Origin of the sequence: Kushneria avicenniae (assembly GCF_900112585.1) — a bacterium.
In the GTDB taxonomy this organism is placed as follows: Bacteria; Pseudomonadota; Gammaproteobacteria; order Pseudomonadales; family Halomonadaceae; genus Kushneria; species Kushneria avicenniae.
This window is the reverse complement of record NZ_FOLY01000003.1, coordinates 228,266-342,470: the sequence shown is the minus strand read 5'-3', so window position 1 is coordinate 342,470 and position 114,205 is coordinate 228,266. Positions and strand designations below refer to the sequence as shown.

Here is a 114,205-nt window from a genome sequence, read left to right as displayed (position 1 = left end):
CATCTCCTGCTCCAGCAGGCTGGCCAGTCGGCGGGCATTGGCATCGGTGCCGCCGCCGGTGCCCCAGGGCACGATCATCGTGACGGCCCGCTCGGGTTTCCATGTGCAGGCGGCATCATCGGCCCGAGCCACGCCGGTGGTTGTCAGGATGCCCAGTGTGACGGCAGTCATCAGCGCGATGCCGGAGAACGTATGAGCCATGTCGGTGCTCCTGTGGTCGAACAGGAAAGAGGCGCGGCTGATCCGCCGCTGCGTCGAAATCTGATAGGATTAAACGCAATTCAATCGATTGAACCAATCCGACCATGGTCTTTCATGACAAGGTCGAATATGGCTCGATCTGCTGCGTTTCGTCAGGGCGGATCCCTGCGCGCCAAAACGATATTCGTGCTGTTTCAAGGAGACCGGGTATGACTCGCCGTCCTACTCTCAAGCATATTGCGGAGCGTGTTGGCGTTACCGTTTCAACGGTGTCGCTGGCCCTTCGAAACGATGTGCGAATATCAACGGCGATGCGCGAGCAGATTCATCAGGTCGCTCTTGATGTGGGCTATATCTACAACCGTCATGCGGCAGGGTTGAGGCGCGGTGACAGCGGCACGGTCGCCCTGTGCCTCAATGATCTGGGTAACCCGTTTTTCACCGAATTCATTACGGCCATGGAGCAGCGCTTTCGTGTCGAGGAGCGGATGATGCTGTTTTGCCACGCTCAGGAATCGCTGGCGGTACAGGCCGATTTCATGCGTCGCATGGCTGAACACGGTGCTTCGGGACTGATCCTGATTCCGGCTGCCGGTACGACCCGGGATGATCTCCATGGTGTGGACGTGGCGCATCTGCGTCATCTGCCACTGGTACTGCTCTCGCGGGATGTGCCCGGTGCCGAAGTGGATCGGGTCATCAACGATGATGCCCGCGGCATGACGCTGGTGGTCGAGCATCTGCTGTCGCTCGGGCATCGGCGTATTGCCTGGCTGGGCGGCGGCAGCACGACCTCCACCGCGAAAGATCGCGAGCAGGCCTTCAGGGAGGCCCTTCAGCAGGCCGGTTATCCACATGATCCGCGAAGTGTGCAATACGGCCCGACCACACTGGCATTCGGTCATCGCGGCCTCGAGGCGCTCATGGATCAGGACTGTCCCCCGACTGCCGTGGTCTGCTTCTCGGATCTGATTGCCTTCGGGGCGCTATCAGCCTGTCATAAGCTGGGATTGCGCCCTGGCGTTGACGTTTCCGTGACCGGGTTTGATGACATGAGTGCGGCGGCCTACACCACGCCACCTCTGACCAGCGTGCGGGTCAGAACCGATCTGATGGGGGCACGTGCCAGTGAGCTGTTGCTGGCGCGCATTAGCGGTGAACAGGGGGCACCGCAGCAGGTCACAATGGCGCCCGAGCTGGTGGTGCGCGAGACCACCGGGCCTGCGCCTTTCCGCTCGCCGGAGGAAGGTTAAAGGGGGTTAAAACCGGACAGGTTCAGTGCCGCCAGAAGGCCTGAGCTTCATGAGGCGGTCTATCGAAACCACGGTATCTGACATAAGAAATAATTAAGTTTTTTGTCGCCTGCGTTACAATGCCGCACATCTGCGGTGGGCAGGAGTGTCCTGACAGCACGCGTCCATATGCCTGCCGATTTTGTAGCACGACAAAACGATGAGCCTTTCCGTGAACAATGCTTTCTCTGCCCGCGGCGTCAGCCGTCGCCGGGTCCTGCGTAATACGCTTGCCCTGGCGGGCAGCTTTTGTCTGGCGTCCCCACACCTTGCCTGGGCCGCGCCCGAGATCGACGGGGCCCTGAATGAGCGCTTCATGCGTCTCTCTGGGCTGCTGGTCAACCATCAGCTTGACGAAGAAGTGGGCAGGAAAATGGCCATTCATGCCGCACGCCACTTCAAACAGCTCGAGACGCTGATCGATGAGCTGCTGGCCACGGCCGAGGGCCGGAAGGCGCGCAGGGTCGAAGCGTTCTTTGACGATGTGCCCGAAGGGCCGGCGCGCGAGCTGGCCTACTGGATCATCGCGGCCTGGTACAGCGGCAGTTCGGACTCGAGTCCGGAGGCGACGCTGTTCACCTATGAGCGCGCCCTGACCTACCAGACCACGCTCGACATGACGCCCATTCCCTCCTTCGGACTTTCCGCGCCCAATGGCTGGCAGATCGCCTCGGCACCGCTGGATGCCCTTCCGGATTTTTAAGTCCTTTTTATTCTTTTTTCATCAGGCAGTCCCTTGACATGAGTCATCCATCCTCTGCCGAGGTCGTGATCGTGGGTACCGGTGTGGTCGGTGCCGTCATGGCCGAGCAGCTGCTCGACGCCGGCATTTCCGTTTTGATGCTGGAAGCCGGACCGCGGGTCAGCCGCGGCGAAGTGGTCGAAACCTTTCGCAATCTGCCGCTGGGCATCAAGGGCAATGCCTCCTCCAGCTATCCACCGCGCCCCTGGGCACCGCATCCGATGCCGCGTACCGGCAATCCCGATGAGGACTATCTCCAGCTGAGCGGGCCGGACGAATATGCCCAGACCTACATCCGCTATGCCGGTGGCTCGACCTGGCACTGGGCAGGAACATGCTGGCGCCTGACGCCGGAGGACATGCGGCTCAACTCCCTGTATGGCGTGGGGCGGGACTGGGTGTTCGACTACGACACGCTGGACCCCTACTACAACATGGCCGAATACGCCCTGGGGATCTGCGGGCCATCCGACCCGGACCTTCAGTGGCCGAGACGCGCGCGCTCAAGACCCTATCCGATGCCGCATCTGCCGTTTTCACCGGGCGAGGAAAAATTTACCCGCGTGGTCAGTGAGGCACTGGGCTACACCAACCTGCCGGTGGCGCAGGCACGCAACAGTGGCACGCCCTACGATGGTCGACCGGCCTGCTGTGCCAACAATAACTGCGTGCCGGTCTGCCCGATCGGGGCGAAGTACGATGCGGCCACTGCCCTTGCGCGTCTCGAGAGCAAGGGCGCCGTGATTCTCTCCAACGCGGTGGTTCATCGCATTGAAACCGGTGAGAACAATCGGATACAGGCGGTGCACTATCTCGATCCGCAAAAGACGAGCCATCGGGTCACCGGCAAACACTTCGTGATCGCCTGCAACGGGATCGAAACGCCCAAACTTCTTTTGATGTCGGCCGATGAGCGCAATCCGACAGGCATTGCCAATCGTTCCGACCAGGTCGGTCGCAACATGATGGACCACCCGCAGATCGGGCTGACACTCACGCTTGAGGAGCCCTACTGGCTGGGTCGCGGGCCGGTGGTGAACAGCGGGATCATGGAAACCTCCCAGGGCGATTTTCGAAGCGAGCATGCCGGTGCCTACTTCCGCATGAACAACTTCGCCCGCAACCGCTATGTCACCTTCGATGCGCTCAGGACCGGCAAGGTCGGGCAGGCGCTGGATGAGGAAATTCGCCGCCGCACGGCCTGCACGGTCAACCTGGTGGCGGCCCACGAGATTCTGCCCGACGCCAATAATCGCCTGACGCTGTCCGATCGCAAGGACTGGCTGGGGCTGCCCAAACCGCACATCCATTATGACGTGGGTGACTATACCCGCCGTTCGGCGCGTGATTACTCAATGCCGATCGCTCGTCGCATTGCCAGCGCCATGGGGGCTGTCGAGGTGAAGGAGCCCAAAGGGTTTGCTCAGAGCAAGCACCTCATGGGCGGCACCATCATGGGCAATGATCCGAGCGACTCGGTGGTGGACAGCTGGTGCCGATCACACGATCACGACAATCTCTTTTTGCCCGGCGGGGGTGCGATGCCCAGCACCGCCTGTGGCAACAGTACCCTCACCATGGTGGCGCTGGCCTTTCGGGCCGCCGAGGCGCTGGTGAATCAGGCGAGGGGGGCATCGGCATGAGAAGGGTCATCATGATGACAGGCGCCGGCGCTCTATTGCTGAGTCTACAGGCCATGGCAGCGACCTCGACGCCTGCCGGCGATGACGCGGCCGTCATGGCGCGCGGAGCGTATCTGGCCACCGCTTCCGACTGTACGGCGTGTCATACGGCACCGGGTGGCAAGCCCATGGCTGGAGGCCTTGCGATCGCCTCACCGGTCGGCGATATCATCGCCTCCAACATCACGCCCTCAACGAGTGATGGCATCGGCGACTACAGCGAGCAGGACTTTGCCCGTGCGTTGCGCAAGGGCGTGCGTGCCGACGGTGCCAATCTCTACCCGGCCATGCCCTATACGGCCTATGCCCATCTCAGCGATGACGACATTCACGCTTTGTATGTGTATTTCATGAAGGGCGTGACGCCGGTCAACGAGCCCACCGGGACAACAAACCTGCCGTTTCCGATGAATCTGCGCTTTTCCATGAAGTTCTGGAATCTGCTCTTTCTGAAGGATGGCGTTATCACGCCGGACCCGCAGCACAGTGAGACCTGGAATCGCGGCCGCTACCTGGTCGAAGGGCCGGCGCACTGCAGCACCTGCCATACCCCCCGTGGCATTCTGATGCAGGAGAAAGGCGATCAATGGCTGGCCGGCGCCCAGGTGGGACCCTGGTATGCGCCCAACATCACGCCTGACGTGACCAGCGGCATCGGTAGCTGGTCCAGGCAGGATCTGGTCACCTACCTGAAAACCGGCAGGATCGATCGTGCGCAGGCCGCAGGCAGCATGGCCGAGGCCATCGAGCACAGCTTCCAGCATCTAACGGATGATGATCTAAAGGCGATGGCGACCTATCTGGGCACGCTGCCGGCCATTCGCACCGGGGATGACGGCAGCAGTGCCGAGGAAGACAACCGCTTTGAGCGTGGCAGTCCCGGCAGTGATCTGAGCTTTCGCGGCACAAGCTATGCCAAAGGATTGAAAGGCGACAGCGAAGGCGCCCAGCTGTACGCCGCACACTGCGCTTCGTGCCATAATTACGATGGCCAGGGTACGGCGGATGGCTACTATCCGAGCCTTTATCACAATGCCGCACTGGGCGGTGACACTGCCAGCAACCTGCTGGCGGCGATCCTCTACGGCGTGGATCGCGAAACGCAGAACGGCCATTTCTTCATGCCGCCCTTTGGTGATCAGCCCAACGCAGTCACCTCGCTGGACAACGAGCAGATCGCGGCACTGGCCAACTATCTGCTTGAGCGTTACGGCAACCCTGATGTCAGCGTCTCGTCGCAGGACGTGCAGAGCATTCGTGATGGAGGCCCGGCCTCGAACATCCTGATGCTGGCCCGGGTGGGCATGGCCGCCGGTGGGATCGTGCTGGTGGTGGTGCTCATTGCGGTCATCCTGCATCGGCGTCGGCGCCGATAACCTCAACTCATGATGCCCCGATCACCTGCTGGTGTCGGGGCATCTGTCGTTCTCATATAGCCTCTGGCGGGTTCAAGCCCTCTTGCGTCGGTCAGACACCCAGCAGCGTCAGCGCCGCAAAAAAGCCTGCCAGCAACAGCGCCACAGCCGTGGCTACGGGGTTATAAACGCGCGCAAACAGGAAGTGAAAGTAGATCGAGACCGGCAGCGAGACAATAAACCAGCCGATGTAGTTGCTCAGTGGTACCTGCGTGGCGTTCCAGGCCCACATCTCGTGATGGATGGCGACCGGTTCGATCAGTACATCAAGTGCGACCATCAGGGCCGCGCCAACCACCCCCTTGAGCAGTCGCGAAAGCCCCGGCAGCACGCGCTGCACCACCACATTGAGACAGTACAGCAGCAGCGCCCAGTTCACCCCGATGATCAGCGGCGTGTGCCAGAGTGTCGGTCCCAGTACGTGGCCGTAGGCATAGTCGCCGAACAGCAGCCCGGTCGAGGTGCCGATCGCCTCGGCCGCAAAGCCCACGACATAACACAGCGCCACATAGCCCCGTAGCGGCCCGCTCGGGCCCGGGTGAAAGGCCATCACCAGCCCCAGCGAGGCCAGCAGGGTCAGTGGGGTCAGGCGAATGAACTGATCATGGAGTGGCAGGGCGATGCCGATGACGCCGGCCAGATAGATCAGCGTCAACAGCACGATCACCGGCGTCGGGCGCAGGCGTGTGGCAGGAAGGCGTGAGGTCATCAGGCAGTGTCCTTCGCGTCAAAAGTGTGCGGCAAGGGCTCACGGCGGGCCATGACCTCGGTCATGATTCTGGCCGACAGCAGACACAGCGGCAGGCCGCCGCCGGGATGCACGCTGCCGCCGCAGAAATAGAGCCCATCAACGTGACGGCTGTAGTTCGGGTGGCGCATGAAGGCCGCCATGCGGTCGTTGGAGCTGGTGCCGTAGAGCGCCCCGCGATGGGACAGCGTGCGTGCCTCGATCGTGGTCGGGTCAAAAACCGCTTCTTCAACGATGGCGTCGCGCAGCCCGCGGCCCAGCATGCGCTCGAGTTTCTGGATCACCCGCTCGCGGGTGCACTCGATCAGCGCCGGCCAGTCCTGCTCCGGCGCAGCAAACGGGGCGTTGATCATCACGAACCAGTTTTCGCCGCCCGCGGGGGCCGCGCGCCGGTCGTAGCGCGCAGAGATGCTGACATAGACGGTCGGATCATCACAGAGCGTGCCGGCCTCCAGCGCTTCAAATTCACCCGGGTAATCCTCGCTGAAAAAGATGTTATGCACATCCAGTTCCGGGAAGGATCTATCCACACCCCAGTAAAAGATCAGCGCCGAGGTCGACTTCTCCCGCGCCAGCACCCGTTTGGGCGCCGGCGCATGGGGCAGTAGCCGCTCATGGGTGAAAAACACATCCATGTTGCTGACTATTCGGTCAAAGAGCACTTCTCGATCATTTGCCAGACGCAGACCTGTCGCGCGGGGGCGTCGGCCTGCCTTGCGAGTGAGGATTTCGGCCACTGGCGTTTCGAAGTGAAAGATCACCCCCAGGCGGCTGGCCAGACCATAGAGGGTTTGAGCGATCGCCGGCATACCGCCCTCGGGCACGAAGGCGCCGGCATCGGCACCGTGTTCAAAGTGGGCGATCATCGACAGCAGCCCCGGCGCGCGATACGGGTTGGAGCCGTTGTAGGTCGCGAAGCGATCAAAGAGCTGTACCAGATGCGGCTCACCCAGATCGCGCTGGTGTACCTCATGCAGGGTGCGGGTGAGATCGAGCCGGTGCAGCCGGGTCAGGGCGTGGCCCACTTCCGACGTGAGCCAGGTGCCCGGGGTGTGCAGCGACTTTTCCAGAAAGGTCCGCCCGGTCAGATCGTACTTCTCCCGACCATGGTCAAGCGTTGCCAGCACGCGCTGTGCCGGCACGCCCAGCACGCGCTCAACCTCCTCGGCAAACGCCTGTGGGTCGGCGCGGGCGTCCAGCCGGGTGCCATCTTCCCAGGCGTAGCGGCACACGGTGTCCAGCCGCTGATAGCGAAAGTGTTCCCCGGGCACTTCACCGGCCAGTTCGAACAGCTCGTCGATGTATTCCGGCATGGTCAGAAGCGACGGTCCGATGCCGAAGCGATACTCGCCCAGTACCAGCTCGCCCAGCTTGCCGCCGGCTGTCTCACCGGCCTCGAACACCTCGACATGAGCGCCTTCAAGGCGCAGGCGGATGGCGGCGGCCAGCCCCGCGATACCGGCGCCGATGATGCCGATGCGCGGCGGTGTTGCGTCAGGCGCCGGTGGCATCGACTCAGGCCTCCAGCCAGCGCACGGCGATCAGCCCGCGCTGGCGCAGCAGCGCTTCATCCACCTGATCGAGCGCGTCCAGCCAGGCCATGGCAAAGCTGCCCGGCCCCTGGGCGTGCTCCTCGGCCAGCTCGGCGGCCACGGCCACGTGAACGTGCGCGGCCACGGCAGCACACAGCGGGTCGCGCACCACGGCGCAGTAGGCCGCCACGATCGCCCCCAGCGCGCAGCCGGTGCCGCTGACGCGCGGCTGCCACTCGCTGCCGCCGCCGATTTCGGCCACAGCATGACCATTGTGATGGCGGTTGAGCAGCGGGCCGACCAGCATGTCGACCGGCCCGGAAGCCGACACCGCGCAGGCCTGATCGAGCAGCTCCCTGGCTGCACCGATGGCGGCCTGCGGGCTCATGGCGCTGTCCACGCCGCGCCCGTGGCCCTCCTGACCGGCCAGCCCGATGATTTCGGAAGCGTTGCCGCGTACCACCGTGGGCCGATGTTCCAGCAGTTCCAGTGCCAGGCCGTGACGCCACGTCATGCTGCCTGCGCCGATAGGGTCGAGCACCCAGGGTGTGCCGCTCTGATGGGCGCCGCTGGCGGCCTTGTGCATGGCCTTGACCTGGTCGCTCTGCGGTGTGCCCAGATTGACCAGCACCGCATCGGCCCGGGCGGCAAAGCGTCCGGCCTCTTCCGGGTTATCAATCATCGCCGGCGTCGCGCCGGCGGCCAGCAGTGCATTGGCGACCAGATTGACCGTGACGTTGTTGGTCAGGCACTGCACCAGTGGTTTTCTGGCCTTCAGCGCCTGGTGCGCCTGAATGACCATGTCGATAGTGGGCTCACCGCCCGGTTGTTCGCTCATGCCCATCGAGGGATTCCCTCTGCTTGTCCAAAAAAGGTGGTCTGACGCGTCAGGATAGACGTTACCTGTCCCTGGCCGGGGCGACCAGATAATCGACTGCCGCCTCCACTTCCTCATCAGAGAGCGCTTCGTTGCCGCCGCGCGCCGGCATGCCGCCGATGCCCTCGATGGCGTGATCGTAGAGGGTCTCATCGCCTGCCTTCAGGCGCACCTTCCAGCCGTTGGCGCCGCGCTGCGGGCCGCGACCGCCGTCGTGGCAGCCGGCGCAGTTGCCGTCGTAGATTCGCTGGCCGTTGATATCGTCGGCGTGGGCGGTCGTGGTGACAAGACCGGCCATCAGCGTGGTGGCGGCCATCAAAGATGTGAAATGCAGGCGCATGATCTCTACCTCGAAGGTGGTCAGGTCAGATCTTTTTTTATGGTTCGAGCCTTAGTATAAAAGCCCTGCCGGCGCTTGCCTGTCTGATGACGTACACAGGACGGCGCGCCGTGGGAGAGTGGACAGTGGCGGGTGCGAGCGTTAGGATAGCGCGTTGTCTTCCCTGCGAAGACACCCCGCGCGCTTGTAGCTCAGCTGGATAGAGTACCGCCCTCCGAAGGCGGGGGTCTTGGGTTCGAATCCCAACAAGCGCGCCACTACCCCTTCCCAGCAAGTCCTCTCCATTCCTTTAAATCCCTGAAATTGCTGCAAAAATACCGTTTTAGCGTCTTTCCCGTTCCTGCCTGTTCCTACCCAATCCAGCACCCGAAAGGTATAGTAAGTGGTATATACCCCTGTTAGATTTTTGTTTCTATACCACCATGCCGTTGACCATCAAGAAGATCCAAACCGCCAAACCATCTGACAAGACCATCACGCTCAGTGACGGCGACGGTTTGCAGCTCATCGTGGCGCCCAATGGTCGCAAGGGCTGGCGCTTTCGCTATACCCGCCCGGACGGCTCCAAGAAGCGCAACATGATGAGCTTTGGCAGTTACCCCACGGTGACGCTGGCAGAGGCCCGTGAGAAGGCCAGTGAGGCCCGCCGGCTGGTCTCTCAGGGCATCGACCCGGCCGAACATCGCCGAACCGAACAGGAAGCGCTGGAGAACCTCGACGCTGACCATTTCCGCACGCTGGCCAATGAATGGCACAGCGGCAAGGCGCAGCAATGGAAGGCCACCTCCAACCGGGCAAAGCTGAGCTGGTCAGTGCTGGAAAATCACGTATTCCCCTATGTCGGGGATCGCCCGATCCAGAGCATTACCCCCATGGACTGGTTGGGGATTCTTCGCCGGCTGGAACAGCAGGGCAAGCATGAGCAAAAGCGCCGCGTGCATTTCTTCTGCCGGGATATTTACCGGCTGGCTGTGGTAACGGGCCGGGTAGACAGTAACCCACTGGCCGATCTGGGCGTCGCGCTCCAGCGGTTCAAGAAAGGCAGCATGAGCCACATTGGCCCCGAAGAACTGCCGGAGCTGGTGCAGGCCATCGAGAACTACAGGGGCAACGTACTGGTGAAGTACGGCCTCAAGCTCCTGCTGCTGACCGCTGTCAGGCCGGGAGAGTTGAGAAAGGCCGAGTGGAAAGAGTTCGACTTCGACAAGGCCCTATGGCGCATTCCCGCCGAGCGGATGAAGATGGGCAAGGAGCATAAGGTGCCACTGCCTACCCAGGCACTGGACGTGCTCAGGGATCTGCACCGCATCACTGGCCACTACAACCTGCTATTCCCCGGTCGTAATGACAGCACTCGGCCCATGTCCGATATGACGTGGAGCATGGCGCTCAAGCGCATGGGCTTTGATGGCCGGCATGTGCCTCACGGCACACGCCATACCATCGCCACAGCGCTCAAGGAGATGGGCTACCCGGGCGAATGGATAGAGATGCAGCTCTCGCATAAGCTGCCGGGTATTCAAGGGATCTATACCCATGCAGAGCATATGGCGCCGGAGCAGAGACCGGCAATGATGCAGGCATGGGCAAGCTATATATTTCCAAGCGCAAAAGGATAGTGTAATGGGGAGTACAAATAATTCATTGAACTTAAATAGCGAACGTTTGCTAAGAAAATACATAGTAAGTGAAGATAAAACGGATTACGCTTTTTTAATAGATGGAGCATGGGGGGCAGGAAAAACTTTTTTTGTGGAAAATGTCCTTGAAAGTTTGCCACCTGAAATAAAGGGTAAGTGCGTAAAGGTCAGTTTGCATGGAATAAGCGACATCAATTTTTTATACGAAGAATTGGTTTTTGATAATTTCTATAAAAAAAGAATGCGCAGTAAATGGAAAAAGCTCACAAACGGTTTCGCAAGAGCTACGTTTAAAAGGTTTAGAATAGATTCTTCAGTTTTTTCTGAAGCTGTTCTAAACGTTTTCGAAAAGCCAAAAATATATATTTTTGATGATATCGAGCGCTGTGGTTTAAAAGATTACGAGTTGCTGGGGTTGGCTGATAAATTGATCAGCACGTTTGGCTCAAAAGTGGTTCTAATAGCTCATCAAGAAGAGTTGTTGGTTAAAATGCCCGAGTTTAAAAAAATTCGGGAAAAAGTGATCGGAAAAACAGTAAAAGTTAACCCTTCTCCCGAGATTGTGCTAAATGACTTTTTAGATAAGTCAAAATGTTCTAGAAAAAATGAAGTCTTGTGCAAGGAAATTTTAGGGAGTGCTCAGGATTCGATATTTAGAGCCTACGAAGAATCATCCTTAAATAACTTGCGCTTGCTAAAAAGAGCTTTGTTAGAATTAGAGCATATTTTCAAGTTGACTCAAGGAGCCAAGCTGAATCAGGCAGGCAATGAAGCGCTAGCTTATGCTTATACGGCCTTTTATCTTGAATACCATGGAGGGGATATAAAAAATATAGATGTGGATAAGCTCGGGGAATATTGGTTTGGCGGGTTAGGAGAAGAAGATAAGAAGTTAGCTGCTCTTATCAATGAGAAATACAAAAACTTTAATTTTAGTAAAGAAGTTCTTCCAGCTAAATTTATGCTAGAGCTTGTTTCGAAAGCTTCTTTAAGTGATCAGGATGTATTGGATCAATTAGAGTTAAGTCCTTATTATAACCAAATAAAGTTTGAAAAATCTTGGCGTTCTGTATGGCGCTGGTCACAAAAAAATGCAGAAGAAGTTGAGGTGGATATTGCTAGATTTGAATCTGACTGGACTAAGCAAAACTTTATAGAATTTGGGGATATAATGCATGCCGCCGGGATAAAAATTTGGCTTGCTAGAATCGGCGTTATAAATATGAGTGTAGAAGAATCGGTGCGCGAAAGTAAGGTTTATATAGATAATATATATAGTCACGACCAATTTTCTGCAGAGTTTCCGTATGAAAGCTTGAGTGTTGAAAATGGGTTCTTAGCTACATCTTACGAAAATCTAGGTTATTTTGAATCAGATAGTAGCGAGTTTGCCGAAATAACTAGATATTTGGTGCAAAAAGTCAATTGCAAGTTAAAGGGTAATATCCGAAAAGATGTTCTGATAGCTTATAAAAGGTGGACGGAAAATCCGCAAAGCTTCTTTGAAAAGCTTTCTAAACTTGATAGACACGATGGAGGGTTCGCTGATACTTCCTTTTTTGAATATTTAAATGCCTATCAATTTTATAAAGATTTTTTGAGATTACATGCTAGCGTTCAACTAAGTCTAATGATCAATATTAGTGTTCGACATAGGAGTGCATCTAAAATACCGCGCTCAGAAAAGATATGGTTAAGAAAGTTTGCTAGATATGTTTACACTGAAAATACGAGTTTGCACAAGTTGGATCAGGAAAGAATGAGATATATGTATAGGAATTTCCTAAAAAATGATCAAATGGAAATGCTGGCTCAGACTTTAAACAGAAGAGGGTTTAGGAGTAAGGATCAGCTATTGCTTTCTTATGTTTGAAGTTTTTAGTTTTTTTGATGTGGATGACAAACACCTACCTAAATCGATATTTGAAATTACTGGATTTTCAACCGCGACCGTTAACGCCGTCGCGGTTTTTTTGTGGCCATATATAAGCCTTGTTCTGCCGATTCTGCTGTAAAGCCCGGTTTTACAACGCCAGCCGCTCGAAGTCCCCACCATCCCTTGGCAAGCTGATCCTGTCCCCGGCGGCACCTGCGCCGCTCGAATCAACCACGACAGGAAACGCCCATGACGGCATCAACACACTCCCAAACCAGTGCCTGCCGGCACGTCGAGCGCATCCAGCTGGGCAACCGCCTGCTGCGCCGCCGTGACGTCGAACTCAAGACCGGCAAGAGCCGTTCATCGATCTACAAGGGCGTCAGCGACGGCACCTTCCCGGCGCCGGTCCCGATTGGCGACAACAGCGTCGCCTGGCTGGAAGAAGAGATCGACGGCTGGATCGCCGAACGCCTCGCCCAGCGCAACACCACCCTGAAAAACACAGCCCGACCGGAGGCCCGCGCATGAAACGCTTCACCATGAAGATCGGCAATCAGAGCATCGACTTTACCGAAGCGGACATGGAGTCGATGGATTCGGCCCTGACCGGGGCCATCAACCTGCCGGGCCGCGAGGTTGTGCGCGGCGGCAGTGAGCGCTTTGTGTCTGTCACACAGCACAAGTCGAACGCCTCACCCGGCCATCACGCCGAACATCCCGCAAACCGTCACCTGCTGACCGATCTGCACCGGGGCCCCAGCATCGAGACCGATTGCTGAGCCGCGCCACCGCCTGACCCTCTGAACTGATCCATATCACCGCTGCCCGGTAGTCACCGGGTGGGGTTGGGGAGATTTTGTTCCCATGACACGCGAAAAAACCAGGACACGACGGGCTGCCGGGCACTTTTTTCGAGATCCGGCACTGGCCACCGGGACAAAATCGTCCCGGCATGGCTTGCCACGTCCTCGCCGGTCTGATTATGATGAAAGGGTCGCAGCAAAATCTGCGACCGGGCGTGAGAACCCGAGTTCACAAAGGCGCAGTAGCGCCCCCAATAGCATTGCAGGCGCTTTTTTTGCGTCCGCACCCTGCTGTTATGGCGGCTGTGCATGGGCAGACTTCGGTCTGGCCGGTTTCCTTTGTGGCCGGTTTCTCACCCCGTGCACAGTCGTCTCCAAGCGCGTGAGAACGTTTGGCGACGACTCCGAATCACACAAAGGAGTCCGCCCCATGGCTATTCACGCCTGTAGTGCGTCCGCACGCCCGCAAAATTCCCATACTCAAGACATACCCGCTTCCCAGAAAGCCATCGCTCTGATCGGCTCGCGCCTGATCGAGCTGCGCGTCAATCGCCGCTCGGAGCAGTTTGCCGAACTGGTGGGCATGGCCCGCATGGCTCACACGCTGGGCGCCATTTCTGCTGCTGACTATTCCGACCTGCTCTCTGACCTGAATGACCTGATCGGTGAGGGGGTGGCCCGTGGCTGATCAATACGTCCCGCTGACCGCTCACCCGACCAACAATCGCCCGGCGCTGTTGATCGATGGCCATGCCAGCTTTGACGAGCTGCACGACTGCGCCGGCCTGCGACTCTCGGCGGCCCGCGACATGCTGTTCACCGTCACCACCCTGGGCGGTGAGAGCAAGGGCGGCGCCATCGATGGCCGCGACCTGTCCAGCATCGCCCACGCCGCCTATCTGCTGCTCAACGATGCCGACGATCTGATGAACATTGCAGGTCGGGCGCACAGCCGGGAGGTGGCCCATGGCTGAGCACGAGACCATCGCCAAAATCCGCCGCGTCAGTCTTGCGGCGCTCGAGTACGCCGAACTGCTGCTCTCCGAGTGGCTGCCGGAAGGCAGGCGACAGGGCAGCGAGTGGCAGGCCCGCAATACCGTCCGGGGCGACCGCCACGCCGGCTCCTTTGGGGTATCACTGACCAGCGGCAAGTGGAACGACTTTGCCGACAGTGACGCCCGGGGCAGTGATCTGGTGTCACTGCTGTGCTACCTGCGCAGCTATCGCCGGCAGGTCGATGCCGCCATGGAGATCGATGCCCGGCTGGGGCTCGGTGTGTTCCGGCCTGCCCGCTGCGGTATGCCGGTCCAGTCCTCGCCGGTGCTTGATCCCGCACTGACGGCAGCCCATGAAGAACGCCGGCGCACGATGGAACAGGAGCAGGCCCGCAACCGCGAGGCCGCCGCCGAACGCGCCCGGCGCTACTGGGACAGCGCCCGCCCGGCCAACAAGCATCACCCCTACCTGATCGCCAAAAAGCTGCCGGTCTATAACCTGCGCCAGTCCGGGCGCGGCTGGCTGATGGTGCCCCTGTATGCCGATGGCGAGCTGGTCAATCTGCAATGGATCATGCCCAACGGGCGCAAGCGCTTTCTGAAAGGCGGCCGTGTGACCGGCGCCTACTCGCTGATCGGGGATCTGATCCCCGGCGGGCGTCTGTTCGTCTGCGAGGGCTGGGCCACCGGCGCCACCCTTCACCGGCTGACCGGCGACCCCGTGGCGTGCGCCATGAATGCCGGCAATCTGGAAGCCGTGGCCCTCTACATGAAAAGGGCGCTCAACGGCTCTCTGGAACTGGTGATCGCCGGCGACGATGACCGGCACACCGAAGGCAACCCCGGCAAAAAGATGGCCAATGACGCCGCGGTCGCCGCCGGCGCGCTGGTGCTGTATCCCAAGTGGCCGGAAGGCGCCCCGGAGGACGCCACCGACTTCAACGACCTGTATTGCTGGCACCGGCAGCGCATCGACGGTGAACGCCGCCGCGACCGGCAGCAGGCCGGTCAGTCACCGGAAGAACACCGCAACCCCCACGCTCGCCAGAAGAAAGGCGCCGGCCAGTCAAAAGGCACCGGCCAGACAGGAGGTGCGCAATGAGCAACCACGAACCGCACCTGTCACTGGTGGGCAATCCCAACGTACCCGAGCGCGAGGGCATCACCCGGCCCGGCTTTGCCACCTATGACGGCCCGGTGAACATCGACGGGCGGCTCTACCGGGCCGGCACCTGGTATCACGGCATCAAGCAGACCTCGCCGGATGAACCCGGCCAGCCGTTCGACCTATGGATCTGCTCGCCGCTGTATATCGAGGCCGAGACCATCGACAGCGACGACGGCAGCATCGGGCGGCTGGTGCGCTTTTATCACCGGGGCCGGGAGCTGGAATACGTCATTCCCATGGAGGCGCTGGCCGGCAAGGGTGACGACGTGCTGAAGCCGTTGATGCGTCAGGGCCTGATCGTCGATTACCACCACCGCAAATACATTCCGGCGTTCGTGGCCAGTCATCACGCCCCTGATGTGGTGCTGGAAACCACCACAAGGCCCGGCTGGCATGAACGCAGCGGCGCCTTTGTGCTGCCCGAGCGGATCATCGGCAGCACCCGGGTACGGTTCCAGAGTTCCGGGCGTGAAGCGAAGATCTTCGACACCCGGGGCAGTCTGGAGGCATGGCAGCAAGAGGTGGCCACCCCATGCCTGGGCAACCCGGTACTGATCCTGTCGGTGTGCTGCGCGCTGGCCGGGCCGCTGCTCAAAAAGGTCGGCGTCAACGGCGGCGGCATCCATCTGGTGGGGGATTCCTCCAGCGGCAAATCGCTGGCACAGGACGTGGCCGCCACGATCTGGGGGCCACCGGATCGCTTCAAGGTGTCGTGGGACATGTCCGGCGGCGGGGTCGAGATCGAGGCGTCGTCTCGCAATGACACCGTGATGATCAACGACGAGATGAGCCGGGCCAGCCCGAAGCAGATACAGGGCCACGCCTACGCGATTGCCAACGGCACCGGCAAGGGCACCATGACCCGCGAGCGGGAAGGCCGGCCCAAGAACTACTGGCGCCTGCTGGCGCTCTCGAGCGGCGAGCGCTCGCTCTCCGATCACGCCGCCATGGGCGGCAGCACGGCACATGCCGGGGCCGAACTGCGCATGGTGGACATCAACGCCGGCACCCGCAAATACCGCGCCTTTGATGACGTTCACGGCATGGACGGCGAAACCTTCCACCGTACCCTGACCGGGGCAGTATCAAAGCACTACGGCCACGCCGGTCCGGCACTGGTGGAACACCTGATCGATGAGGACGTGGCCAACGGCCTGCCGTGGCGCTTTGGCGAGATCAGAAGGCGCTTCAACGTCACCAGCTCGCAGGCCGGACGTGTGGCGGATCGCTTCGCCGCCATGGCGCTGGCCGGGGAGCTGGCCAGCGAATGGGAGATCCTGCCGTGGCCACCGGAAACCGCCATTCAGGCCTGCCGGCTCTTGTTCATGGAGTGGCTGGCCACCATCGGCGACGGCAACGCCGAAGACCGGCAAATCCTCACCGCGCTGGCCGACTTCATCGCACTGCACGGCGATAGCCGTTTCTCCGACGTTAACGCCCAGCTTGCCGCCCACGTCTCACACCGTGCCGGCTTCTATGAGGTGGACGACAACCGCCGACTGTACCTGTTCAACCGCGCCGCGCTGCTGGAAGCCGTCGAAGGCTACAGCCGGGATCGCATCCTTCGAACGCTCAATACACACCAGGCACTGGCCAAGGTGGAGGTGGGCCGGATACAGAAAAAGTACCGCCTGCCCGGCGGCGGTACGGCGCGGTTTTTCGTGATCGATCCCGAACGGCTGGACATGGAGAACACGACGTCGTGACAACGACCGCTGCTATGGCGCCGCTTGCCGCGCTCATCTTTACCCCCGCAATCCGGGGCGGCCTGATGGCCGCCCCCTCATCCACTGCATGGAGCCACCCCATGACCGCTGCCAACGCCAACGCCCAGACCACGACCACCGCCGATACACAGACAGGAGCTGCCCCCATGGCCAACCACATGACCCGACACGAACAGGCCCGCAATGAGTACCTGAGCCAGCGTGAAACGCTGACCGACCTTCACCAGCGCGTCGAGCGCTTCAGCAAGGGTGCGGCAGCGTCCCGGGAAGAAGCCGAGAGCAACGACCGCCGCTGGCGCGACCTGCTGCGCGAGAGCAACGGCGACCTGACCAAAGAGATTCGGCAGGTCAAACGCTCGGTCAGTGAAAGCCGAGAGACCGCCGAAGAACTTGAGTCCATGGCCGGCGAATTGCAGGCGCCACTAACCGAGCAACACATCGCCGTGATCGACGCCCGCCGTAAATACGAGGTCGCGCGGCAGGAGGCATGGGGGCTGGAAGTCGAACAGGCTTTTGAGAATGCCACCGCAGCGCTGCTGGATCTGCCCGAGGGTCGCCACCTGCTGTCCCTGCTGCCGGAGGTCAAGCGCAAGACCGACCACGATGTGAAAAGTGAGCCGAACAATCAGGAGCATGGTCCGGCCGATCACCGCGCCCGGGTCGAGCAGGAACAGGCCAAACGCTTCCAGCAGAAGCTGGTTAAACGTCTGATGGGGCTGAATCGACAAATCGACCCGGCACAGGAGACACCGCCGGCACCGGAAAGCCTGACCGTACTGCGTGCCATGTCACTGCTGGCCTGCGAACAGCAATACAGCGGCCCGAAAAACAGCCTTCAGCAGCGGGCGCAGAATCAGGCACAGGAGTTACAGCGTCAGAAAACCCACTGACAAACGAACCATACCAACAGGGGCTGCCTTCGGGCGGCCCTTTTTACGTGGTGGCCACCGCTACAAACCCCATCGCTTGCCAGAGGAAAGGATCGGTAAAAAATGCAGTGATGATGGCCAAACGACCCTCATCGAGCGCCGGAACGGTGAGGACGATGTTTACAGGAACCTGAAAACGACCGGGTACAGCGGGTACAACGGGTACAGACCTCGCCAGCCCGCGCCATGACTGGGCTGGCGTGTACCCGGTAGATCACATATGAGTGGGTACAAACGGGTACACCTCCCAATATGGGTACATTTCTGCCTCATTCTGTACCCGGTCATTTTTTGACCGGGTACAGTGTACCCACGCTGGAACCCGCATGGTTGGGCCTTGTACCCGGTGTACCCGGTGTACCCGGTCGAAAATCACAGGTGTGAAAACGCATCAGGGAAATGGGAATCAGACTCAACAAAAGAGAGGCCAGAAAGGGTCGGATCGGAGCGTGATCATTTCATTCTGGCGAGCGGGATTACTGACTTTGACCGGCGCGGTAATCTTCATGCTGCAATGGGTGGTCGAATCACCATTTTTGTTCAAGGGGACTCGGGCAAATGCTCTATAGGGTACGGCTGATGTTTGAATGGGGTGGTGGATGTATCTGGTGCGGAAATGATGCTGCTCGGGAAAGGTTTAGTGTGGGCTCCATTGAAGAGAATCTGCCGCTATCGGAAGCCACTCTCCAGAAGCTTCATGCGCTGACTGCCTGGCATGACAAGGCATTGAACTGGGATTATCCACCTGACCCCAGCCCCTGGAGCCAGGAAGAGTTTCGAGCTTTTGAAACTGCCGCTCATGATATGAGATCCAGACTTCAAACGGAGCTTGGTCCCGAGTTTGAAGTCGTTTATGAATCATCCCCCTGATCTGGAATAGTGAGGACAGACTGCCACAGGAACCTGAATCGAGTGGCAACACTGGCAACAAGGCAACACGTCGCTGAAAGCCGCGCCACAGGCGGGCTGATGCGGTGCCAGTCAATCACTAAAGAGTGGCAACAACTGGCAACACCACACTATATAAGGGTTTTTCACCCTGATTCTGTTGCCACTGCTTTTCTGACTGGCAACAGTGTTGCCGCTCTGGAACCCGCATGGTTGAGCCTCGTTGCCACTGTTGCCAGTGTTGCCACCCAAAAATCACAGGTGTGAAAACGTATCAGGGGAATCAGTCTCGATTTCCATTTTGAAGCTCGTGCCGTAACCTGAAAGCTCTTATTCGGTTCCATATCGATGAAGGGGGGCGGTAGAGACAACACCATAATTAACAACAGTTCGTGCGATGTTCGATAGTCGCCAGTAAGAGCATCGTCGAGAACAGGCAGGGAACGATCATGTGGATATTCGGCAAGCTGAAGGCAGGTAAGGCATTAACTAGAATTGTCAGTCTGATTGAAGAGGTGGAATATAATAGAAAGCCTCCTAGTGAGGGGCACGGCACCTACCTTTCCGAAGAGCGAGGTGCCCAGATAGAGCGTGATATATATCAGCACTCAGACGTGCTTCGAAAATTCCCCCGCCATGTGGTCACGGAAAAACTCCTTAAAAATGTCCGAATTGCCCAGCGATTTGGTGATAACCAAAGAATTGAGGCATCTGCAAAAGCTCTCGATTTTTTGGTTGAGGAAGGAATCGCACTCGATCTCGATACCTTCGAGAAGTCATTTTCACGCTAGCGAGGTCAGATCGTTAAGCGTCTCCCCATACACATCACTGGCAACTATGGTGGCCACGATCACAAACCCATCGCTCTCCAAGAGAAAGAATCGGTAAAACCGACGGTGATGGTGGCCAGACAACTCTCATCGAGCGTTGGAACGGTGAGGAAGGTTTTCACAGGAACCTGAAAACGACCGGGAACAGCGGGAACAGTGGGAACACCTCGCCGGAAGCCGCGCCACAGGCGGGCTCGCTTGTTCCCGGTAAAACACTAAAGAGTGGGAACAAACGGGAACACCTACCTGTATAGGGGTGTTTTTGCCCTTTTCTGTTCCCACTCGATTTTTCAGTGGGAACAATGTTCCCACGCTGGAACCCGCATGGTTGAGCCTTGTTCCCACTGTTCCCGGTGTTCCCACTCAAAAATCACAGGTGTGAAAACGTATCAGGGGAATGAGAATCAGTCTCAACAAAAGATGGGCCAGAAATGGCTGGATCAGGGCGTGATCATTTCATTCTGGCGAGCGAAGGGGTTCGGGATAGATGCTGCTTTTGTCTCACTTCACCGTTACACAACTTTACTTAATCAGCGCACTCAAATATTGTGCTGAAAAGACCAGTAGAGCTTGACGAGGATCGCACGAGACACCCGTTTTCAGGTCAGCGCAACAATGCGTATCACAGAGCCGGCTTTTGACCCCACACCACTCGGTGTGGCCGGTGTGAAATGCAAGGAAACGCAAGGTTTCTGGACGCCATAAAACCGCCGCGCGGCCCAGTACAGGCGCGGCCCGGCGGCCCTTGCAAGGGTGCAATAAAACCGACCCATTTAGCGCGCAGGCGGGGCGGGGAGTCGACAGCGCGCTTGGGGGCTTAGGCAAAGGTTTATTTTCAATATTTGAATTGATCAAACATTAGCCGGTTTTCAAAGCATGATTTTACTGGATCGATTTCCAAGGAATTCCTGCGAAGAAATCACGTAGCTCTCTTACGAAAACTAGATGCTCTTTAAGTATTTCAACATTAGTGTTAAAGGCAATATGACTCAGGCTTTTAAGTTTCTTTTTGAAGTCTTTTTCCGTTTCACTTGCAGCATGTTCAAAAGCTTTCTTTGTGTCATCCCAAAAGCCGTTTAACTGCTTTGTAATAACTCCCATTGCATTTTCTTTATCTAATCCCTTGGCAATTCGCTTGGCTAAGCTGCGTTCCCATGAATCGCCGGCTATGAAAGCTATAACGGCACCTACCGCTATTCCGATACCAACGGCGATAGTGATTGGGCCACCCAATAAACTTATTAAAGACATGACAGTGCCAGTGCCGCCTAAACTGATTCCGATCGAAGACAGCATGGAAACTATTTTTGCTGCTAGAATATAGCCGCCAAGATTACTGCCGGCAGCCACCACGCTTGCCCAAGTCGCTAGAGCCCCAAAAGTACCAAAGCCCGCTAATGCACCTATGAAAGCGCCCTTAGCATTGAAATTCCAACTGTCATTTAAGTTAGAGTCTTTTCCTATAGCCGTTTGATATTGATCAAGAAAAGAGTCAACTTCGATTCTGAGGCGCTCAGCTTTTTTTTTCAGGTTGTTATCCAAGGCGCGTTGAATTTGTTCAACTATATATGTTGGGGCTAGCTCTTTTGCTTGCTTTTTATTTTCATATCTATGTTTGATTATATTCTCTATGTAATCTACGTCTGTATGTTTCCTATAGATATTCGATGCTTCTAATAATGACTCTCGCTTAAGCGATTCGATTAAACGAAGCACTTTGGACTCATGTTCGTTTTTTCTTTCTATTCGCTCATCTTCGTTATCTAAAACGCTTTTAATTTCTTGTTGTGCTCGTTCTCGATTATCCAGCCTTCCAGTGATCGATTCGATAATCCCGTCACAACTTCTCGCATTGCTTGCTTTAGCATCACGGACTATGCGATCAAGATTTTCTAAGATCCTCTGTGGGGCAATATCTGCCAATAGTTCCACAAGGTCATTCTCAAAGTCTTTTCGAAAGCTAGGAGAGTCAGCGGAATATGTGAAAAATCTATTTAAGAAGTCGTCGCGAGAGAGGGATACGCCAAGTTGCTCTCCACGATCTTGTAAAGTCTCCCCAATCCCATCAAAAGTGTTACGACAGGCCATTTCAAGGAGTTTGTTGGGTTCGTTGCCGGCTATGTCGGCCCTTGTTGCCACTACCATCAGATTGCGAAGTGGAGGAAGGCCATTCATTGGCGTTTCGAAGGCAGGAAGATGGCGAGTCAACTGTGCCAGATAACCGCGATCCTGCTCATTCATAAATCCTGCTGCGAGAGAAACATAGATAATGACATCTGCGATACGCTGAGCCATTTCAGCGCGCTGGTCATCGTCTTCATGGTTCTGATAGCCGGGTAGGTCTATCAAATCACAACCTTTTAAAAAGTCTGAGCGAACATAAACAATAGCGGCCGCGGCATCTTTCCGTGTGTGCTTTACACCATTCTTGGAGTGAGTTCCGTGATCGCTTAGTGCTTCATAACCGCCACCAACTAAACGGTGGGCATTGCAATGCTTTTCATCATCCGGCCGGTCAAGATCGAACCCTGAGTCCATGATCCAAACGTTTTCTGGTTGCCACTCGGGCTTGTCATCCATGTGGCGAATTAAGCAAGCGATACTGGTCGTCGGTTGATACTGAGCTGGTAGGCTATCGCCGCCCATCAGCATATTGGCTAGCCGAGATTTCCCCATATCAAAACGACCAAACAAGCCAACCCTAGGTTTACGTCCAACGCGACTAATGGTTTCACGCAAATGGTCGATAGAGGCTACATCACTGTCTCTCTCTAGATGGTCCATAGAGAAGTCAGAAGGCGGAATCGGGTGTGCATCCAAATAATCGTTTATAAGTTCGATACGATTATCGATCTCGGCCATAGGATCATGCTCACCTAGATCGAGGGAGCGGTTGCTTGAAATGTGCCCACAGAATGCTTGCCACTTGCGAAAGATTTTCAAAGGAACTTCATCAGGATCCTTTTCATAACGTGAAACTTGGCTTTGTGATATTTCGAGGTAAGAGGCCATCTCTGCTTGAGATATTCCCGCAGCCTTACGTAGTCCTTCAAGATTCGTGTCCATTTGCTAATCCTTATGTGTTGTTAGCATTAGGATGTTAGCATGTCTCGCACCAAATTAAACAATTTTTATGCACCATGCGCATATTTATCAATTTTTACCCAGATTGTTTATTTTTTGTTCAGGAGATGGATTCTTTTAAGACACCTAGGGGCAAAGGTTTCTTGAGGTTCTTGCGCTAACAATAGAATGGTATACAAGAAGGTATATTTTTTAGGATTCCTGTTGAAATTTTCAATAAAAACAAATAGTTATTTTGTTTTTATAATCTCAACAAGTGCTCTGCTGCACCCTTCCCCGTTTTTCCTCCGTGCCAATACTTTTAAATGGCTTCAATCACTGCCGGTTTATGCCTTTAAAATCGTTGCGAAGATTCAGAGTCGCGGCTTTTGATTTTTCATCATGAGTCGTTAATATAGATTTTCACTTCTACTTCAAGGGTATTCGTCCAATGCGCCATTGATGCCGCCGTCGCCCTGACGGCCAGTCTCCGCCCACCCCATCCGCTGGGGGAGTGTCTGGTATCAATGGAGTCCTTCATGACGAGCCCTTATATGACGCTGGAAGGCGTCTCTTGTCTCCTGCCGGATGGCAGAACCCTCTTTTCCGAGCTCAATGAACACTTCGATGCCCGACATACGGGGCTGGTGGGCCGTAATGGCATCGGCAAGAGCGTGCTGGCGCGCATTCTGGCCGGCGAGATCGCGCCATCGAGCGGCACCTGCCTTCGCTCGGGCGTTGTGTATTACCTTGCTCAGCAGGTGTCTGTTCCTGACGATGCCACAGTGGCGGATCTGGCCGGTGTAGGGTCGGCATTGAATGCCCTGACGCGCATTGAAGCCGGAAGCGCTGCCGTCGCGGATTTCGAGGCCCTGGGGGAGCGCTGGGATATCCGCCAGCGCTTGCAGCAGGCGCTGGAGCATGACGGTCTGGCGTATGTTGATGCGATGACACCCGCGAGCCAACTCAGCGGCGGTGAAGCCATGCGTGTGGCGTTGATCGGCGCAGCGCTCGCCCATGCCGATTTTCTGATTCTGGACGAACCCACCAATCACCTTGACCAGCCGAGTCGACAGGCGCTGATTGAAAGGCTTCAGCGATGGCCGGGCGGTGTGCTGGTCATCAGCCATGATCGACAGCTTCTGGAGACCATGGAGGCTATCGTGGCGCTGACATCGCATGGCCTGCGCCGCTACGGTGGGAGTTATACGTTTTATGCCCAGCGTCAGGCGCAGGAACGCGACGCGGCGCATCAGCAGCTTGAGCAGTGTCGAGTGATGCGCAAGCGCGAAGAGCGGGTCCTTCAGCAGCAGCGCGAGCGTCAGGAGCGGCGCCAGGGCCGGGGTCGCCGAGAGGGCAAAAGTGCTAATCAGGCCAGGGTCCTGCTCGATCGTCAGAAAGCGCGCAGTGAAGGGGCCAGTGGCCGTTTACAGCAGCAGCACAGGCAGGCCCGTGAACAGCTTGCCCGGCGTGAGCGGGAAGCCGCACAGCAAGTGGAGCACGAGGCCGCCATCCATCTGCATGCGCTGCCGCAAAGCTCGGCAACGCATCGTGAGGTGGCGAGGCTGGAGCAACTGGTGCTGCCTTTTGTGTCTCACAGCACGTGCCTCATGACGCTGTCGATGACCGGCCAGCAGCGCATCGGCGTCACTGGCCCCAACGGCTGTGGCAAGTCTACGCTGCTCAGGGTCATGGCCGGTCATCTTCAGCCCTTGGGCGGGCGTTGCTGTGTGACGGCCAACCGTGCCTGGCTGGACCAGCGGTTGGCCAGTCTCGCGCCGGAGTGCTCGGTACTGGCCCACATGCAGGCGGTCAGTCGCATGACTGAGGGGGAGATCCGCATGCGTCTGGCGCAGCTGGATCTTGAGGCGTCAAAAATCATGATGCCCAGCGGGGCGCTTAGTGGGGGCGAGCGTTTGAAGGCCGCGCTGGCCGGTGTGTTATATGCTGACCCTCCGCCGCCACTGCTGTTGCTGGATGAGCCCGGCAATCATCTGGACATCGAATCTCTGGAGGCGCTGGAACGCATGCTGCGCGCTTATCAGGGCGCTCTGATGGTGGTCTCCCATGATGCGGCCTTCCTTGATAGTCTCAATCTGACGCACGCCTTGATGGCGAACGAGACGGGTTGGCAGTTGAAGCCGTGGCCATAAAGTGAGTGCCTGCATACTCAATCAATACACCACCGGACTTCTTATGGACATCGAACGACTCGGCAACGGGCTGGCGTTTTTGAAGGAAGCCGAGCGGCTCAAGAGCGTGCTGCGCATGGCGTATACCACCACCGGGCGGCAGGAGGATACGGCGGCGCATACGTGGCGGCTGTGTCTGATGGCGATGACGTTCGAGCGCGAGCTGGCGCCTTTGGACATGACGCGGGTGCTGAAGCTCTGCGTGCTGCATGATCTGGGCGAGGCGATCCATGGCGATCAGCCAGCGATTGCCCAAAATACGGACAAGAACGCTCAGGAGCGACTGGACCTCTTGACGGTCATGGCTCCGTTGGATGAGGCACTCAGGGCTGAGTTTCTCGCCCTGTGGGAGGACTACGAGCAGGGCAATACGCGGGAGGCGCGGCTGGTAAAGGGCCTCGATAAGCTTGAAACCATCCTGCAGCACAGTCAGGGCGATAACCCGCCTGACTTCGATTACGCGTTCAACCTCACCTATGGGCTGGCACAGACGGATGCCGAGCCGGTGCTGACCATGCTGCGCACATTGATCGATGGCGAGACCCAGCGGCGCATCGATGGTGGCCAGTAGCGCGCTGCCTTCATCACCCTGATGCCGGAGATTAAAAACCCCCGATCAGCGGGGGCTGTCGGGGGGGTACGTATGCGATCAAAATGGCCGCAGGGTCGGCTCAGGCAGGTTCGGCGGGCTTGACCGTGCTCTTGTCTTCGTAGTCGAAGTCGTCATCGAGGTTGTGCTCGGGGTCGTTGAGTTCACCGCGCATGAAGGCGAGTAGCCGCTCATCGGCTTCGCTGTCCTCGGCGGTGGCGTCAAAGCGGTGGCGAATGACGATGCGCGCACGCTGGTGGTTGAAGAGCCCGCCGACCATGAAAAAGGCACTGCCGACCAGAAAGAGCGAGGCCAGCAGGTTATGCAGCTGGTCATGGTCGGCGGTGCTGTCGAACCCCCAGAGGTAGGGAATGGAAGCCACCACGAACAGTACCGAGCCCACCACGAAGGTGACGGCGGTCAGATTCATCAACTGCAGGGTTAAAAGGGCCGAGGCGCGGATCACCATCATGACGTTGAGACAGGCGCCGATGAGAAAGAGCACCGAGCCGACGATGAACATCCACGCGCCGATCTCGATCCAGTCCCACCATGACAGAAACAGCAGGCTGCCCACGGCGTAGAGCACGGTGCCGACGATATAGACGACCAGTGAAATGACCTCCAGAAGCTGCGAGGGGGAAACCTTCTTGCTTTTGTTCCAGAAGCGGCGCACTTCAATGACGTCATGGGCCTGAACGACCAGGTAGACCAGCGAGCCGACGAAAAACAGCCAGGCCCCGATATCGCGGTAGTGTTCAAGCCGGGGGTAGAACATGACGCTGCCAACGATGAACATGACACCGCCCAGCTCGTAGAGCACCGCGTTGATGCCTTCCCAGCGGTAATCCTTTTTGAGATCGCTCTTGCCCCGACCCGGTCGGGCAGAGCGGGGGCGGTCGGTAAACAGATGTGGCATGGGAATGGTCCTGCAGGGAAAACGCAAAGTGTGGGTCGCCCCGGCAGAGTTGTATAGCGCCTAGCGCTTCTTTTTAGGACCAGACCCCTGACCGCGCGGTGAGGGCTTGCCGCTACCGGGTCTTCCCTTGCCGGCAGGTTTGCCGTTCGACCGACCCTGAGGGGCGGGTTTGCCGCCCGGTCTGCCCTTTGTGGCGGGCCTGCCGCTGCCGGTTTTCTGACCCTCGCTGGCGGATGACTTGCCGTTGGTGCTGGATGGTTTGCCGCTGGCGGCCGGCCTGGCCTTGCCCTTTGAATACATTTTGTCCAGCGCTGGCTTGCCGATGCCCAGCGGGTCGGCTTTCGGCTTTTCTTTCGGTGCTTTTTGGGGGCTTTTGGCGCGTGGTGAGGATTCCGATCCGGCAGACGTCGCTTCGCTTTTGGAGCCCTCGGTCAGCTCGATGATCGTGTCGACTTCCTTCGTGGTCAGGTCGCGCCAGTCACCGATGGCCAGGCCCTTGAGCGAGACGTTCATGATCCGGGTGCGGACCAGCTGTGTGACCTCGTAGCCGAAGACCTCGCACATGCGACGAATCTGTCGGTTGAGCCCCTGCACCAGCGTAATGTTGAAGGTGAAGCGAGAGACCTTCTCGATCTGACATCGGCGCGTCATCTGGCCCAGAATCGGTACGCCGTTTCGCATACCGTCCATAAACTCCTCGGTGATCGGCTTGTCGACCGTCACCTCGTATTCTTTTTCGTGGTTGTTGTCGGCACGCAGGATGCGGTTGACCAGATCGCCGTTGTTGGTCAGAAAGATCAGCCCCTGGGAATCCTTGTCCAGCCGGCCAATGGGGAAGATGCGCGCGCCGTGTTTGACGAACTCGACGATGTTGTCCTTCTCGCTGGATTCGGTGGTGCTGACGATGCCGACCGGCTTGTTGAGCGCGATCAGGATCAGGTCCTCTTCTTCCTGAGGCTCGATCTCCTGGCCATTGACCGTGACCCGGTCGCCGGCGGCGACCTGATCGCCCGTGCCGGCGCGTCGGCCGTTGATCCAGACCTTGCCCTGTTCAACAAAGCGGTCCGCCTCGCGGCGTGAGCACAGACCGCTTTCGCTGATGTATTTGTTGATTCGGGTCGATGTTCGTAATGGCATGACGTTTCACAGGGTTGGAAATGGTGGAACAGGTAATGGAACACAGCGGCCGTTCGGGTTTTGTTGCCTGAAGCGCCGCGGTCGGCTTTGATAGGCTGCGTAGTGGATTGTCCGTGTCGTGCAGCGACCGGTACACCTCATCAAAGGGAGTTGTCATCGCGTCATGAACACGTCACGGATACTCGAGTGTATCAACGGCTTTCGTAACAGTATCGCCTACCTGACCAGCATCATCATCACGGTCTATGTGGTGCTGGGGGTCGCGGCCGTCTCGCTGGATGTGAATAACCTGCCGGGCGTTCTGGATGTCTTGAATTTCGACCAGAGCGGTACCGCTCAGACGCTTTTGACCACGCTGATGGCGGGCATGATCTCGCTTCTGGTGTTCAGTTTCTCCACGGTCATGTCCGTGCTGACCCAGGCCGGCAGCAATTTCTCCAACAAGCTGGTGTTCGGCATCATGACCGAGAAGCGGCACCAGCAGGTGCTGGGACACTATCTCGGCACCATATTGTATCTGCTGATCCTGCTGCTGGTGCCTACCAATGGGGATACGCCGGACACCTGGCGCTCGCTGGCGGTGTATCTCGGCGCGGGCATGGTGATCAACAGCCTCGCCATGTTCGTCTTTTTCATTCATGGCGCTTCCCAGTCCGTGCAGATCAACGCGATCACCCAGGGGCTGCTCGTTTCCACTCAGCTTTCGCTGGACAAGCTGAGAAAGCGGCAGGACCGTGATGAATACACTTGTCAGACGGGTGAGGTTGACCTTCGCGCGGGTCATCCTGTCCATTCCCGTGATAGCGGCTATATCCAGGCCGTCAATTTCAATGCGCTGGCCGGCATTGCCCGCCGTCATGATCTCACCATCCACATCTCTTTCAGCTTCGGTGACTTCGTGGTGAAGAAGTTTCCCATCCTGATCATCGAGGCGGCGTCGCCGCCGGACAACCGGCTGGTGGAGCAGATGCTGGCCTGTCTGGAATACGTGGAAGGGGAGTCCACCCGGGATCACTACGTCAACGGACTGACGCAGCTGATGGAAGTGGCCATCAAGGCGCTTTCACCGGGCATCAATGATCCGGGCACGGCGAGGCTGTGCATTCACCAGACCACCGAACTGCTGTGCCAGCGGCTCATGATGACGCCGCCCAACGCCATGGTGGATGACGACGGGCGCTGTCTGATGTCATGGCGCGAGGAGGACATTGAAAGCCTGCTGTTCCGGGTCTTTGATCCCATTCTCCACTATGGCGGCCGGGACCTGAGCATCTGTCTGTCACTGCTGAAGGCCTTCAAGACGCTGTCCAACTTTGCAGGACCTGACGATCGTCCGGTTATTCAGGCCCATGCCGATCGCGTGATTCAGCTCATGGCGGATCATTTCACCGCTTCTCTGGAAGTGGCCTTTATAGAGGCGCGGCTGGCAGGCGGGCTGCACCGTTTACATATCGACAGCCGGCTGCCCGAACGGTCGGCATCAAGCTGACGCCGCCTGTTGATTCAGGCGGGTACGCCAGCTTCAAGGATATGTTTCTCCATCAGGATACAGGGCCGCTCGGGGTACGCCACCACGCCCATTTTTTGCCAGCCGTAGCGCTCATAGAGCGTCTGCTGATTGGCGGTTATCAGATAGAGCCGCGCCTCTCCGAGCGCAAGAGCGGCCGTCTCGACCGTTTTGATCAAACGCGCCGCAATGCCCCGGCCGCGATAGTCGGGATGAACGAACACGGCGGCCAGCCAGGGGCGCAGGTTTGGACGCTTCGAACAGTCGTTGTCGACCAGGCTTGCCATGCCCACCGGATGGTCACCGTACTGCGCCACCCAGGTCAGCGGCAGGCCACAGCCGTGGGCCGCGCTTGCAAACAGCAAACGGGTCTCTTCGAGTGTGCGCGGGGAGTGCACGCCCCACTGGCCATAAGCCCAGGCGCTACAGGCATCAGTAAACCCGGGGCGCTCGTGTAACGCAATAATCTTGATGAGCATGGTGGTCTGCCGGTTGGCATCAGAATATGTTGATATAAACCGATCTGCTCCGGCATGTATATGCTGGCGGCTGTCGGTGGATCAGAGCATCCCGGCAGTTGTCGCGTTCACGATGCTTTAATAATCCTGTGGTATCCAAATCTAAATTTTAATTCCCTGAAACTATTATCAAGAAAGCACTGTCAGCGTCGATATAGCATGCAATCCTGTTTTGCATGAGGAAGTGACCATGTTGACTCGTTTGAAAATTGGCCCACGACTGGCCATGGCGTTCGGTGTGCTGACACTGCTTTTGATCGTCAGCGCTGTCGTGGGACTGCTGGGACTTGGCAATATGAAAGCGACGGCTGACAGAGCCATCAATACGGATGCCATGTTGGCGCAGAATGCCCTGAACGTGCAGCGCCTGGCACTTGAAGAACGGCGCTTCGAGAAGGACAGCTTCATCAATATTGCCGAGCCCGACAAGGTCGCTTCCTATTACGAAAAGTGGGAAGGGTCCCGGGAATCGCTGCGTCAGACGCTGGCAGATGGGCAGCAGATCGCGCCGAACGAGGAACTTCGCAGCCTCTATGAACAGGCCGGAACGGCACTGGGGGCCTACGCGGCCGGATTTCAGGCCACGCATCAGCGCATTGTCGACGGTGAGCTGACAGCGCCGGCTCAGGCCAACGCCGCCTTTGCTACCTACAAGGCGCAGGTGTATGCACTCGAGTCGCTGGCGGATCAGATCAATACGCTGGCAGCCGAGCGGATGAGCCGTGCCACCGAGACGATTGCAGCGGCCCACGGGCGTACCATGGCCAGCCTGCTGATCTTTGCCGGTGTGGCACTGATCGCCGCTATCTTTCTGGCCGTGCTGATCACCCGAAGCATCACGCGCCCTCTGGGTCGAGCGCTGCATATCGCCGAGCAGGTCGCGCAGGGTGATCTTACTCAGGAGATTACGGTGACCGGCCGCGATGAAACCGCCCAGCTGCTGGGTGCCATGAAGAAGATGAATGCCTCGCTTCTGACGCTGGTCAGCTCGATTCGAGAGACCTGTCAAAGCGTTCATGCCGGCGCCAGTGAGCTGTCGCATGCCAGTCATGATCTGGCGGCACGTACCGAGCAGCAGGCCGCCTCGCTTGAGGAAACCGCGGCCAGCATGGAAGAGATTTCCTCTACGGTAAAACACAACACCGAGGCGACTCAGCAGGTCAATACGCTGACCATCGAGGCGACTGGTAACGTGCGTAGCAGCCGTGAGGATGTGGTACAGAGTCTGTCGTTGATGAAGGAAATCGCCACCCAGTCACAGCGCGTCAACGAGATTCTGGCCACCATCGATTCGATTTCGTTTCAGACCAATATTCTGGCACTTAACGCCTCGGTGGAAGCGGCGCGTGCCGGCGAACAGGGCCGTGGCTTTGCCGTGGTCGCTTCGGAAGTCAGGTCACTGGCCAATCGCAGTGCCACGTCTGCCGGCGAGATTCGCCAGCTCCTTGAAGAGATGAGCCAGCGGATCGCCTCCGGGGTTGCCCAGGCGGAGCGCAGTGGTGGCAGTATCGAACAGACCCGGGGTGCCATCGAGCAGCTGGCCACGCTGATCAACGATATTGCGACGGCCTCACGCGAGCAGGATGGCGGGGTGGACCAGGTCAATACGGCCATCGCCCAGATGGATCTGGTCACTCAACAAAATGCGGCCATGGTCGAGCAGTCCACGGCCGCCGCCAGCATGCTGGAAGAGCAGGCCGGGCAGCTGCAGAAACTGGTGGCAACCTTCCGGATCAGGGAAACGGCCATAGCCTGATGGCAGACACGCAGGCTGGCTTGTCGCCTGCGTTGCCCTGCATGAAAGATTGGTCACGGGCAAGAAGGAATTTGACATACAAAAACACCGAAGCCCGCTTGCGCGGGCTTCGGTGCTCGGAGCCTTGCGGCTCGAGGCAGAGATAACCCGAAGGTTAGTCTGCTACTACGTTTGCAGCCTGAAGGCCTTTCTTGCCCTGAGTCACGTCGAAGGAGACCTGCTGGCCTTCCTGCAGTGACTTGAAACCTTCAGCCTTGATTTCGGAGAAGTGAACGAAGAGGTCGTCGCCGCCGTCGGAAGGAGAGATGAAGCCGAAACCTTTAGCGTCGTTGAACCACTTGACTGTGCCGTTTGCCATTTTCGAAGTTCCTTTGCGCTTGTGCGCTATAAAAAATTACCGGGTGTTGCCCCAGAGGAAGCAGGTAAAACAAGGGGGATAAAACCAGGCGATCGAAGGACTCGAGTACTGCTGACAATATGCATCTTGCTCACCAACTGGATTCATCGTGTCACACCAGCAGTGCAGGGTCAATCCAATACCCCCCAAATCGTTTCGACTTCTGATCAGGTTCCGGTAGAAATGATCAGTTTGGGCCATTTTATGGCGTTTCGAAGCCATGGGCCCTGCCTTTTTCGGCTGGCCCGCCAGCGCCGGCGCCCGACAGGATCACTCGTCGGACGCTGAATGACACGGCAGGCGAATCCTGACGACAGTACCGCCGCCATCGACCGTATCAAGGTCGATGCTGCCCTGATGGGCCGCCACGATGGCATGAGCGATGGTCAGTCCCAGCCCGCTACCGCTGTCGGAGCCCTGGTTGCCCTGATGAAAAGGGTCGAATACCCGTTCGCGCTCTTCCGGGGAGATGCCGCAGCCATGATCACGTAGTGTGAGCAGAGCGTCATGGGCTGCCGTTTCGAGTGTCATCACCACGCTGGAATCCCGGGGGGAAACGCGCAGCGCATTGTCGACCAGGTTGGTCAGCATGGCGTTGAGCAGTGCCGGCTCGCCGTCAATTGTCAGGGTCTCCGAAGGCAGTCGTGTCTCAAAACGAACGCCTGCCTCGGTGGCCGTCTGTTCATGCTGATCGATCACTTCCTGGATCAAGGCCTGGAGCGTCACCGGTTGCGTTTCAATTCCTTCCCCGGAGCGGTCCAGTCGCGCCAGCAACAGCATGCGGCGAATCAGCCGGGTCATGTGCCCGAGGCTTTCCCGCATGCGCTCCAGCGCACGCGTGCGCCGGGGGGCATCATGTGCAAGTTGCGCCAGCCTGAGCTGGGCCAGACAGCCGGCCAGCGGCGTGCGGAGTTCGTGGGCGGCACTGGCGGTGAAAGCGCGCTGGCGCGCGTAGATATTACGCATCCTTGTCAGTAGATTATCCAGCGTATGAACCAGGGGCTGTAGTTCGCGGGGCACTTCGCGCTCGGCGGGGGCCAGCGGTTTCGGATCTTCGGGGTCGACACGGCTGATGCGAACGGTCAGCCGACGCAGTGGCGCCAGGCCCTGCCAGACGGACAACAGCGCAGCCAGTGCCAGCCCCGGCAATAGCCACAACAGTGGCGAGCCGAAGTCGCGTGTCAATATTCGAGAGGTGGCCTCCTGTGCCCGGTGCGCGAAGGCGACCCGAAGCACCAGATCACCCTGAGCGTGGAGGCTGGTATAAAGACGCCAGGTTTCGCCATCGATTTGACGATTTTCGAAGCCGGCCGTATCGGTCATGGGCGTATCGGGAAAGTTGTCGGAGCGCGCGATCAACTGTCGGGAGCGGTCGAAAAGCTCGAAGGCGGGCGGAAAGAGGCGTGCGCGATCATCATCGCTGCCTGAGGGAGCGGTCGCAGGCAGGGGGCTCGGCAGGGAAGTTTCGATTGCCTTCTGACTCTGGCCGTTATGGAGCTGAACGATCAGCATGGCGGCACTGCGCAGCCGGTCATCGATATCCCGACGGGCGCTTTTTTCAGCCTGGCCGTAATGGTTGGCCCATAGAACCACCCAGAGGGCACCGAGCAGAATCAGCAGCCATAGCAGCAGGCGCTGATGAAGCCCCGGCGAGCAACCGCTTCGTTTCAACACAGAAATCCCCTTTTTCATGCGCTCATGCATGCAGCCGATAGCCCATGCCGCGTACCGTCACGATGCGCTCAGCGCCCAGCTTGCTGCGCAGCTTGTGTATCAACACCTGCAGACTGTTGCTTTCCGGGCCGCCTTCCCAGCCGTAAAGACGTGCCTCCAGCTGTTCGCGGGACAGAGAGCGGCCCGGACGCTCCATCAGGGCTTCAAGCACCAGAAATTCATAGGCAGACAGTGCCAGTTCGCGGTCGCCCAGCCACACCATGCGATCGCCGCGGTCCAGACTGATGTCACCACAGCTCAGACGATTATCGGGATGACCGTTGGCACGACGATGCAGCACCCTCAGGCGTGCTTCCAGCACTTCAGTATCCACGGGCTTGACCACATGCTCGTCAGCGCCCAGATCAAGCGCACGAATACACTCGTCATTGCCTTCGCGCGCGGTCAGTATCAGCACGGGCGTATAATGGCCACTGCGACGCCAGTGCGTCAGTACCTCAAGTCCCGAACAGCCGGGCAGGGCCAGATCCAGAATGACAGCATCAAAGGCATCGGCCTCCAGAGCGTGCAGTGCCTCCTCGCCATAGGTCAGCCAGTCCACGGTGTAGCCTGACAGTCTGAGCCCCTCGCACAGTCCTTCTCCCAGAATCATGTCGTCTTCCACGATCAAAATACGCACCGGCCTCTCCTGTCAGCGATATGACCCGTTGTTCCCCATGAAGATAGCCTGCCGCTGGCGCCATGGCCCGATCATGCAAATACCTGCCATGCCACTAAGGCCGGGTTAATGCCTTCTGCTCAGGGTAGTGCGTACCGGAGCTGCCGGAGTGGCTTCAGGCAGACCGGTCAATCGCGACTCATGTGAAAGGAGAACACGACATGCGCAAGGACATTGTACTGGGTATCGCTCTGGCGCTGAGCTCGACGGCAGCCTTTGCCGCCAGCCCGACCTTCAGCACGCTGGACAGCGACGGCAACAACAGCATCAGCAAGGATGAGTTCTATGGCTCGGTCAGTGATTGGGGCACCTATTCCGATTGGGACACCAATGACGATGGGCTGATCGATGACAATGAATTCAGCACGTTGGCCACCGATTGGGGGGTTGACTGGGATTATGACCCCTGGGATGCCAACGGTGACGGCCACCTCAATTCGGGCGAGTTTTACGACGGCCTTTATACCTCCTATGACGCCAACGGCGATGGGTACTGGGACCAGTCTGACTGGGACGATGCCGGCGACGCCGGTCTCTGGGACATTTAAGTTCCGGTCTGCGACCCTGGCGCGTGTTCGTCGGGTCGCAGGGGGTCTACGGGACCGGGTATCTCCCGGTCCTTTTCAGCGTCCGTGTCCTGTCGGCCTGGTGTTGGCAGGTGCGGGAATCGCACACCCGAGCCTCCGGGACAGGCTCAGGGCAGACGCACTACAAAATCCTCTCCGGCACGGCGCACCTTCGCTCGCCCGGCCCCCTGGTCGCGTTCGGTATCGCGATAGCCCAGCGCCATGATGACCACGCTTTTGAGCCCCTTGTCACGCAGGCCGAGCGCTTCATCCAGTGTCTCCGGATAGAAGCCCTCCATCGGAGAGGCATCGACCTTCTCGAGCGCTGCCGCACTCAGCGCCACGCCCATACCGATATAGGCCTGACGCGCGGCCCATTCCAGACACGCCTCATGAGTACCTTTCTGGTCCATCACGGCCTTGATCATATTGCGAAAGCCGTCCAGCGAGCTCTCATCGACCTCCCGGGTGCGGGCCATGTGGGCCACATGGTCATCGACCTGCGCCTTGAAGTCGCGATCATGAACGGCGAAGACCAGCAGATCGGAGCATTCGAGCACCTGAGGCTGCGGGGCGGCCGTTTCATGCAAGCGTGCGCGCAGTTCCGGGCTTCTGACATGCACCAGCGACCAGGGGTGCAGGCCAAAGGAAGAGGGCGCCAGCCGGGCGGCGTCCATGATTCGCTCGAGGGTCTCCTCGGGAACCTGCTCGCCGTTCAGACGCTTGGCGGCGTAGCGCCAGTGAAGGGCATCGGTCAGTGACATGTCCTGGGTCTCCTTACGGTGATCAAATGGGCCCGAGTGCGTGTCAGGCGCCATGGCATGACGGACACAAAAAAGCCCCGCCAGCGCGCTGCGCAGGCGGGGCCTTCGGCACGGGGCGAGCACTTCAGTGTAGCTGGCCGAATCGCTCGATACGATCACGCAGGGCCTGCTCGGGGCCGATCAGTTCGATCAGCTCCGCCTCGGTGAGTTCAATGTCCTGATGGCGGGCAACGATGCTGGCGTAGTCTTCACCATCGGCCAGGGCCTGCTCGACCAGCTGGGAGAGCTCCTTGCGGTCGTTGATGGCGGCGGGGTCGAAGCTCTGGCGATTGCGTTCATGCTGGATGCGCTGTTCGCGGCGACAGCGCATCAGCAGACTATCAGTGATAAACGGAGCACTCATGGACCATGTCCTCTGTAGGGCGTACGACAGCCATGCTGTAACCGGGGCGGGGCGCTGTCCATCCTGCCTTGGGCGAATGGCGTGAGGGCAAGGGACCCCTCAAGGGCCCCGAATCATGCAGGGTTACTGGGTCAGGATACTGCCGGGCATGTCCTGGGGAAGCGGGTTCATTGGTACGCCACAGGCGCGTTCGAAGGGCAGCATGTCTCGGGTAATCACTGACCATGGATGGATGCGTACGTCATCGCCGATCATGATGTTGCCCAGCAGCTGGCTATAGGCACCGACACTGACGCGATCTCCCAGAGTCGGGTGGCGCTTGCCCGGCTGGTTGGCGTTCATGCGTCTTGAGCCGAGCAGGACGGCATTGAGAATCGTGCAGTCCCTTCCAATCACGGTGGTTTCGCCGATCACGGTACCGGTGCCGTGATCGACCACGAAGCACCGCCCGATGGTGGCCCCCGGGTGAATCTCGACACTGGTGGCGACCCGGGCGGCGTGGCAAAGCTTCATCGCCAGCATGGGCTCGCATGGCCAGCAGGCATGCGCGAGACGATAGGTCGCCACGGCGATAAAAGGGGAGCAGGTCTCCAGATAGCACTGCTCAAGCCCCCGGTGGGAAGGATCGCTCTCGATCAGCGCGGCAAGGTCCTCGCCGGCCAGTCCCATGGCGGTGCTGAAATCGCGTTCGCTGAGCACTTCCAGAGTGGCACGCTCAAGGAAGGGCGCCAGGCGCGCCAGGGTATAGTGAAAAATGTGCTGTTCCCGCATCCAGATGATCCCGAATCAAGGCATATCAGGCCTGCCGTGAAGGCAGGGACGGATGTTGTGCGTATGGGGCGTTATTGTCTTGTGTTGTTGTTTTGCTTCAGGCGCGTACGTTCATGCCGCGTTGCGCGACTCCTGCATCAGGTCCGGGTACCAGTGCCCGCCGTCATAGCCGAGCGTGACAATGTGACGATCCTCGAGGGTGGCCTGCTCGCGCAATTGGTGAGCCACGGCCAGGCAGGCGCCCGTGGTGTTGCCGACATGGAACCCCTGGTCGCAATAGAAGCGGCGCTGAGCGGCAAGCACGTCATCAAGGTTGGCCTTGAAGACCTCATTGACCAGCGTCCAGTCCAGAAAGGGGGGCGTCACCCCGACACACATGCCTTCGAGACGATGTTCCACGAATTGAGCGGCCAGCGTGTCGCATCCCTCCGGCTCGACCATGACGGCCCGGACATCAAAGTCCAGATCGCGCAGGGCCCGGACCACGCCAGTAAAGCTGGCACCGGTACCGGCACAGCCGACAAAAAGCAGACGGCGTGAATGGCCCGCACTGATCAGCTGGCGGCCCAGATCGACGCCGGTAAAGCGGCGGTGCGCGTCAACATTGCCGGGATTGTTGAACTGATCGGTGTAGTAGTAGTGCCGTCCCAGAGCGTGCTGATGGGCGAGATGGTAGTCGATGACCTCGCGTGGGGTCGCTCCCGCCTGCAACTGCGCCTTGCCGATCAGCTCCGCACCCAGCCCTTCGAGCAGATCGCGCTTGTACTGACTGAAGCCCGGCCCGATGGCCAGCGCGACTTCAATACCATGCTTCTGGCAGGCGGCCAGCAGGCCGAAGCCGAAGTTGCCGCCGGTCTTTTCGATCACCGTCGTCTGTCCGGGCACCATGTCGCCACGGGCGATGGCGCGTTCCACGATATGGCTGGCAGCACGAAACTTGTGGCTGCCGCCGGGGTTGTCCAGCTCGAGCTTGATGGACAGCCGGGCATCACAGTCGATCAGGCGGCTCATGATCCCGCCGCTCCCGAGACAAAGGCATCATGGCGGCGCCGAGAGAACACCATCAGTACCGCCAGCAGCATGATGATGCACAGGGCCGAGGCGATCAGATTGGTGCCCTGCCAGCCGATGGTGGTCTGCAGGACGGCCGGCAGAAAGGCCCCCAGTGTGGCCATGACCGCAATCGCCATATCGTTGATCCCCTGTAGTCGCATGGCCAGGGCGCTGTCGCCGACCGTATTGGCCAGCAGAGCGCCGCCACCGATATAAGTAAAGTTCCACCCCAGCCCCAGGACGATCAGGGCCAGGGTCATGTTGAACCAGCCCTGGGTGGCCACATTGAGAAGCGCTGTCGTGATTAGAAGCCCAAGGCCCAGCGAGATCATGGCCTGATGGCCGAAGCGATCGATCAGGCGTCCGGTAAAGAAGGAAGGAATGAACATGGCCAGCACGTGCCACTGAATGGCCGTGTTGACGTCATCAAAGGGGGGGGCATGGGCGTGCATCTGCAGTGAGGCCTGAATCATCAGCAGATTCATGATGCCATAGCCAAGGGCCGACACGGCGATGGCCAGCAGCACCCGACGCTGGCCGAGTATCCGGCCGGGGCGTTCGGTATCGGTTGTTTTGGCACTCGGCGCATGAGAGGTGCTTTCCGGCAGCAGTACCGCGATGCAGCTGGACAAAATTGCCAGTGGAATAAAGAGACTGTAGCTCAGGGCAAAGTGACTGTATCCCGGGATGTCCCGGAACATGGCGGAGGCCAGCGGACCGATGATGGCGGCCAGCACACCGCCCGCCACGACCAGCGACATGGCGCGCGATTTCAGGCTGTCTCGCAGGCCATCCGTGGCCGCAAAGCGATTGAAGTTGGCAAACGCGATATAGATGCCCAGAGCGCCATGGGAGAGGGTCAGCAGCACAAAGCTCTCACCCTGTACGGCCAGATAACCTGTACCGCCTGACAGGGCGAGAAAGGCGTTGCCGATCAGAAAACCGCTGCGCCGACCCAGCTGGCTCATGAGCCTTGAGGCCGGATAGGTGGCCAGCATCAGGGTCAGAAACTGAAAGCCGTAGGGCAGGGTAGCCAGTGTTTCATTGCCGGCAATCTCGGCGCCCACGATGGCCGCCATCGTCACTGACATGACGGCCGTGGTCAGATTGATGGACTGGGCGCCAAAGTAGAGCCAGGTTCGAAAGGGCAGGGGCGTCCTCATGAGACGGTCTCCGCATATCGCTCGGGTTCGATGTGATAGGCGCTCGTATCGATACGGGCATTCTCGAAGGCACAGATCAGACGCTCCTTGCTTTTGCCGGTGTTCTTGCGTCTGACCTGTATCGTGCCAACCGCTTCGGGCGATTCCAGATGCGTTCCACCGCACGGGATGTAGATATCGCCGTACTGCCAGAAGCGTGCATCGTAGTGGGCGTCCAGATGATCGGTGATGATCGGCAGGTTGTCGGCCATCAGCCGGTTGGCCTCCGACTCGATGGCACTGACACAGGCGGTATCGAAGGATTCATCGACCAGAAAATCGAATCGGGCGCCGTCTTCCTTGATGTGACACCCGATGGTCAGACTCTTGAGCTCGGGCTGATGATTCAGGGCCGCGGCGTAGAGGAAATGGCTGGCAGTGTGCGACAGCGTCAGTCGCGCTCGTCGCTCGACATCGATACGGATGGTCACGGGCATGTCGATCTCGAGCGCCCCGAGCCCTTCGATATCGTCCGGATGGATCAGATGCAGCACCACGCCGCCGGCCTTGACGCCGGTAAAGCCTTCGATGTTGAGCGGCGTGCCATAGAGTTTTTTGGTCCATACAAAGCGAAAGGTGCCGACGGGCGTCTCGATGGTGCCGATATCGGCTTCCTGACCGCCCCCCTCGGGAAAGGCCACGGTCCGATCGAGTTCGATGGCTTCAGCATGCAGCGCGGCAATTCGGGCGCTGGCCTGACACAGGTACTGGTCGTGGTAATAGAGCTTTTCGGTAGTACGCATCTGACTTTTCTTCCTGTCGATAAACGCCTGATACAGGGACATGAAAGGGACCGGTTGTCGCAACGTCAGTCCTGATGCTCACACGTTTAAAGCCTTGCGGGACAAACAGTGAGAAAGATTTCCAGCGAACTGTTAGAGCGATTTAACAAACAGTGATAGATTGTTGAGAAGTATTTGAAAGCCTCGGATAAACAGGGCGCCGGTACGGCCCGATTCCGAGCCGGAGAGGTGATCGGATCGCATCAGCGGCGCCCCGGGAGAGCCGTCGAATGAACAGTGAAATGTTCTATCAGCGCATGCGGGAGCGTTTGCTGAAAGGCGAGTGGTCGGCCGGTCAGCGGCTGCCTTCCATTCGTCATCAGATCAACGAGAGCCGCACCAGCCATCATGCCATTGTCAGTGCGTATGACCGGCTTGCAGCAGAAGGGCTGATCGAGGCGCAGCAGGGTCGCGGCTATTTCGTGAGTGGGCATCTGGCCGGGCAGGGTAGCGGTGGGCAGCGGGCCGATACGCTGTCCGATCTTGCCGCGCGCGAGATCAGCGATGCAGTGTCGCCCATGCACCCGTCCGACCCGATGTTTGCCCTGCTGCAGAGTCGCCCCGAGGCCATCAAGCTCAGCGGCGGCTGGCTGCCGACCGAATGGCGCAACACCGAGCTGCTGGCCCGCTCGATTCGCCGCACGGCCCGTCTGGAGCAGCGGGCACTGGTCGAATATGGCGACATCCAGGGCTATCGGCCGCTGCGCCAGCAACTGTCCAGGCACCTGCAGAACAAGACTCGCGCCAGCGTGCCGCCCACTCAGATCATCACCACGCTGGGGGCTACTCAGGCCCTTGATCTGGTCATTCGGCTGCTGATTCGCCCGGGCGATGTGGTGCTGGTCGATGAACCCGGCAACGGCAATCTCAACAAGCTGATTGCGCTGGGCGGGGGGGAAGTGATCGGCGTACCGCGTACGCCCACCGGGCCGGATACGGCCTTTATTGCCGAGCTGCTCACCCGCCGTCGGGTTCGGGCGCTGGTCTGCAACAGCACCTTTCACAATCCGACCGGCGGCAGCCTCTCGGCGCGCAACGCCTTTGACCTTCTGCGTCTGGCCATCGCGCATGATTTTCTGATCATCGAGGATGACGTCTATGGTGACTTTTCCAGCGGTGATCATCAGAGTTTCGCCGATCTGGATGATCTGGATCACGTGATCTACATCGGCAGCTTCTCGAAGTCGCTCTCCTCATCGCTGCGCATCGGCTATATCGCCTGCTGCGCCGAGATGATCGAACCGCTGTTACAACTGAAGCTGTTGACCTCGGTGTCGGTACCGAGCTTCTGCGAGCGTTTCGTGAACACGATCCTCTCCGATGGCTCCTATCTGCGCCACATGCGCAAGGTGCAGCGAGACCTGATGGCGCAGCAGGCATCGACCCGCAAGCTGCTGGAAGACCGCGGCTGGACCTTTGACATTATCCCCGAGGGTGGCATGTTCCTGTGGGCACGTCATCCCGGCATTCGGGACATGGACGCCTTCATCCGTCGGCTGGCCGAGCATGATGTGCTGCTGCTGCCAGGGTCGGTGTTCACCGTCGGTAATCGCCGTGAGGATGCGCTGCGCATCAATGTGGCACATTTCACCCCGGAAATGGCGTCGCTGTTTGATCCTGGCGCGGCCGACTGAGGCCTGCATTACCGGGCAGGCGTCTCGCCGATCTCTTCCAGCAGAGCGTCCCGAAAGGCCAGAAGTCGTGCATGGCGCTGCGCTGCCAGTCGCCGACCGGTGGCGGTCTGAAAGCCCTCTTTGAGCGTCAGAAGCTTGGTCTGAAAGTGATCCAGCGTGAAGCGTTGATCGTCCAGCGCCCGCCCATCAGCCTGCGGATCGAACGGATCATACAGCGCGCCGCCCATCTGCCCGGCGGTGTAGAAACAGCGCGCTACACCCAGTGCGCCCAGCGAATCGAGCCGGTCGGCGTCCTGCAGAATTCGGGCTTCCAGCGTTTGTGGAGTGATGCCTGCCGAGAAGCTGTGTGCCTCGATGGCGTGCGCCACGGCTTCAATGCGGGGCGATTCCCAGCCAGTCGTCGAGAGAATTTCCCGCGCCTGATCGGCGGCCAGTTGCGAGGCCTGCGCCCGGCGCGGGTCGTTTTTCGCTACATGGACGCCATCATGCAGGACGGTAGCGGCCAGCAGCAGCGCGCGGTCGCCGCCTTCCTCGGCGGCAATGCACTGCACGTTGCGCCATACGCGTTCGAGATGGGCGAGATCGTGGGCGCCATCGAAGGCATCAGGCAGACAGGCCAGCAGGGTGTCGGCCAGCGCCTGATGCGGAAAGAAGAGGGCGGTCATGGCGTCCGGGCTACATCAGCCGGGTGCCGAGCGGTACGTCCTGATCCGGCACGCACAGCGCCACGGCCCCATCCTCGTTGTGAAAGCCGGTGACCAGGCACTCCGACATGATCGGGCCGATCTGTTTGGGCGGGAAGTTGGTCACCGCGACGACCAGGCGACCCACGAGGGCGTCGGGGTCATACAGCTCGGTGATCTGGGCGCTGGACTTGCGCACGCCAATCTCGGGGCCGAAATCCACCTGCAGCACATAGGCCGGCCGGCGTGCCTTTTCAAAGACCTCGGCGTGCGTGATGCGCCCGACGCGCAGCTCGACTTTCGAAAACTCTTCCCAGCTCAGTGTCGACACCAATGACTCCTTTCCTGTTTCACACCATCTGATCTTCGCCATTGGTCGTAATCAATGGCTGGAGTCTACAACTTTGGCAGCTTTGCCGGCCCCTGTAACGACGACATTGGTCGTTTTTTCAATCACCTGATGAAAGTCATAACCGGATGGGTATGTCTTGATGGTCGGGCGGCTATTAGTGAAGCACTTGCACATCTCCTTATGCTCGGGTTGCCGAACCAATCGGTCCGCCGCCCAAACGATCGTTCTGTGTGGCGATCGAAGTGTGCCGCGCTCACGCAGGAGAACAACATGAAAAAGGGCAGCATCAGCGTTGTCGAGAAGATCGGCTTCGGTATGGGGGACGCCGGCAACAACATGACCTTTGCCGCCGTGGTCATGTATCTCTCCTACTTCTATACGGATGTCTACGGCATTTCGCCGGCCGTGGTCGGCACCATTTTTCTGTCAATGCGCTTCGTCGATGCCATCACCGACCCGATCATGGGCGCCATTGCCGATCGCACCCGCAGCCGTTGGGGTCGCTTTCGTCCCTGGATTCTGTTCATTCCGGTGCCGCTGGCGGTGGCCTGCGTACTGATGTTCACCACGCCGGACTGGTCGGATCAGGGCAAGGTGATTTACGCCTTTGTGACCTATGCGGTGATGTCTCTGCTCTATACCGCCGTCAACATTCCCTACTGCGCACTGGGTGGGGTCGTGACCAGCGACCACCGCGAGCGGGTGTCGTGTCAGTCGTGGCGCTTCGTGCTGGTGGGCGTGGCCTATCTGATTCTCAACTCGACGCTGATGCCGCTGGTCGAGTGGTTCGGCGAGGGTGATCAGGCCCGTGGCTTTCAGATCACCATGGGGTTGATGTGCGTGATTGCGCTGTTCATGTTCGGCTTCTGTTTTGCCACCGTGCGCGAGCGCGTCCAGCCGGTGGAGAATACCTCCAGCGGGCTGATCAAGGATCTTAAAACGCTGGCGGCCAACCCCAAGTGGCGCCAGGTGCTGTCGATCACCTTTTTGCAGGCCTTTCAGTTCTTTCTGCGTCAGGGCGCAGCGATCTACTACGCCACCTGGGTGCTGGGGCTCGGGGCGGCCGGCATTTCGATCTTTGTGACCTCCGGGGTATTCGGCGGCATGGCGGGTACGGCCATCTCGCCGTTTCTGACCCGGCGTTCGACCAAGCTGCGCGTGTTCATCGCAAGCTCCGTCGCGCTGGTCGCGGCCTGCGTGGCGCTCTATTTCGTACCGGGGGATCAGGTCATTCCGGCCGCGATCGTGGTGCTTGTGATCAATATCTGCCACGGCATCGGCACACCGATTGCCTGGGCCTTCATGGCCGATGCCGAAGACTATGGCGAGTGGCAGAGCGGCTATCGCAATACCGGCGTCTCCTTTGCCGGCAATCTCTTCTTTTTGAAACTGGGACTGGCCGCCGCCGGTGGTCTGGTCGGCTACATGCTGTCGCTGGGCGGCTATGTGGGTGGTGCCGATGCCCAGAGCGAGTCGGCGCTGACCATGATCGTGCTGCTCTTTACCCTGATTCCGGCACTGGTCAGTGCGCTGATGACACTGGCCGGCTGGCGCTTTGGACTGGATGACGCCGAAATGGATCGCATCCGCGTCGATCTGGAATCGCGGGCCGGTGACCGTTCGAGCCAGACAGATCCGAGTCGGACCGATTCCAATCACGCCGGTGGTGCCGCTCGTCCGGCGACCACCTGATATCGACACCGATCTCTATAACGGGAGAACCCCATGCAGACCCGCGTGACCCTGCACCGCGACTTTGTCACCAGTACTATCGATGGGCGCCTTTACAGTGCCTTTCTTGAGCACATGGGCCGCGCCATCTACGGCGGTATTTATGAGCCCGGCCATCCTCAGGCCGATGCCCAGGGATTTCGCCAGGATGTACTGTCACTGGTGCGCGAGCTGGCGCCGCCGCTGGTGCGCTATCCGGGCGGCAACTTTGTCTCGGCGTATAACTGGGAGGACGGCATTGGCCCGCGCGATGAGCGTCCAGTGCGGCTGGATCTGGCCTGGCACAGCCGCGAATCCAACCAGGTGGGCATTCATGAATTTGCCGACTGGTGCGAGCAGGCCGGTATCGAGATGATGCTGGCAGTCAATCTGGGCTCGCGCGGCATCGATGAGGCGCGCAATTTTCTGGAGTACGTCAACCATCCCGGCGGCAGCGCCTGGAGCGATGAGCGCATCAAAAACGGCCGCAAGGATCCCTGGAATGTGCGGCTGTGGTGTCTGGGCAACGAGATGGATGGCCCCTGGCAGATCGGTCACAAGAGCGCGGCGGAGTACGGTCATCTCGCCAACGAAACCGGCAAGGCGCTCAAGGCCTATGACCGCTCGCTGGAGCTGGTAGCCTGCGGCTCGTCCAACCCGGGCATGGCGAGCTATCCGGAGTGGGAAGCCACCGTGCTGGATCACTGCTACGAGACGGTGGACTACATCTCGCTGCACATGTATTTCACCAACCACGAGGATCAGCTTGGCGACTATCTGGCGATCGCCGAGCAGCTTGATCGCTATATCGTCTCGATTGCCGGCGTCATCGACTACATCAAGGCCAAAAAACGCACCCGCCATCAGGTGCACATCTGCTTTGACGAGTGGAACGTCTGGTATCACAGCGTGGCGCAGGATCGCCGCGTGCTGGAAGGCACCGACTGGCCGTTCGCGCCGCCGATTCTCGAGGACGTCTACAACGTCGAGGATGCGCTTTTGATCGGCTGCGTGCTCAACACCTTCATTCGCCGCTCCGATCGGGTGCGCATTGCCTGTATCGCCCAGCTGGTCAATGTGATTGCGCCGATCATGACCGACACCGGCGGCGATGCCTGGCGCCAGACCATCTTTTATCCGCTGATGTTTGCCTCGCGCTACGGCCGTGGCCGGGCGCTACAGCTGACCGTCGATGGCCCCACCTATCAGACCCGTGAACTGGAGGAGGTGCCGTGTCTGGATATTGCGGCCGTTCACGATGAAGCGGGCGGATTCGTGACGCTCTTTGCTGTCAATCGCCATCAGAAGGAGGCGCTGAATCTCGATGTGGCCCTGCACGGCTTTGACAGCGCTCGGCTGATTGAGCATCAGTGTCTGAATCATCCGCAGATGAAGGTCGTCAACACGGCCAGCCAGCCGGGTCAGGTGCGACCGGTGAAGGGCGAAGGTGTGGGTGTGGAAGACGGCGCGCTCAAGGGCAGCCTGGCGCCGCTGAGCTATCACGTGATTCGCCTGTCGGTCGGCATCTGATACTCGGGGCTGGATGGGCCGGCGTAAAACATGTGACACGTTGGCCAGGCCGGCGTCGCCATGAGGCGGCGCCGGTTTTTTTAATACTGCCGACAGATTGAAGGGGCGCAAGCATCGTCAGGTGCCGATACGTTGTTTCATGTGAAACATGTCTACCGTGAGGGCCTGGCAGGTTGGGGCATTCGTGCGGCCGTCCGGTTGTCTTCGACCAATGATTCCGGATGGTCGCTACAACCTTTGTGTGGGCCCTGAAAAAGGATGCGGCCAAAAAATTCTGTCTTATCAGCTGACTTGTTCGATCGATAACATATCAGTTATTGCTGTTATTGGTATGTGCATTGGTGCCCCGCGTGGTGGCCCTCATAGGGTCTAACGATGGGCGGTCTGATGAATTCGGGCCGCTGTGATTCGATTCCTGCGGGGAGAGAGGGATGGCCAGGGGCAGTATCAGCACACTCGAGAAAATCGGCTTTGGCATGGGCGACGCCGGCAACAACATGACCTTTGCCGCCGTGGTGATGTACCTGTCGTATTTCTATACCGACGTTTACGGCATTTCGCCGGCGATGGTCGGCACCATTTTTCTGTCGATGCGTTTCGTGGATGCCGTCACCGACCCGCTGATGGGCGCCCTTGCCGATCGCACCCGAAGCCGCTGGGGCCGTTTTCGCCCATGGATCCTGTTCGTTCCGGTGCCACTGGCGATTGCCTGCGTATTGATGTTTACCACGCCGGACTGGTCGGATCAGGGCAGGATTATCTATGCCTTCGTCACCTATGGCGTGATGTCGCTGCTCTACACCGCCGTCAACATTCCCTACTGTGCGCTGGGCGGCGTGATTACCGATGACCATCGTGAGCGCGTGTCGTGTCAGTCATGGCGTTTCGTTCTGGTAGGCGTGGCCTATCTGATTCTCAACAGTGGCCTTTTGCCGCTGGTGGCGTGGATCGGGGATGGCGACGAGGCGCGCGGCTTTCAGATCGCCATGGGGCTGATGTGCGTGATGGCGCTGTTCATGTTCGGCTTCTGCTTTGCCACCGTGCGCGAGCGCGTTGTGCCGGCCGAACAGGGGAGCCGCAATCCCTGGCGAGACCTGCGTACCCTGGCGGCCAATCCCAAATGGCGCATCATCCTGAGCATTACCTTTCTGCAGGCCCTGCAGTTCTTCCTGCGGCAGGGGGCCGCCGTATATTACGCCGACTGGGTGCTGGGCCTTGGCGCTACCGGGATTTCTATCTTCGTGACGCTGGGTGTGGTGGGCAAGATGGCGGGTACGGCGATTTCGCCTCTGATCACCGGGCGCATCAGCAAGCGAAGCGTATTCATGGCCAGTACCGCTTTACTGATTCTGGCGTCGATAGCGCTGTTTGTGGTGCCGGGCAGCCTGTTGGTCGTCGCCACGACCGTGTTCGTACTGGTGAACCTTTTCCATGGTATCGGCACGCCGATCTCCTGGGCACTGATGGCTGATGCCGAGGACTACGGCGAATGGCGCCACCGTCATCGCCTGACCGGGGTCTCCTTTGCCGGCAACCTGTTCTTTCTCAAGCTGGGGCTGGCGTTCGGTGGTGGTCTGATCGGCTTTCTGCTCTCCTGGGGTGGCTATGACGCCGGTCTCGAGCAGCAGGGCAGCTCGGCGCTTTTGATGATCACCCTGATGCTGACCCTGATTCCGGCGGCCATCTGCGTGGCCATGAACGTTGCTATCTGGCGCTTCGGGCTGGGTGATGACGACATGGATCGCATTCGTCGCCAGCTGCAGGCGCGTGCCAGCGGAGCGCCGGAAAAAGCCGACATCGCGGCCGGACCGGCGTGACCCCGGAACCTGCCTTCGGTGCCGCGGTGACGATGGTTCAGGACGCCGCCGCCGGTGCGGCCACTTCCCTGGCGCCCAGCGCCCGGATCGCCTCCTTGCCGCGCACGGTCAGGTCACTGATGAAGTGTCCCTGGTCGCGCATCTCGAACGGATAGCAGCGCAGTTCAATGTGCGTGCCCACCTCGGTCTGTTCGACAAAAACAATGATGGGCTTGTCATAGCACAGCCAGGCGCTGGTGAGGGCAACATCGCGCAGGGCAGCGCGCATGCGCTGTGTATCGAAGTGGGGCGCGATATAAAAATCGGCCACGCACATCAGCGTGCGCTCGCCATCGTTGGAATTGGCAACGTTGCTGTCCCAGAGCTTCAGGTTCGGCACCGTGATGATGTCATCGTGCAGGGTGCGAAGTTTGATGGCGCGCATGCCGACCGAGCGGACTTCACCGTAGTCGCTGCCGATCTTCACCCAGTCGCCGGCACGCCAGGGCGTTTCAAACTGAGCGACGACCCCGGCAATCAGACTGCTGATGTAGTCCTTGAAGGCAAAGCCGACGGCCACACCGATCGCGCCGGCAATGACCAGAAAGTTCTCCACGGTCACCTTGAATACCAGCGGTATGATCCAGGCCACGGCCAGCGCTGTGGCCACCAGACGAAAGATCGGTACCGCCCCCAGCAGCCATAGTCGCAGCCGATTGGGGCCACGCTCGGCAATCCAGGGCAGGGTTCGCTTGACCAGCGTGACGGCAAACCAGGTGCCCAGGATGATCAGCGCGATGGAGACAAAGTGAATGTCGCTGATGTCGCGGATCATCTGAGCGGCTTCAGGAGAGGTCGATGCCTGCTGTGCCATGAAAGCTCCTTGGGATGTAGAACACGAGGCTGGATCAATAGCCGTCGAGCGGGAAGCCTGCCGTGGCCAGCCCATCGCGAATGGCGGGGTAGGCGCGTGCCCGACAGTAATAGCGCCCATCCCGCTCGCCGATAAAGCCGGCGCGGTGAAGCGCGTGATGCATGCCCTGAAAACCGGGGTCGGGTAGAACGCGCTCGAGCTCGCGGGCACTGAGGCTGCCGTGAATCAACAGAGCCTGCAGAATCAGCAGGGCCTGGGCACCGTCGCTGCCGGGCAGTGAGAACTCCTCGAGCGCGACCACCCAGAGGGTTTGCTGATCGTCTTCGCTGCAGTCGTTATCGACTTCCTCACTGGCTTTTTTGAGGCTGTGCTGCCAGAGATGCCAGGCCACCCAGGCAATCCCGCGGCTACGGGCGGCCAGCGTTTCAAAGTACGCCTGACGCGGTCGGCCCTTGCGGTCAAGAGCAAAGACGTTCTCGCCGTTGCGGCTCAGGCGAAAGCGGGTGCCTTCCTCGGCCTGCTGTCGGGCGATGTCGGCCAGCCAGCGGCGAAGGCGCGGCTCATCGAAGGGCTCGAAAGTGAGTGGTTCGGGCAGGATCAGGTGCGCGTCAACGGCCTTGCATAAAAACGCCCACGCCCAGCTGTTGCAGCCGACGACGCAGTGGCGCTCAAGCCCGGCCAGCGTGGTCAAAAGCGTACGGATCAGACCCAGCCCGCAGCGGTGACGCAAAAACCAGGCCTCCAGTTGCGGGATGACCAGCACGCCGTCGCCGGAGAGATCAATCTGCTGTTCGGATGTGTCGGTCAGCAGCGCGTCGCGTGTCGGTGGGGCCAGCACCTCATGCTGGTGACGATTGGCCCAGCGCGACAGCAACTCCTGCTCATCGCATGGGGGAAGCACCAGGGGTTTGATCCACTGCTTTGGGGCCGGGTTGGTCGCCCAGGAGGCCAGCGTCTCGTCCAGCTCGGCCATCAGCGGCGCGCAGAATGCCGGCGTTGCCATGTCGCTGAACACATCGACGCTGTCATCAAGGCGATCTTCGGCTATAAAGGGACGCTGGTCGCTGCGTGTGAGCAGCGTGCGGATGCGCAGTGCGGCCATCTTGAGCGCGGCACGCTCGGGCCAGGCCGGGACATCAACGTCCTCCAGCGGCACGAGCGGATGGATCTCGGGTGGGGGCGTGGTACTGATCATGACAACAAGGGCGCTCCTTTAGCCGGGGTAATCACGGCCAATACCGCAACATTAAGTTACGTTATAGCGCAGGATGAGCGTTCAGGCGATGCTACAGCAGTGCCTGAAGCGGTATCGGGGCGTAAAGATGCTCATACAGAATGGCGCCTCCCAGTGCCATGAGCAGCACGCCACCGATGATTTCGGCGCGCTGGCCGATGACGCTGCCCAGTACATGGCCAAGCATCATTCCCATGGTCACCATGATGGCGGTGGTGATACCGATAGCCAGCGCCGCCAGAGCGATATTGACGTCGACAAAGGCCAGACTGATACCGATCACCAGCGCATCGATGCTGGTGGCCAGTGCGGTCAGCATCAGCATACCCAGCGACTGGCGCGTCGAGTCAGTCTGCGTGTCACTGTCCCGTCTCAGACCAGCGCAGACCATGCGCGCGCCAAGTCCCAGCAGCAATATGAAGGCGATCCAGTGGTCCCACTGGGAGATCATCCGGGCAGCGGCCAGCCCCAGTCCCCAGCCGATGACTGGAGTAATGCCTTCGATGGTGCCAAACAGCAATCCGGTCCGCAGCGCCTCCACAAACTTCGGACGAGCGCTGCCGGCCCCCTTGCCAAGGGCGGCCGCAAAGGCATCGGTGGACATGGCGAGGGCAAGAAAGGCAAGGGCAGCTGGGCGCATGAAATACCGAAGCGGTGGCAACCGCTTGTCGTCAGGAAATGATTTGATCGGGGCGAATCGGTCTCGGTGAGGCGAGATAGTGCCCATTATTTTTAAAAAATTCAACAAAAACAAATATCTATAAACCGTGAATGCACTTGTTGCCAAAAGGGGAATTCATTTACCCCATTTACAAATGGTCGACCGCAGTCAACAACGTCGCCGTCATGTGGTGCTTAAAGCGGTTACCATGTCGTCCTTGCCCCCTGCCTGAAGGGGACACGATCATTTGTTCAATGACAGGATAATGCTCATGTCTGCAATGCCCGGCTGCCCCGCCTGCGAGGCCGATTACACCTATGAGGATGGTGCCATGTTCGTCTGCCCCATGTGTGCCCATGAATGGCCCCGGGACGGCGAGCAGACGTCGGTAGAGGAGGAAAAAAGCGTTCGCGACGCCAATGGCAACGTGATCAGAGATGGCGACACCATCACCGTGATCAAGGATCTCAGGGTCAAGGGATCATCGCTGGTGGTGAAGGTCGGCACACGGGTCAAGAATATCCGGCTGGTCGACGGCGATCATGACATTGATTGCAAAATCGATGGCATCGGCGCGATGAAACTCAAGTCTGAGTTCGTCAAAAAGGCCTGAGCGAGACGTTGCCCGGCGAGCTTGCGCTGGGAGATCAATGTTTCACGTGAAACATGCTTGAGGGATATTCAGGGACCGAGTGACGCCGGGCTCATGAGCCGTATAATGCGTACTCTTATGCCTTTTGCTTATTGAAAGGCATTTTTTTATGGCAACCAATAGCAGAGCGTCATGAGTAAAGCGTCATACGATGGCCCGGACACTCCCGAGCCCCGCGGTACGTCCCGCGATTTCAAGCGCACCATGCGGTCCCGCCATCTGGTGATGTTGTCACTGGGTGGCGTGATCGGCACCGGACTTTTCCTGAGTTCGGGCTATACCGTCAACCAGGCTGGCCCCATGGGGGCGATTCTGGCTTATCTGATCGGTGGCCTGGTGGTCTATCTGGTGATGATGTGTCTGGGCGAGCTGTCCGTCCACATGCCCGAAACCGGTGCCTTCAGTGCTCATGCGTCGCGCTATATCGGCCCAGGCACCGGCTACACGGTGGCCTGGCTCTACTGGCTGACCTGGACCGTCGCGCTGGGCTCCGAATTTACCGCCTCGGGTCTTCTGATGGCGAAATGGTTTCCGGACGTGCCGGTCTGGCTCTGGAGTGCGCTGTTTGCACTGATCGTCTTTCTGACCAACGCCTTCACACCGAAAATCTTTGCCGAGACCGAGTTCTGGCTTTCACTGATCAAGGTGGCCACCGTGGTGATCTTCATCATCGTGGGTGCGGCGGCGATTTTTGGTGTAGCCGGGCCGGAAGGGCAGCCGGCACCGATGTTTCACAACATCACGCGGGAAGGGTTTTTTCCCACTGGTATCATGCCGATTCTGGTCACCATGCTGGCCGTCAGCTTTGCCTTTTCCGGCACCGAGCTGATCGGCATTGCCGCCGGGGAAACCGAAGACCCGGAAAAGAACGTGCCGCGTGCCATTCGCGCGACGCTCTGGCGGCTGGTGGTCTTTTTTGTCGGCACCATCATCGTGATTGCAGCCATGTTGCCGCGTGAAAAGGCCGGGCTGGTCGAGAGCCCGTTCGTGACGGTCTTTGCCATGACCGGCATTCCGCATGCCGATGACATCATGAATGTCGTCATCATCACGGCGCTGCTGTCGGCAGCCAATTCAGGGCTCTACGCCGCCTCGCGCATGCTGTGGTCGCTGGGCGAGCAGCGCACCCTGCCCTCGATCTTTGCCCGGGTGACTCGCGGCGGTATTCCGCTCAATGCGCTGCTGTTCAGCATGCTGGGCGGGCTTCTGGCCCTGCTTTCCAGTGTGTTCGCCCCGGACACGCTGTATCTGATACTGGTCTCGATCTCAGGCTTTGCCGTGGTGGCAGTGTGGATGAGCATCGCCGTCAGCCAGCTGTGCTTTCGGCGCCAGTTCGTGCGTGGCGGTGGCGACCCGGCCACGCTCGGCTATCGCACGCCATTCTACCCCTGGGTGCCGCTGGGTGCTTTTATCGCCTGCCTGCTCTGCTTTGTCGGCATCGCCTTTGATCCCACCCAGCGCATCGCGCTCTACTGCGGCATTCCCTTCATTGTGGTGTGCTATCTGGCCTTTTATCTGACCGACCCGCGCCGCAAGGCCGGTGCTGATTCATCTGCCGTGACGGAGAACTCATGACCACGACCCTTGACCCCATCGCCCGATCCCTGCTCGATCATCCGCTGCTGGTCGTGGACGGCGCGCTGGCCACCGAGCTGGAAGCGCGCGGCTGCGATCTCAACGACAGCCTCTGGTCGGCACGTGTACTGGCCGAGCGCCCCGAGCTGATCCGCGAGGTGCATCTGGACTACTTCCGCGCCGGTGCCGATATCGCCATCACCTCGAGCTATCAGGCTACCCTCGAGGGCTACATGGCCCGTGGCATGAGCGAGGCCGAGGCACTTGCGCTGATCACGCGCTCGGTCAGCCTTGCCGTCGAGGCGCGCGATACCTTCTGGAAGGAAACGGACCATGAGGGCCGGCCAAAGCCATCGGTCGCGGCCTCGGTCGGTCCTTACGGGGCGTATCTGGCCGACGGCTCGGAATATCGCGGCCACTACGAGATCGATGAGGCCGGTCTGGTGGCGTTTCATCGTGCCCGCATGGCGGCCCTGGTCGCTGCCGGGGCCGACGTGCTGGCCTGTGAAACACTGCCATCGCTGATCGAGGCGAAGGCGCTGGTCACGGTACTGCGTGAATTCCCCGACATGAGTGCCTGGATCACCTTCACGGCGCAGGACGGCGAACACATCAGTGAAGGCACGCCGATCGCCGAATGCGCTCGCTGGCTCGATGAGCAGCCGCAGGTGGCGGCACTCGGCGTCAACTGCACCGCGCTTGAGCACATTCCGTCGCTGCTGGAGCAGATGGCCGCCGCCACCGACAAGCCGCTGATTGTCTATCCCAACTCGGGCGAAACCTATGATGCGAACAGCAAGACCTGGCAGGGTGGCTGTAGTGTCGCGCACGGTGCCGGCTTTGGCGAGCAGGCCGCGCAGTGGTACGCGCGCGGCGCGCGTCTGATCGGCGGTTGCTGTCGCACCACCCCCGAGGACATCCGGGCGATCGCTGGATTTCGCGCCGGACTCTGAGTCGTTGCCCGGCCTCCGTGCTGGGTAACAGTTTGTACATGATCAGATGGGCCGGGTCGCATCCTGGATAAAACAGCTACGCTGGTGATCAGTCTTGGCAAATGCTCATTGAATCAGGAGTAATGTGGATGACATCGTATCGCATGTTGGGCCTTTTACCGCTGGTCGCCCTGTTGAGCGCCTGCGGTGACCATCAGGCCGCCAGTGAGAGCAACTTCCGCTCGGCGCTGGAGGATGACGTGGGTAACATGGGCCCGGCCATCTGTCTGGAGTCACCGGCGCCGCGTATGCCGTTTGTAATGCACCAGCGCGTGATCAGTCAGAACCCCGAGATGGCCGATCGCGCCAGACGCGCCAATGCCCTGGTCGAGGCGGGTCTGCTTGAGCGTGAGAACATCAGTGACGGTCGCCAGCGCTACAGCCTCACCGATGAGGGCCGTGAGAGCTATGCCCGCGCCAGGGGGCTCGAGCAGGGCGGCTTTTGCTTTGGCAAGGTGCGTATCGAAAGCGTTGATAACTTCACGCCCGCACAGGCCATCGACGGCGGCTTCACGGTGTCGCACGTACGCTACAGCTACAAGGTACGTGATATTCCAGGCTGGGCCGAGAACGACAGCCTGCGCAAGGCCTACAAGGGTGGGCTTGAAGGTCTTGACGAGACAATGCACAAGCGCGCCATGATGATCCAGACCAACAAGGGATGGCAGACCGAGCGGCGCTTTGCCGAATAATCGCGGCATTGATCACCAAAAAAGGCGACCCCGTGGGGTCGCCTTTTTGATGACAGGACACGTGTCGACTCAGTCGATGACCGAGCCGGACTGCGGCACCATCACATCGCGGGTGATGTCGCTGATGGTGCCGGCACCGGTCAGCGTCATGGCCACGCGCATCTCCTTTTCAATCAGCTCGAGCAGGTTCACCACGCCGGCCCGGCCGTGGGTCGCCAGCGCATAGATGAAGGCGCGGCCCAGCAGCACGGTGTCCGCGCCCAGCGCGATCATGCGCACCACATCCAGGCTGCTGCGAATCCCCGAGTCGGCAAGAATCTTGAGTTTCCCCCTGACCGCACTGGCGATCTCCGGCATTGCGCGGGCGCTGGAGAGCACGCCGTCCAGCTGTCGCCCGCCGTGGTTGGACACCACAATGCCATCGGCACCAAAGCGCACGGCGTCGCGGGCGTCTTCCGGATCGAGAATGCCCTTGATAATCATGGCGCCTTTCCAGAAATCGCGAATCCATTCCAGGTCCTGCCAGGAAATGGACGGGTCGAAGTTTTTGGCCAGCCAGCCCATGTAGTCCTCAAGGCCGGTCGGATGACCGCGGTAGGCAGAAATGTTGCCCAGATCGTGCGGCCGGCCATGCAGTCCGACATCCCAGGTCCAGAATGGGTGGGTAAACGCCTGCCACATGCGACGAAGATCGGCATGTCTGCCGCTCATCCCGGAGTGCGCGTCACGATAGCGGGCCCCGGGGGTAGGCATGTCAACGGTAAAGACCAGCGTGCGAACGCCTGCTGCCCAGGCGCGCTCGAGAGCGTTTTTCATGAACCCCCGATCCTTGAGCACGTAGAGCTGAAACCACATGGGTCGGGAAAGCTCGGCGGTGACCTCCTCGATCGAGCACACCGAGACGGTCGACAGGGTAAAGGGAATGCCTTTTTCTGCCGCCGCCGTGGCGGCCTGAACTTCACCGCGACGGGCGTACATGCCGCACAGCCCGACAGGGGCCAGCGCCACCGGCATCGCCAGACGCTCACCGAACAGCTCGGTTTCAAGGCTCAGCTCGGACATGTTTCTCAACACGCGCTGACGCAGGGCAACACTGCCGAGATCATCCACGTTGCGCCGCATGGTGTATTCGGCGTATGCACCGCCGTCGAGATAGTGAAACAGAAAGGGCGGCAGCCGGCGTCTGGCAGCCGAGCGGTAATCGGTGGATGCTGAAATGATCATGTTGGGCCCTGAGTCCGTAAGGGTGACGTTGGATATCGCCGGGTGTCCGGCGCTAACTGCCCATGAGCGGGTCCCTGATACCAAGTGCGTAGCAGGCCACAAGCCCGATGACGCCGGTAAACAGCACGTAATAGAGGGTGGGCCAGATCGTCTTGCGAAGGGTAATGCCCTCACGTCCGATCAGGCCGACCGTTGCCGAGGCCGCCACGATATTGTGGATCGCGATCATGTTGCCGGCCGCCGCGCCCACGGCCTGAATGGACACGATAAAGGCCCCGGAGATGCCCAGCGTTTCGGCCACACCAAACTGGAACTGGCTGAACATCATGTTGCTGACGGTGTTGGAGCCGGCCAGAAACGCGCCCATTGCCCCTACAGTGGGCGCCATCAGGGGATAGATGCCGCCGACGCTATCGGCCACGTAGCGCGCCATCGCAATCGGCATGCTGGGAAGGTCGGCGGCATTGATGCCCGAATTGATCAGGATGCGCACCATGGGCACGGTGAACAGCAGCACGAAGCCGGCCTTGAGCAGCACCTGGCCGGACTCGCTGGCCGCCGCGCCGAGCTCGCGCAGACGCATGCGATGAAGCCCCACGGTCAAAAGCGCCACGAACACCAGAATACCGCCGGGCAGAAACAGCGGCTCGACGCTGGCATTGATGCCCTCTTCACCCAGAATGTTGGTCATGCCGAAACTCAGCGATTTTAGCGCTGCCGTCACTTCCGGGAAGACGCGGCTGACGACCAATAATGCGCCCACCAGCACGTAGGGCAGCCAGGCCAGCCACTGGCCCATGGGCCTGGCGGTGAGATCCTCCCTTCTGACCTGCAGCGTACCGACCCATTCGGCCGGCCAGTCCTTGCGATCGGCAAAATCCCAGACCGTTTTTGGCGTTAAAAAGCGCAGACGAGCGGCGGTCACGACGATGACCAGCCCGACCAGGCCGCCCAGCAGAGAGGGAAATTCCGGCCCGAGGAAAATACCGGTCGCAAGATAGGGCAGGGTCAGCGCAAGCCCTGCAAACAGCGCAAAGGGTAAAATCTCGAAACCGGCCTTCCAGCTTTTCTGCTCGCCGAAAAAGCGCGTCAGCATCAGTACCATGATCAGCGGCATGATGGTGCCGACAATGGCATGAGTGATCGCGGTGCCGTTGGTGATCTGCTGCAAAAAGATGTCCCAGCTCGAGCCCTGAGAGGCCAGCCGGTCCGCCAGAGTCACGCTGTCCAGCCCGGTGGTGACGCCGATGACGATCGGGGTGCCCACAGCGCCAAAGGAGACCGGCGTGCTCTGTACCAGCATGCCCATCAGCACGGCCGCCATGGCAGGAAAGCCCATGGCTACCAGCAGTGGGGCGGCAATGGCGGCTGTGGTCCCAAAGCCGGAAGCGCCTTCAATGAAACTGCCAAACAGCCAGGCGATGATGATGGCCTGTACGCGACGGTCCGGGCTGATGGTGGTGAAGCCGGCATGAATCGCCCGGATCGCCCCCGAGTGCTGCAGCGTATTGAGCAGCAGAATGGCGCCGAAAATGATCCACAGCACGCCGATGGTGATGATCAGTCCCTGCAGTGTGGAGGCGACGACGCGCTCGAAGCTCATGCTCCAGCCAGAAAGGGCAATCAGCACGCTGAGCAGATAGACCACCGGCATGGCGCGGCTGGCGGGCCAGCGCAGGCCGATCAGCAGCAGGCCGGCAACGATAATGGGGGCAATGGCGAGCAGGGCAAGCAGACCGGGTGTCATGTTCATTCCCTCTCAGTGGTCAAGGGCAGCGTATGTATGGGGCAGGAATATCGCGGCAGGCTGGTGGGTCATGAGCATTGCTCCACGTCTTTTTAGGCTTGCCAGATAATTGGTTTTACCAATTTAACTTTTGCTAATGCGCAGGCAGTGGAGAGTAAGGGGCTTTCAATAAAAGGGTCAACGAAACGATACTGCTACTTTGGTTCATGGTGATTGCCGGACCATTGCCATTTCGTGCCTAATGAATAATTGGTAATACCAATAAAGGAGCAGGTATGGAAGTCGGTCAGATACGTCATCGCCGGCTGGCGGATGGCATCGTCGAGCAGCTGCAGTCGATGATTCTTGAAGGCACCCTCAAGCCGGGCGAGCGGCTGCCGGCCGAGCGCGTGCTGGCCGAGCAGTTCGGGGTATCCCGACCCTCGCTACGCGAGGCCATTCAGCGCCTGACAGCCAATGGTCTGCTCAGCAGCCGGCAGGGTGGCGGCACCTACGTGACGCCTTCGCTGGGCACTACCTTCAGTGACCCGATGCTGTTGCTGCTGGAAAACAGCCCCGATGCCCAGCGCGATCTCCTCGAGTTTCGCCACACGCTGGAGGGGGCCTGTGCGTTTTACGCTGCACAGCGCGCCACTGAACCGGATCGAGAGCGGCTGCAGACGGCCTTTGACCGACTTCAGCAGTGCTATGACAACGCAGGCCCGACCACACAGGCCGATGAAGGGGCGGCAGATGCCGGCTTTCATCTGGCGATTGCCGAAGCCAGCCATAACGGCGTGCTGCTGCAGACGATTCGCGGCCTGTTTGATCTGCTCAAGCGTAACGTGGTGACCAATATTGGCGGGATGTATGCCCAGCGCGTCGAGACCCGCAAGATCCTCACGGATCAGCATCGTGAGCTGTTTGAGGCAATCATGAACCGACAGCCCGAGGCCGCACGCGAGATTGCTCAGCGCCATATCCACTACGTACAGGAAGTCCTGTCGGAAGTGCAGGCCGAGAAAGAGCGCATGGCCCGTTCCAGACGCAGAGGCTGAATCGGCATCCTGGAAGGTTTGCGCCGCTTCGTGGCTGCTCACCATGATAAAGGGCGACCCCGAGAGGTCGCCCTTTATCATGTCACACGGCCTGAACGTATCAGGCATCGTCCCGATATCAGCCGTGCCAGCCGCTTGCCTGGGCGACGATCAAAAGCGCGAAGGCGATCAGCACCCACAGGCCGAACAGCGGCAGGAAAAAGCGCACCCACTTCTGCCAGGGGACGCCGGCCAGCGCCAGCGTTGCCATGAAATAGCCCGAGGTGGGGTAGAGAATATTGCCGATGCCGTCGCCGAGCTGATAGGCCAGTACGGCCGTTTGACGCGTCACGCCGACCACATCGGCCAGCGGTGCCATGATCGGCATGGTGACCAGCGCCTGGCCACTGCCCGAAGGCACCACGAAATTGAAGCCGAGCTGTGCCAGGTACATGCCCAGTGCCGACAGCGCCGAGGGCAGCCCGCCGACCAGATGCCCCAGACCGTGGACCATGGTGTCGAGCACCTGACCGTCCTCGAGCACCACCGCTACGGCGCGGGCGATGCCGGCGATCATGGCGCCCATCAGCACGTCCCGAAAGCCTTCGTTGAAACCTTCGCAGATCTCGTCGATCTTCAGCCCCGCAATCAGACCGGCGACCACGCCCATGACGATAAAGAGCCCGGCCATTTCCGACATGAACCAGCCGCGGCCCAGCACGCCGTACACCAGCACGCCGAACAGCGCGAGCGTGGCCACGATGCAGAGCTTCTGGCGTCCGGTGGCGGGGGCTGACGCTTCATTGAAGGCATGCTGATAGCGCGCACGCTTTTGCTGCTCGTCCGGTTCGTCATTCATCAGGCTCGCCTCGGGGTTGTCCCGAACGCGCCGGGCATAGCGAATGACCCAGAACACGGCGACGACCAGCATGGCGATCAGCGCGACCAGGCGCAGCCCGAAACCGGAATAGAGCGGCAGATTGGCCAGCTGCTGCGCCAGGCCTGTATTGATCGGGTTGATGACGCCGGCAGCAAAGCCTGCCGTGGTGGCACACAGGGCGATGGCGGCGGCGGTCACCGAGTCAAAGCGCAGGGCGATCAACAGCGGCAGGATCACCGGTACATAAACCAGCGACAGCTCCTGGGTACCGATAATGGTGGCCAGCACGGCAAAGAGCACCATCAGCACCGGGATCACCCACAGGCTGCGACCGGCAAAATGGCGGGTCAGGTGATCAACGCCCAGCTCGATGATGCCGGTACGCCGCAGCACCGCAAACATGCCGCCGATCAACAGGGTAAAGAACACCACTTCACCGGCGCTGAGCAGTCCGCGCGGGATGGCCAGCAACAGTTCGGTCGGCCCGGCCGGGCTGGGGGTCACCCAGTGGAAGGAATCGGCATCGATAGTGGTGCGGCCATTGGGACCGGGGATGGTGTCATAGACACCCGCCGGGATCAGCCAGGTGGCCAGGCCGGCCAGCAGGATGAAAATGAAAAGGATGGCGTAAATATGCGGAATCTGAAACGAACGTTTCCTTGAGGTGCGTGGTGAGGCGGGCCGTGAAGGATCCTGTGGCATGATGAATGGCTCGTTGTTGTTGATTGGACATCGGGACCACCTTCCTGACCAGGCGGCCCCATGTTCCGATAGTTTCACAACCGGCCATCAGACGAAAGTAGGTGCGTTCAGCGGCAGGTCGTATCCGCCGTCCAAAGGGTTGATCACGCCCCGTGCTGCTCATCCAGCCACGGCTGCTGCAGGAGGCGGTCCACATCATTGAATCGCGCGGAGGCGGTACGCTGCTGATGCCAGTAGGGATAGATCAGCGGGGGGCGGCCGGCCTTTTCGATGGCGCGAATCTCGTCATCGGCAAGCTGGAGTTCAGCGCCGGCCAGGTTGTCCTCGAGCTGCTCGTTTCTGCGCGCACCGATCACGGCAGTGGTGACTCCGCGCCGACCCAGAATCCACGAAAGCGCCACCCGGGCGGCGGAGACGCCGTGGGCCTTGCCGACCTCGACCAGGGTGTCGATGAGGGTGTAAAGCTGCTCCTCATCGCGAATGGGCGGTTCGGTCCAACCCTGGCTGAAGCGGGTGCCGTCCGGATTCTTCTGGCCGCGGCGATACTTGCCCGACAGTAGACCGCCGGCCAGCGGGCTCCAGATCATGGTGCCCAGTCCCTGATCAACCGCCATTGGCATCAGCTCGTATTCGGCGTCGCGCGCCTGGGAGGTGTAGTGGATCTGCTGGCTGATCGGGCGGGTAAAGCCGTAACGCTCGCACAGCAGCAGAGCCTTCGAGATCTGCCAGCCGGTGAAGTTGGAGACGCCGTAGTAGCGAATCTTGCCGTCACGCACCAGCTGATCCATGGTGGCCAGCGTCTCTTCCAGCGGTGTCAGGCCGTCCCATTCGTGCAGCTGGTAAAGGTCGATGTAGTCGGTCTGCAGCCGCTCAAGGCTGTCATGGAGCTGGCGCAGGATATGGTGGCGCGACAGCCCGCTGTCGTTGGGGCCGTTGCCCATCGCAAAGCGCACCTTGGTGGTCAGCAGCAGGTCATCGCGCCGGCCCTTGATCGCCTCGCCCAGAATCCTTTCCGAGGCGCCGGCCGAGTACATGTTGGCGGTATCGAAAAAATTCACGCCGCGATCGATACACATGTCGATCTGGCGGCGCGCGCCCTCGACATCGGTATTACCGAGACTGGCCATTCGGCCTTCGCCGCCGAACGTCATGGTGCCCAGTGTCATGGTCGAAACGCGCAGGCCCGACTGGCCCAGATTGCGATATTCCACGATAACCTCCTTGTGTTCCTGCAACGGATCGAACAGGCAGTGCGTGCCCGGCTCGGGCAGCGTCCATCGTCCAGTGTGGACCCTTCAGCCGTGATTCAGCGAATGTGGCACGCCTTGGAGCAGAAAGTTGATGCCGATCACCAGCAGCAGCGCAGCAAAGAGCCGCTTCAAAAGCGTCGGCGAGAGCCGATGCGCCAGGCGTACGCCCAGGCGCGCCGAGACCATGCTGGTCAGCGCAATGCCCAGCATGCCTGGAAGATAGACGTAGCCGATGCTCCACGGGGGCAGGTCGGTATGGCCATGGCCGAACCACATGAAAGAGAGCGCACCGGCAATGGCGATCGGCAGGCCGCAGGCCGCCGAGGTGCCCACCGCCTGCTGGGCCGGCAGGTTGCGCCACAAAAGAAACGGCACGGTGAGCGAGCCGCCGCCGATGCCAAAGATGGCCGAGGCCCAGCCGATGATCGTCCCGCCGCCGATCAGCCATGGCCTGCCCGGCGGTCGATAGTCGCTACCGCCGCCTTTTGGTCGCAGGTTGAAGGCGATCTGGATCGACATGGCGATGGCAAAAACGCCGATCACCATCTGCAGGTCGTTGCCCGGAATCCAGGAAGCGGTCAGCGCCCCCAGCGCACAGCCGACCACGATGCCGATGCTCATCCAGCCCACCAGCGGCCAGCGTGTGGCGCCCTTTTGATGATGGCCGTAAATCGAGTTGATCGAGGTGAACACGATGGTAGCCAGTGAGGTGCCCACCGCCAGATGCGTCATCACGCCGGGGTCGACGCCCTGCAGGGTAAAGCTGTAGATCAGCACCGGGACGATGATCAGGCCGCCGCCCACACCAAAGAGCCCCGCCAGAATGCCGGCCACGATGCCGAGTGCGAGATAAAGAAGAAAGATCATGCGATGTCCAGAGTCGTCGTGCGAGAAAGCCGGGCCGAACCGGTTCAGCCACCGGCATGGCACCCCGGGTAGCGTTGAACAAGCGCCCGTGGGCCGGGGTCTTCAGCTTAACGCAGCGTGATGACATTGGCGTCATGGCGACCGGGCGTCCACAGTAAAGGTTAATCCATATCTATTACTGCGATGCGCGCCGGAAATCCGCCCTGCACGGTGGCCGGTCGGCGCACTCGTGATCCATCGGCTGCACATGAGGTGTGGCGTTTGAAATCAAGGAATGTGTGTCGATGACCAAAAGACAGGTTGCCAATCCTGCCCGGGAAGATGGCTTTGCCCCGCTGGGTGATTATGCCGCCATTGGTGAAGGGCGTTCGGTAGCCCTGATCGCCCTGGATGGCGCCATTGACTGGTGGTGTGCGCCGAGCATGGATGATCCGCCGCTTTTCGACCGGCTGCTCGAACCCGAAGTGGGCGGTTACTTCTCGCTCACCCCGCGCGATGACTACCGCGTCGAGCGTCACTATCGCAACAACAGCAACGTGCTGGAAACCACCTTCGTCACCGAGGGCGGCAAGGCGCGGGTCACCGAATCGATCAACAGCAACACCGCCGGGCGTCTGCCCTGGTGCGAGCTGGCCCGTCGCGTGGAAGGGCTCGAGGGCGAGGTGGCGTTCGATATCTGCTTTCACGCTGGCACCCGCACTGAAACGGTCAGCCCCTGGCTGCAGGAGACCACCATTGGACGGGTCTACAACATTGGCCATCTGATGGCGATGCTGCGCTGCTCCGATGACGTGGAGATCAGCGAGTGCTGTGACCGCTACGCCCGGGGCACGCTCACCGCCCGCGAGGGGCACCGCTCGATGGTGGCGCTGCTTGCCGCCGAGGGACAGCCGCTGGCGGTGCCCTCGATCGACAGCATTGATGAGCGTATCGAGGTCAGCGATTTCGCCTGGCGTGACTGGATCGACAAGCTGAACTTCAACGGTGAATATCCCGAGTGGGTCTACCGCTCGGCGCTGGCGCTGAAGTTCCTGCTTTATTCGCCCAGCGGTGCGATCGCCGCGGCGGCGACCACCTCGCTACCGGAGCGTCTCGGTGGTGACAAGAACTATGACTATCGCTACGCCTGGGTGCGCGACGCCTGCATGGTCATCAAGGCCTTTGTACATGCCGGGGCCATCGAGGAGTCGCAGGCGGCCTTTTCGTGGCTGACCCAGACGATTCGTCGTCACGGACCGGATATGCGGGTGTGCTATACGCTCCAGGGGGAGCTGATTCCGGCCGAAACCTATCCGATGATGACCGGCTACAAGCACTCTCAGCCGGTGCGGGTCGGCAACAACGCCCGCGACCAGATCCAGCTGGGCATGTACGGCGACATGCTGGCCACGGCGTCGCTGTTTATCGATGCCGGCCACATCATCGATATCAAGACGGCCCGGCTGCTGGAGGATCTGGCCAATCAGTGTGCCGATCGCTGGCGCGTGCGCGATGCAGGCATCTGGGAGCTGCCCGGCGACTATCAGCACTATACGCACTCCAAGATGGCCTGTTGGCTGGCACTCACTCATGCGGTACAGCTGGCCGAACAGGGCCACATCGAAATTACCTGGAAAGATCGCTGGGAGCGCGAGCGCCATCGCATCGCCGAGTGGATCGAAGCGCACTGCTGGTCGGAAGCGCGCGGCGCCTATGTCTTTCATGAAGGTGTGGAAGGGCTGGATGCGGCCCTGTGTCTGACCCATCGCTTCGGCGCCGAGGTCAATCGCGAGCGCATGCTCTCGACCTATCGTGCCATCCGCCAGGAGCTGGGTCGCGGCGCGCTGATCTATCGCTACTCCGGCGCGCACGAGGAAGAAGGGGCCTTTGTCGCCTGCTCCTTCTGGATGGTCGAGGCGCTGGCAGCGCTGGGCGAGAAGGAGGAGGCCCGCGAACTGATGGACGAGGCGCTCGAGGCCACCAACGGCAACCTGGGGCTTTTGACCGAGATGGTCGATCCTTCCACCGGTGAGCATCTGGGCAATGTGCCTCAGGGGCTCAGCCATCTGGCCCAGATCTGCGCGGCCAATGCCCTGTCGGGTCGGGTTGTGGAAGATTCGGGCTACTAGCCCTGAAAGAGTCGCCGATTCGTTGAATACCCCCAGTGAAAGCCGGGGGTATTTTTATGCGCCGGGCAGCAGTTCAGGGTAAACGGTGTCATCCCTGCCCTGAATCGCAGCAACGGGCTCTGGTCTCGGGAGACGGGCATGATGATAGCGCCAGGGTTTCTATGCACTACCTGTGGCGTGCAGTACATTGATAGTGAGCACCCACCTACAAGCTGCCCTGTCTGTGAGGACGAGCGTCAGTACGTGCCGGCTGACGGGCAGCGCTGGACCCGCCCCTAGGCACTTCTGGCACAGCATGCCAACGTGTTCGAGCAGCTCGTTCCCGGGCTTTTGAGCCTTCTCAGCACGCCAGGATTCGGCATCGGCCAGCGGGCACTCTTGCTGCAGACGCCCCACGGCAACGTAATGTGGGACTGCATCACCTGATGGACGACAGCACCCGCGCGGTGGTTGATCACGCGGGCGCTGTCATCGGTGGGTAAGTGGTTACTCCTTTGGTACGACGCGAATCAGTGCGCCATCGCCTTTATCGGTGAGCACCCACAGCGCCCCGTCCGGCCCCTGATCGACATCGCGTACGCGTCCCAGTTCTTCCAGATAGCGCGCCTCGCCGGTCACCCGGCCCTCTTCCAGCGTAAGGCGCACAATGCCTCCCGGTTCGAGGGAGGCGATCAGGATATTGTTCTGCCATCCGTCAAAGCGGTCGCCGGTATAGAAGGTCATGTCACCGGGCGCGATGACCGGGTCCCAATAATAGACCGGCTGCTCCATGCCGTCCTGTTGGGTGATGCCCTGGCCGATGGGCGCACCGGAATAATCCTCGCCGTAGGTGATCACCGGCCAGCCGTAGTTGAGGCCGGGTTCGGGACGATTGAGTTCGTCGCCGCCCTTCGGGCCGTGTTCGATGGTCCAGAGCTCGCCGGTCTGTGGATGGCGGGCGGCACCCTGCACGTTACGGTGACCAAGCGACCAGATGTCATCCCGCGCCTCATCGCGACCCACGAAGGGGTTATCGTCGGGCATCGAGCCGTCGGCGTTGATCCTGACCACCTTGCCGATCGTGTTGTCCAGTGTCTGCGCCAGCTGGCGTGGCTCGACAAGTGAGCGCTCACCGACCGTGATCCAGAGCATGCCGTTGGTGCCCCAGACCAGCCTGGAGCCAAAGTGTTTGGTGGACGCCCAGGCCGGCTGCTGCTGGAAGATCGTCTCGACATCGGTCAGGCGTGTGCTGTCTTCGTTGAGCCTGCCGCGTGCTACGGCGGTGGCGTTTTCGGCGTTGCCACGTGGCTCGGCGTAGCTCAGATAGACCCATCGCTCGGTGTCGAAATCGGGGCCGAGACTGACATCCAGCAGTCCACCCTGGCCTCTGGCATCCACCTCGGGCAGGCCCTTGATCGGCTCTGATATATCACCCTCGGGTGTGATCAGGCGCAGGCGCCCGGGGCGTTCGGTCACCAGCATGTTGCCATCGGGAAGAAAGGCCATCCCCCAGGGATGTTCGAGACCGTCGGCCACGGTCTGCGTATCGAGGCGGACCGTGCCCTCCAGCTGCGGCGCGCGGGTCTGGCCCTCGAAGGCTGGCGTCTGATCAGGGGCGTTGGGCGGACCGACAGGGACCGGCTCGGCCATGACCGGCGAGGTGAGCATCAGGGCAACGACAGGCGACAGCAACGGCGCGATACGCATGGGCATTCTCCCGAAGGGCTGAATCGATAGGGTTGGGATCGATCCAGCCTCGCACGTCTGTCGTGTCGATGCCCGGCGCCTTCAGCCAGGGCTCAAGCCAAAGGGCCGGGACCTCATCTCCGGGCTAGAGGGCGCCGTCAGCGATCGCCCGCGCCAGGGTAGGCGCCAGCGGCAGGCGTGGCAGCAGCGTGGCCTGATAGGCGTGATAGAGATCCGGCTTGCCGGACCAGACGCTGCTCGAAGGGCGGTTGTGGCGGTCAACTTCCTGCGCCCAGCTGCCATGCTCGCGATCGATCATGAAGCGGTCGATGTAGTCCCAGAAGCAGCGATACCAGCGCTCGTAGCCCTCATCGCCGGTGCGCTTGAGCAGCATGGCGGCGGTGGAGGATGCTTCGGCCACGACCCAGTGCATGCGCTCGTGCACCACCGGCTGATTGTCCCAGTCGTGGGTATAGATCAGCCCGGGCTCGCCATCGACGTGCCAGGCCAGTTCGGTGGCGCTGTGAAACAGACCACGGGCGTCCTCGATCAGCCAGCCCGGGGCGGGCTCACCATGGCGCAGCAGGCTGCCTTCCAGGTGCAGCAGCAGTCGTGCCCACTCGAAGGCGTGGCCCGGCGTGGCACCATAAGGGCGGAACGGGTCGCCGGGCTTGTCCTGGTTGTAGTCGCGCCACTCCTGCCAGTGGCTGTCGAAGTGCTCGACCACGCGATAATCGTTGGGCCGGGCATGGGCGTGGATGATCCTTTCGATGATCGACAGGGCACGCTGACGCCATTTGGCGTCCTCAAGCACGTCGGCGAGCTGCAAAAAGGCTTCGGTGGCGTGCATGTTGCTGTTGCCGCCACGATAGGCCTCATCCTCGGACCAGTCACGAGAAAAGCCTTCACGCAGCCGCCCTTCGTGTTCATCCCAGAAGTGCGTCTCGAGGATATCGATGATGTCATCAAGCAGCGGGCCGGCCTCTTCGTGGCCGGCCTGCCAGGCGCTGGCGGCGGCCAGTGCCACAAAAGCATGGATATAGGCCTGCTTGGTCTGTGTCTCGCCCTCGCGTGGTAGCGCGCCATACCAGCCACCGTGTTCGCTGTCGTGCAGGGCACCCCGCAGTGCCACCACGCCGTGCGCTACCAGTGGCATGGCGCCTGGTTCACCGCGCATGGCCGCCAGTGCGTAGCAGTGGGTCATGCGCGCCGTGATCATGGTGTCGGGGCGCGCGCCGTCGGGCAGGCGCCCCTGGTCATCCAGCGCCGCGAAGCCGCATTCGGGATGGCGAGAGGCACGGTAGAAGGCCAGCAGGCGCTCACCCTCGGCCTCGAGCCAGTGATGATGCGAGGGGCGATCCAGCCAGCTGTTCTGATGCGGGGGAAGGTTCGATGTTGTTCCGGGCATATCGGGCAGGGCCTCCTTCGCCCCGGGTAGTGAGATGTCGGCCACCATTGATGAGGCCGGAGCACACAAATGTCCATGCCACCCTGGTCGACCGGAGGGTGCCTGCGGGCACTCCCCGGTCTTCCGGCCGGCAGGGATCAGCCGTTGACCACGACACCCCCGTTGGGATGCAGCGTCTGGCCGCTCATGAAAGCGGCGTCCAGCGAGGCCAGAAACACATAGCATGGCCCCAGCTCCCAGGGCTGGGCAGCGCGGCCCATGGGTGTCTCCGAGCCGAAATCTTCCAGCATCTGCGGGTCGTGGGCGCCCAGCGTGGCCGGCTGAAGCGGCGTCCAGACCGGCCCGGGGGCGATCGCGTTGACCCGAATGCCGCGACCCACGACCTGGTTGGAGAGCGAGCGGGTGAAGCTGATGATCGCGCCCTTGGTGGCACTATAGTCGACCAGAAAGTCGGGACCGATATAGGCGTTCACCGAGGCGGTATTGATGATCGCATCGTCTTCGCCCAGATACGGCAGCGCGGCCTTGGTCAGGTAGAACATGCCGTGCATGTTGGTGGCAAAGGTCTGCTCCCACTGCTCGTCGCTCAGCTCGGTCAGACTGGTGCTGACCTGTTGGGTGCCGGCGTTATTGACCAGGATGTTGAGTCCACCGAAGTGATCGATCACTTTCTGCAGTGATGCCCGGCAAAAGGCGGCATCACGAAGATCACCCGCGATCAGCAGGCAGCGCTGACCCTCGGCTTCCACCAGCCGCTTTGTCTCTTCAGCATCGTCTTCCTCGCTGAGATACATCACGGCCACATCGGCGCCCTCACGGGCGAAGTGGATCGCCGCTGAGCGACCGATGCCACTGTCGGCACCGGTAATCAGGGCAATTTTGCCTTCCAGCTTGCCGCTGCCGCGATAGCCCGGGCGGATGAACTCGGCGGGCGGCTGCATCAGCCCTTCCTTGCCGGGCAGTTCCTGCTGCTGGGCATGAATCTCGGTTTTGCTGACCATGGGGCCACTCCTTGCGTGATGGTTTGATGAAAAAAGAGTGTAGAGCCGGGGCTCCATCGGTGTTCAAGAGGCGATGATTTCGGTCTGTTCGCCGACCAGAATCAGGGTGTTGTCGTGATCGAGAAAGGTCTGCTCGTCAGGGAAGACCTTCTCCTTGTAGGTTTTTGAGCCCAGTACGGCCTGCATGCCTTCAATGCTGTCGAACCAGAGCTCGGCGGTGCCGTCGAAGTCGGCCTGCGGTACGGGAAAATCCCCCTCCGACGGATGGGTCTGGATATAGCGCAGCACATGCTGCGCGGCTTCCGGAATGGAGCGAAACAGCGGGCCGTGGGTCTCGATATGGTGGCGCACGAACTCGGCATGGCTGATATCGGGGTGGCGTTTGAGCAGCATGGTCATCTTGATCATGGCGAAATACCTCAGGGGTGTGGGGTCCAGCGCAGGGTTTTGGCCTCGTCGGCGTTGCCGGGCGTGTTCGAATAGTCGATGCCGTCCGGGTAGCTCAGCAGTTCGACCAGCATTCCCCAGGGGGTACGGCCATAGACGCCGGCGTTACGGGGCCCGTTCTCCACGCCGGCAAGCGGGTGGGTCGGCGACAGCAGCTCGCCGCCGGCAGCCTCAAAACGCTGTACGGCAGTCTTGATGTCATCGACATAGAGGCCAAAGTGGGTCAGGCCGATATCCTGCAGTCGTGGTGGTGCCTGCTGCTCGCCATCTTCCATCTGGAAGATTTCGAGACAGGGACCGTTGCCGATGCGCATCAACCGCATGTGCACGATGCGGGTGCCGGCGCTCAGGCCGAGCTCCTTTTCCGGACCTTCGCCCGCCATGTCGTCGCCATCGCGCGGTAGCACGTCATACACGCGACGGGCGCCGAAGGCGTCGGCAAAAAAGAGCGACGCAGCCTGGACATCCGGCACGGTCAGGCCGACGTGATCAATGGCGCGAATGTCGGCAGGTGAATCGTCCGGCTCGCCGAGTGGCGCAAGCTCGGTAACACTGGAAGCGCCGCCTTCGGCAAGCGACTCGAGCGCCGCATTGAACTGCTGCGTATGTGGCATGGCCAGATGGCGCTGGAAGGCGTCGTCGTCGCGGTACTCCTCGATGATGACAAAACCCGAGGCGTCGCTGGCCTCGTGGGTTTCGAAGCGGATATTGCCGGCCTCCCGGCGTACCCGGCGGGCCAGCGCTTCAACGTGATGCCTGACCTGCGACGTTTGACCCTCGACAGGCGTAATGCGAGCCATCATGGAACGTGTCATGTTGAACTCCCTTCTGGATTGCCGCGTGCGGCGATGAAAAAGGCGATCCTTTATCCAAGTGTGAATAACGTTAAATTTAGTATCAAAGAAATATTTTTCAAATAAGTTATAAATATTCAATAATAGTGAATATTTCGGAAGGTTTTTGTCCATGATCCAGTCCATTGAGCGGGCACTCCATATTCTGGAATGCATTGCCCATGCCGGCGGTAACCTGCGCCTGCAGCAGATTGCCGAGGCCACCGAACTCAAGACCACAACAGCGCACAACATTCTCAAGACGCTGGGGGCGCTCGGATACGTGCGCCGTCGGCCGAACGACACCCGTTACTATCTGGGGGACCGTATTCTTAATCTCGCGCGCATTGCCGGTGATGACAGCGGATTGCGTCGACGGCTGCGCCCACGCCTTGAAGCCATGGCCGAGGCCAGCGGTGAGACGGTGTTTATGGCGGTGCCCTCCGGCGATGAGGTGTTCTTTCTGGATGCCATCGAAAGCCCTGAAACCCTGCGCGCTTCCAGTCAGCAGGGGGAGCGCACACCGATGGAAGGCTCGGCCATTGGTCTGCTGTTTCTGGCTTTCATGCCGATACTCAGACAGCAGCTGTTGTCATTGCATGCCAGTCGAATCGGCCCTGATGTTGCCGGTGAGATCGATCGCATCGCCGAGCGCGGCTATGCCGTGGATGAGGAAAACTATCTGCCGGGGCTCAATGCCGTGGCCGTTCCCTGGCTGGAAGAGGGCGAGCTGCGGGCCGGCTTTGGCATCGCCGGGCCGAGCGTGCGCATGCCGGCCTCAAGGCTTGAAACGCTGGCGGCGCTGATGACCGAGCTGTGCCGGACGTGATGCCGGAAGGCACCAAAACACGGTGATGAAGCCTGTCAGAGTCGATGGGCGATATTTCTCCATCGAAGGCATCGGCGTAATATAGGCCCCTCCTGTCTCCTGCCCTGGGAATGCCGTCATGTCCGCTGAACTCTTCTGGGCCTTTCTGGCCGCCTCCATTCTGATCAGCATTACTCCCGGGGCGGGCGCCATCAACACCATGTCCAACGGTCTGCGCTATGGGCTCAAGCGAACCCTGCCGGCCATTCTGGGTCTTCAGGTGGGGCTTGGCATCCAGATTCTGGTGGTGGGGGCCGGTCTGGGGGCGCTGCTGGCCTCGTCAGAGCTTGCCTTCATGGTGATCAAATGGGTGGGCGTGGCGTATCTGATCTATCTGGGTATCAGCAAATGGCGCGAGAAGGCCATGGATATCGAGGCCTCCTCAGGTGATGCGCCTCGTGAGGCGGCGCTCACGCGCTTCTGGAAAAGCGTGCTGGTCAATGTGACCAACCCCAAGGCCACCATTTTCATGATCGCGCTGCTGCCGCAGTTTCTTGACCCGGCGCTGTCGCGGGTGACGCAGTTGACCGTCATGGGGGCGACCATGATCGGGATCGATATTCTGGTGATGTGCGGCTTTGCCGGTCTGGCCACCCTGGTGGCGCGCTGGCTGCGCTCACCGCGCCAGCAGCGCCTGCTCAATCGCCTGTTTGGTGGGCTTTTCGTGTTCGTGGCCGGGCTTCTGGCGACCTGGCGGGCGTGAAGCGTTATTCGATGTCGGGCCAGGGCATGTCGACCGTCTCGGGATATGGCATTGGTGTGAAGGGTTTTCTCAGTGGCTGCATCAGCTGGCCCCACCATCGATCATGTGCGGGCGTTCTGAAGTTCTTGAGCCCCCCGGTCGGGGTGAAGGTGATCTCGCCAAAGTAGACGTGCCCGGCCGTCAGATAAAGATCGACCCGGGCAAAGTCAAACCCTTCCGAGAGTCTTTTGGCCACCTCAATGGCCTCATCAAGCTTTTCAGGCTTCGGGAGACGCCGCCCGGTGGTGAACTTCTCCTGAACGACCTCTACCAGGTTCCAGTCGACGTCATAGTAATCCACGGCAAAGTCGGTGAAGCGGTCCTGCACCACTTCGATATAGATCTCGGGGTCGCGCCGGTCTGGGCGTCGAAAACAGTAGAACTTGAAGTCCATAGGCGGACGGTCGTATTCATCCAGCAGCAGCTTTTCAAACAACAGCCGGGGCTGAATCCTGCGGTAATGAGACTCGCGGCTCACGAGATAGTAATCGGCGGCCAGCCAGTGTCGGCCGATGCCTGCCAGCTGCTGGCAGGAGTAGGTGTGCTTGTCGCGCACCAGCAGATTGAAGCCCGAGCCGTGGTTGCCCTTCATGACAAAGCTTTCCGGTAGCGCCTGATACAGCTCCGGGGTCAGCTCGGTGGTATGGCCATGACACGGAATCAGATATTCGTCACCCACGGTGGCCGCCACATAGTCACGCACCGCATGCTTGTCGCTCAGGATCGTATAGACCGGTTCGGGATCAAAACGCCGGCAACAGATCTTCTCATTGAAGGTCTGCGGGTTGTTCAGATTCGGAAACCGGCCGAATTCACGCCGATAAACGAGTGAGATATACAGTTTGTCATTGACGCGTGATGTTACGGATCTGCGTGCCTTTCTGGCCAGTGCACCGGACAGCACGCCGAGCGTTGTCCGCCCTCTGTCGTCGGATGATGTGCCGCTCATGCCCCATAATCCCTTGCTTTCAGAGGAGAAATGCTTCGTCCTCATCGATTGATTATTCTGGATTTCGTCATGTGACATTCTGCTTCTAGACGTCACTGTGCTGGAAAAGACCTGTTTCGGGCTTAAGAGACCCTGAAGGAGAGGTTTGAGCGGCTTGCGCCCATTTGCAGTCAGCGCTGATTGAGAGGGATATAAAAACCCGACGGCAAGCGTCGGGCAGTAGCAGACCATGATCGGCACGCGGACTTCAGGAGCGTGCTCGCTGTTCAAATCCGCCATGATGGGCCTTTCTTTTCTGTCGCCATCGGGCGAGCAGCGGCGCACAAAGGGTCAGAAGCGTCAGGGCAAAAAACGCCAGTGCGATGGGGCGGGTGAACATCAACAGCCAGTTGCCGTCATACATCGCGACACTCTGGTCCAGACGCTGTTCCACCATGGCGCCCAGCACCAGGCCAATGGCCAGCGATACCACTGAAAAGCCGTAGCGCTGCATCAGAAACCCGATCACCCCGAAGGCCAGCGTAATGTAGATATCAAACACCGACTGGCGAATAGCGTAGGCACCGAGTACCGAGAACATGAACACCAGCGGCCACAGGATCGGTATCGGCATCTGAGTGATGCGGGCATAGATTCTGGCACCGCCAAGACCTACGCCAATGAACAGGATATTGCCCAGCAACAGCGCGGCAAAAAGCGCGCTTAAAAGATTGGTTTGCTCGTTGAAGAGAGTGGGTCCGGGCTGTACGCCCTGTGCCAGCAGGCCGGCCAGGATGATGGCGGCGGTAGGGCTGCCGGGAATGCCGAGCGCCAGGGTCGGCACCAGCGAGCCGCCGACCGCCGAATTATTGGCCGCTTCGGACGCCGCGACGCCTTCGATGGCGCCATGGCCGAACTCCTCCCGGTTTTTGGAAGTACGCCGCGCCTCGTTGTAGCTGATCATCGAAGCGATGGTCGCCCCTTCTGCCGGCAGGACACCGATGAAGGTACCGATGCCGGTAGAGCGCAGGACGGTATTCCTGATGCGTCGGATATCGGCCCAGGAGGGCAGTCGTGTGGCGCTCATGCCAATGACTTCGCGCTTGACCCCCAGCTCGGTGGACTGACGCAGAAATTCGGCAATGCCGAAAAGGCCGATCATGATCGGTACGAAACCGATACCGTCGTAGAGCGCGTCGCTGCCAAAGGTGTAGCGCTCGATGCCGGTGGCCAGATGCACGCCGACGGTGGCGATCAGCACGCCCAGCGCGCCGGCGATCAGGTTTTTGGCCGGTGACCCGCCGCCAATGGTGGCCAGCATCGACAGACCGAAGATGGTCAGCGCAAAGTACTCGGGCGGACCGAACTGATAGGCGATGCCGGCCAGAAGCGGAGCGGCAAACAGCAGAAAGAGCACACTGATCACGCCCCCGAAGCTTGAGGACAGTGTTGCAATGCCGATGGCCCGGCCTGCTTCGCCCTTGCGGGCCAGTGGGTAGCCGTCCAGGCAGGTGGTGGCCGAGGCGGAGGTCCCGGGGGTATTGATCAGTATCGCCGTGATACAGCCGGCAAACGTTGAGGAGCCATAAATGGTGGCCAGCACCACGACCGCCGAGATGGGGTCCATGGTCAGGGTGAAAGGCAGTACCAGCGCGGCACCGGTGGTGCCGCTGAGCCCGGGCAGCACGCCGATCACGGTTCCTGCCAGGGTGGTAATCACGATCAGCAGGAGCAGATCGGGGTCGGCCAGCGCGCCAAATCCGGAGAGAATCAGATCCATGGCTCAGCTCCATTGATAATAAAGATTCATGAGCGGACTACGCGGGAAGCGAACCTCAAAGACCATATCGAACAGCACGATCGCCGCCAGCGGTGCCAGCGCCATGATGATCAGCATCAGCGGCCGACGTTCACCCCACATCAGGGCGGCCCCAAGCGTTACAGCGATCAGCGCCACCAGAAAAAGATTGAGCACCAGCAAAGCGGCAAACAGCGCCATCAGGATCAAGGTGAGATAGTAGATGCGTGGCAGTGCGGTTTGCGGCGCCGGCGGGTGACGCAGATCCTGCAGGAAAGCGATGAGCGCCAGGGCCACGGTCAGACCGGCGACCAACTGCGGAAAGGTGGCCGGCTGCATGCCGCGCGCCAGAATGGCTGGCACCTCGTCAAAGCTGAAGGCGCGCAGTATGGCCAGCAGAGCCACCAGCGTGACAACCGCCAGGGGGATGGCAGCGCGCAGGGTAAAGGTACTTCGCATGAAGACCTCGATCACATGAAAGGGATGTCAGTAATGGGCAGGTGGTCAGTACGACCACCCGTCCTCCTGCCTGTCATCTACTGCATGCCTCAGGGCTTGATATACCCAAGCTCGATCAGCGCCTGATTCATTCGGGCCACAGAACTGTCCATCTGTTCTCCCCAGACTTCAGCGCCGGCGACGGACGTCTTCGGATCCAGCCCCATGGTGCTGGTCAGGAATTTACCGAACTCTTCGTCCTGCATGCCTTCCATCATGACGGTACGCAGTTTTTCGACCACGGCGTCGGGGGTACCCTCACGTACTGCGAAACCGCGCACGGTCGAATAATTGGCATCGATGCCCAACTGCTCGGTGGTGGCCACATCCGGGGCTTCTGCCAGCGGCTCGTCGGACATGACCACCATCGGGCAGATGGTACCGGCCTCGATCTGTGACGAGGCTTCGCCGTAGTTCATGACCGCTACGTCGATATTGCCGCCGACCAGGTTGGTCTGCAGCTCGCCACCCCCCTTGAAGGAGACGATATTGGGCTGAGCGATATCGGCCGCTCTGCCGAACATGAAGGCAGAGACATCGTCAATGTTGGCCACATGGGTGACGCCATAGCGCAGCGCCTTGTCCTTCTGGGCATCAATGAACGACTTGGCGTCTTCATAGGCGCCGCATTTGGTCATCAGCACCTGAGGGTCGTTGGTGGCACGTGCAATCGGGATCAGTCCGGTGGCCTCGGTCTCGCCATTTTTGGCCTGACGCACGGCGTGGCCGGTGGTCCAGGTCAGGACGGTATAGCCATCTGCCGGGCGCTGACCAAGATATTTCAGTGACGCATCACCTGCGCCGCCGGGTTTGTTGACGATGACCATATCGGTCTCCATTAGCGGTTCAACCGAGCGCATCATGGCACGCGCGGTCAGGTCGGTGCCGCCGCCGGCGCCGGAGTGGGTGACCACCTCGATCGTATCGTTCGGGAACTCCGAGGCCTGTCCATGTGCTGCCAGACCCAGTGCGACCATGCCGGCCGCCAGTACGGAAACTTTCATGTGCTTCTCCCGGTGAGCGTCACTGCATTATCGGACGCTGCCTGTATCGGTCGTTGTCTGATCAGGACAGCGCGCTGCTTGAAGCGTGAATGATCGCCTTTCAGGCGGTCGCTTGTTGCTGAAGGCGTGAGGCCATTTTTGCGGCCAGCAGCAGGGCCTGGCGCGAGGCGCCAATATCGGCAATGCCGCGACCGGCGATGTCATAGGCGGTGCCATGCGCGGGCGTGCAGACCGGGAACGGGAAGCCGCCCAGCATGGTGACGCCGCTGTCAAAGCCCATCAGCTTCATCGCGATCTGGCCCTGGTCGTGATACATGGTCAGCACCGCGTGGTAACCCTCGCGTGGCGCCCGAAGAAAGACGGTGTCGGCGGGAAAGGGGCCGACGGCTTCGATGCCGCGTTCGGCGGCCTGTTCAACGGCGGGGGCAATGATCTCTTCCTCTTCGCTGCCGAAATTGCCACCGTCACCGGCGTGAGGGTTGAGCCCTGCCACGGCGATGCGCGGCGACTCGATCCCGGACTGGCGCAGACACTGATCGGTCAGCGCCAGCTCCTCGAGGATGGCGCCCGGGCTCAGCGATTCGGCCACCTTTGCCAGCGGGATATGCGAGGTCACCCGCGCATTCCAGATGTTGTCCAGAATGTTGAATTCACGTGCCTTGCCCTCGAAGCCAATGGCGCGAGTTACAAATCGAATCTCGTCGTCGTAGTCGGGGTTGGCATAGCGCATGGCCTGCTTGTTGAACGGCGTAAAGCAGACCGCTTCGACATGGCCGTCGCCGGCCAGTGCCAGTGCTTCATTGAAATTGCGTGAGCAGAACGTGCCGCCTGCCAGCGATGGAACGCCCTGCTCGATCTCTTCAGGCGTCAGGTGGCCAAGATCCACGAAGGCGACCTTATCCGGTGCACTGCCCTTCAACGCCTCAAGGGTAGTGTCGACCAGTTCCGGGGAAAGTCCTGCTGCACGGGCGCCTTCATCAAATATGCGTCGGTCACCGATGATAACCAGTCTGGCGGCGGCATTGACCTGCTCATCGGCGGCCAGGCGGGCCGTCAGTTCCGGACTGATACCGGCAGGATCCCCCATGGCAAGTGCAATCAGGGGACGGTGCGTTTCAGAGGCGTGTGGCGTGTTGGTCATGTCGTGTCTCATCGTGAACGAACAGGAAAGCAGCTTGACGATGAGCGTGCGCCTTAATGCATAATGTATACATTATACGTTGGTCCCAGAAACATGGTTCTGGTCCTGGTCATAAGTCGTGGTTCGTTTTATCGCCTTCCCTGAAATGATGCCGTACGCCTTCGGGAAATCGACGAGCGTCTGGCAGCCATGTCCTGTCAGACTATATGGAAAGGCCCGGGCTTACCGATTCAACCGCCGGGCGAGAGGATACGAGATGACAAAGACACGGGACCTTCGTGACGCTGCTGGTGCCATTTCCCGGCATTCGCTGCACGATGCGATTACCAGTCACCTGCGCGACATGATCATTGAGGGCGAGCTGGAGCAGGGTGAGCGGATTTATGAAGGGCCCCTGTGCGAAACGCTGGGGGTGTCGCGTACGCCGCTGCGAGAGGCACTGCGCTTTCTGGCCAGTGAAGGGCTGGTCGAGCTAGTGCCCCAGCGTGGGGCCCGCGTGCGTCAGTTTTCAGCGCGGGATGTCGAGGACATGCTGGTGCTGATTCGTTCACTGGAGGAGCTGGCGGCACGGCTGGCCTGTGAGCGTGCCACACAGGAAGAGATCATTGAGGTGCGAGCGCTGCATGATGACATGATCACCCATTATCATTCGGGAAATCGGCTCGATTATTACAAGACAAATCAGCAGATTCACACCGCCATCGTGGCGCTTTCCCACAATGAACCGCTGGTACAGATGCATGCTTCCCTGCAGTCAAAGCTCAAGCGTATCCGGTTTATCGGCCATGACGGCCCTGAAAAATGGGCCGCGGCAGTGCAGGAGCACGAGCTGATCATGGCAGCGCTTGAGCGTCGCGACGAAAACGCTTTGGTGGCCGCACTGGGAGAGCATCTGGGTTATGCCTGGCAGCGGGTCAGGCATATGGTGTGAGGGGTGCCTGGGTGCTCGTGTCCCGTCGCGGCAGATAGTGCACGTGCAGGCAGCCGTGATGGGGAGAGCGCTCGATCACGGTCTCCACGCCATAGACCTCAAGAATGCGCTGCGAAGTCAGTACTGACTCCGGTTTGCCGGCTGCGGCCAGGCGGCCTTCCTTTAAAAGCACCAGCTGGTCGCAGAACATGGCCGCCAGATTGAGATCGTGCAGTGCCATGACGCAGGTGGTGGACAGGCGCCGAACGAGGGCGAGAATTTCCAGCTGGTGCTGAATATCCAGATGGTTGGTGGGCTCGTCGAGCAGCAGTTCCTGCGGGCGCTGGGCGAGCGCTCGGGCAATGTGGACACGCTGGCGCTCGCCGCCGGACAGCGTGTGCCAGCTCTGATGACGCCTCGTGGTCATCCCGACCTGAGCAAGCGCCTGCTCGACGGCGGCGCTGTCCTCCTCGTGCCAGCCGCTGAGGATCGAGCGCCATGGAGTGCGGCCAAGGCGCACCACATCCAGTACGGTGACATCGGCATCGGTGGTGGCGTTCTGCTCTACCAGCGCCAGCCGCCGTGCGATCTCGCGTCGGCTCAGCTGTTCAAGCGGGGCATCGTCAAAGGTCACGACGCCTTCGGTCGCGCGACGCAGGCCGCAAAGCAGTCGCAACAGCGACGACTTCCCCGAGCCGTTGGGGCCGAGCAGCCCGACGGTTTCGCCGGGGGTGATGGCAAGGCTGACGTCATCGACAATCAGGCGGCCGGCCGTGGACCAGCTCACCCCGTGGGCCTGGATCGACATCTCACGCCTCCCCGGGTAAGTAAGTAATCGCTTTTGTCATAGCGGCGGTCTGGCGCGGTAGAGGATGAGGGCAAAGACCGGCGCCCCCACCAGTGCCGTCACTACGCCAATGGGCAGGCTCTGATGCGGCAGAATCACTCGTGAGACGATATCGGCCAGTACCATGAAGATCGCGCCGATCAACAGTGAGGCCGGCAGCAGACGCACGTGCGCCGTGCCGACAATAAAGCGTGCGGCGTGAGGAATGACCAGGCCCACAAAGCCGATGGCCCCGACCATGCTGACCATGGTGGCGGTCATCAGCGCTGTGATGGCAAACAGGATCAGTCGTACGGCGCCGACCGGAATGCCCAGTGCGGCGGCGGCGTCCTGACCGAAGGTAAAGGCGTCCAGCGCCCGTGCAAACAGCAGACAGATCACAAAGCCCGGTAGCACCACCGACAGCGCCAGCGTCACATCCGGCCAGCGTACCCCGCCCAGATTGCCCAGCAGCCAGAACATGATGCCGCGCACCTGTTCGGCACTCGCCGAGGTGCTGATCACCCAGGCCGTGAGCGCGTTGAACAGCTGAGAGCCGGCAACGCCGGCCAGAATGATTCGGTTGGGGCTGCTCGAAGCGCCGCGGGACAGTGCCAGCACGACCGCGAAGGCCCCCAGTGCCCCCAGAAAGGCCCCAAGCGACAGACCCACCGCGCCGCCGCCCGCGCCGAGCACCATAATGGCCACTGCGCCGGTCGAGGCGCCGGCCGAAATGCCCAGCACATAGGGCTCGGCCAGCGGATTGCGCAGCAGCGCCTGCAAAATGGCCCCGCACAGCGACAGCCCGGCACCGCAGCAGGCCGCCACCAGTGCCCGGCTCAGACGATATTCGCGAATGATGCTCTCATGGATGCGATCAAGTGGGTACTCACTTACCCCAAGCGCGTTACCCAGTGCCTTGAAAGTCGTGATCAGTGGAATATGGATCTCGCCGATCGACACGGCCAGCGCCATGGACAGCGTCAGAATGGCCAGCGCCAGCACGATCAGGCCCAGATGCAGGCCCTGACGGTGTCCGGTGCGGGCAAACCGGGCCGGGATCAGGCTCATGGGGTTTCGTTCGATGCGTCGGTATCGGTCAGGCCCAGCCCCTTCAGACCTTCGGCCACGGTTTCGAGGCCTTCGACGGTGCGCAGGGTCGGGTTCATCGCCTGGGCATCCAGCACGATGAAGCGATGATGACGTACCGCGCTCATCTCGCGGGTGACCGGGTCATGCTCGAGAAAGTCGATCTTTTGGCTGATATCGTCGGCCGGAAAATTGCGACGATTCATTTCGCCCAGCACGATCACGTCCGGGTCCATCGATGCGATGCGCTCCCAGCTCACCGCCGGCCACTCCTCATGGCTATCGATCACGTTGTGCGCGCCCAGCGTCTTCATGATATAGCCCGGCGCGCCCAGTGTTCCGGCCACCCAGGCATCGCCCGTGAGTTCGGCACTGGAAAACCACCACACCATGGAAAGATCCTGAGGCATGCCGGCGGCTTCAGAGACCGCCCGGGTCTCACGCGCCTGCAGCGTGTTTATCAGCTCATTACCGCGATTGCTCACGTCGAAAATGTCGGCAAGCTCCTCGATTTCGCGGTAGACCAGCGCCATGTCAAACGCCTTCGTGCGGGCGCCATCGCTATTGGCGTCACCGCCGTAGACCCGCCCCACGCAGTCGGTCGGGGAGAGATAGGTCGGCACGCCAAGCGAGGCGAATTGCTCGCGGCTCGCCACACGTCCCCGGGGGCCGACATCGGTTTCGAACTGCGCCGCCACCAGATCAGGATCTTGCCCCAATACGCTTTCGAACCCGGGAACGGTGCTGGAGAGTCGCGGTACGCGATCGTTGGCGGCTCTGAGCGTGTCCGGCACCTCACCGATCCACACGGCGCTGGCGGCCATGTGATCGGCAAGCCCCAGCGAAAGCAGGATCTCGGTGGTGTTCTGACCGATGCTGACCGCCCGCTGCGGCGGCGCTTCGAACGTGATCTGCCGGCCGCAGTTGTCCAGCGTGACCGGGTAGTGATCGTCACTGTCGCTGGCATGCGCTTGAAGGGTGGGCGTCATGAGCAGCAGGACCAGCAACGCAGGGCGAAATAGAGCGGAGAGCATCAGAGGGTGTCCGGTGAGCAGGCGGTGGATCAAGCCGTGAACATACCCGACGAACCCGGCCGACAAAAGCGAGCAGGATTCAGCCGGGCATGGCGCATTATTCATGCAGGCGGCTCGGGCCCTGTTGTTTAGAACATGAGGCTCAGGTCCATGAGCGCTCCTGACGCAGTGACAGCACCAGCATCCACAGACACACCGCTGAACTGGCCGCCATGGCCAGCACCACGGCGGTTACCGATTCCGGCAGTCGGGAAGACAGGGCGCTGACCATGCCGGCAATGCCGAACTGCGAGGCGCCCAGCAGCGCCGCGGCGGTGCCGCTGTTAACCCCGAAGTACTCGATGAACGAGGCCTGGATGTTGGGGGCAATCGCGCCGACCATGCCGATGCTGACCATCATGGTCGGCAAAAAGAGATACAGCGGTGCCTCGAAGACACTTGCCAGCAGCGCTGCGACAACGGCTGCGGCCTGAATGCAGGTCGCCACGCGCAGGATGCGCCGTGAGCCGAAACGCTCCAGCAGGGAGCGGTTGGTCAGATTGGCGGCCAGCATGACGATCACGTTGGCGCCAAACAGCAACCCGAAGGTGTGCTCATTGGCGCCAAAGTGGGTCTGATAGACAAAGGAGGCGTGGGTAACAAAGATCATCAGCACTGAAAACGAGGCGGCCTGCCAGAACAGAAAGGGCAGTGCCTGACGGGTCGCCAGCACCTGAGCGTAGCGCCTGATGATATTGACCTTCGGCCCCGGCGCCGCTTTGGGTGCCGCGTCGGTCGCCTTGAAAGCCACCATTTTCAGCAGCGGAATGACCAGCAGGGCATAAAGCGCCAGAAACAAAAAGATGAACGACCAGCCGCCCAGACTCAGCAATGCCCCACCCACGGTGGGCGCGATCCCCGGGGCCACCACCATGATCAGGCCGATCAGGCTGAAAAGACGCGCGGCCTCGACACCCTGAACACGGTCACGCACCAGCGCCGGCACCGACACCAGCGTCCAGCCGGCGGCAAAGGCCTGCAGGGCGCGAAAGGCCAGCAGGCTTTCAATCTGCTCGCTTTGCCAGATCAGAAGGCTGGCCACGCTATAGAGGATCAGCCCGGAAAACATGATCCTTTGACGTCCGAGCTGATCGGACAGCGGTCCGCCCACGAGCTGACCGATCGACATCGTGAAGATATAGACCGATACGCTCAGGGAGACATCGCTGATCGACACGCCCAGCGATTCGGCCATGGCAGGAAAGGCAGGCAGATAGGCGTCAAGCGAAAAGGGGCCGATGGCGGCCGTCAGCGCCAGCACGACGGCCAGCGAGAGGTGAGAAGGGGTTCTGGATGCCATGAAGGGTGTCTGCCTGAAATCGATCGGGGAAGTGAAGCCGTCATTATGGCGACATGAGAAACATTATCAACGCGCCGCCGGCCGGCCGCCCCGAAGAGGCGACCGGCGAGCGCGGGTTCAGTCGTTCACGGCAGGTGCTGTCAGCGTACGGCAGGCCTGGTCGATGCGCGCACAGGCTTCCCCCAGACGTTCGGTGGCGGCGGCAAAGGAGATGCGACACCAGGGGGCCAGACCAAAGGCCGTGCCCGGAACCACCGCCACATGGGCCTGCTCGAGCAGAAACTGCGCCACGTCCACATCACTTTCGAGCACGTCTCCCTCGGGGGTCTGGCGACCGAGCAGTCCCTGACAGCTGATAAAGAGATAGAACGCACCTTCAGGGGCGCGACACGACAGACCGTCAATGGCATTGATGGCCTCGGTGCACATGTCGCGGCGCTGGCGGAAGATTTCGAGATGCTCCGTTAGAAAGTCGCGGGGGCCATTGAGGGCTTCCACGGCCGCGGCCTGCGAGACCGCACTCGGGTTGGTGGTCATCTGACCCTGCAGCATCGCCATGGCGCGAATAAGATCCTTCGGGCCTCCGCCAAAGCCGATGCGCCATCCGGTCATGGCGTAGCCCTTGGACACACCATTGACGGTCAACACGCGCTCAAACAGCTCGGGGACTACGGCGGCCAGGGTGGCAAAGGCCCAGTCGTCGTAGGCGAGATACTCATAGATGTCGTCGCTGATCACGAACACGCCGGGGTGGCGCTTCAGTACCTCGCCCAGTGCGACAAGCTCTTCGCGGTGATAGCCGGCGCCGGTCGGGTTGCCGGGGGAGTTGAGGATCAGACATTTGGTCTTCGGAGTGATGGCGGCTTCGAGCTGCTCGGGGGTGAGCTTGAAGCCCTGGTCGTCGCCGCACTCGACACAGACCGGCATGCCGCCGGCCAGGCGCACCATGTCCGGATAGGAGACCCAGTACGGCGCTGGAATGATGACTTCATCATCCGGGTCGATCAGGGCGAACAGCGCGTTGAAGATGACCTGCTTGCCGCCGGTGCCCACCGAGATCTGATCGGTGGCGTAGTGCAGGCCATTGTCCCGCTCGAACTTCGCCACCACCGCCTGCTTGAGCTCGGGCGTGCCATCGACATCGGTATAACGGGTATGGCCCTCGTCAATGGCGCGCTTGCCGGCCTGGGCGATGTGCGTGGGCGTGTCGAAATCGGGTTCGCCCTGTGAAAGCGAGATGATATCGAGCCCTTCCCGGCGCAGTTCGGCGGCGCGGCGCGAGATTTCAATGGTGGCCGAAGGGGCAATCGTCCCCATGCGGCGAGCAAGCGTGGTCATGATCGGCGTTCCGGTCAGCAGGAGAGAGTTCACCAGAGTAACGGCTTTGACCGCAAGCGACCACGGCGCGCCAATCAGGTCGGGGTCTGGCGAATCAGCTGACGCAGCAGGCGCATCATGGCGGCCACGCCCGGTGGCAGCTGCTGACGGCGCAGACTGACCAGTCCGTAGGGCTGCACGCTCAGACGTTTGGACAGTGCGATGATGCGAAAGCGCTGCGGATCGCACAAGAGTTCCGCCACGCCGCGGGTCGCCACGGTCAGAAACGACGAGGCGTTGACCAGCGCCAGAGAGGTGGTCAGATCCGAGGTATCGACGATCCAGTGGGGCGGTTCCAGACCGCGGTGGCGGACCAGGTCATCGACGCGCTGGCGCATCAGGGTACCGGGGGGCTGCAGCGCCCAGGGATAGTCGACCATGGCGGAGAGATCCGGCACCGGCTGCTCGGCCAGCGGATGGCTTCGGCTGCAGACGAAGCAGATCTCCTCCTCGCCGATCTCCTCGAACACGAAGTGCTCGCCCGAGAAGCCGGCCGGAATGCGAGAGATTACAAAATTGTAATGACCGTCTAGCAGTCCGGAGATCAGGGCGCGGCTGACGTCCACGTGGACGTTGATACGAAGTCCCGGTCGCTCGCCGTGCATCTGTTCGATGGCGCGGGTCAGCAGGGCCACGGCAGGCTCCATCACCGTGCCGACCCGGACCAGACCTGCGTGCCCGGCGCGGATGGCGTTGAACTCCTCCCCGGCGCGCTCGAGCTCGTCGATGATGGTCCGGGCGCGGCGGATCATCAGTTCGCCATAGAGATTGGGCGACAGGCCCCGACCGTGGCGCTCGAACAGCGGGGTGCCCAGACGCTCCTCGAGTTCGATCAGAAGCCGGGAGGCCGCCGGCTGACTGATGCCCAGTACTTCGGCGCTGCGATGCAGGTTGCCCTGCTCGCCAAGGGCCACAAAGAGTTGCAGGTGACGCAACTTTAGTCTTGATCGGAAAAACCAGTCTTCCGGCAGAGTCCCCATGTCGTGCGGCTCGTTATCAAATTAATATCAAAAGTGTTATCAATTTCCGGCATGACCGGCATTGGTCGGGTATTGCCCGGGGAAGATATCGTCTGCGCTATCGGACTTACAGCGATGTAAGGCATTTTGCGACCAATGGCGTATCGAATGATCGAGCGCCATGGCCTGTCCCGGAGCCGGTTATGCCCAGCGCCCCTGAAGCCGCCTTATCCACACCTCTTCTGCTTTCGATCTCGGCACTGGCGATCGCCATTTTGCTGCTGCTGATCATTCGTATCCGTTTACATCCCTTCTTTGCGCTGGTCATCGTCAGTATCGGTACGGCACTGGCGACCGGCATCGGCGTCAGTGATCTGGTCAGCACCCTGACCGGCGGCTTTGGCAAGACGCTGGGCAACGTGGCCATGCTGATCGGCTTCGGTGCCGTGCTCGGGCGGATTGTGGCCGTCTCCGGCGGGGCGCGGGTGCTGTCTGACACTCTGATCCGCATCTGCGGGCGTAAACGCGCGCCGCTGGGGCTGTCGATCGCCGCGCTGTTGTTCTGCTTCCCGATCTTTCTGGACGCCGCCTACGTGGTGATGCTGCCGATCATCTTTGCCGTTGCCCGCGAGCTCAAGGGCTCGCTGCTGCTCTACGGGCTGCCGGTGGCGGGTTCGGCGCTGGTCATGCACGCCCTGATGCCGCCGCATCCGGGGCCGGTAGCCGCCGCCGTCTTTCTGCACGCCGACATCGGGCTGGTGCTGTTCGTGGGGCTTCTGGTCGGACTGCCCACCTGGTATGTCATGGGCTATCGCCTCGCCGTATGGCTGGCCAACAGGACACCGTTTCAGCCGGTGCCCGATGTGATGGGCGGGGAGGAAGACGACGGTGCGCCAGCGCCTGCCTTTGGCACCGTGCTGCTGGTGCTGCTGCTGCCGCTAGTGCTGATCTTTCTCAATACCGGTATCTCGACGCTGATGTCGGCCGGCATTCTGCCGGAAGACAACGCGCTGCTGGAGGCCTTCATCGTGATCGGCGAAACCCCGATTGCGCTGTTGATCAGCACCTGTGTCGCGATGTGGCTTTTGATCTTTCGACGCGGCATCACGTCGCCGATGGATGCCATCAACGACATCATCGAGAAGGCCCTGGCGCCGGTGTGCACCATCATCCTGATCACCGGGGCCGGCGGCATGTTCGGTGGCGTGCTCACCGCCAGCGGTATCGGCAATGCGCTGGCGGCAAGCCTTGATGCGATCGGCATGCCGCTGATTCTGGCCGGCTATCTCATCGCTTCGGTCATTCGTATCGCCCAGGGCTCGGCCACCGTGGCCGGTACCACGGCCGCCGGCATCATGGCGCCAGCGGTACTGGCGCAGCCGGAACTGGCCGGCATGCCGGCGGCCTGTATCACCACGGCGATCGTGGCCGGTGCCATCGGCTACTCCCACGTCAATGATTCGGGCTTCTGGCTGGTCGGCCGGTTCCTGCAGGTCGAGACCCGCACCATGCTGCGTACCTGGAGTGTGATGTCGACCGGTATTTCCCTGATGGCCTTTGGTCTGGCCTGGGTGCTGTTCGCGCTGGTGGCCTGACGCACAGGCACATGATCCGCGGGCCCGCGCCAGATTGCCGGGCCCTGAAGCAAGTCCCTGCAAGCCCTCACAAGGAGATGTACTCATGCCCTATACCGCTGATGACTGGCCGATCACGGCCGCGCTGCTGCAGTTTTCCGGAGTGGATGCCCAGGGGCGGGCCGTCAACGATGCCGACCCCTCGCACTGGCGCCGCGTGTTCGAGGAAGTCCGCGATGCCGGTTTTGACAACGCCGACCTGTTCGACAGCTGGATCAAGCCCGGTGACCTTTCGCGCGATCGGCTGGAAGCGCTCGGCGGCGCGGCAAAAGAGGTCGGCATCGGTCTGCCGTCGGTGTCGGCCATTCGCCGCAGCGTCATCGACGCCGAGCACGGCGAGGACAATCTGGCCTACAGCCACCGCACGCTGGAAGCCGCCGCCGCGCTGGGCTGTCGCGTGGTCTCCTTCGGGCTGCATCAGGCCCTGACGCCTGAACAGCAGAAGCAGCTGTGGTTCTGGACCGTGGAAGGCCACAAGGACCCGAAGGCCGATCGCGATATGTGGAATCTGGCCGTCAAGCGCCTGCAGGAGCTGGGCCGTCATGCCGACGATCTGGGCCTTCTGATGTCGCTCGAGATGTATGAGGACACCTATCTGGGCACCGCCGATTCCTCCGTGGCGCTGGTCAAGGACATCGGGCTGGATAACGTCGGCATCAATCCGGACGTGGGCAACCTGGTCCGCCTGCATCGCCCGATCGAGCCGTGGCTCGAGATCATGGAAAAGACCATGCCGTATGCCAACTACTGGCATGTCAAGAACTACATCCGCGACGAGGACGTGGCGCGTGACTACTACGTGGCCATGCCTGCACCGCTGGAGTCGGGGCTGATCAGCTACCGCAAGGCGTTCGAGATCGCCCTTGCCAACGGCTTCCAGGGCATCATCTGCACCGAGCACTACGGCGGTGATGGCCTGAGCGTGTCCAGCAGCAACCAGCGCTATCTGCGCGAAAAAATTCTGCCACGCACCTCCGATTATGCCCTCGGCAAGAGCCAGGTTCGTCAGGGCTGAAGGCCCGTGACGCGATATGACGACCCCATGAGTACAGGGAGTAATGTTTCATGACACGCAGGATTGCCATTGTCGGTTCAGGTTACATGGGCGGCGGTATCGCCCAGGTCATGGCGCTGGCCGGCGCCGAGGTACTGATCAGCGATGTGTCGCTTGAGGTCACTCAGGCCAACCGCGAACGACTGATCGAGGAAACCCGCAGGTTTGTCGCCGACGGCCTGTTCCCGAGTGACGCCGTCGAGCGCATCGAACGTCAGGTCAAGGTGGCCGAATCGATCGAGGATGCGGTGCGTGACGCCGACTTCATTGAGGAAGCGGTGCCCGAGAAGATCGACATCAAGCACGACATCTTCAAGCGCGTCAGTGCTGCCGCGCGACCGGATGCCATCATTGCCACCAACACCTCGACCATCTCGATTGCGAAGCTCTCCGAGGCCGTGACCAATCCCGAGCGTTTTCTCGGCGTGCATTTCTCCAACCCGTCGCCGTTCGTGCCGGGCGTGGAGATCATCCCGCATGAAGGCACCGCCCCGGACGTTGTCGAGCGCGCCTGCACCATCGTTCATGAAACCGGCAAGGAGACCGCTACGGTCAAGGACGTGACCGGCTTCGTGCTCAACCGCCTGCAGTACGCGCTGTTTCACGAGGCGACCCAGCTGCTGGAAGAGGGCGTGGCCAGCGCCGAGGACATCGATACCCTGGTGCGCACCACCTTTGGCTTCCGCCTGCCGTTTTTCGGCCCGTTCGCGATCGCCGACATGGCCGGTCTTGATGTCTACAACTTCTGCTATCAGTCGCTGCAGACCGACTTCCCCGAACGCTTTGCCACGCCCGAAGTGCTGAGCTCGCTGATCGAGCAGGGCAAGATGGGCACCAAGAGCGGTGGCGGTTTCACCGACGTGCCGGCCGAGCGTATCCCCGATCTGATCGCCTGGCGAAACCGGGCCTACGTGAAGCTCTCCGAGCTGATGAAGGAGCTCGGGCCGCCGCCGATGAAATAAGCGGATAACGTGAATCGACTGTCAACGCCCGCCCGGCATTGCCGAGCGGGCGTTTTTCTGTCTGAAAGGGGACTGATGGCATGGGTAGAGGACTGGAGGGGCCGGCAGTGCTGAACCAGGCTTGAGGGGCATTGACGTCATCATAGGGAGCGATACATGGCATCACGACGCGATTTTCTGGCCCTGAGTGCCGTGGCCGCCGCTGCAGGCATGGCCGCACCGCGACTCATGGCGGCAGAGAAGGGCAGCGATAGTGATCAGGGTCGGCGTGACGAGGCATTGCCGAACAATCCGCCGCTGACCATGGACCGCTTCCCTCCCGAACACAAATACGGGGTGGGCGGTACGCAAATGGGCAACATGTACCGGGTCACCTCCGACGAGGAGGCCCGGGCCATGCTGGCGGCCGCGTGGGAGGGCGGCGCGCGCTACTTTGATACCTCTCCCTGGTACGGCCTCGGGCTCTCGGAGCGCCGGCTCGGCCATTTCCTGTTCGACCGGGACCCGAGCCAGTATCTGCTCTCGACCAAGGTCGGGCGGCTGCTGACGCCCGACGCCTCGGTGGAAAGCGTCGGCATGTGGAAGGGCCACCTGCGTACCGACTATCGCTATGACTACTCCGCCGACGGCGTGCGTCGCTCGATCGAGGACAGCCTGCAGCGCATGGGCGTGTCCAAGATTGATCTGGTTTACATCCATGATCTGGCGCCGAGCAACGAGGACATGGGCGAGAAGTGGAAGGATTATTTCGAGATCGCCCGAAAGGGCGCCATCCCGGAGCTTGAGCGTCTGCGTGACGAGGGCATCATTGGCGGGTGGGGCATGGGCGTCAACGACATCGAACCGAGTCTGGCTGCCATGGAGGCCGGCGACCCCGATGTCATTCTGCAGGCCACGCAGTACACCCTGCTCAATCATCGTGATGCGCTGGATCGGCTGTTCCCGGCGTGTCGAAGGCATAACGTACCGCTGGTGATCGGTGCGCCGCTGGGATCGGGCTTTCTGGCCGGCAGTACCCACTGGATGTATGACACCAGCATCCCCGAGGGCCTTGAGCAGAAACGTGATCGCATCAGCGCCATCGCGGAAGCACACGGCACCGATCTGCGCACCGCAGCGCTGCAGTTCACGGCCGCTCCCGACGTGGTCGGTGCGACCATCCCGGGCGCGCGCACGGCTGAGCATGCCAGAGAAAATGACGCCTCGATGACCGCCGACATTCCAGCGGATTTCTGGACCGCCCTGAAATCGGAAGGCCTGATCGAGGAGGACGCGCCCGTGCCGGTGCAGCGCTGAGATTCAGGGGCGGTGGCCCTTTGAAAGGTTCGGGGGCCATGTTTCACGTGAAACATGGCCCCTTTTCATGATCGATCGATGGCCTAGCCCATGGCCTGGGTGATCAGGCCAAACCGCACCAGAGGGCCTTCTTCTACCTTCGGGCCGCGGCGCATGCGCACTACCCGGTCCACACAGGCCAGCCCCGCGGCGCTCAGCCAGTCGTCATCTTTCGGGTCGACCAGATCCAGACGCATGAAGGCGCCTTCGGCGCGCGCCAGCAGCGAGGTCACCAGCGTTCGGGCCTGTTCCGGCGTTTCGGCCATGACAGGGCCGATCTGCTCGCCGCGGCCGAAGGGGCGGCGCAGGGCCAGCCCCACCAGTTGCCCGTCGCGCTCGATGACGGCGCCGTCCGTGGCCTGACGCACTGCGGCGGCATGAACCGGATTGTCGGATGAGAGCGCCAAGGCGGCGTCCAGGTCGTGAGCGGCCAGCGGGCGCAGCCCATCGACGGTCGCGCCGGTCGGCACGATCGGGGCCACCGTGCCCTGATACTGGCAAACCGTATTGCACGGCGTGAAGCCCAGCTTTTGATAGAGCGGGGCGCCGGCCACCGTGGCCACCAGCAGCTGGGTGCGGTACCCGGCCAGTGCCATCAGGCGGTTCATCATCAGGCGTCCGAGTCCCTTGCCCTGCCAGTCACCACTGATGATGACCAGTCCCAGCGTGGCGGTGCGCCCCTGGGGCAGGCAGAAACCGGTGCCGATCAGCGCGCCCTCGGCGTCTTCCAGTGCCGTGCCGTGGCCAAGCTCGAGCGCCATGGTCCAGTCCTCTGGGCGATGGGGCCAGCCCAGCTGCCGTGACAGTGCGTGGGCCCGCGCGAGATCGGTATCGTGCAGCGGGCGCCAGCAGAGTTCGGAGGTATCGGCTGGATGCAGCGATGAGGATGAGGTCATGACAGCAGGTTCCCATGGAGGTATCAGCAGACAATGCTGCTGACTGTCGCACGCCGCCAATGATGTGTGCCATATCATTGAGGGCCTGAGAGGCAATTCGGCAGATCCAGCCGAATCAATGGGGCTTTGGCGCATCAACTGCGCCGCGATAACGCTTGTTCGCCCGACCGCCGGGCAATACACGGTCGATAGCGGTCGGATGCTGTGCGCGCCGCGCTCGAGACCAGTCTGCATCACGAGCGCGTGCTGATCGATCTGAATACCCGGGCCGCTGACAGCAGATGCCGACACTCCAGCGTGCCCGTATCCTGTCGGGCACAGGGGCCCGGCCGGGGACACCAGCAACAAGAGGTTTTCGAACATGTTCGTCAATGTGGATACCGTGCACGACAGCGCTGATTTTCCCGAGCAGGTGGATGTCGTGGTCATCGGTGGCGGCATCGTGGGCACCACCACGGCCCATGAGCTGGCGTGTCGGGGCGTGTCAGTGGCGCTGCTGGAAAAGGGGCTGATCGGTGGCGAACAGTCGAGTCGCAACTGGGGCTGGGTGCGCCAGCAGAACCGTGACATGTTCGAGCTGCCGCTGGCCATGCACAGCCTGAATCGCTGGGAGGCCCTGTCCGGGGAGATCGGGCGCGACGTGGGCTTTCGCCGCAGCGGCATCGTCTATACCACCGACAACCCCGAAAGCCTGGCCAAATGGGAGGCGTGGGGCGAGAAGGCGCGCGCCCACGGTTTTGTCAGCCATGTGCTCACGGCCGAGCAGGCGCACGAGCGGGCACCGGGGACGACCTCGCGCTGGCTCGGCGGCATCTTCTCACCGACCGATGGCCACGCCGAACCCTCGATGGCCTGTCCGGCGATCGCCCACGGCGCCCGCAAGCGCGGCGCATTTGTCCATCAGAACTGTGCGGTGCGCGGGCTGGAGCTTGCCGGCGGCCACGTCAGCGGCGTATGGACCGAGCGCGGTCTGATCCGCACCTCAAGCGTGGTGTGCGCCGGCGGCGCCTGGAGTTCGCGCTTCTGTCGTCGCCACGGAGTCGAGCTGCCCGCGGCCAACATCATGGGCACCACGCTTCAGACCACCCCGGGCGACCAGGTGACGCCGGGCTGTCTCACCACGCCGACAATTGCCCTGCGACGGCGGCTGGATGGCGGCTATACGCTGGCCATGCCGGGCCTGGGGCGGGTCGAGATCAGCCCGCAGGGGCTTCGCTACGCCACGAAATTCTACGGTGCCTACCGCAGCAAGCTGGCCAAGAAGCTGCAGGTGCGCCTGGGTCGCTCCTTCTTTCACGGACCGGAGGCCGCTGGCAGCTGGCAGTTTGATCAGATCTCTCCGTTCGAGCGGCAGCGCATTCTTGATCCCATGCCCGACATGGCGCAGGCCCGGGCCACACTGGCCGCGCTTCACAGCGAATACCCCGCACTCAGGGGCGTTCATATTGCCCGCGCCTGGGGCGGCATGATCGATACCACGCCGGACATGGTGCCGATCATCTCGCCGGTCGAGGCCCTTCCGGGACTGGTCATTGCCTCGGGCTTTTCCGGTCACGGTTTTGGCATCGGTCCGGCGGCCGGGCAATTGACGGCGGATATCGTGACCGGCGCCACGCCGATGGTGGATCCGGCGCCCTATCGGCTTGATCGCTTTGCCCGTGGCAGCCGCATTCGACAGCCCGAGATGATGTGACCTCGTCGCAGGCCGTGCTGTCCATGTCGTGAAAAAGGGCGTTTTGACGTCAGGGCAATGGCTTCTACTGCCTCTGGGGTCAGTCACCGCGTCGACGATCGACCTGACCGAGCACTTTCTCACCGCGCTGATGGCGCTGTCACGACACTGGCTCATTGTCGAGAAGCTCGGGCCGCTGTTCTCCGGCCCAGGATCGCCCTTGAGCGCAGTATGAACACTCAATATCGGACGTTAAAAAACCCGGTGCCATACACCGGGTTTTTGATGAGGATGGCAAGCTCAGCGTCTGTCGGGATCAAGCGGATCGTCGCGCAGGGACGTGCCGTCATCTTCCGGGCGGTTGACCGTGTGGCGACGTACGCGAGGCGGCGTGTCCCGATCGGCAGTGTCGGGGGGCATGTTCGGCGCGGAGCCTGTTCCCATGCTGGTGCCGGTTGCCAGCCCGTCGCTGCCTTCGACGTGCTGTTCATCGATATCGATCGGATCGTGTCGTTCCAGGATGGACTCGATATTATCCAGCTCGGCGGACGGGGCTCTGACGGCAATCACGGTGGCGCCACGTTCCAGGTTGCGGTCATAGGCGCTGGTGTCTTCATCGTGCTTGCCGAAGATGCGCTGCCAGATGCTCGGCTTTTCCTTCTTGTCGTGCGCCTCATGGGCCGTGGCGCTGTCGTGATGCGTCTGCGCGTGACGGTTGATGGCCTCTTCGGGGATGCCGGCATCGCGCAGGTCCTGCATGGCGGCGTCAGCATTGGCTTCGGTGTCATATACGGCAACAACAAGCTGTTCTTCCATGACATGTACTCCTGTAGCGTATCCGGATGGGCCCTGACCGGCGTCGTCCACCCGGCGGCAGCGTCGCCCTGACGTGGCCTCATCACAAGCGGTAGCGAACATTGAGCAGGGGCATCCTTCAATCTGGCAGGTCAGTGGCCGTTAGCGAACGCTTTATTGTTATCTTTGGTATAAGCAGGATATATCACAGCGTTTGTTGTCCTTTTGCGACCTTTTGGCGTCGTTTTTGGGCCTTTTGCGATTTTGCATCGTCAGGCAATAACAGACACCGAACAGGGGCGCCGCAGCGCCCCTGTGCTTCTCGCAGCAATCGCGCTGTTACTCCGGCGTGATCTCGGCGATGACATGGCCGGCCTCGAGCGTCGCTCCGGTCTCGGCACGATGAACAAGCCGGCCCCCGGTTTCGGCAGTGATCTGCGTTTCCATCTTCATCGCCTCCATGATGGCGATCACCTCTCCTTCACTGACACGGGCACCATCCTCGACCTGCCAGGCCAGCAGCGTGCCGCTGATGGGCGATGTGACGCTGCCGTCACCTTCATCAGGTGTCTGTTCAGGCGCTGGTGCCGCCGCGCTCGGGGCCAGATGCGCCAGCAGCGCGGCAGGCAGACCGATGCGGTGGCGTTTGCCGTCGATGTCGATCATGGCGTGCAGCATGCCGGGCTCGGCGGCCGGTTTCTGGCGGGGCGCCCACTCGAGGTTGTCCTGAAAGTCGGTCTCGATCCAGCGCGTATGGACGTTGAACATCTGCTTCCCGGTGAAATCCGGATGGGCCATGACCGCGCGATGGAAGGGCAGCGTTGAGGCCACGCCCTCGATCTCGAAATGCGCCAGCGCGCGCCGGGCCCGGGCAATGGCCTGTTCGCGACTCGCGCCGGTGACAATCAGCTTGGCCATCAATGAGTCGAAATGGCCGGAGACGTGACCGCCGCCTTCTACACCGGTATCCAGCCGCACGCCGGCACCGGTGGGCGCCCTGAACGTCTCGACCGGCCCCGGCGTGGGCAGAAAGCCCTTGGCGGGGTCCTCGGCGTTGATGCGAAACTCGAAGCTGTGGCCGCGCGGCGTCGGGCTCTCGGTAAAGGAGAGCGGATGGCCTTCGGCAACGCGCAGCTGCTCGATGACGAGATCCACGCCGGCGGTCTCCTCGGTGACCGGGTGCTCGACCTGCAGTCGCGTGTTGACCTCCAGAAACGACAGGGTGTCGTCGCTGCCCAGCAGAAATTCCACCGTGCCGGCGCTGACATAGTTCGCCCGGGTGCCGATGTCGTGGGCGGCCTGGTGGATCCGGCGGCGCTGCTCGTCGCTCAAAAAGGGCGCTGGCGCCTCCTCGACGAGCTTCTGGTTGCGCCGCTGCAGCGAGCAGTCCCGGGTGCCGACCACCACCACGTTGCCGTGATGATCACCGATGATCTGGGCCTCGATGTGGCGTGGACGATCCAGATACTGCTCGACAAAGCACTCGCCCCGCCCGAAGGCAGCCTCGGCCTCGCGCACCGCCGAGTGATAGCACTCGGTGACTTCATCCATGCGCCAGGCGACCTTGAGCCCGCGTCCGCCGCCGCCGAAGGCCGCCTTGATGGCGATCGGCAGGCCGACCTCGTCGGCAAAGGCCACGACCTCCTCGGCGCTGTCCACCGGGCTTTCGGTGCCGCGCGCCAGCGGCGCGCCCACTTCGAGTGCCAGCCGGCGCGCCTTGACCTTGTCGCCCAGCACGTCGATGGTCTCCGGGTTCGGGCCGATCCAGACCATGCCGGCTTCCTGTACGGCGCGGGCGAAGTCGGCACGCTCGGAGAGAAAGCCGTAGCCCGGATGGATGGCATCGGCGCCGGCACGGCGGGCCACGTCCAGCAGTCGTTCGATCGACAGATAGCTCTCGCTCGCACGTTCGCCGCCCAGTGCGAAGGCCTCATCGGCCAGCTGGACATGCAGGGCGTCCAGATCGCCCTCGGCGTACACGGCGATCGAGGCGACATTGTAGTCGCGGCAGGCGTTGATAAGGCGCACGGCGATCTCGCCGCGATTGGCAATCAAGACCCTTTTCAGCGGGCGCAGGCTGTTTTTCAACGGGGGCTGTGTATCGGGAACGTTCATGAGGTGACCTCGTGCGATGCGTTGCCACCGGCCAGCGGTGCAAAACGGGTAATCGGGTGAAAGCGAACGGTGGCGCCGGGCGGAATCTGCCCGGCGAGGTCCAGATGGTGATCGGCCACGCAGGCGATTACCGGATAGCCGCCGGTCAATGGGTGGTCAGCCAGAAACAGCACTGGCTGACCGCTGGCCGGTACCTGCAGCGCGCCGGTGACGGTTCCCTCGCTGGGCAGCTCTGCGCTTTGCTGTCGCGTCAGTGAGTGCTCACCTTCGAGGCGAATGCCGACCCGGTCGGAGCGCGGTGTCACCTGCCAGTCCTGATCGCATAAAAGTGCCAGCGCCTGCTCGGTAAACCAGTCGCTGCGCGGGCCCATGACGATATCGAGCGTGATGCTCTCGCCAGCACGCGGCAAAGCATGCGCCGGAGATTCATTGAGCGACAGCGCCGTGACTGCCAGGCCCGCGGGATGGAGGATATCGTCGCGCTGCAGCGGTTCGGGACCGAGTTTCGCCAGCGTATCGGTCGCGGTGCTGCCCAGTACCGGGGCCACGTCAAATCCGCCGCGCAGGGCCAGATAGCTGCGAAGCCCCGCCGTCGGTGCGCCCAGACGCAGGGTGTCGCCTTCGGCCAGCTCGATGGGCTCCCAGCACCGGACGTCAAGACGCGCGCCCTCGGCGGTTTTGATCGACACTGCGGTCTCGGCACCGGTGACGGCCACAATGGCGGGGTGATGACAGCGCAGCGACAGTCCGCCCAGGGCGGTCTCGATGACCGTGGCATTGCTCGGATTGCCGACGATCCGATTGGCGCTTCGCAGGGCGCCCCTGTCCATCGCGCCGGCGCCGGACACCCCCTGATCGGTCTGGCCCTCGCGGCCGAGATCCTGAAACAGGCTTTGCAGGCCGGGCTGGACGACCTCCAGCCAGGGCGGCGTATCGATCAAACGTGGGGTGCTGTCGGCAGGAACGCTGACGCTGACCCGCTCGGGAGCACCTTCGGTGGCACTAAAGCGCACCCGCATGCCGGGCTGCAGCAGCGCGGCCGGTTCGCGGTGGATGTCCCACATCTCGAGCGGCGTGGTGCCGATCAGCTGCCAGCCGCCGGGGCTCTCGGTGGGGTAGATGCCGCTGAAGGTGCCGGCCAGCGCCACTGAGCCGGCCGGAATGCGGGTGCGGGGCGTGTCGCGCCTGGGCACGTCAAAGCCCGCGCCGCCGGCCAGGTAGGCAAAGCCCGGGGCGAAGCCGCAGAAGGCAACCTGATATTCATGCTCGCCGTGTCGTCGAATCACCTCGTCGGTGCCCATATCGAGCAGTCGGGCCACCTCATCAAGGTCCTCACCGTTGTAGTGCACGGGAATCTCGATCAGCTCGCCGTTTTGATGGCTGCCACCGCTGATGGGGCGAGCCTTCAGCTCCCGGCTGAGCGCTTCGGCGCTGATACGCCCCGGCATAAAGCTCACCAGCAGGGTGCGTGCCGCCGGGATAATGGTCGTGACACCGCGGATCGGTTCGCGCTGAAGCTGGTCATAAAGTCCCAGCGCCTGAGACAGGTCTTCCAGCTCGACCAGCAGGGTGCTGAGGTTAACAGGGAGAATGTTCAAAAAGCCTCCTGAAGGCATGTCTCCGATAGTCCGGTTCAGACGTGATAGCGGCTGTCCGGGACATCGGTGATGAACATGTGTCCCGGTGCGTGAGTGAGCGCAAAGGGAACGTTAGAGGCCATGACCGCAGCCTGTGGGGTGACACCACAGGCCCAGAACACCGGCATCTCGCCGGGCTCAAGGCGCACGCGGTCGCCGAAGTCGGGCCGGTCGAGATCAACAATGCCCAGCGCCTGCGGGTCGCCCACGTGAATTGGCGCGCCGTGCACGCCGGGATAGCGCGCGGTAATGGTGCTGGCTTTCGCCACCTGCGATGCCGGCAGCGGGCGCATCGAGACCACCACGTCTCCCTGTAGTCGCCCGGCCGGACGACAGGGCAGGGTGGTGCGATACATCGGCACGTTGGTGTTGTCGGTAATGTGGCGCACCTCGATGCCGGCCTCGAACAGCGCGTTTTCGAAGGTGAAGCTGCAGCCGATCAGAAAGGGGACCAGATCGGGGTGTTCTTCCCAGCAGGCGCGGGCGTCATTGATCTCCCCGGTCAGCGCGCCGTTGCGCCAGAGCCGGTAGCGCGGCAGGTCAGTGCGCAGATCGGCGTCCTCGGCCATCGGTGTGCGCCAGTCGCCGGGGTCACTGACCTCAAGCACCGGGCAGGCCTGCGGGTTGCGCTGGGCGTAGAGCAGAAAATCCCATGCCCAGTCACGCGGCAGGGCGATCAGGTTGGCCTGGGTCATGCCCGGGGCCAGACCGGCCGTGGGGCGACACGCGCCGGCGCGAAAGCGTTCGCGCGCCTGGCGCGCGGCGGCCAGTGACGGATGCACGTTCGTCGTCATGAGCGGGCTCCGGCAAAGGCCTTCAGCTCGACGCCGCTGTCGGTCAGGCGGCGGCGCACCGCCTCGGCCAGCGTCACGGCGCCGGGGCTGTCGCCATGCACGCAGATGGAGTCGGCCTGAAGGGCGATGTCGTGACCGTCGATGGTCTCGATCACACCCTCTCGTACCAGACGCAGCATGCGCTCGGCGACCTGGTCGCCGTCATGCAGCACCGCCCCCGCCTCACGACGCGAGACCAGGCTGCCGTCGCGCTGATAGGCGCGATCGGCAAAGGCCTCGGCCGCCACGTTCAGGCCTGCCTCGCGTGCCCATCCCACCAGCGGGGTGCCGGCCAGCGTCATCAGCACCAGCGAAGCATCCACGTCCCGGATGGCCTCGATCACGGCCTCGGCCTGGCGTCGGTCGTGGGCGATGGTGTTATAGAGCGCGCCGTGCGGCTTGACGTAGCGCACCCTTGTGCCCGTGGTGTGGGCCAGCCCCTTGAGCGCGCCGATCTGGTAGATCACGTCAGCGGTGAGCTCATCGCTGGCGATGTCCATGGCACGCCGGCCAAAGCCCACCAGATCCGGATAGCTGACATGCGCCCCGACGCTGACGCCGTGTTCGGCGGCGGCCTTCAGGGTGCGCAGAATGCCGGCCGGGTCGCCGGCATGAAAGCCGCAGGCAACGTTGGCACTGGTGACGATGCCGAGCATGGTGGCGTCATCGCCCATGTGCCACGCCCCGAAGCTTTCACCCAGATCGCTGTTCAAATCGATAAAGGACATAAAAGGCTCCCTGTTCAGGCAGAAGGTGTCAGAAAGGCAAAGATCGGGCCGATAGCATTGAAGCCCATATACCAGGTCAGCGCGCAGACCACGGCTCCGGCGACCAACAGCCAGCGTGGATAGCGATGCCCATGCATGAGATCGGCCCGGCGCCAGGCCACATAGACAAACAGCGTCAGCCCCACCGGCAGAATCAACCCGTTGAAACCGCCGACAAAGACCAGCAGCGCCGCCGGGGGCGTGCCCACCGACATGAAGGCGATCAGCGTGATGGCGATAAAGACCAGTGTGGCCCGGTTGCGCACGCCCTCGCTGATGCCGGGGCGAAAGGCGCTCATAAAGCTCATGGACGTGTAGGCCGCGCCGATGATGCTGGTGATGCCGGCCGCCCAGAGGATCAGGCCGAAGGCGCGCAGGCCCATCTCGCCGGCGGCGGCCTGAAAGGCCTGAGCGGCCGGGTTGGCGCTCTGGCTGGAGACATCGATGACCACCCCGCTGGCGACTACGCCGAGAATGGCGAGAAACAGGATATAGCGCATCACGCCGGTCACCAGAATACCGCGCAGGGCCGCTTTCGAGACGGTATCCACGTTGTCGACGCCGCCCAGGCCGCTATCCAGCAGTCGATGGGCGCCGGCGTAGGTGATGTAGCCGCCGACGGTGCCGCCCACGATGGTGGTGATGGTGGCGAAGTTGATGGTGTCAGGCATGACCGTCTGGCGCAGCGCCTCGCCTACCGGTGGGTTGGAGGCGAGGGCGACAAACACGGTCATCGCCATCATCAAAACGCCCAGCACCACGATGATGCGATCGATGGCAATGCCGGCACGCCGGGAGGAGAAAATGCCGGCGGCGATCACGGCGCTGATCAGCCCGCCCCATGTTGTATCCAGCCCCATCAGGGCATTGAGCCCCAGACCGGCGCCGGCAATATTGCCGACGTTGAAGGTCAGCCCGCCGACGATGATCAGAATCGCCAGCAGATAGCCGCTGCCGGGGAGCGCGGCGTTGGCGATCTCGGGGGCGCGCAGGCCGGTGACGGTGACCACGCGCCAGATGTTGAGCTGCACCACCAGGTCGATGAGGATGGAGGCCAGAATGCCGAAGGCAAAGGCCGCGCCCATCGTGGCGGTAAAGGTGGCCGTCTGGGTAATAAAGCCGGGACCGACGGCCGAGGTGGCCATCAGGAAGACCGCACCGATCAGTGAGGCGCGTCGGGAGCGGGCGAACCCGACGTCAGGGGTAGCTGCCATATCAGGGGCTCCGGAAAGAGAGGGTGACAGGCCATACCAGCAATTGGCGTGCCACAATGGGCTGATCGACCGTATTTTGTAGGTTTTGTGCGTATCGATTGTTCAACAATAGCGTTGACGCTTACCGATGGATATTCGACTTGTGTTTCATTCTGGCGCGTCGAGACGCCTGGTGGCGCCCTTCTGGTGCGCAGGGCGCGCTTGTCGGCAGGGCCCCTTATCGGGAACACTGGGTGCCTGACATGTCATGACCGGAATGGCGCTTCATGAAAAAGCAGGATCTGGAAGACAGGAATCCATCACTGGGAGAGACCGTCACGGCCGGTATTCGGCGTCTGCTGGTCGAAGGGGCGTTCACTCCGGGACAGCGCCTGTCGGAAATATCGCTGTGCGAGCGTCTGGGGGTGTCGCGCAACACGCTCCGAGAGGCCTTTCGAACGCTGGCCCACGAGGGACTGGTCACGCATCAGCCCCATCGCGGCGTATTTGTCACCCGCCCCGATGCGGCGTCCATCGTCGAAATCTACCGGCTGCGGCGCTTCATCGAGTGTCGCGCGCTGAGTGAGGCCTGGCCCAGCCATCCGGCGGTCAAGGAGATGCGCGCTGCCGTGGAAGAGGCTCGAACGTGTCGCGAGCGCAGGGACTGGCAGGCGGTAGGCACGGCCAACATGGCCTTTCACGGCGCCATCGTGGCGCTGGCGGACAGCGCGCGCATGAACGTCTTCTTTCGCCAGATTCTGGCCGAGCTACGGCTTGCCTTCGGGCTGATGGCCGACAAGGAGTGGCTGCACGGCCCCTACGTCGAGATGAACGAGCAGGTGCTGGAGACCTTTGAAGGTGGCGATACGACAGCTGCCGTGGCCCTGCTGGAGCAGTATCTGGCGCAGTCCGAGCGGATTGTGCTGGCGGCCTGGGAGCGTCAGGCTTCTTTATAAGGCGCGGGGTTATCAAAGCGGCATACGACAGGGGACCCGCCAGCAGAGGCGGGGCCCTTGTCATGAAGTGATGCCATGAAGTGATGTCATGAGGCGATGCGCGCTCATTAAGCGCCACGATGCGCCAGACGCATCAATGACCTCGGGCGCTGGCGTGCTCGGCGGCATCGGCAGACGTTCTCTGACTCGAGCGGTTGGTCAGTATGCGCTGGTTCGAGCTGATCGGGATCTGATGGGCGCGCTGCTGTCACGCAGACAGGGTCGGCGGGGAGGTTTCAAGAGGGGGGATCAAAACAGTTTTGCGATACAGTCTCGCGATGGATTCCGGGTGTCGAAAATGCGCTTTGAAGGGCTTCTCTTTTGCTGCGCGGTGGCGATAATCACGACATCACGACCACCGGGAATCACGACATGACTCAGCCCCACGTTCACGGCCCGAATTGCCAGCACGACCATCATCACGATCATGACCACCATGGTCATGTCCATGGCCCGCACTGCAACCATGGTCCACAAAAGCCCGCGCGCAATGCCCTGAAGGATGTCGGCCGCAACGACCCTTGTCCCTGTGGGAGCGGGAAGAAGTTCAAGAAATGCCATGGCGGATAGCCACTTGATGGCGCTGCCATGAATCATTGGATCGGCGCCACAGGGCGCCGATTCCCGTATCGGCACGCGCATGAGCCTGTCACGAGCGGTTCCTGAGCCGGAATTTAGCATGCCGGATGCACGAGTGCGTCCGGTCACCGGACGCGGATAGTCATCATGAGGCCTCTTTTTGATGCTGAAAAAGGTATGCCGGTCCGGGTGAGATATGTTTCACGTGAAACATCGGTGTGTCCGGTATCTCCCCCTGCACTGAGTCTTAAGAGGCCGTGTCGTGCGCCGTGACGAGCATAAACGGCACAGGCCGGATCGGCACAACGGGGCACTATGGCAACTCCCACAAAGACAAGAGTGCGCCTGATGCATGTGACGAGACTGTATTCCGGTGAGGATGGCGAGTCCCATTTCGAGGATATGGAGATCGAGGTCGGGGGCGAGGCCGAGATCGGCCGGCTGTCGGTGCGCATTCCGGCCACCGGCCTTGTCCTTCGCGAGACCACCGGAGATTACAACTATGACTGGCACAACGCGCCGCAGCGTCAGTACATCCTGATGCTCGATGGCAGTGTGGATATCACCGTGGGCAGTGGTGAGACCAGGCGCCTGAGCACTGGTGATATCCTGCTGTGCGAGGATACCACCGGGCGTGGCCACATCAGCCGTGCGGTCGACGGCCAGCCGCGCCGTTCGGTGTTTGTCACCCTGGAATGACCCACTCTGGCGCGTGCGCGCTCAAAGCGTCAGCATCAGCTGGGTCAGGGCGTGAATGGCCAGCCCGATCAGTCCGCCGACCAGGGTGCCGTTGATGCGGATGAACTGCAGGTCATTGCCGACATTTTTCTCGATCTGATCGACGATCTCGTCACTGTCGAGGCTATCGAGATAGCGCTGGATGTAGGCGTCGATGCGCGGCCCGTTGCGCTCGACCAGCGCCGGCAGCAGTGTCACGGCCTGTTCGTTGAGCCATTCCCGCGCCGGGGCATCATGCTCGAGCGTTCGCGCGTAGTAGTCGATGAAGTGCTCAAGCCAGGCGCGCGACTGCGAGTCCTGCGCGGTCAGATCGCGGGCCAGCCAGTCCATCAGCTCCTCCCAGACACCGGCCACGTAGTGGCTCAGGCGATCGTTGTCGAGCAGATCATCACGCAGCCGGTCCAGACGCCGAACGAAGGCCGGGTCGTGGCGCAGTCGTTCAATGAAGTCGGCAAACTGGCGATCCAGATGATGGCGCAGCGGATGGTCCGGATCGTCGCTGACCTCGCTGATCAGCCGGGCGCTCTGCTCGACGATGCGCTCATTGATCAGCCAGCCGGCCAGCCGATGCATACTGACCTCGCGCCCCATGACGCGCGGGTTAAAGAGCTTGAAGACGGTGTCGGTAATGAAGTGCTTGACCCGTTCCTGATTGTCCTCGACGTCGAGCCAGCGCGAGAGCCGGGCCAGCGAATCATCCAGCAGGGCCTGATGGCGTCCTTCGGCAGCCAGTACGCTCAGGGCGCTGCCCATCAATCGGGACGTGTTGATGCGTCCCAGGTGGTGGCGCAGGGTGCGGGTGAGAAACTCTCGCGCGGCACTCTGGCGCACCGCCGATAATGAGGTGCTCATGGCTTGGGTCAAACGCTCGGCGACCATGGCGCGCCGGTCGGGTCGCGACAGCCAGCTCACCAGCGCACCCGCCACGTCAAAGCGGCGAACGCTGTCACGCACGTAGGTCTCGGACAGAAAATTCTCGCGGATAAACCCTGACAGGCTGCGGCCCAGTCGCGCCCGATTGCGCGGGATGATCGCCGTGTGCGGGATTTTCAGCCCCAGCGGATGGCGAAAGAGCGCCGTGACCGCAAACCAGTCGGCGATACCGCCGATCATGGCGGCCTCGGCAAAGGCCGAGACGTATTCAAGTGCCGGGAAACGGCCCTGATACCAGATGCTGACCACATACAGGATCAGCGCCCCCAGCAGACAGAGCGTGGCGATACGGCGTCGGTTGTGATGTGGCGGGGTCAATCGGTCGCTCCTGCAAAAAAGGATCTGTCGAGAGCTTAGCGCAGGCCGTAATCGCTCTGCATGTCGGCGACCCATTGGTCCAGGGCGGTTGTCGCTTTTGTCCGAGCCGGTCACACTTCCCGATCATGCAACAGTGCCCTCTGGACATGATCCCGGAGGCGCTGACAGCCACGGCCTGTCGGGGCCCAGCGCCCCTGCGTTGTCAGGCGACGATATTTTCGGACGACAAGAAGAGACGGCATGACCGATACCTCGGATAACCGCACAACGACCTCCTCTCTGGAAACGACGGGGCTGAACTTTCGACTTGGCGCGCTGGGGGCTGCCATCCCGCTGATATTTTTTGTCGGCTGGGCAATCATCACCAGCGTGCTGGGGCTCTCCTCCGAGATCGGCCTGGTCATGGGCTGTCTGTTCGGCCTGACGCTGGGGCTGCTGTTCTGCAAAAGCCGCTGGGAACACTACGCGCAGGGAGTTTTCAGCGGTATGGCCCAGCCGATCGGCGTGATCGCCGTGGTGGCTTGGTTTTATGCCGGGATGCTGGCGCAGGTGCTGCAGACCGGCGGACTGGTCGAAGGTCTGGTCTGGCTGGGTGGCGTCTCCGGGGCTACCGGTGGCGCCTTCGTGGGGCTGACCTTTGTGCTGGCAGCGGTCTTTTCCACCGCAGTCGGCACCGGTTATGGCACTACGGTGGCCTTCAGCACGCTGATGTATCCGGCCGGCGTGGCGCTGGGATGTGATCCGGTGGTGCTGTTCGGGGCCATTCTGGCCGGGGCGATCTTTGGCGATAATCTGGCGCCGGTCTCGGACACCACCATTGTCTCGGCCACGACCCAGGAGGCGGACGTGCCGGGCGTGGTCAAAAGCCGTTTCAAGTACTCGATCATGGCGGCCGTGCCGTCACTGGTGCTGTTCGTGTTGCTGGGCAATGCCAGTAGTGATGTCGGCGGCAATCAGGACGCGCTGAATGCGATGATGGCGCAGACCGATCCGACCGGACTCTTGATGCTGATGCCCTTTGCGCTGGTCCTGGTGCTGGCCCTGCGCGGCCATCACCTGATCACATCATTGACCTGGGGGATCGTTGCGGCCGCCGTCATGATCGTGGTGGCAGGGCTTGCCGCCCCAGGCGAGATCATGGCCTTTGACTCCGACGCCGATACGGTGGTCACAGGTGCGCTGGTGGATGGCGTCAGCGGCTACGTCAACATGGCGATTCTGATCCTGTTGATCGTGGCGACGGCCCATCTGCTCAAGCTCGGCGGCACCATGCACGCCGTCACGAAGGGCCTGACGCGCTGGATCGGCGATTCCGTGCGCCGGGCAGAGCTGGCCATCTGGGGCATCGTGGCGCTTTTGAACTCGGCGATCACCATCAATACCGCCGCCGAAATTGCCGCCGCACCCTTCGTGCGCGAGCTGGGTCGCAAATACCGTATTCATCGCTATCGCCGTGCCAACATGCTCGACGCCGTTACTTCGGCGCTGGGCTATATCTTTCCCTGGGGGGCGCCGGTGCTGCTGGGCTGGGCGACGATCACGTCGATGCAGGGCCAGTACGACTGGCTGCCGGTGGTGGCGCCCACCGAGGTGTTCCCTTTCGTGTTCCACGGCTGGTTTTTGCTGGTGATCATGCTGTTTGCCGCCGCCACCGGCTGGGGGCTGCATTTCGAGGACACCGCTGAGGCGGAGGAGACAGTCGCGGCGCGGTAATCACGGGGGCGCCGTATAATAACGCTGGCATTCAGGGCGCAAATCCCCTATGTTGGCGCTCCTCTTCGCACGGGCAGGCCATTGGCCTGCCTCCGTCATTTGAAATTCCCCCTGCGCTGTCACGGCGCTGTCGCTCTCGCGAAGAAGACGCCAGCATCCGATAGCGCCATGAGACAACCTGTCGATGTCATTTTCCCAACTTGGGCTGTCGCCCGAGCTTTTGCGTGCTCTCGAAGATGCTGGTTACCAGACACCTTCTCCCATTCAGTCAAAGGCCATTCCGGCCTGCCTTGAAGGCCGCGATGTGCTGGCGGCCGCCCAGACCGGTACCGGCAAGACCGCCGGCTTCACGCTGCCGATTCTGGAGCGTTTGTCGCGCCAGCCTCGCAGTGGCAAGCGTCCGGTACGTGCCCTGATCCTGACCCCGACCCGCGAGCTTGCCGCCCAGATCGGGGAGTCGGTCGAAAAATACGGCGTCCATCTCAGCCCGCGTCTGAAAAGCGATGTGGTCTACGGCGGCGTCAAGGTCAACCCGCAGATTACGCGGCTGCGCGATGGCGTGGATATTCTGGTCGCCTGCCCCGGTCGCCTGCTGGATCTGGTCGGTCAGAAGGCCGTCCGGCTGGATGAAGTCGAGACGCTGGTGCTCGACGAAGCCGACCGTATGCTGGACATGGGCTTTATCCACGACATCAAGAAGATCCTGCGGCTGGTGCCCGGAAAGCGTCAGAACCTGCTGTTCTCTGCGACTTTCTCGAAGGAAATTCGCGAGCTGGCCGGCACGCTTTTGAACGACCCAGTCAGCATCGACGTGGCACCGCGCAATACCGCGGCCGAAAGCGTCGATCAGTCGATCTACATGGTCGAAAAGCCCCAGCGCATGGCGCTGTTGACGCATCTGATTACCCATCATCAGTGGTCGCAGGCGCTGGTCTTTACCGCGACCAAGCACATGGCCAACCGGGTGACCCAGCATCTGCAAAAGGCCGGTATCACGGCGGCGGCGATTCACGGCAACAAGAGCCAGAACGCGCGTACGGCGGCCCTGTCCGGCTTCAAGAGCGGCGAAGTGCAGGTGATGGTCGCCACCGACGTGGCGGCCCGCGGCATCGATATCTCCGAGCTGCCCAACGTGGTCAACTTCGAGCTGCCCAAGACGCCGGCTGACTATGTGCATCGCATCGGTCGTACCGGCCGTGCCGGCGCCAGCGGTCAGGCGGTGTCACTGGTCATGCCCGATGAGCGCGGCCAGCTCAAGCAGATCGAAAAGCTGATCGGCCGGCCCATTCCGGTCGCCAGCGCCGAGGGCTTTGATTTCAGCCGCGCGGTGCCGGAAACCCCGGATGAGCGTGAGCAGCGCCCACGCGGCGGTCAGCGCCGTCAGGGCAGTGGTCAGTCACGCAACGGCGGCGGTGGCGGTGCCCGCAGCGGCAACGGGGGCAATCGCAATGGCTCGGGCAATCGTTCACGCAGTGATGGCAATCGCGATGAGCAGGCCCGGCCGGCGCGTCGGCGCCGCCGCAGTGGCCCGCGCACGGTCGATAATAGCGGCAATCGTTGAGCACGGTTCGAGTGACATCAAAACCGTCTGCTTCGGCAGGCGGTTTTTTTATGCGCATGCAAGTAGTGGACGCTCAAGGGGCGCAATGGCATTGTCGCTGACCCTTCATTGTGCAAGTCGATAAAAAAAGAGGCGAACATGCGTGCAGAACGTCATTCGGGGATGCTGACCCATGAACAGCAGGCGCGTCGGGCGGCGCTGGGCAGTTTTGTCGGTGCAGTGGTCGACTGGTATGACTTTCTGCTCTACGGCATTGTGGCGGCGCTGGTCTTCAACTCGCAGTTTTTCCCCAATGTGAGCCCGGCGGCCGGTACGCTGGCGGCACTGGCCACCTTTGGCGTGGGGTTTCTGTTTCGCCCGCTTGGCGGCATCGTGTTTGGCCATTTTGGAGACCGGCTGGGCCGCAAGCGCATGCTGGTGCTGACCGTGATGCTGATGGGGGTCTCCACGGCATTGATCGGCCTGTTGCCGACCTATGCCAGCATCGGGGTGTGGGCGCCTGTCGCCCTGGTGATTCTGCGAGCCCTTCAGGGCTTCGCCGTAGGCGGTGAATGGGGCGGTGCCGCGCTGATGGCGGTCGAGAGTGCGCCGCGCCATCGGCGGGCGTTTTACAGCAGTGGTGTGCAGGTCGGCTATGGCGTGGGGCTGATTCTGGCTACCGGCAGTGTGTCGCTGTTGAGTCATTTCCTGGACGATGCGGCCTTTCAGAGCTGGGGCTGGCGGCTGCCGTTCGTGTTCTCGATCGTGCTGGTGGCGATTGCCTTCTGGGTGCGCTCAGGGCTTGATGAGTCGCCCGAGTTCAAGGAGGCGGTTGAAAAGCCGGCAAAAGCCCCGGCACGTCTGCCGGTATTCGAGGCATTGAGCCGCCATCCGAAGGCGTTTTTGCAGATCATTGCACTGCGCCTGGCCGAGCTTTTCACGATGTATATCGTGACCACCTTTGCGCTGAGCTATTCCACCAGTCATCTGGGGCTTTCCCGCGAACTCTTTCTCAATATCGGATTGCTTGTCGGGGCCATCAGCTGTGTCACCATTCCGTTGTTTGCGCTTTTGGCGGACTGCTTCGGGCGACGTCGTGTCTACATCGTGGGCGCGATCATTGGTGTGATCTGTGCCTTTCCCTTTTTCATGGCGCTTGAGGCGCGCTCGGTCGTCTGGATTGTCTTCTTTGCCGTCATGCTGGCCAATATCGCCCACGATATGGTGGTCAGTGTGCAGCAGCCCATGTTTGCCGAACTTTTTGGCACGGCCTATCGCTACAGCGGGGCTGGCGTGGGCTATCAGGTGGCCAGCGTGGTGGGCGGTGGCTTTACGCCGTTCATTGCCGCGGCGCTGGTGGACATGGCCGGCGGCAGCTGGCTGCCGGTGGCCATCTATCTGGGCGCAGGCTGTGGTCTTTCGGCGCTGGGCGTCATGAGCATGAAACGACATCGCGCTGAGGAAGGGGCGCGGGAGAGATAACCAGTACGGTGTGGATGCGTCCGTCGTGAAAGGGCCAGCGGACGACAGGGTGGGATGGTGCGACTATTCTTCAAGCTTCAGGCAATAAAAACGGTCCTTTCTTTTCGCCATTGCTGGGAAACGATGTCTTTAACCGGGTTAAGCTCAATGCCACGTCGCTCCGTCTCTACCCTGATCAAGGGACTCAAGAAACTGCTCCATGTTGCCGCGCGTCCGGCCAAGTCGGAAAGGGTGCATGGCGGTCGACTGATCCATACCTACCGCGGCTACGGCACGCACCGGGAAGTCTTTCTGATGGGCCGTGTCTTTCGTCAACCCGGTTTCAATCTGGATCTGCCCAAAGGCTCGTGGCGACGCGATCTGGTCGATATTGTGCGGCGCACCGTGCGCTGGGGCGTCAAGCACATCGATGTACAGATTCAGCTGGGGGGGCAGACGGTGACGGTAACCACCGACCGGGACGGCTACTTCAATGCCCATATTCAACTCGAGACGCCACTGCCCGGTGACCGCATCTGGCATGAAGCACATCTGCGTATTCTGTCCCCCAGCAGGGACCACAAGAGTTCACGCGCCAATAACGGCGCCAGCGGTGAAGCCGTGGCGGATATTTATATCCCGCCAGCGGATATCGACTTTGCGGTCATCAGCGATATCGACGATACGGTGATGTATACCGGCGTGGCGAACAAGCTGAAGATGATGTATCACCTCTTCATTGCTCGTGCCGAACAGCGTACGGCATTCCCCGGAGTCGCGGCCCTTTATCGTGGCTTTCATGTTGGTGATGGTGATCAGCACTGCCAGCGCCCGCTTCTTTACGTCTCGCGCGCCCCCTGGAGCATCTACGAGATGCTGGAGGCGTTTTTTCGGCTCAATCACATCCCGGTGGGGCCGATCCTTTTTCTACGCGAGTGGGGTCTGACACTGCAGCACCCGTTGCCGCGCAAGGCGGAAGACCACAAGCGGGCGCTGATCGAAACCATGCTCGAACTCTATGACCCACTGACCTTTGTCTTGATCGGTGACAGCGGTCAGCGTGATCCCGAAATCTATGCCGACATCGTGCGCGATTATCCCGGACGCATTCGCACGGTCTATATCCGCGATGTCAGCAATGATGCCGACCGGCAGCAGGCCATCGAAGCGCTGTCGGCCCAGATCGACAAGGAGCAGAACAGCGAGTGCGCACTGGTGCTGGCCTCTGACAGTCTGACCATGGCCGAGCACGCGCACGCGCACGGCTATATCTCCAGCGACGCGCTGGAACGTGTGCGCGAATCTCAGTAATGCCCGGCGTGATGACTGCCGGTGCGTGACAGCCGAACGCAGAGATTGTTGGCCGGCATCTCGATGATCTCGGCCAGTGCCAGCCCGGCATCATGCGCCGCTGGCAGCACGTCCTGTTCCAGATCCCGTATTCCCCAGCGGCTGTCGCGTGCTTTCAGGCCTTGATCAAAGGCCATGTTGCTTTCGGCCTGATGCATGCCGTGGCGGCTGAAGGGGCCGTACAGCAAAAGCCAGCCCTGTGGGGGTAAATGCCGGGCAGCGCCTTCGAAAAGATCGAGCGTGGCCTGCCAGGGTGCGATGTGGATCATGTTGAAACAGAGCATGACATCGATTGGATCATGCAACGGCCACGGCTGTTGCCCGACCTCCAGTGCCAGCGGCGGGTTCAGCCGGACATCAGCCCCTTCCTGATAAAGTACATCGCGCCAGGCCCTGATCGAGGCCAGCGCCGCGGGGTGGGCATCGCTGGGCGTGAATCCGTTTTCCGGCAGGGCCCGGGCGAAGTGGATGATGTGCTCGCCGCTGCCGCTGGCAATTTCCAGCACGCGTGCGCCGGGCGCGAGGCGGCTTTTGAGCACTTCCAGCAGCGGTCCGCGATTGCGCTGTGCCGCCGGGCTGTACTGACGGTGATCGTCGGGAGTGGCGCGGGTATCGTCCATGGTGGTCATGTGCTCTCCTTGCGGTGTCGTTTCTGACAGGATAACCGACGTTGAAAGCGTATGATGAGGTTGAACGGGCGCTTATACTTGCCCTGTCACAACGGTTTTCTGCTATGTTAGAACGCTTTTTTGAACGGACTCAGTGAGGCGAAGCATCATGACAGTCAATATCCCTGCCAACGAACAAGAGCTTCTTGCTATGCCGGCTGAGGACTACATGAACGAGGCGCAGCTGGAATTTTTTCGCCAGCTGCTGCTGAAGGAACGCAAGGAAGTCGAAGAGACGCTGGAAGAAATGCGTGACAGCATCGGCATGGCGGAAAGCAGCGGTGACGACAGTGACCGCGCTGCCAGCGAAGAAGAGCTGCGCTACACACTGCGCCAGGCTGATCGTGAAACGCGCCTGTGGCGCAAGATCAACGCCACGCTTGATCTCATCGATGAAGGCGATTACGGCTTTTGCGAGGAAACCGGCGAACCCATCGGCCTCAAGCGGTTGCTGCTGCGCCCGACCGCGACGCTGTCCATCGAGGCCAAGCAGCGCCAGGAGCAGCAGGAAAACCATTACGCCCGCCGTCGCTGAAGGGTGTTACCGATGCTGGGTTGTCGCGACCGCCCCGTTTGAAAATCGCCCCTTCCCGGGGCGATTTTTTTATATCCGCTCCATGCCCTGCTTCGTTCTGCTGACTGTCATTGCGTCTCTTGAGTAGACCAGGGGATGGATAAATCTGCGCTGTCGAAATTGCTGGAGGTAAAAAGCTAATAATAATGAGCTTTCCAGCATTTCATATAAAAGTACGGCTGCCATCATCCGATCAGCATATATATCCTCCTAATATAAGCGTTATGATCTTGTAAAATAATAACGAAAAGGCATCAATACAGCGTGACATGACAGGCGTTTTTCTGTCTTTAGTGGTTCGAAAGTCTGTCAAAAACCTGGTTGATGACGATATGCACGGATGAAACGCTGCTTCTCAAGCCTTTGATATCAGGACTGTGCAGGCATGATGGCCGCCTCATATCAGACCACCGCTGATAGGACGCGCCGACTCATGCTGCCGGAGGTAGCTGGAAGCGGCTTTTTTCTGGCAGGGGCAGGGAGCCTGAAGAATGCCGAAAGGCATGATGATACTTGTATCGATGGTCGTGTTGCTGCTGTGGTGCGGCAGGGTGGCGTATGCCCAGGAGTCCGTGGTGCTGATCGCCAATCCGTCGGCCCCCATCGGCGACATGACTCGGGAAACCGTACGCGCCATCTTTGCCATGCGTCAGCGAACGCTGCCCGGTGGCGAGGCGGCGCATGTCTTTGTACTGCCGGACAAGCATCCTCTACACGAGCGCTTTACCAAGGAAATTCTTGGTGTGTATCCCCATCAATTGCGTCTTTCCTGGGACCGGCTGGTATTTTCCGGTACGGGGCAGGCGCCCAATGAAGTCGGGTCGGTTGAAGAAATGAGACAGCGTGTGGCCAGTACGCCGGGCGGGCTGGGCTATCTGGAAAAAGGAGCCGTGGATGATAGCGTCAGCGTTCTTGCGGTGGAGTAATCGCCTCCGGTGTCGGTGTATCACGGCGCTGACCGTTGCCATGACCGCAGGTGGTGCCTCCTCTGCCCAGGCCGATGTGCTCGACACGGTACAGGTGCACGGTTTCATGAGTCAGGCCCTGATCATGAGCCGTCATAATGATTTTTTCGGGCCGAGCAGCCAGAGCGGTGGCAGTCTGCAATATACCGAGATCGGCGCCAATATATCCATGCGCCCGACCAAGGATCTGCTGGTGTCGGCTCAGGTGTTGAGTCGCCGGGCTGGCGATGACAACAGCGATTATGAACCAAAGCTGGACTATGGCCTGCTGGATTATCAGTTCGTCACTGACAATAGTCGTGTGCTGGGCGTGCAGGTTGGCAAGATAAAGCAGCCCTTTGGCATTTATAACCAGACTCGTGACGTGGCGTTCACGAGACCCGGTATTCTTTTGCCGCAGTCGATCTATTTTGATCGTACCCGAGCGCCGGCGCTGTCGTCAGAAGGCGTCTCCGTTTACGGTGAGGAGCATCTGTCTTCCGGCATGCTTTACTTTCAGGCCGGTCTGGGCAAAGCCAATACCGACAATAACGTCAAAAATACCATCTGGGATTCAAGAGTTCCGGCCTCCATTGATGGCGCATTATCTTCCATTGGCCAGATCGGCTACGAGCATGACTCGGGCAATATCATTGCTGCCCTGACGGTTGCCGAGGCCAATATTGATATTGATGGGCCACGTGCTGCGCCGGACAGGTATTCCTTCCGACCGATCATCATGTCGCTTCAATACAACCATGGCTACTGGAGTCTTACCGGAGAGTATGCGCTCAGGCGTCAGTCCTTTACCGGTGGTGATCATGATGACCATATTACGGGAGAAAGCTGGTATATCCAGTACACACACCGTTTCCTCGAGGACTGGCAGTGGCTATTGAGATACGACTCGCTGGTCAACGATCGTGCCGACCCAAAGGGAAGGCAGTTCGAGGCTGATGGCAGGGGCGCTGCCCATTCGCAGTTCGCCAGAGACTGGACGCTGGGTCTTCAGTGGAATGCCACGTCCAACCTGTTGCTGTCGACAGAGTATCATCATGTCAACGGTACAGGCTGGTTACCCAAGGACCAGGACACATCAGACCAGTACTGGGGAATGTTACTGTTCCAGGCGTCATGGCGTTTTTAAAAAACGTTATTCGTTTGGATGCATGGCCTGCCATGGGCATTCCAGGAGAGCGACATGAATTTCAGCCTGAAATGGCGCGCCATCATATTGACCAGCCTGGTCATGGTCGGGCTGGCAAGTACCTTTACTCTGGTCAGCTATCGGAATCTTTCGGAACAGTTCAGAACCTCTCAGAGTGCCAGCTACAGAAGTCGCATCGAAGACATCAACATGTCGCTGGAGCGCTCCTTTGACGATCTGCGACAGATTGCCGGCATCGTTGCGTCTTCCAACAGTCTTGGGAGCGCCCTGGAAAATGGCAATTACACCTTTATTGACCAGGCCCTGCGCTCTCAATGGCCGACGCTCCAGATCGAAGTAGGGATCGAAAGCCTTTCCGTTTTGAACATGAAAGGCAGAAATGTCTCTACCTTTGGCGATCTTCAGTCGGATGTCCCCGTAGCGCTGATGCGCAAGTGGGAGCGAAGCGTTATCCGTGATGAAATGCCGGCCAAAACGCTGATGTGCACCGATGTCTGCCGTCAATATGTCGCCGTGCCGGTGCTTGAAGATGGTAGAAGCGTGGGCATCGTTGTGCTCACCAGCTCATTGATCGATGTCATTTTGTATACCAACAAGAGTTCGGGAGGCGACGTCGCGCTTTTAATACAGGGCGAGGTTTTTGCAGACCATACCCACTACCTGCCCGACTGGCAGTCTTCCATTATTGCCCTGACCAATGAAAAGGAAGAGCTGCCGGTAGTCAGAGAAGCAGTTCGATCCAACTCTCTGGCATCGATCTCTCAAAGCTCGGCTCGCTTGAAGCATGATGGCCACAACTATGAAATTTTTGCCATGCCGCTGAAAAGCTTCCAGGGCAGTGGAGGCGTTAGCCATCTTCTCCTGATTTCGGATATTACTTCCCAGGTCAGCGAGATCGTGGAGAATACCAGAGATACCTTTATTATTGCGGTGTCAGGCTGGCTGGTCGCCGAGATACTGCTTTTCATGATCCTCTGGCGACCCATGGCCCGGCTTCGGCATCTCTCCAGCGTACTGCCTTCTCTGGCACATGGCGGCTTTGATCGTGTCAGGCGTAAAACACAAATAAAAAACAAGAAATGGAAGGACGAAATCGATGTTCTCGATAATGCGGCCTTCGATCTTGCCGACCAGCTCGAGCAGCTTGAAAACAAGGTTTCCATGCGCGACCTGGAACTCTCGGCACGTTTAAAGGAGCTGGCCAGGGAAAGAGACTTTATCGGTGGTCTGCTTGATAACGCACATGTCCTGATCCTGACGCATGACAGGGAAGGCAACATAACGCTGGTCAACCGGCATGCTCAGGAGGTCATGGGAAATGATCAGGACCTGATCGGTTGCTCTTTTGAAAAGATATTCAACCTTGATATGCGTCTTGCCATCACGTTGTCAGGGAATACCCGACAGCAGGAAAGCACTGTAAAAAAGGGAAACGGCGAAGACATTAGTGTGACCTGGGTTCATGCACCCTTGGATCCTGCTTCTGAAGGCGAGGATCATATCTCTGTAGGGCTTGATATTACTGCCCGTAAACAGGCCGAAAAAAGACTGGCCTGGCTTGCCAATCGTGATCCTTTAACAGAGCTTTATAACCGTCGCTTTTTTGAAAGTCAGTTAAAGGATGCCATGCATGATTGCAGCAACAGCGGAGCAGTGCTGTATCTGGATCTGGATCAGTTCAAGAACGTCAATGAGCTGGGGGGACACCATTCCGGCGATCAGCTGCTGAAACTGGTGGCGCAGGCGCTGATCGAGGAACTGGGTGAAAAGGCCATTGTGGCACGCCAGGGAGGGGGTGAGTTTTCGATTCTGCTTGAGAAGGCTACCGCGGCCGATGCCTGTCAGATGGCCTCCAGAATATCACGCAAGCTTGAAAATATTGTTTTTTGTGAAAACGGCCGCCGCCACCGTGCCATGGCGAGTATCGGTATTGCGCTCTACCCGGACCACGGTGCAGACCATATCAAACTGATGGCCAATGCCGATTTTGCCATGTACAAGGCAAAGGATTTGAACAGTAATAAATGGTACTTGATTCCTGATGAATATGACACGAGTCATGAGCTTCAGGAGCGTGTGTACTGGATGGACGAAATACGTCGAGCGCTGAGCGAAAAGCGGTTTGAACTGGCGGTGCAACCCATCGCATGTGTTGAACATGGCACCATTCAACACTACGAAGTGCTGCTGCGCATGCGGGATGAAAACGGCAATCTTGCCATGCCGGGGCTGTTCATACCTGCAGCAGAAAGAAGCGGCCTTATTGTTGAAGTAGATCGCTGGGTACTGTGTGAAAGTCTGGATCTTCTGGTCAGGCTGCAGGAGCGACCCATTACGCTTGCCGTCAATATATCCGGAACCACACTGCAGGATGAAAACTTCAGCGATTTTGTCGAGCAGGCACTGAAAGTACGACAGCTTGATCCGGAAAGATTGATTCTTGAAGTAACAGAAACGGCTGCGGTAACGGATTTTTCAGCGGCCAATAATCTTTTAAAGGGGGTTCAGGCGCTTGGTTGCAAGATTGCGCTGGATGATTTTGGTGTCGGATTCAGCAGCTTTCACTATCTGGGGCAGATGCCTAGT

General features: G+C 60.7%; 102 protein-coding genes and 1 tRNA gene (2 of these 103 cut by a window edge). 49 read left to right on the top strand and 54 right to left on the bottom strand.

The features are described 5' to 3' along the window. A protein-coding gene (locus tag BM079_RS07990; RefSeq protein ID WP_090132743.1) for a tripartite tricarboxylate transporter substrate binding protein crosses the window boundary here: on the bottom strand, positions 1-201 show its 5' portion. 795 nt of this gene lie to the left of the window's left edge; 201 of the gene's 996 nt are visible here — the first part of the coding sequence; its start codon is at positions 199-201; its stop codon lies beyond the left edge, outside the window. A gap of 209 nt (positions 202-410) precedes the next feature. On the opposite strand from BM079_RS07990, the gene BM079_RS07985 reads away from it, so the two are divergent. The 4 genes from BM079_RS07985 to BM079_RS07970 all read left to right on the top strand — a co-directional run bounded on the left by BM079_RS07985 (position 411) and on the right by BM079_RS07970 (position 5,293). Then, positions 411-1,454 (top strand): LacI family DNA-binding transcriptional regulator, encoded by a 1,044-nt coding sequence (locus BM079_RS07985; protein WP_090132741.1) that lies wholly within the window; start codon positions 411-413, stop codon positions 1,452-1,454. A 199-nt stretch (positions 1,455-1,653) separates the two neighbouring features. Continuing rightward, a complete protein-coding gene (locus BM079_RS07980; protein ID WP_090132740.1) occupies positions 1,654-2,196 on the top strand; it encodes a sugar dehydrogenase complex small subunit in 543 nt (180 codons plus the stop codon). A 38-nt stretch (positions 2,197-2,234) separates the two neighbouring features. After that, positions 2,235-3,878: a GMC family oxidoreductase gene (locus BM079_RS07975; protein ID WP_090132734.1), complete on the top strand. Its 1,644-nt coding sequence runs from the start codon at positions 2,235-2,237 to the stop codon at positions 3,876-3,878. An 11-nt stretch (positions 3,879-3,889) separates the two neighbouring features. Next, on the top strand, positions 3,890-5,293 hold the full coding sequence (locus tag BM079_RS07970; protein ID WP_217639656.1) for a c-type cytochrome: 1,404 nt from the start codon (positions 3,890-3,892) through the stop codon (positions 5,291-5,293). 91 nt (positions 5,294-5,384) lie between these two features. Here the strand turns inward: BM079_RS07970 and BM079_RS07965 are convergent, their stop codons facing one another. The 4 genes from BM079_RS07965 to BM079_RS07950 form a co-directional block, all read right to left on the bottom strand. Beyond that, positions 5,385-6,041, bottom strand: coding sequence for a carotenoid biosynthesis protein (locus tag BM079_RS07965; protein ID WP_090132730.1), 657 nt, complete (start codon positions 6,039-6,041; stop codon positions 5,385-5,387). After that, positions 6,041-7,591 (bottom strand): 1-hydroxycarotenoid 3,4-desaturase CrtD, encoded by a 1,551-nt coding sequence (gene crtD, locus BM079_RS07960; protein ID WP_175489641.1) that lies wholly within the window; start codon positions 7,589-7,591, stop codon positions 6,041-6,043. Before crtD ends, BM079_RS07965 begins: the two co-directional genes overlap by 1 nt. A gap of 4 nt (positions 7,592-7,595) precedes the next feature. Next, on the bottom strand, positions 7,596-8,450 hold the full coding sequence (gene thiM / locus BM079_RS07955) for a hydroxyethylthiazole kinase (RefSeq protein WP_175489640.1): 855 nt from the start codon (positions 8,448-8,450) through the stop codon (positions 7,596-7,598). A 61-nt stretch (positions 8,451-8,511) separates the two neighbouring features. Continuing rightward, the gene (locus BM079_RS07950) at positions 8,512-8,829 is read right to left on the bottom strand and encodes a c-type cytochrome (RefSeq protein ID WP_090132729.1); all 318 of its coding nucleotides are present in this window, start codon (positions 8,827-8,829) and stop codon (positions 8,512-8,514) included. A gap of 180 nt (positions 8,830-9,009) precedes the next feature. Between BM079_RS07950 and BM079_RS07945 the strand changes: the two genes are divergently transcribed. From BM079_RS07945 to BM079_RS07890, 12 genes are all read left to right on the top strand, one after another. Continuing rightward, a tRNA-Arg gene (locus tag BM079_RS07945) sits at positions 9,010-9,086 on the top strand. A gap of 165 nt (positions 9,087-9,251) precedes the next feature. Beyond that, on the top strand, positions 9,252-10,448 hold the full coding sequence (locus tag BM079_RS07940; RefSeq protein WP_090132727.1) for a tyrosine-type recombinase/integrase: 1,197 nt from the start codon (positions 9,252-9,254) through the stop codon (positions 10,446-10,448). A gap of 4 nt (positions 10,449-10,452) precedes the next feature. Next, a complete protein-coding gene (locus tag BM079_RS07935) occupies positions 10,453-12,342 on the top strand; it encodes a P-loop NTPase fold protein (protein WP_139215279.1) in 1,890 nt (629 codons plus the stop codon). A gap of 252 nt (positions 12,343-12,594) precedes the next feature. After that, the gene (locus BM079_RS07930) at positions 12,595-12,876 is read left to right on the top strand and encodes a helix-turn-helix transcriptional regulator (RefSeq protein ID WP_090132722.1); all 282 of its coding nucleotides are present in this window, start codon (positions 12,595-12,597) and stop codon (positions 12,874-12,876) included. Next, positions 12,873-13,127, top strand: a complete 255-nt coding sequence (locus BM079_RS07925) for a hypothetical protein (protein ID WP_090132720.1) — start codon at positions 12,873-12,875, stop codon at positions 13,125-13,127. Before BM079_RS07930 ends, BM079_RS07925 begins: the two co-directional genes overlap by 4 nt. A gap of 454 nt (positions 13,128-13,581) precedes the next feature. Continuing rightward, positions 13,582-13,839 carry a hypothetical protein gene (locus tag BM079_RS07920; protein ID WP_090132718.1) on the top strand — a complete coding sequence of 86 codons (258 nt, stop codon included), beginning with the start codon at positions 13,582-13,584 and terminating at the stop codon, positions 13,837-13,839. Next, positions 13,832-14,125, top strand: coding sequence for a hypothetical protein (locus BM079_RS07915; RefSeq protein ID WP_090132716.1), 294 nt, complete (start codon positions 13,832-13,834; stop codon positions 14,123-14,125). The genes BM079_RS07920 and BM079_RS07915 overlap by 8 nt, the downstream gene beginning before the upstream one ends. After that, positions 14,118-15,248, top strand: coding sequence for a toprim domain-containing protein (locus tag BM079_RS07910; RefSeq protein ID WP_090132714.1), 1,131 nt, complete (start codon positions 14,118-14,120; stop codon positions 15,246-15,248). The genes BM079_RS07915 and BM079_RS07910 overlap by 8 nt, the downstream gene beginning before the upstream one ends. After that, complete coding sequence (locus tag BM079_RS07905) at positions 15,245-17,020, top strand: DUF927 domain-containing protein (RefSeq protein ID WP_090132712.1); 1,776 nt, start codon at positions 15,245-15,247, stop codon at positions 17,018-17,020. Before BM079_RS07910 ends, BM079_RS07905 begins: the two co-directional genes overlap by 4 nt. A 101-nt stretch (positions 17,021-17,121) precedes the next feature. Then, entirely contained in the window at positions 17,122-17,931 is an 810-nt protein-coding gene (locus BM079_RS07900) for a hypothetical protein (protein ID WP_090132710.1), read from the top strand. 597 nt (positions 17,932-18,528) lie between these two features. Then, positions 18,529-18,840: a hypothetical protein gene (locus tag BM079_RS07895; RefSeq protein WP_090132708.1), complete on the top strand. Its 312-nt coding sequence runs from the start codon at positions 18,529-18,531 to the stop codon at positions 18,838-18,840. Positions 18,841-19,307: 467 nt separating this feature from the next. Beyond that, positions 19,308-19,649, top strand: coding sequence for a hypothetical protein (locus BM079_RS07890; RefSeq protein ID WP_090132706.1), 342 nt, complete (start codon positions 19,308-19,310; stop codon positions 19,647-19,649). Positions 19,650-20,570: 921 nt separating this feature from the next. Here BM079_RS07890 and BM079_RS07885 read toward each other — a convergent pair. Next, positions 20,571-22,754 carry a dynamin family protein gene (locus BM079_RS07885; protein WP_090132704.1) on the bottom strand — a complete coding sequence of 728 codons (2,184 nt, stop codon included), beginning with the start codon at positions 22,752-22,754 and terminating at the stop codon, positions 20,571-20,573. Between the two features lie 536 nt (positions 22,755-23,290). Between BM079_RS07885 and BM079_RS07880 the strand changes: the two genes are divergently transcribed. Continuing rightward, complete coding sequence (locus BM079_RS07880) at positions 23,291-24,904, top strand: ABC-F family ATP-binding cassette domain-containing protein (RefSeq protein WP_090132699.1); 1,614 nt, start codon at positions 23,291-23,293, stop codon at positions 24,902-24,904. A 43-nt stretch (positions 24,905-24,947) separates the two neighbouring features. After that, positions 24,948-25,514 (top strand): HD domain-containing protein, encoded by a 567-nt coding sequence (locus BM079_RS07875; RefSeq protein WP_090132696.1) that lies wholly within the window; start codon positions 24,948-24,950, stop codon positions 25,512-25,514. A gap of 100 nt (positions 25,515-25,614) precedes the next feature. Here the strand turns inward: BM079_RS07875 and BM079_RS07870 are convergent, their stop codons facing one another. Together BM079_RS07870 and rluF are read right to left on the bottom strand one after the other, a co-directional pair. After that, a complete protein-coding gene (locus tag BM079_RS07870) occupies positions 25,615-26,451 on the bottom strand; it encodes a YrhK family protein (protein ID WP_090132693.1) in 837 nt (278 codons plus the stop codon). Between the two features lie 60 nt (positions 26,452-26,511). After that, positions 26,512-27,588, bottom strand: coding sequence for a 23S rRNA pseudouridine(2604) synthase RluF (gene rluF, locus BM079_RS07865; RefSeq protein ID WP_090132690.1), 1,077 nt, complete (start codon positions 27,586-27,588; stop codon positions 26,512-26,514). 163 nt (positions 27,589-27,751) lie between these two features. Here rluF and BM079_RS07860 point away from each other — a divergent pair, with 163 nt between their 5' ends. Continuing rightward, positions 27,752-29,077 carry a DUF2254 domain-containing protein gene (locus BM079_RS07860; protein ID WP_090132687.1) on the top strand — a complete coding sequence of 442 codons (1,326 nt, stop codon included), beginning with the start codon at positions 27,752-27,754 and terminating at the stop codon, positions 29,075-29,077. Between the two features lie 14 nt (positions 29,078-29,091). On the opposite strand, the gene BM079_RS07855 is transcribed toward BM079_RS07860, so the two are convergent. Next, the gene (locus tag BM079_RS07855; protein WP_090132684.1) at positions 29,092-29,574 is read right to left on the bottom strand and encodes a GNAT family N-acetyltransferase; all 483 of its coding nucleotides are present in this window, start codon (positions 29,572-29,574) and stop codon (positions 29,092-29,094) included. A gap of 229 nt (positions 29,575-29,803) precedes the next feature. Here BM079_RS07855 and BM079_RS07850 point away from each other — a divergent pair, with 229 nt between their 5' ends. Then, complete coding sequence (locus tag BM079_RS07850; RefSeq protein WP_090132681.1) at positions 29,804-31,369, top strand: methyl-accepting chemotaxis protein; 1,566 nt, start codon at positions 29,804-29,806, stop codon at positions 31,367-31,369. Positions 31,370-31,523: 154 nt separating this feature from the next. Here the strand turns inward: BM079_RS07850 and BM079_RS07845 are convergent, their stop codons facing one another. The 3 genes from BM079_RS07845 to BM079_RS07835 form a co-directional block, all read right to left on the bottom strand. Further along, positions 31,524-31,727, bottom strand: coding sequence for a cold-shock protein (locus BM079_RS07845; protein ID WP_090132678.1), 204 nt, complete (start codon positions 31,725-31,727; stop codon positions 31,524-31,526). Positions 31,728-32,036: 309 nt separating this feature from the next. Further along, positions 32,037-33,440, bottom strand: a complete 1,404-nt coding sequence (locus BM079_RS07840; RefSeq protein WP_175489639.1) for a sensor histidine kinase — start codon at positions 33,438-33,440, stop codon at positions 32,037-32,039. Between the two features lie 22 nt (positions 33,441-33,462). Next, a complete protein-coding gene (locus BM079_RS07835) occupies positions 33,463-34,119 on the bottom strand; it encodes a response regulator (protein ID WP_090132670.1) in 657 nt (218 codons plus the stop codon). A 200-nt stretch (positions 34,120-34,319) separates the two neighbouring features. Between BM079_RS07835 and BM079_RS07830 the strand changes: the two genes are divergently transcribed. Beyond that, positions 34,320-34,706, top strand: a complete 387-nt coding sequence (locus tag BM079_RS07830; protein ID WP_090132667.1) for an EF-hand domain-containing protein — start codon at positions 34,320-34,322, stop codon at positions 34,704-34,706. Positions 34,707-34,852: 146 nt separating this feature from the next. On the opposite strand, the gene BM079_RS07825 is transcribed toward BM079_RS07830, so the two are convergent. From BM079_RS07825 to BM079_RS07800, 6 genes are all read right to left on the bottom strand, one after another. Beyond that, positions 34,853-35,488: an NAD(P)H-dependent oxidoreductase gene (locus tag BM079_RS07825; protein WP_090132664.1), complete on the bottom strand. Its 636-nt coding sequence runs from the start codon at positions 35,486-35,488 to the stop codon at positions 34,853-34,855. 124 nt (positions 35,489-35,612) lie between these two features. Next, on the bottom strand, positions 35,613-35,891 hold the full coding sequence (locus tag BM079_RS07820; RefSeq protein WP_090132661.1) for a hypothetical protein: 279 nt from the start codon (positions 35,889-35,891) through the stop codon (positions 35,613-35,615). A 123-nt stretch (positions 35,892-36,014) separates the two neighbouring features. Beyond that, positions 36,015-36,662, bottom strand: a complete 648-nt coding sequence (locus BM079_RS07815) for a serine O-acetyltransferase (protein WP_217639654.1) — start codon at positions 36,660-36,662, stop codon at positions 36,015-36,017. Positions 36,663-36,773: 111 nt separating this feature from the next. Then, a complete protein-coding gene (locus BM079_RS07810) occupies positions 36,774-37,673 on the bottom strand; it encodes a pyridoxal-phosphate dependent enzyme (RefSeq protein ID WP_090132658.1) in 900 nt (299 codons plus the stop codon). Further along, positions 37,670-38,878: an MFS transporter gene (locus BM079_RS07805; RefSeq protein ID WP_090132656.1), complete on the bottom strand. Its 1,209-nt coding sequence runs from the start codon at positions 38,876-38,878 to the stop codon at positions 37,670-37,672. The genes BM079_RS07810 and BM079_RS07805 overlap by 4 nt, the downstream gene beginning before the upstream one ends. Then, a complete protein-coding gene (locus tag BM079_RS07800) occupies positions 38,875-39,660 on the bottom strand; it encodes an alanyl-tRNA editing protein (RefSeq protein WP_090132653.1) in 786 nt (261 codons plus the stop codon). Before BM079_RS07800 ends, BM079_RS07805 begins: the two co-directional genes overlap by 4 nt. Before the next feature lie 269 nt (positions 39,661-39,929). Here BM079_RS07800 and BM079_RS07795 point away from each other — a divergent pair, with 269 nt between their 5' ends. Further along, a complete protein-coding gene (locus BM079_RS07795) occupies positions 39,930-41,333 on the top strand; it encodes an aminotransferase-like domain-containing protein (RefSeq protein ID WP_090132650.1) in 1,404 nt (467 codons plus the stop codon). Positions 41,334-41,341: 8 nt separating this feature from the next. On the opposite strand, the gene BM079_RS07790 is transcribed toward BM079_RS07795, so the two are convergent. Both BM079_RS07790 and BM079_RS07785 read right to left on the bottom strand, forming a co-directional pair. After that, positions 41,342-41,998 carry an HD domain-containing protein gene (locus BM079_RS07790; protein WP_090132647.1) on the bottom strand — a complete coding sequence of 219 codons (657 nt, stop codon included), beginning with the start codon at positions 41,996-41,998 and terminating at the stop codon, positions 41,342-41,344. A 10-nt stretch (positions 41,999-42,008) separates the two neighbouring features. Further along, complete coding sequence (locus BM079_RS07785) at positions 42,009-42,347, bottom strand: tRNA-binding protein (protein ID WP_090133267.1); 339 nt, start codon at positions 42,345-42,347, stop codon at positions 42,009-42,011. 291 nt (positions 42,348-42,638) lie between these two features. On the opposite strand from BM079_RS07785, the gene BM079_RS07780 reads away from it, so the two are divergent. The 3 genes from BM079_RS07780 to BM079_RS07770 all read left to right on the top strand — a co-directional run bounded on the left by BM079_RS07780 (position 42,639) and on the right by BM079_RS07770 (position 47,425). Continuing rightward, positions 42,639-44,060 (top strand): glycoside-pentoside-hexuronide (GPH):cation symporter, encoded by a 1,422-nt coding sequence (locus BM079_RS07780; RefSeq protein WP_175489638.1) that lies wholly within the window; start codon positions 42,639-42,641, stop codon positions 44,058-44,060. A gap of 33 nt (positions 44,061-44,093) precedes the next feature. Continuing rightward, positions 44,094-45,608: an arabinosylfuranosidase ArfA gene (gene arfA, locus BM079_RS07775; protein WP_090132640.1), complete on the top strand. Its 1,515-nt coding sequence runs from the start codon at positions 44,094-44,096 to the stop codon at positions 45,606-45,608. A gap of 431 nt (positions 45,609-46,039) precedes the next feature. Next, a complete protein-coding gene (locus BM079_RS07770) occupies positions 46,040-47,425 on the top strand; it encodes a glycoside-pentoside-hexuronide (GPH):cation symporter (RefSeq protein ID WP_090132637.1) in 1,386 nt (461 codons plus the stop codon). A gap of 37 nt (positions 47,426-47,462) precedes the next feature. Here the strand turns inward: BM079_RS07770 and BM079_RS07765 are convergent, their stop codons facing one another. The 3 genes from BM079_RS07765 to BM079_RS07755 form a co-directional block, all read right to left on the bottom strand. Continuing rightward, positions 47,463-48,278, bottom strand: coding sequence for a mechanosensitive ion channel family protein (locus BM079_RS07765; protein ID WP_217639653.1), 816 nt, complete (start codon positions 48,276-48,278; stop codon positions 47,463-47,465). 34 nt (positions 48,279-48,312) lie between these two features. Beyond that, positions 48,313-49,473 (bottom strand): hypothetical protein, encoded by a 1,161-nt coding sequence (locus BM079_RS07760; RefSeq protein WP_090132631.1) that lies wholly within the window; start codon positions 49,471-49,473, stop codon positions 48,313-48,315. Between the two features lie 91 nt (positions 49,474-49,564). Further along, the gene (locus BM079_RS07755) at positions 49,565-50,152 is read right to left on the bottom strand and encodes a manganese efflux pump MntP (RefSeq protein ID WP_090132630.1); all 588 of its coding nucleotides are present in this window, start codon (positions 50,150-50,152) and stop codon (positions 49,565-49,567) included. A 292-nt stretch (positions 50,153-50,444) separates the two neighbouring features. On the opposite strand from BM079_RS07755, the gene BM079_RS07750 reads away from it, so the two are divergent. From BM079_RS07750 to BM079_RS07735, 4 genes are all read left to right on the top strand, one after another. Further along, entirely contained in the window at positions 50,445-50,786 is a 342-nt protein-coding gene (locus tag BM079_RS07750; RefSeq protein WP_090132627.1) for a zinc ribbon domain-containing protein YjdM, read from the top strand. A gap of 171 nt (positions 50,787-50,957) precedes the next feature. Then, entirely contained in the window at positions 50,958-52,400 is a 1,443-nt protein-coding gene (locus tag BM079_RS07745; RefSeq protein ID WP_217639652.1) for an amino acid permease, read from the top strand. Beyond that, entirely contained in the window at positions 52,397-53,353 is a 957-nt protein-coding gene (gene mmuM / locus BM079_RS07740) for a homocysteine S-methyltransferase (protein WP_090132621.1), read from the top strand. Before BM079_RS07745 ends, mmuM begins: the two co-directional genes overlap by 4 nt. A 128-nt stretch (positions 53,354-53,481) precedes the next feature. Beyond that, entirely contained in the window at positions 53,482-54,084 is a 603-nt protein-coding gene (locus BM079_RS07735; protein ID WP_090132618.1) for a helix-turn-helix domain-containing protein, read from the top strand. 69 nt (positions 54,085-54,153) lie between these two features. Here the strand turns inward: BM079_RS07735 and lldD are convergent, their stop codons facing one another. Both lldD and BM079_RS07725 read right to left on the bottom strand, forming a co-directional pair. Further along, a complete protein-coding gene (gene lldD / locus BM079_RS07730; protein WP_090132615.1) occupies positions 54,154-55,308 on the bottom strand; it encodes an FMN-dependent L-lactate dehydrogenase LldD in 1,155 nt (384 codons plus the stop codon). A 52-nt stretch (positions 55,309-55,360) separates the two neighbouring features. Next, complete coding sequence (locus BM079_RS07725) at positions 55,361-57,055, bottom strand: L-lactate permease (protein ID WP_090133265.1); 1,695 nt, start codon at positions 57,053-57,055, stop codon at positions 55,361-55,363. Positions 57,056-57,330: 275 nt separating this feature from the next. Here BM079_RS07725 and BM079_RS07720 point away from each other — a divergent pair, with 275 nt between their 5' ends. Next, positions 57,331-58,092: an FCD domain-containing protein gene (locus tag BM079_RS07720; RefSeq protein WP_090132611.1), complete on the top strand. Its 762-nt coding sequence runs from the start codon at positions 57,331-57,333 to the stop codon at positions 58,090-58,092. Between the two features lie 118 nt (positions 58,093-58,210). Here the strand turns inward: BM079_RS07720 and BM079_RS07715 are convergent, their stop codons facing one another. The 3 genes from BM079_RS07715 to BM079_RS07705 form a co-directional block, all read right to left on the bottom strand. Further along, entirely contained in the window at positions 58,211-59,653 is a 1,443-nt protein-coding gene (locus BM079_RS07715) for a YfcC family protein (RefSeq protein ID WP_090132607.1), read from the bottom strand. Positions 59,654-59,796: 143 nt separating this feature from the next. Beyond that, complete coding sequence (locus BM079_RS07710; RefSeq protein WP_090132602.1) at positions 59,797-60,864, bottom strand: aldo/keto reductase; 1,068 nt, start codon at positions 60,862-60,864, stop codon at positions 59,797-59,799. Between the two features lie 84 nt (positions 60,865-60,948). After that, positions 60,949-61,770 carry a sulfite exporter TauE/SafE family protein gene (locus BM079_RS07705; RefSeq protein WP_090132597.1) on the bottom strand — a complete coding sequence of 274 codons (822 nt, stop codon included), beginning with the start codon at positions 61,768-61,770 and terminating at the stop codon, positions 60,949-60,951. Positions 61,771-62,054: 284 nt separating this feature from the next. Here BM079_RS07705 and BM079_RS07700 point away from each other — a divergent pair, with 284 nt between their 5' ends. After that, entirely contained in the window at positions 62,055-63,878 is a 1,824-nt protein-coding gene (locus BM079_RS07700) for a glycoside hydrolase family 15 protein (RefSeq protein WP_090132593.1), read from the top strand. A 486-nt stretch (positions 63,879-64,364) separates the two neighbouring features. On the opposite strand, the gene BM079_RS07695 is transcribed toward BM079_RS07700, so the two are convergent. The 5 genes from BM079_RS07695 to BM079_RS16585 form a co-directional block, all read right to left on the bottom strand. After that, complete coding sequence (locus BM079_RS07695; RefSeq protein WP_245742870.1) at positions 64,365-65,564, bottom strand: PQQ-dependent sugar dehydrogenase; 1,200 nt, start codon at positions 65,562-65,564, stop codon at positions 64,365-64,367. Positions 65,565-65,688: 124 nt separating this feature from the next. Further along, a complete protein-coding gene (locus BM079_RS07690) occupies positions 65,689-66,951 on the bottom strand; it encodes a D-mannose isomerase (RefSeq protein WP_090133263.1) in 1,263 nt (420 codons plus the stop codon). Positions 66,952-67,088: 137 nt separating this feature from the next. Then, entirely contained in the window at positions 67,089-67,952 is an 864-nt protein-coding gene (locus tag BM079_RS07685) for an SDR family oxidoreductase (RefSeq protein WP_090132584.1), read from the bottom strand. Positions 67,953-68,015: 63 nt separating this feature from the next. Then, positions 68,016-68,360 carry an EthD domain-containing protein gene (locus tag BM079_RS07680; RefSeq protein ID WP_090132581.1) on the bottom strand — a complete coding sequence of 115 codons (345 nt, stop codon included), beginning with the start codon at positions 68,358-68,360 and terminating at the stop codon, positions 68,016-68,018. Between the two features lie 11 nt (positions 68,361-68,371). Beyond that, positions 68,372-69,214: an antibiotic biosynthesis monooxygenase gene (locus tag BM079_RS16585; protein WP_175489637.1), complete on the bottom strand. Its 843-nt coding sequence runs from the start codon at positions 69,212-69,214 to the stop codon at positions 68,372-68,374. A 151-nt stretch (positions 69,215-69,365) separates the two neighbouring features. Between BM079_RS16585 and BM079_RS07665 the strand changes: the two genes are divergently transcribed. Together BM079_RS07665 and rhtB are read left to right on the top strand one after the other, a co-directional pair. Continuing rightward, positions 69,366-70,061 carry an IclR family transcriptional regulator gene (locus BM079_RS07665; protein ID WP_090132574.1) on the top strand — a complete coding sequence of 232 codons (696 nt, stop codon included), beginning with the start codon at positions 69,366-69,368 and terminating at the stop codon, positions 70,059-70,061. Positions 70,062-70,179: 118 nt separating this feature from the next. Then, on the top strand, positions 70,180-70,803 hold the full coding sequence (gene rhtB, locus BM079_RS07660; protein WP_090132571.1) for a homoserine/homoserine lactone efflux protein: 624 nt from the start codon (positions 70,180-70,182) through the stop codon (positions 70,801-70,803). A gap of 4 nt (positions 70,804-70,807) precedes the next feature. Here rhtB and BM079_RS07655 read toward each other — a convergent pair whose 3' ends face one another. The 5 genes from BM079_RS07655 to BM079_RS07635 all read right to left on the bottom strand — a co-directional run bounded on the left by BM079_RS07655 (position 70,808) and on the right by BM079_RS07635 (position 76,211). Then, positions 70,808-71,791 (bottom strand): ATP-grasp fold amidoligase family protein, encoded by a 984-nt coding sequence (locus tag BM079_RS07655; RefSeq protein ID WP_175489636.1) that lies wholly within the window; start codon positions 71,789-71,791, stop codon positions 70,808-70,810. A gap of 247 nt (positions 71,792-72,038) precedes the next feature. Beyond that, positions 72,039-73,550: a tripartite tricarboxylate transporter permease gene (locus BM079_RS07650; protein ID WP_090132564.1), complete on the bottom strand. Its 1,512-nt coding sequence runs from the start codon at positions 73,548-73,550 to the stop codon at positions 72,039-72,041. 3 nt (positions 73,551-73,553) lie between these two features. After that, positions 73,554-74,027 (bottom strand): tripartite tricarboxylate transporter TctB family protein, encoded by a 474-nt coding sequence (locus tag BM079_RS07645; RefSeq protein WP_139215277.1) that lies wholly within the window; start codon positions 74,025-74,027, stop codon positions 73,554-73,556. A gap of 89 nt (positions 74,028-74,116) precedes the next feature. Further along, entirely contained in the window at positions 74,117-75,070 is a 954-nt protein-coding gene (locus BM079_RS07640; protein ID WP_217639651.1) for a Bug family tripartite tricarboxylate transporter substrate binding protein, read from the bottom strand. A 100-nt stretch (positions 75,071-75,170) separates the two neighbouring features. Further along, on the bottom strand, positions 75,171-76,211 hold the full coding sequence (locus BM079_RS07635; protein ID WP_090132558.1) for a 4-hydroxythreonine-4-phosphate dehydrogenase PdxA: 1,041 nt from the start codon (positions 76,209-76,211) through the stop codon (positions 75,171-75,173). 256 nt (positions 76,212-76,467) lie between these two features. Between BM079_RS07635 and BM079_RS07630 the strand changes: the two genes are divergently transcribed. Continuing rightward, entirely contained in the window at positions 76,468-77,142 is a 675-nt protein-coding gene (locus tag BM079_RS07630; protein ID WP_090132555.1) for a GntR family transcriptional regulator, read from the top strand. On the opposite strand, the gene BM079_RS07625 is transcribed toward BM079_RS07630, so the two are convergent. The 6 genes from BM079_RS07625 to BM079_RS07600 all read right to left on the bottom strand — a co-directional run bounded on the left by BM079_RS07625 (position 77,126) and on the right by BM079_RS07600 (position 83,766). Beyond that, positions 77,126-77,929 carry an ABC transporter ATP-binding protein gene (locus tag BM079_RS07625; protein WP_090132552.1) on the bottom strand — a complete coding sequence of 268 codons (804 nt, stop codon included), beginning with the start codon at positions 77,927-77,929 and terminating at the stop codon, positions 77,126-77,128. The two genes, BM079_RS07630 and BM079_RS07625, sit on opposite strands and share 17 nt — an antisense overlap. Before the next feature lie 36 nt (positions 77,930-77,965). Then, on the bottom strand, positions 77,966-79,018 hold the full coding sequence (locus BM079_RS07620) for a FecCD family ABC transporter permease (RefSeq protein WP_090132548.1): 1,053 nt from the start codon (positions 79,016-79,018) through the stop codon (positions 77,966-77,968). Beyond that, the gene (locus tag BM079_RS07615; RefSeq protein ID WP_175489635.1) at positions 79,015-80,070 is read right to left on the bottom strand and encodes an ABC transporter substrate-binding protein; all 1,056 of its coding nucleotides are present in this window, start codon (positions 80,068-80,070) and stop codon (positions 79,015-79,017) included. Before BM079_RS07615 ends, BM079_RS07620 begins: the two co-directional genes overlap by 4 nt. Positions 80,071-80,212: 142 nt before the next feature. Continuing rightward, entirely contained in the window at positions 80,213-81,409 is a 1,197-nt protein-coding gene (locus BM079_RS07610) for a multidrug effflux MFS transporter (RefSeq protein WP_090132541.1), read from the bottom strand. Between the two features lie 117 nt (positions 81,410-81,526). Continuing rightward, complete coding sequence (locus BM079_RS07605) at positions 81,527-82,747, bottom strand: pyridoxal phosphate-dependent aminotransferase (protein ID WP_090132538.1); 1,221 nt, start codon at positions 82,745-82,747, stop codon at positions 81,527-81,529. Between the two features lie 74 nt (positions 82,748-82,821). Next, positions 82,822-83,766, bottom strand: coding sequence for a LysR family transcriptional regulator (locus tag BM079_RS07600; protein ID WP_090132536.1), 945 nt, complete (start codon positions 83,764-83,766; stop codon positions 82,822-82,824). Positions 83,767-83,948: 182 nt separating this feature from the next. Here BM079_RS07600 and BM079_RS07595 point away from each other — a divergent pair, with 182 nt between their 5' ends. From BM079_RS07595 to BM079_RS07580, 4 genes are all read left to right on the top strand, one after another. Next, positions 83,949-85,340, top strand: a complete 1,392-nt coding sequence (locus tag BM079_RS07595; protein WP_090132533.1) for a GntP family permease — start codon at positions 83,949-83,951, stop codon at positions 85,338-85,340. A gap of 85 nt (positions 85,341-85,425) precedes the next feature. Next, positions 85,426-86,394 (top strand): sugar phosphate isomerase/epimerase family protein, encoded by a 969-nt coding sequence (locus BM079_RS07590; RefSeq protein WP_090132530.1) that lies wholly within the window; start codon positions 85,426-85,428, stop codon positions 86,392-86,394. A gap of 50 nt (positions 86,395-86,444) precedes the next feature. Further along, entirely contained in the window at positions 86,445-87,395 is a 951-nt protein-coding gene (locus tag BM079_RS07585; RefSeq protein WP_090132528.1) for a 3-hydroxyacyl-CoA dehydrogenase family protein, read from the top strand. 156 nt (positions 87,396-87,551) lie between these two features. Beyond that, on the top strand, positions 87,552-88,691 hold the full coding sequence (locus BM079_RS07580; protein ID WP_090132523.1) for an aldo/keto reductase: 1,140 nt from the start codon (positions 87,552-87,554) through the stop codon (positions 88,689-88,691). Positions 88,692-88,774: 83 nt separating this feature from the next. On the opposite strand, the gene BM079_RS07575 is transcribed toward BM079_RS07580, so the two are convergent. After that, positions 88,775-89,626: a GNAT family N-acetyltransferase gene (locus tag BM079_RS07575; RefSeq protein WP_175489634.1), complete on the bottom strand. Its 852-nt coding sequence runs from the start codon at positions 89,624-89,626 to the stop codon at positions 88,775-88,777. 361 nt (positions 89,627-89,987) lie between these two features. On the opposite strand from BM079_RS07575, the gene BM079_RS07570 reads away from it, so the two are divergent. Beyond that, a complete protein-coding gene (locus BM079_RS07570; RefSeq protein WP_090132519.1) occupies positions 89,988-91,319 on the top strand; it encodes an NAD(P)/FAD-dependent oxidoreductase in 1,332 nt (443 codons plus the stop codon). A 279-nt stretch (positions 91,320-91,598) separates the two neighbouring features. Here BM079_RS07570 and BM079_RS07565 read toward each other — a convergent pair whose 3' ends face one another. From BM079_RS07565 to BM079_RS07540, 6 genes are all read right to left on the bottom strand, one after another. Continuing rightward, positions 91,599-92,114 (bottom strand): hypothetical protein, encoded by a 516-nt coding sequence (locus BM079_RS07565; protein WP_090132516.1) that lies wholly within the window; start codon positions 92,112-92,114, stop codon positions 91,599-91,601. Positions 92,115-92,432: 318 nt separating this feature from the next. Next, a complete protein-coding gene (locus BM079_RS07560; RefSeq protein ID WP_217639650.1) occupies positions 92,433-94,208 on the bottom strand; it encodes an acetyl/propionyl/methylcrotonyl-CoA carboxylase subunit alpha in 1,776 nt (591 codons plus the stop codon). Next, positions 94,205-95,806, bottom strand: coding sequence for a 5-oxoprolinase subunit B/C family protein (locus tag BM079_RS07555; RefSeq protein WP_090132514.1), 1,602 nt, complete (start codon positions 95,804-95,806; stop codon positions 94,205-94,207). Before BM079_RS07555 ends, BM079_RS07560 begins: the two co-directional genes overlap by 4 nt. Positions 95,807-95,841: 35 nt before the next feature. Continuing rightward, positions 95,842-96,639 (bottom strand): putative hydro-lyase, encoded by a 798-nt coding sequence (locus BM079_RS07550; protein WP_090132512.1) that lies wholly within the window; start codon positions 96,637-96,639, stop codon positions 95,842-95,844. Then, positions 96,636-97,406: a LamB/YcsF family protein gene (locus BM079_RS07545; protein WP_090132510.1), complete on the bottom strand. Its 771-nt coding sequence runs from the start codon at positions 97,404-97,406 to the stop codon at positions 96,636-96,638. The genes BM079_RS07550 and BM079_RS07545 overlap by 4 nt, the downstream gene beginning before the upstream one ends. A 14-nt stretch (positions 97,407-97,420) precedes the next feature. Further along, positions 97,421-98,659: an NRAMP family divalent metal transporter gene (locus tag BM079_RS07540; RefSeq protein WP_090132508.1), complete on the bottom strand. Its 1,239-nt coding sequence runs from the start codon at positions 98,657-98,659 to the stop codon at positions 97,421-97,423. A gap of 266 nt (positions 98,660-98,925) precedes the next feature. On the opposite strand from BM079_RS07540, the gene BM079_RS07535 reads away from it, so the two are divergent. Next, positions 98,926-99,594, top strand: a complete 669-nt coding sequence (locus BM079_RS07535) for a GntR family transcriptional regulator (RefSeq protein WP_090132506.1) — start codon at positions 98,926-98,928, stop codon at positions 99,592-99,594. A gap of 288 nt (positions 99,595-99,882) precedes the next feature. Here BM079_RS07535 and BM079_RS17040 read toward each other — a convergent pair whose 3' ends face one another. Then, positions 99,883-100,275 carry a hypothetical protein gene (locus BM079_RS17040; RefSeq protein WP_446685129.1) on the bottom strand — a complete coding sequence of 131 codons (393 nt, stop codon included), beginning with the start codon at positions 100,273-100,275 and terminating at the stop codon, positions 99,883-99,885. Between the two features lie 285 nt (positions 100,276-100,560). On the opposite strand from BM079_RS17040, the gene BM079_RS07525 reads away from it, so the two are divergent. Beyond that, complete coding sequence (locus BM079_RS07525; protein WP_090132501.1) at positions 100,561-100,911, top strand: cupin domain-containing protein; 351 nt, start codon at positions 100,561-100,563, stop codon at positions 100,909-100,911. Between the two features lie 21 nt (positions 100,912-100,932). On the opposite strand, the gene BM079_RS07520 is transcribed toward BM079_RS07525, so the two are convergent. Beyond that, positions 100,933-102,201, bottom strand: coding sequence for a DUF445 domain-containing protein (locus tag BM079_RS07520; protein WP_175489633.1), 1,269 nt, complete (start codon positions 102,199-102,201; stop codon positions 100,933-100,935). Between the two features lie 240 nt (positions 102,202-102,441). Here BM079_RS07520 and BM079_RS07515 point away from each other — a divergent pair, with 240 nt between their 5' ends. The 4 genes from BM079_RS07515 to BM079_RS07500 all read left to right on the top strand — a co-directional run bounded on the left by BM079_RS07515 (position 102,442) and on the right by BM079_RS07500 (position 108,226). Beyond that, positions 102,442-103,914, top strand: coding sequence for a Na+/H+ antiporter NhaC family protein (locus BM079_RS07515; protein WP_090132496.1), 1,473 nt, complete (start codon positions 102,442-102,444; stop codon positions 103,912-103,914). 184 nt (positions 103,915-104,098) lie between these two features. Beyond that, positions 104,099-105,475, top strand: coding sequence for a DEAD/DEAH box helicase (locus BM079_RS07510; protein ID WP_090132494.1), 1,377 nt, complete (start codon positions 104,099-104,101; stop codon positions 105,473-105,475). A 138-nt stretch (positions 105,476-105,613) separates the two neighbouring features. Beyond that, positions 105,614-106,936 (top strand): shikimate transporter, encoded by a 1,323-nt coding sequence (gene shiA / locus BM079_RS07505; protein ID WP_090132492.1) that lies wholly within the window; start codon positions 105,614-105,616, stop codon positions 106,934-106,936. A 147-nt stretch (positions 106,937-107,083) separates the two neighbouring features. Further along, positions 107,084-108,226: an App1 family protein gene (locus BM079_RS07500; RefSeq protein WP_090132490.1), complete on the top strand. Its 1,143-nt coding sequence runs from the start codon at positions 107,084-107,086 to the stop codon at positions 108,224-108,226. Here the strand turns inward: BM079_RS07500 and BM079_RS07495 are convergent. Then, positions 108,220-108,894: a DUF938 domain-containing protein gene (locus BM079_RS07495; RefSeq protein ID WP_217639649.1), complete on the bottom strand. Its 675-nt coding sequence runs from the start codon at positions 108,892-108,894 to the stop codon at positions 108,220-108,222. The genes BM079_RS07500 and BM079_RS07495 overlap by 7 nt on opposite strands. 148 nt (positions 108,895-109,042) lie before the next feature. Here BM079_RS07495 and dksA point away from each other — a divergent pair, with 148 nt between their 5' ends. The 4 genes from dksA to BM079_RS07475 all read left to right on the top strand — a co-directional run. Continuing rightward, positions 109,043-109,468, top strand: a complete 426-nt coding sequence (gene dksA, locus BM079_RS07490; RefSeq protein ID WP_090132488.1) for an RNA polymerase-binding protein DksA — start codon at positions 109,043-109,045, stop codon at positions 109,466-109,468. A gap of 542 nt (positions 109,469-110,010) precedes the next feature. Continuing rightward, the gene (locus BM079_RS07485) at positions 110,011-110,433 is read left to right on the top strand and encodes a type 2 periplasmic-binding domain-containing protein (RefSeq protein ID WP_245742869.1); all 423 of its coding nucleotides are present in this window, start codon (positions 110,011-110,013) and stop codon (positions 110,431-110,433) included. Positions 110,434-110,473: 40 nt separating this feature from the next. After that, entirely contained in the window at positions 110,474-111,598 is a 1,125-nt protein-coding gene (locus tag BM079_RS07480; RefSeq protein WP_090132486.1) for a hypothetical protein, read from the top strand. Between the two features lie 54 nt (positions 111,599-111,652). After that, positions 111,653-114,205, top strand: the 5' portion of a protein-coding gene (locus BM079_RS07475) for a bifunctional diguanylate cyclase/phosphodiesterase (protein ID WP_175489632.1). 237 nt of this gene lie beyond the right edge of the window; the window shows 2,553 of its 2,790 coding nt (coding positions 1-2,553); it begins with the start codon at positions 111,653-111,655; its stop codon lies beyond the right edge, outside the window.

What these genes read in the sequence shown, in the direction of transcription:
- BM079_RS07985 (WP_090132741.1), top strand. Translation starts at nt 411, where the DNA reads ATGACTCGCCGTCCTACTCTCAAGCATATTGCGGAGCGTGTTGGCGTT.
- BM079_RS07980 (WP_090132740.1), top strand. Translation starts at nt 1,654, where the DNA reads ATGAGCCTTTCCGTGAACAATGCTTTCTCTGCCCGCGGCGTCAGCCGT.
- BM079_RS07975 (WP_090132734.1), top strand. Translation starts at nt 2,235, where the DNA reads ATGAGTCATCCATCCTCTGCCGAGGTCGTGATCGTGGGTACCGGTGTG.
- BM079_RS07970 (WP_217639656.1), top strand. Translation starts at nt 3,890, where the DNA reads ATGATGACAGGCGCCGGCGCTCTATTGCTGAGTCTACAGGCCATGGCA.
- BM079_RS07965 (WP_090132730.1), bottom strand. Translation starts at nt 6,041, where the DNA reads ATGACCTCACGCCTTCCTGCCACACGCCTGCGCCCGACGCCGGTGATC.
- crtD (WP_175489641.1), bottom strand. Translation starts at nt 7,591, where the DNA reads ATGCCACCGGCGCCTGACGCAACACCGCCGCGCATCGGCATCATCGGC.
- thiM (WP_175489640.1), bottom strand. Translation starts at nt 8,450, where the DNA reads ATGAGCGAACAACCGGGCGGTGAGCCCACTATCGACATGGTCATTCAG.
- BM079_RS07950 (WP_090132729.1), bottom strand. Translation starts at nt 8,829, where the DNA reads ATGCGCCTGCATTTCACATCTTTGATGGCCGCCACCACGCTGATGGCC.
- BM079_RS07940 (WP_090132727.1), top strand. Translation starts at nt 9,252, where the DNA reads ATGCCGTTGACCATCAAGAAGATCCAAACCGCCAAACCATCTGACAAG.
- BM079_RS07935 (WP_139215279.1), top strand. Translation starts at nt 10,453, where the DNA reads ATGGGGAGTACAAATAATTCATTGAACTTAAATAGCGAACGTTTGCTA.
- BM079_RS07930 (WP_090132722.1), top strand. Translation starts at nt 12,595, where the DNA reads ATGACGGCATCAACACACTCCCAAACCAGTGCCTGCCGGCACGTCGAG.
- BM079_RS07925 (WP_090132720.1), top strand. Translation starts at nt 12,873, where the DNA reads ATGAAACGCTTCACCATGAAGATCGGCAATCAGAGCATCGACTTTACC.
- BM079_RS07920 (WP_090132718.1), top strand. Translation starts at nt 13,582, where the DNA reads ATGGCTATTCACGCCTGTAGTGCGTCCGCACGCCCGCAAAATTCCCAT.
- BM079_RS07910 (WP_090132714.1), top strand. Translation starts at nt 14,118, where the DNA reads ATGGCTGAGCACGAGACCATCGCCAAAATCCGCCGCGTCAGTCTTGCG.
- BM079_RS07905 (WP_090132712.1), top strand. Translation starts at nt 15,245, where the DNA reads ATGAGCAACCACGAACCGCACCTGTCACTGGTGGGCAATCCCAACGTA.
- BM079_RS07900 (WP_090132710.1), top strand. Translation starts at nt 17,122, where the DNA reads ATGACCGCTGCCAACGCCAACGCCCAGACCACGACCACCGCCGATACA.
- BM079_RS07895 (WP_090132708.1), top strand. Translation starts at nt 18,529, where the DNA reads ATGCTCTATAGGGTACGGCTGATGTTTGAATGGGGTGGTGGATGTATC.
- BM079_RS07890 (WP_090132706.1), top strand. Translation starts at nt 19,308, where the DNA reads ATGTGGATATTCGGCAAGCTGAAGGCAGGTAAGGCATTAACTAGAATT.
- BM079_RS07885 (WP_090132704.1), bottom strand. Translation starts at nt 22,754, where the DNA reads ATGGACACGAATCTTGAAGGACTACGTAAGGCTGCGGGAATATCTCAA.
- BM079_RS07880 (WP_090132699.1), top strand. Translation starts at nt 23,291, where the DNA reads ATGACGAGCCCTTATATGACGCTGGAAGGCGTCTCTTGTCTCCTGCCG.
- BM079_RS07875 (WP_090132696.1), top strand. Translation starts at nt 24,948, where the DNA reads ATGGACATCGAACGACTCGGCAACGGGCTGGCGTTTTTGAAGGAAGCC.
- BM079_RS07870 (WP_090132693.1), bottom strand. Translation starts at nt 26,451, where the DNA reads ATGCCACATCTGTTTACCGACCGCCCCCGCTCTGCCCGACCGGGTCGG.
- rluF (WP_090132690.1), bottom strand. Translation starts at nt 27,588, where the DNA reads ATGCCATTACGAACATCGACCCGAATCAACAAATACATCAGCGAAAGC.
- BM079_RS07860 (WP_090132687.1), top strand. Translation starts at nt 27,752, where the DNA reads ATGAACACGTCACGGATACTCGAGTGTATCAACGGCTTTCGTAACAGT.
- BM079_RS07855 (WP_090132684.1), bottom strand. Translation starts at nt 29,574, where the DNA reads ATGCTCATCAAGATTATTGCGTTACACGAGCGCCCCGGGTTTACTGAT.
- BM079_RS07850 (WP_090132681.1), top strand. Translation starts at nt 29,804, where the DNA reads ATGTTGACTCGTTTGAAAATTGGCCCACGACTGGCCATGGCGTTCGGT.
- BM079_RS07845 (WP_090132678.1), bottom strand. Translation starts at nt 31,727, where the DNA reads ATGGCAAACGGCACAGTCAAGTGGTTCAACGACGCTAAAGGTTTCGGC.
- BM079_RS07830 (WP_090132667.1), top strand. Translation starts at nt 34,320, where the DNA reads ATGCGCAAGGACATTGTACTGGGTATCGCTCTGGCGCTGAGCTCGACG.
- BM079_RS07825 (WP_090132664.1), bottom strand. Translation starts at nt 35,488, where the DNA reads ATGTCACTGACCGATGCCCTTCACTGGCGCTACGCCGCCAAGCGTCTG.
- BM079_RS07820 (WP_090132661.1), bottom strand. Translation starts at nt 35,891, where the DNA reads ATGAGTGCTCCGTTTATCACTGATAGTCTGCTGATGCGCTGTCGCCGC.
- BM079_RS07815 (WP_217639654.1), bottom strand. Translation starts at nt 36,662, where the DNA reads ATGCGGGAACAGCACATTTTTCACTATACCCTGGCGCGCCTGGCGCCC.
- BM079_RS07810 (WP_090132658.1), bottom strand. Translation starts at nt 37,673, where the DNA reads ATGAGCCGCCTGATCGACTGTGATGCCCGGCTGTCCATCAAGCTCGAG.
- BM079_RS07805 (WP_090132656.1), bottom strand. Translation starts at nt 38,878, where the DNA reads ATGAGGACGCCCCTGCCCTTTCGAACCTGGCTCTACTTTGGCGCCCAG.
- BM079_RS07800 (WP_090132653.1), bottom strand. Translation starts at nt 39,660, where the DNA reads ATGCGTACTACCGAAAAGCTCTATTACCACGACCAGTACCTGTGTCAG.
- BM079_RS07795 (WP_090132650.1), top strand. Translation starts at nt 39,930, where the DNA reads ATGAACAGTGAAATGTTCTATCAGCGCATGCGGGAGCGTTTGCTGAAA.
- BM079_RS07790 (WP_090132647.1), bottom strand. Translation starts at nt 41,998, where the DNA reads ATGACCGCCCTCTTCTTTCCGCATCAGGCGCTGGCCGACACCCTGCTG.
- BM079_RS07780 (WP_175489638.1), top strand. Translation starts at nt 42,639, where the DNA reads ATGAAAAAGGGCAGCATCAGCGTTGTCGAGAAGATCGGCTTCGGTATG.
- arfA (WP_090132640.1), top strand. Translation starts at nt 44,094, where the DNA reads ATGCAGACCCGCGTGACCCTGCACCGCGACTTTGTCACCAGTACTATC.
- BM079_RS07770 (WP_090132637.1), top strand. Translation starts at nt 46,040, where the DNA reads ATGGCCAGGGGCAGTATCAGCACACTCGAGAAAATCGGCTTTGGCATG.
- BM079_RS07765 (WP_217639653.1), bottom strand. Translation starts at nt 48,278, where the DNA reads ATGGCACAGCAGGCATCGACCTCTCCTGAAGCCGCTCAGATGATCCGC.
- BM079_RS07760 (WP_090132631.1), bottom strand. Translation starts at nt 49,473, where the DNA reads ATGATCAGTACCACGCCCCCACCCGAGATCCATCCGCTCGTGCCGCTG.
- BM079_RS07755 (WP_090132630.1), bottom strand. Translation starts at nt 50,152, where the DNA reads ATGCGCCCAGCTGCCCTTGCCTTTCTTGCCCTCGCCATGTCCACCGAT.
- BM079_RS07750 (WP_090132627.1), top strand. Translation starts at nt 50,445, where the DNA reads ATGTCTGCAATGCCCGGCTGCCCCGCCTGCGAGGCCGATTACACCTAT.
- BM079_RS07745 (WP_217639652.1), top strand. Translation starts at nt 50,958, where the DNA reads ATGAGTAAAGCGTCATACGATGGCCCGGACACTCCCGAGCCCCGCGGT.
- mmuM (WP_090132621.1), top strand. Translation starts at nt 52,397, where the DNA reads ATGACCACGACCCTTGACCCCATCGCCCGATCCCTGCTCGATCATCCG.
- BM079_RS07735 (WP_090132618.1), top strand. Translation starts at nt 53,482, where the DNA reads ATGACATCGTATCGCATGTTGGGCCTTTTACCGCTGGTCGCCCTGTTG.
- lldD (WP_090132615.1), bottom strand. Translation starts at nt 55,308, where the DNA reads ATGATCATTTCAGCATCCACCGATTACCGCTCGGCTGCCAGACGCCGG.
- BM079_RS07725 (WP_090133265.1), bottom strand. Translation starts at nt 57,055, where the DNA reads ATGACACCCGGTCTGCTTGCCCTGCTCGCCATTGCCCCCATTATCGTT.
- BM079_RS07720 (WP_090132611.1), top strand. Translation starts at nt 57,331, where the DNA reads ATGGAAGTCGGTCAGATACGTCATCGCCGGCTGGCGGATGGCATCGTC.
- BM079_RS07715 (WP_090132607.1), bottom strand. Translation starts at nt 59,653, where the DNA reads ATGCCACAGGATCCTTCACGGCCCGCCTCACCACGCACCTCAAGGAAA.
- BM079_RS07705 (WP_090132597.1), bottom strand. Translation starts at nt 61,770, where the DNA reads ATGATCTTTCTTCTTTATCTCGCACTCGGCATCGTGGCCGGCATTCTG.
- BM079_RS07700 (WP_090132593.1), top strand. Translation starts at nt 62,055, where the DNA reads ATGACCAAAAGACAGGTTGCCAATCCTGCCCGGGAAGATGGCTTTGCC.
- BM079_RS07695 (WP_245742870.1), bottom strand. Translation starts at nt 65,564, where the DNA reads ATGCGTATCGCGCCGTTGCTGTCGCCTGTCGTTGCCCTGATGCTCACC.
- BM079_RS07690 (WP_090133263.1), bottom strand. Translation starts at nt 66,951, where the DNA reads ATGCCCGGAACAACATCGAACCTTCCCCCGCATCAGAACAGCTGGCTG.
- BM079_RS07685 (WP_090132584.1), bottom strand. Translation starts at nt 67,952, where the DNA reads ATGGTCAGCAAAACCGAGATTCATGCCCAGCAGCAGGAACTGCCCGGC.
- BM079_RS07680 (WP_090132581.1), bottom strand. Translation starts at nt 68,360, where the DNA reads ATGATCAAGATGACCATGCTGCTCAAACGCCACCCCGATATCAGCCAT.
- BM079_RS16585 (WP_175489637.1), bottom strand. Translation starts at nt 69,214, where the DNA reads ATGACACGTTCCATGATGGCTCGCATTACGCCTGTCGAGGGTCAAACG.
- BM079_RS07665 (WP_090132574.1), top strand. Translation starts at nt 69,366, where the DNA reads ATGATCCAGTCCATTGAGCGGGCACTCCATATTCTGGAATGCATTGCC.
- rhtB (WP_090132571.1), top strand. Translation starts at nt 70,180, where the DNA reads ATGTCCGCTGAACTCTTCTGGGCCTTTCTGGCCGCCTCCATTCTGATC.
- BM079_RS07655 (WP_175489636.1), bottom strand. Translation starts at nt 71,791, where the DNA reads ATGAGCGGCACATCATCCGACGACAGAGGGCGGACAACGCTCGGCGTG.
- BM079_RS07650 (WP_090132564.1), bottom strand. Translation starts at nt 73,550, where the DNA reads ATGGATCTGATTCTCTCCGGATTTGGCGCGCTGGCCGACCCCGATCTG.
- BM079_RS07645 (WP_139215277.1), bottom strand. Translation starts at nt 74,027, where the DNA reads ATGCGAAGTACCTTTACCCTGCGCGCTGCCATCCCCCTGGCGGTTGTC.
- BM079_RS07640 (WP_217639651.1), bottom strand. Translation starts at nt 75,070, where the DNA reads ATGAAAGTTTCCGTACTGGCGGCCGGCATGGTCGCACTGGGTCTGGCA.
- BM079_RS07635 (WP_090132558.1), bottom strand. Translation starts at nt 76,211, where the DNA reads ATGACCAACACGCCACACGCCTCTGAAACGCACCGTCCCCTGATTGCA.
- BM079_RS07630 (WP_090132555.1), top strand. Translation starts at nt 76,468, where the DNA reads ATGACAAAGACACGGGACCTTCGTGACGCTGCTGGTGCCATTTCCCGG.
- BM079_RS07625 (WP_090132552.1), bottom strand. Translation starts at nt 77,929, where the DNA reads ATGTCGATCCAGGCCCACGGGGTGAGCTGGTCCACGGCCGGCCGCCTG.
- BM079_RS07620 (WP_090132548.1), bottom strand. Translation starts at nt 79,018, where the DNA reads ATGAGCCTGATCCCGGCCCGGTTTGCCCGCACCGGACACCGTCAGGGC.
- BM079_RS07615 (WP_175489635.1), bottom strand. Translation starts at nt 80,070, where the DNA reads ATGCTCTCCGCTCTATTTCGCCCTGCGTTGCTGGTCCTGCTGCTCATG.
- BM079_RS07610 (WP_090132541.1), bottom strand. Translation starts at nt 81,409, where the DNA reads ATGGCATCCAGAACCCCTTCTCACCTCTCGCTGGCCGTCGTGCTGGCG.
- BM079_RS07605 (WP_090132538.1), bottom strand. Translation starts at nt 82,747, where the DNA reads ATGACCACGCTTGCTCGCCGCATGGGGACGATTGCCCCTTCGGCCACC.
- BM079_RS07600 (WP_090132536.1), bottom strand. Translation starts at nt 83,766, where the DNA reads ATGGGGACTCTGCCGGAAGACTGGTTTTTCCGATCAAGACTAAAGTTG.
- BM079_RS07595 (WP_090132533.1), top strand. Translation starts at nt 83,949, where the DNA reads ATGCCCAGCGCCCCTGAAGCCGCCTTATCCACACCTCTTCTGCTTTCG.
- BM079_RS07590 (WP_090132530.1), top strand. Translation starts at nt 85,426, where the DNA reads ATGCCCTATACCGCTGATGACTGGCCGATCACGGCCGCGCTGCTGCAG.
- BM079_RS07585 (WP_090132528.1), top strand. Translation starts at nt 86,445, where the DNA reads ATGACACGCAGGATTGCCATTGTCGGTTCAGGTTACATGGGCGGCGGT.
- BM079_RS07580 (WP_090132523.1), top strand. Translation starts at nt 87,552, where the DNA reads ATGGCATCACGACGCGATTTTCTGGCCCTGAGTGCCGTGGCCGCCGCT.
- BM079_RS07575 (WP_175489634.1), bottom strand. Translation starts at nt 89,626, where the DNA reads ATGACCTCATCCTCATCGCTGCATCCAGCCGATACCTCCGAACTCTGC.
- BM079_RS07570 (WP_090132519.1), top strand. Translation starts at nt 89,988, where the DNA reads ATGTTCGTCAATGTGGATACCGTGCACGACAGCGCTGATTTTCCCGAG.
- BM079_RS07565 (WP_090132516.1), bottom strand. Translation starts at nt 92,114, where the DNA reads ATGGAAGAACAGCTTGTTGTTGCCGTATATGACACCGAAGCCAATGCT.
- BM079_RS07560 (WP_217639650.1), bottom strand. Translation starts at nt 94,208, where the DNA reads ATGAACGTTCCCGATACACAGCCCCCGTTGAAAAACAGCCTGCGCCCG.
- BM079_RS07550 (WP_090132512.1), bottom strand. Translation starts at nt 96,639, where the DNA reads ATGACGACGAACGTGCATCCGTCACTGGCCGCCGCGCGCCAGGCGCGC.
- BM079_RS07545 (WP_090132510.1), bottom strand. Translation starts at nt 97,406, where the DNA reads ATGTCCTTTATCGATTTGAACAGCGATCTGGGTGAAAGCTTCGGGGCG.
- BM079_RS07540 (WP_090132508.1), bottom strand. Translation starts at nt 98,659, where the DNA reads ATGGCAGCTACCCCTGACGTCGGGTTCGCCCGCTCCCGACGCGCCTCA.
- BM079_RS07535 (WP_090132506.1), top strand. Translation starts at nt 98,926, where the DNA reads ATGAAAAAGCAGGATCTGGAAGACAGGAATCCATCACTGGGAGAGACC.
- BM079_RS17040 (WP_446685129.1), bottom strand. Translation starts at nt 100,275, where the DNA reads ATGCGCGTGCCGATACGGGAATCGGCGCCCTGTGGCGCCGATCCAATG.
- BM079_RS07525 (WP_090132501.1), top strand. Translation starts at nt 100,561, where the DNA reads ATGCATGTGACGAGACTGTATTCCGGTGAGGATGGCGAGTCCCATTTC.
- BM079_RS07515 (WP_090132496.1), top strand. Translation starts at nt 102,442, where the DNA reads ATGACCGATACCTCGGATAACCGCACAACGACCTCCTCTCTGGAAACG.
- BM079_RS07510 (WP_090132494.1), top strand. Translation starts at nt 104,099, where the DNA reads ATGTCATTTTCCCAACTTGGGCTGTCGCCCGAGCTTTTGCGTGCTCTC.
- shiA (WP_090132492.1), top strand. Translation starts at nt 105,614, where the DNA reads ATGCGTGCAGAACGTCATTCGGGGATGCTGACCCATGAACAGCAGGCG.
- BM079_RS07500 (WP_090132490.1), top strand. Translation starts at nt 107,084, where the DNA reads ATGCCACGTCGCTCCGTCTCTACCCTGATCAAGGGACTCAAGAAACTG.
- BM079_RS07495 (WP_217639649.1), bottom strand. Translation starts at nt 108,894, where the DNA reads ATGACCACCATGGACGATACCCGCGCCACTCCCGACGATCACCGTCAG.
- dksA (WP_090132488.1), top strand. Translation starts at nt 109,043, where the DNA reads ATGACAGTCAATATCCCTGCCAACGAACAAGAGCTTCTTGCTATGCCG.
- BM079_RS07485 (WP_245742869.1), top strand. Translation starts at nt 110,011, where the DNA reads ATGATGATACTTGTATCGATGGTCGTGTTGCTGCTGTGGTGCGGCAGG.
- BM079_RS07480 (WP_090132486.1), top strand. Translation starts at nt 110,474, where the DNA reads ATGACCGCAGGTGGTGCCTCCTCTGCCCAGGCCGATGTGCTCGACACG.